Below are 115343 nucleotides of genomic sequence, written 5' to 3'. Positions count from 1 at the left end.
CGAACCAGTTGTTCCAACTGAAGATTTAATGCGAATATCAATTTGATGCTCAACAAAAGGTACTAAACCAGCAGTTAAAATTGCGGTATTAAGTTCGCCAACAGTAATTTCTTTAAAACGATTGGTTGTTGAAGTAACAACAACTGGTTTAGCAAAGCTTGTTCCAGCTTTTGCAATTTCAATGGTATAATTTACAACAGTAGCGGTTCCACTATAAGTTGCATCATTCCACACTACAGAAGTTGCAAGATTATTTTGGTTTGCTTTTTGCAAAACTGTGTTAAAAGTACTGGTTGGCGTCAATAACACGGGTGCTGTTTCCGGAGCAAGTGCTTCTCTGTTTGTGTCTTGTATATCATCAGTGCAAGAAATCGCTAATATGCTTACAAAAGCTATTATTATATTTTTTATATTTTTCATTTCTATTTTAATTTAAATTAAATAATTATTTAGTATCCTGTATTTTGAGTCAAATTTGGATTTGCAGTTATTGAAGCCGTTGGCAATGGGAAAACATTCAAATTCGAACTAAATGAAGTTCCGTTTGGTATATTCCCTTTCCAAGCCCAGTTATAATTACCGCCACCATATTTATTAAAACGAATCAAGTCTTGTCTTCTATGTCCTTCCCAATGTAATTCTCTTGCTCTTTCATCTATAATAAAATCCAGATTAACTAGCATTTGCGTTACGTTAGCAGAAGCTGAACCACTATTCGCTCTTTGTCTTAAAGCATTAATGTAAGTTAATGATTGAGCATTTGCAGTTGTCGCATTGTTTGTATTTGTAGCACCATCTTTTCTCATTTGCGCTTCAGCATACATTAAATAGGCATCTGCTAATCTGAACAATGGAAAATCTGTATCCACAAATGCTGAATTCACACCCGCAACTCCAGCAACAGTTTTGTTAGAAAATTTATGTAAAATATAACCTTGCCCAGCATTTGTTAGCGTTGCAATGTCAATTGGTCTTGAACCTGAATTTGAAGTATATGTTTTTCTTACATCCGTTACAAATTCTGCGCCATCAAACTTTTGAACAAATTGTTTTCTAAGTCGTAATGCACCTCCCCAGCCACCAACACCAAATTCTGCTCCGTTTCCTTCAACAGAACCAACCTGGCCGTTTATCATAACAGTTGTAGCACCATAATTTTGAGTCTTAACTCCATCCGATTGTAAGGTGAAAATCATTTCAGAAGAAGTGTGATTATCGGCTTTGAAATTATCTAAATAATTGGTTTTTAAAATATATCCTCCACCAATAACATCACTACATTTAGCCATACATTCTGCATATTTTGGAGTCCCAATATACACTTGAGCATTTAAATACATTTTTGCCAAAATCATTTGAGCCATGGCTTTGTCTAGTCTACCATATTCATTTGTTCTTGCGGCTTTCAAATTAGGAATTACTGCATTCAATTCTGTTTCAATAAAAGTAAACAGCTGTTGTCTATCATATTGTGGACCTTTAAAATTTAAAGGATCATTTTCAGTAATAAAAGGCGCTTTCCCAAATAAATCCATCATATTATAGTAAGCAAAAGCTCTTAATACTCTTACTTCATTTCTATAAATATTGATTTCAGCAACATCTGTAGTACTCGTGATACCTCTTGAAGTTAATAATTCTGGTGTTGATTGTCTTAAAAAGTCATTAGCAAGAGCCACTTCGGCCATCGTTCTACTAAACATCCCCAACAAAATAGGATTGGCAGATGTCCAAGTATTTCTTTGTAATTCAGCAGTACCTTCGTCATTTTCATAAGTCCAAACTACTTCATCCGTAGTTAAGTCTTGTAAATACCACATACATCTTCCAAACTGGCTAGTTCCTGCATCAATTCCTTGCAAAAAGGAAGAACCCGCATCACCAGTACCTGTTAAGCTAAGATTACCATAAACGCCTCCCAGTGCTTGTTTATATCCTAACTGTGTAGAAAACAATTCCTCCGGAGATAGTATTTTGCTGTCTTCTGCTACTACATCTAAATCACCTGTGCACGATTGTAATGTGGCAAAAGCAAATAGTAAGTAAATAAAATTTATTTTTTTCATAATCTAATTATTAAAATTTAACATTTACTCCACCTAAAATCGAGCGCTGTCTTGGGTAAATGGTATTATCAACACCATTATTAGCAATTTCCGGATCTAAACCAGAATAATCTGAGATAACAAAAACATTTTGCATCCCTGCAAACAAACGCAGTGAAGCTTTACCTTCTAACCATTTCGGGAAAGTATATCCTAGGGTAATGTTATCCATTCTTAAGAATGAAGCGTTTTCTACAAACATATCAGACAAAACTACTGTTGATGTTGTGTTGAAATTGGTGTCTAAAACTGATGTAGGAACATTCCCAATCGTACCACCCGTTGTTAATTGATCGTATTGAGCTCTACTTGCATTCACTGCATTAAAAACTCTGTTACCAACACTTGCTCTCAAATTGAAAGAAAAATCAAGATTTTTATAATTCATGGTTGATGCTAGTCCAAAAGTTGCTTTAGGATCCGGATTTCTATAAATATATTTATCATTTGAGTTGATAATACCATCACTGTTCAAGTCCTCATAAGCACCTTCAATTGGTTTTCCAGCGGTATCAAAAATTTGCTTGTATAATAAGAAAGAACTTGGCGCATAACCAACTTGATGTACTTGCCCTTGAGTTCCTGTTCCTGCTAAGTTATCTCCAGTTCTAATAAAATCAGAGCTTAAGCTTGTTATTTTTCTTTCAAAAGCAGTTAAATTAAAGTTTAGATTCCAATTAAAATCTTGGTTTTTTACAACATCGGTACTTAAAGAAAATTCAATACCTTTAGTTGTAAAACTTCCAATATTCTGCCAAGATCTATTTGAAAAATTACTACCGTCTGCTGTTGCAACATCGGCTAACAAATCTTTTGAATCTTTGTAAAATACTTCAACACTCCCCGAAACTCTGTTGTCATAAAGTCCGAAATCTAAACCTGCATTATAAGTTGTAGTTTCTTCCCATTTTAAATTTGCGCTTTGTCTTGCAGAAACGGCAATTGGCAAAGCCACAGTACCAAAATAATATTGTGAACTACCGCTTCCTAAATTATATTGTTGCAAATAATCATTGTTATTTCCAATTTCTTGTTGTCCGGTAATACCCCAACCTAATCTTAATTTTAAATCGGAAATTGCTGTATTGTCATTAAAAAAATCTTCTTTTATTTTCCAAGCAAATGCAGCAGCAGGGAAATTCGCCCATCTATTATCTTTGTCAAATCGAGAGGATCCATCTCTTCTAAAAGACAACGTCAGTAAATATTTATCGTTAAAATTTAAATTGGTTCTTCCAAAAAAGCCAATATTCACTCTATCATAATCTACATTTGTTTTTGGAAAACCAGTTAAACCAGTTGGTAAATTTGGGTCTAAAATATTTCCTGATTGATAGTTGTCAGAATCCCATTTTTGGTAAGAATAACCCCCAGTTGCATCAAAAATCAATTTATCAAATGTTTTATTGTAAACTAAATAAGCATCTAATAATTTATTTTTCCTCATACTTTTAGAAAATTCATCAGTCCCATAAGGAATGTCGTTATTGGAACCTGAAGTAGCTGTTTTATCTGAAGCTAATTTGCTTCTCTCGCCTTTTGCCTGATCAAAACCTGCATTTACAACTGCGCGTAAAGCTGGGAAGAAATGAAATTTATAATCTGCTTCAAAGTTTCCAAAAAAGCGATTATTTTTTCCAGTATCAAACGTTTGCATTAATTGAGCCACTGGATTTCTTGGCGTCTGTGGAGTCAATTTTCCATTACTATGATTGTAGTATTCAAAAAAACCTCCATATATCGAAGTTGCATCATAAACAGGTTGCGTTGGGTCAAAATGCAGCGCATTTCCTTCCACTCCTTCTGCAAATCTATTGTTCTCATTGGAGTAATTTGCATTCAATTTTAATTTCAAATGATCATTCAAATAAGATGGATTTAAAGCTAATCCAACAGTATTTCTATTAAATGTATTGGTCAATCGCAAACCTTCTTGGTACGTATTCCCTACTGTAAGACGAGATGGGATACTATTAAACAAGTTGCCTCTAATAGATATGTTATTATCAACAAAATCTGTTTTTCTATAGATTTCATTTTGCCAATTGGTATTTGCCGTACCTAATTTTGAAACATCGCCAGGTCTTTTCTCTTCGATTATTTTTCTAAAACCTTGCGCATCAAATACATCAACTGTTTTTCCAATTTTACCACTTCCGTATTGAAAATTATAATCTACCGAAAGTTTTTTTCCCCCTTTTTTAGTAGTAATAATAATTACACCATTTGAGGCACGAGATCCATAAATAGCTGTTGCCGAAGCATCTTTTAAAACAGTCATCGACTCAATAGTACTTGGGTTTAATGAAGCCAAAATTGATGTTGAACCATAATTTTTGTCTGAATTGTTTTCAATAGGCAAACCATCAATTACAATTAATGGGTCATTGCTTGCAAATAAAGAAGAACCACCACGAATTCTAATTTGAGAACCAGAACCTGGAGCACCACTTGTATTTACAGTAACACCTGCAACCCTTCCGTTAAGCAAGTTTTCGGCTGTTACATTTGCACCTTTATTAAAATCTTTTGTGGTCAAAACTGTTACCGCACCTGTTGCGTCTTTTTTCTTAACAGTTCCATAACCTACTTGAACCACAACTTCTTTCAGTTGATTTGCATCTTCTTCCAAAGAAACATTTAATGATTTTTGAGAATCATAATTAACAACAGTATTTTTGTAACCAATAAAAGAAAACACGACTTGATCGCCTTTCTTAACATTTGATAACTGATATTTACCGTCAAAATCTGTTGAAACACCATTTGCGGCGCCTTGTACATTTACATTTACTCCCGGAATTGGCTGTCCTGATGCTTTGTCAAGAACAACACCATTAAGAGTATTCTGAGCAAGAATACTAAAAGGTAGTAACAGTAATAAAAATAACAACTTTTTATAAATTGTTTTCATACTTTTTGTTTAAATTAATTTGAGTTTTGGTTGTTTTTTAAATTTTAATTTTACTTCGAATTTCAAAATTAAGTAAATATTAACATGTCCGACAGAAGCACTTTTCAATTGACTTACGAAAACGTGATAGTGTTGAAAACTTTGTATTTTTTATGGACATTTACTAAGAAAATTACAATAAATAAAAAAAAATCTTACCTTTATTGCGAATTGAATATTATAACACTATTATCATGAAAAGAAAAGTCACCCTTAAACAAATTGCAAAAGAGCTTGACGTATCCATTTCAACAGTTTCAAAATCGCTTAGAAACAGTCCCGAAATAGGGGAAGAAACCAGACTTAAAGTTCAGGCATTTGCCAAATTTTATCACTACAAACCCAACAATATTGCGCTCAGTTTAAAAAACCGAAAAACAAAAACTATTGGGATTATTATTCCGGAAATAGTACATCATTTCTTTTCAACCGTTATTAATGGAATAGAACAAGTTGCAAATGAAAATGGGTACAGCGTCATCATCTGTTTATCCGATGATTCCTTTGATAAAGAAGTACTTAATATGGAAATGCTTGCTAACGGAAGCATCGATGGATTCATTATGTCACTTTCAAAAGAAACGCAGTTCAAAGGTGATTTTCATCATATTACAGAAGTTATCGATCAAGGAATGCCCGTCGTAATGTTTGACAGGGTTACCAATGAAATTCTTTGTGACAAAGTAATCATAGACGACAAACTTGCCGCATACGAAGCGGTCCAAAGTTTAATTGATAAAGGAAGAAAAAAAATTGCCCTTGTTACAACTGTTGATTATGTAAGCGTAGGCAAACTTCGAACTGATGGCTACATAAAAGCCCTATTAGACAATGACATACCATTCGATGAGAAGCTAATCATAAAAATTGAAAATGTAGACACTTGCGAAATCACCATTGGAAGATTGCTTGAAGACAAGGCCATTGATGCCGTATTTGCGGTCAATGAACTTTTTGCAGTAACCATAATAAAAACTGCTAATAAAATAGGACTGAATGTCCCTGAAGATTTGGCTGTAATTGCCTTCACAGACGGAATCATTTCTAAATATTCTACACCGACCATCACAACCGTAAGTCAAAACGGAATAAAAATGGGAAATAAAGCAGCAAAAATGCTTATTGAAAGATTAGAAGCGGAACAGGATGATGATGAAGAAGAAAATTATAAAACAGAAGTAATTGAAACCCATTTAATCGAAAGAGAATCTACCAATTAATAAATAACATTATCTAATTTATTCATTACTACAACCTTGTAGTTGCTAATCTTTTACTTTATTTGTTTCTAAAAAGTAAAAGATTAGAATAAATTTTTATATTTACCCCTCAAAACTTTTACTTTTACTTCGAAAACAAGATAAGTTTTGATAAGCAAAGCGCTTATCGTATAATAACTAAATTACGATAATGGAAAAGCGTAAATTAAGTTTCTGGCAAATTTGGAACATGAGTTTCGGTTTCTTAGGAATACAATTTGGTTTTGCACTGCAAAACGCAAATACTTCAAGAATTTTTGAAACATTAGGTGCAAAAGTTGATGAAATCCCTATTTTATGGATTGCAGCTCCTGTAACAGGTTTGATTATCCAACCTATAATTGGTTATTTTAGTGATAGAACCTGGACAAAACTAGGCCGACGCAGACCCTATTTTCTGGTAGGTGCTATTTTATCTTCTGTGGCTTTATTTATAATGCCCAATTCGCCGTCCCTTTGGATTGCAGCAGGAACATTATGGATGATGGATGCTTCTATCAACATTTCGATGGAACCTTTTCGTGCCTTTGTAGGTGATAATTTACCCGAAAATCAGCGTACTTTAGGTTTTGCAATGCAGAGTTTTTTCATTGGACTGGGTGCCGTTGTCGGCTCATTACTTCCTTATATTTTTACGAATGTTTTTGGCGTAAGCAATACTGCCGCAGAAGGAATCATTCCTGATTCTGTAAAATGGTCTTTCTATATAGGAGGAATTGTTTTTCTATTGGCTGTACTCTGGACTATTTTTAAATCCACTGAATACACTCCTGAAGAATTAGAAGCTTTTGAACAAAAAGACAAAGACACTAAAGAAGTAGCTCCAGTTGAAACCGAGTTAGAGGCTAAAGCGAATATCAAAAGACAATTCAATTTAGGACTTGTAATGACTTTGTTAGGAAGCGTCATTTCTTTCATTATTTACGAAAACGAACTTACTAAAGAACTCTATATTTTATTTGTGGGCTTAATTCTGATTGGAATTTTATTCATGGTTACCGCCAGACTTAGAATAGTTCAAATAAAAAATGGGTTCACCATCATCATGACCGATCTATTGAACATGCCCACCACAATGAAAAAATTGGCTTGGGTTCAATTCTTTTCTTGGTTTGCACTTTTCTCCATGTGGATTTACACGACGCAAGCCGTTACACAACATATTTTTGGAACAACAGATACAACTTCAAAAGTGTATAATGATGCTGCCGACTGGGTATCGGTACTTTTTACTGTTTATAACGGAGTAGCAGCCGCAGTCGCTTTTTTATTGCCTGTAATAGCAAAAAAAGTAGGAGTACGATCCACGCATTTATTGGCATTGTGCTCTGGTGGTATTGGTTTACTTTCTATTTATTTTATTGGAGACAAATATTTATTATTGATTCCAATGTTAGGAGTTGGTATCGCATGGGCCAGTATTTTATCAATGCCTTATGCTATGTTATCAGGCGCATTACCCGCTGCAAAAATGGGGTATTACATGGGAGTTTTCAACTTTTTTGTAGTTATTCCTCAAATTGTTGCCGCAACAATCTTGGGTTTTATTGTCAAACAATTTTTTCAAAACGAACCTATTTACGCATTATTAATTGGCGGTGTATCAATGATATTTGCCGGTTTACTTACACTTAGAGTAAACAACAGAACAAAAATTGAAATTCATGAATAATAAAAAAGCATTCATATTTGACCTCGACGGAGTGATTGTAGACACAGCAAAATATCATTATTTAGCGTGGCAAAAAATCGCAAATGAATTAAATATTGATTTCACACTGGAACACAATGAATTATTAAAAGGAGTAAGCCGCGTGCGTTCTTTGGATATTATATTAGAATTAGGGAAAGTGGAAGCTTCTCAAGAAGACAAAGACAAATGGTTAGTTCAAAAAAACGAGGATTATTTATCCTATTTGGTTGACATGAACGAAAGCGAAATTCTTCCGGGAGTTTTTCCGGTTTTGAAATTTCTTAAAGAAAAAGGCCAACCAATTGCATTGGGTTCTGCCAGTAAAAATGCCAGACCAATTCTAGAAAAAACAGGAATACTATCCTATTTTGATGCTATTGTAGATGGAAATGATGTTACCAATGCAAAACCAGATCCAGAAGTTTTCTTGATCGCAGCTCAATTATTAAATATAAATCCTGAAGACGCTATTGTTTTTGAAGATTCTGTAGCAGGCGTTCAAGCGGCTAATATTGGAAAAATGACCAGCGTAGGAATTGGTTCAGCAACGGTGCTACACGAAGCAAAATACATCTTTAAAGATTTTACGGAAATAGACACCAACTTCATAGAAGATTTAATTAAAAAATAAAAAAGATAGAATAAAAAGAAACGAGAAGTTAGACAAATTGAGGTAAAAACCAAAGACTTTAAAAACTTCTCAACCTTACACTTTTTAAACTTTAAACAAAGGAAAAAATGAACCAAGATTATATAAAACCAGACAATTGGTCTATCATAGAAGAAGGATTTGATGTAGAAAGCGTAAAATCATCTGAAAGTCTGTTCAGTATTGGTAACGGAGCGATGGGACAACGTGCTAATTTTGAAGAAACCTATACTGGAGAAACATTCCAGGGAAGTTATATTGCAGGAATTTACTATCCGGATAAAACCAAAGTAGGCTGGTGGAAAAACGGATATCCGGAATATTTTGCAAAAGTTTTAAATGCTCCAAATTGGATTGGAATCGAAATCGAAATCAACGGAGAAAAATTCGATTTGAATGCCTGTACCGAAGTCAAAAACTTTCGCCGTGAATTGAATATGAAAGAAGGTTGGTACAATCGTTCTTTTGAAGCGACTTTAAAAAACGGAACCGAAATCGCAGTTACTATTCGTCGTTTTCTTTCTATCGTTTTGGATGAAGTTGGGATTATCAATTACGAAATCACACCTTTGAACAAAGATTCAAAAATAGTGTACAAACCGTATATAGATGCTGGTGTTACGAATGAAGATGCCAACTGGGAAGAAAAATTCTGGGAACCGCTTGACGTAAAAAAATCTGGAAATGAAGCTTTTGTAACGGCTCAAACGTTCAAAACACATTTCAAAGTAACTACTTTCATGCAAAATAGCATTTTGTCTAATGGCGAAAAAACAGCTATTTCTCCATCAAATATTGATGCAACTTCAGACAAAATTCAATTTAGTTACGATGTTATTGTGGCTCAAGGCCAAAAATCATCCATCCAAAAAATTGGTGGTTATACCGTTTCTTTAAACCATGAAAATACTGTTACTGCTGCTGAGAAAGTAATCCAATCTGCGTTAGCAAAAGGATACAATCAAATGCTGCAAGACCAAATTGATGCTTGGGCAAAAATTTGGGAAATGTCAGATATTACAATTGATGGCGATGTAAAAGCACAGCAAGGAATCCGTTTCAATATTTTTCAATTGAACCAAACCTATTTAGGAAAAGATTCTCGTTTGAATATTGGACCAAAAGGATTTACCGGAGAAAAATACGGCGGATCGACTTATTGGGATACCGAGGCGTATTGCATTCCGTTTTACATGGCGACCAAAGATCAGGAAGTAGCTCGAAATTTATTGACCTACCGCTACAATCAATTGGACAAAGCCATTGAAAATGCTGCCAAATTAGGATTTACTAACGGCGCTGCTTTGTACCCAATGGTAACAATGAATGGCGAAGAATGTCATAACGAATGGGAAATTACTTTTGAAGAAATTCATAGAAATGGCGCCATCGCATTTGCCATTTATAACTTTTACAGATACACTGGCGACTACAGTTACATTCCTGAAAAAGGACTGGAAGTATTAATAGGAATTGCACGTTTTTGGCACCAAAGAGCGAATTTTTCGACTAATTTAAACCAATATGTAATTCTGGGCGTTACTGGTCCAAATGAATACGAGAACAACGTAAACAATAATTTCTACACCAATTATATTGCAAAATGGTGTTTGGAATATACCTACGAACAAATTCAAAAAGTGTCTCTGGAATATCCTTCGGATCATAAAAGAATCACCGAAAAAGTAAAAATATCGGATTCCGAATTACAATCTTGGAAAAAAGTTTCGGACAATATGTACTTCCCTTTTTCGGAAGAACATAATGTGTACTTGCAACAAGACGGTTTCTTGGACAAAGATTTAGTTCGCGTAGCTGATTTAGACAAAAGCCAAAGACCTATCAACCAAAAATGGTCTTGGGACAGAATTTTACGTTCGCCTTATATCAAACAAGCCGATGTTTTACAGTGTTTCTATTTCTTCGAAGATCATTTTTCGAAAGAAGAACTAAAAAATAATTTTGAATTTTACGAATCCTTTACGGTTCATGAAAGTTCACTTTCGCCTTGCGTGCACTCGATTCAAGCTGCTTTATTAGACAAAATGGATATGGCGTACACCTTCTATTTGAGAACTTCGCGTCTGGATTTAGACGATTACAATAAAGAAGTGGAAGAAGGCTGTCATATTACATCGATGGCAGGAACTTGGATGAGTATCGTGGAAGGTTTTGGCGGAATGAGAATTAAAGACGACAAACTTCATTTTTCACCAAAAATCCCAAAAGAATGGGAAGGGTATTCGTTTAAAATTAATTTCAGAAATCAAATTTTGAAAGTAGCTATCAATCATAAGGAAACAATTTTCTCAATTGATGGCAACAAAGAATTAGCGATAATAGTGAATGGCAAGAACGTAGTTGTTACCGCTGAAAATGTAGTCTCTGTATAAAAGACAATCGTTAGAACTTGTAGTTACTCTATCATTTGACCTAAGCCTCGCCAGGTTTACAAACAATCCCGATAACCATTGGGATTGTTTAATTGATTTAGCACTTTCTAAAGTTTTACTGCTATTGCAAATTTAACAGCTATAAAATATTAAATAACAAATAAAATCGGTTCGTTTCCGTTTGTAATTATGTACTTTCTAAAAAAAATAACCTTATTCCTTTTTTTTATGTCTTTAACTTTAAATGCTCAAATTGATAGAGTTGAACCGCCTTTTTGGTATGCGGGCATGAAAAATCCAGAATTGCAAATACTATTTTACGGTAAAAACATAGCAGAATATCAAGTTACGGTTTCTAATGCTATAAAAATCACTAACGTTAAGAGAACGGAAAATCCTAACTATATTTTTGTTACCATTGATACTAAAAAAGTATCAGCAACTGATTTGATTTTTACTTTCAAAAACAACAATAAAGGGTCGTTTACCCAAAAATATGCTTTAAAGAAAAGAAAAGATAATTCAGCTCAACGCAAAAGTTACGATGCTTCGGATATGATGTATTTGCTGATGCCGGATCGTTTTGCAAATGGAAGCAGGAATAATGACAGCGAAAACGCTACTACAGAAAAATACAATCGCGAATTACCTGGAGGAAGACACGGTGGCGACATTGAAGGAATTATAAAAAACCTGAATTACATTTCCTCATTGGGCGCAACAACGATATGGAGCACGCCACTTTGCGAAGACAATGACGCTGCTTTTTCTTATCATACGTATGGTCAATCTGATGTTTATAAAATAGATCCACGTTACGGGACTAATGAAGATTATGTACGATTGTCTTCTGAAATGCATAAGAAAAACATGAAATTAGTGATGGATTACGTGACTAATCATTGGGGAATTGAACATTGGATGATGAAAGATTTACCAACACGTGAATGGATCAATCAATTTGATACTTACACCCAAACTAATCATAAAAGAACTGTTATTCACGATACGCATGCCTCAAAAATTGATACAGAAACATGCCTGAACGGTTGGTTTGCTCCATCGATGCCTGATTTAAACTTATCGAATCCTTTGGCCTTAAAATACCTGATTCAAAATGCAATTTGGTGGATTGAATATGCCGATTTAGATGGATTTAGAGTAGATACGTTTAATTACTCCGACCCAAAAGGAATTGCCAAATGGACAAAATCGGTTACGGATGAATATCCAAATTTTAATATTGTAGGTGAAGTTTGGATGCAAAGCCAAGCACAGATATCCTACTGGCAAAAAGACAGTCCAATAAGTAAAATACAAGACTACAATTCCAATTTACCAAGTGTAATGGATTTCACATTATTTGAGGCAACCAGTAAAGTATTCAATGAGGATGACGGTTCTTGGGACAAAGGAATGATCAAATTGTATGATAATTTTACGAATGACTTTCTTTATCCAAATACCAACAATATGTTAGTTTTTGTCGAAAATCACGACACCAATCGTTTCAATCAAACTTATGGAAATGACATTAGAAAATACAAAATGGCAATGGCTTTGATAGCAACAGTTCGTGGAATTCCACAATTGTATTATGGAAGTGAAATTGGCATGACTGGTGACAAAGGCAAGGGCGATGCTGACATTCGTCAAGACTTTCCAGGTGGTTGGGAAGGTGATGAAAACAATGCTTTCATCAAGGAAGGAAGAACTCCGGGACAAAATGACTATTTTGATTATACATCTAAATTATTTAATTGGAGAAAAATAAAATCGGTAGTTCATTTTGGGAAGATGACACATTACATTCCTGAAGACAATGTGTATGTTTATTTTAGGTATAATACGAATGAAAGTGTTATGGTTCTAATCAACAACAGTAATGAAACCCACACCATAAATACGCATCGTTTTAAAGAAAACATCAAAGATTTTAAAACCGGAAAGGATGTGATTTCTGAATTAACATTTGATATCACAAACGAAATAATAATTGAACCTAAATCAGTTTTGATTTTAGAATTGAAGTAATTTAAAGCACGTAAGACCTCTAAGAGAACATAAGGATACTCTAGCGAATAATTAACGCCACAAACATAAATGAACTTATATTTTTTATGTTTCCAAAAAAAACAGCCGTAAATAATCATAAATTTCAACTAAATGAAAAAATATTTAATACTGCTTTTAATAACAGTAATGACACTTTTTAGCAGTTGCACCAGTACAAAAACTGTTTCTGAAAGCAATAAAAAAGTAACTAAAATTCCGTTTGTTTGGGAAGGGGCCAATGTGTATTTTCTAATGACCGATCGTTTTAATAATGGTGATACTTCAAATGATATAAACTTAAACAGGACCAAAACACCAGGAAAACTTCGTGGTTTCGAAGGAGGAGATATCAAAGGAATTTCAAAAAAAATTGACGAAGGTTATTTTGATAAACTGGGAATCAATGCCATTTGGTTTACACCAATAGTGGAACAAATTCACGATGGCGTAGATGAAGGAACGGGATTAAGTTATGGCTTTCATGGGTATTGGGCCAGAGATTGGACGAACTTAGACCCTAATTTTGGTACAAAAGAAGATTTAGCTTTATTAGTTCAAAAAGCACATGCGCACGGAATCCGAATCATTCTGGACGGCGTAATCAATCATACCGGACCAGTAACCTCAGTGGATACGATTTGGCCAAATGACTGGGTAAGAACGGGACCAACTTGTGATTATAAATCATTTGCGAATACAACTGCTTGTACTTTAGTAGCTAATCTTCCGGATGTAAAAACAGAGAGCAATCAAAATGTAGACTTACCTCCTTTTCTAATCGAAAAATGGAAAAAAGAAGGTCGTTATGAACAAGAAATGAAAGAATTGGATGCGTTTTTTACTCGTACAGGATATCCAAGAGCGCCAAAATATTACATCATCAAATGGTTGACCGATTATATTGCTGATTATGGAATTGACGGTTATAGAGGCGATACTGTAAAACACACTGACGAAACGGTTTGGGCTGATTTCAAATCCCAATGCAACTATGCATTTGAAAATTGGAAGAAAAACAACCCTGTAAAAGTATTGGACAACAATTCTTTTTACACCATTGCAGAAGTGTATAATTATGGAATCAGCGGTGGCCAAATTTTTGATTTTGGAGATAAAAAAGTAAACTATTACGAAAATGGATTCAATAACATGATCAATTTCGAATTCAAATGGGATGCCCAAAAAGACTATGAATTTATATTTTCCAAGTATTCTGACAAGTTGAATAATGAACTGAAAGGATACAGTGTTTTAAACTATTTGTCTTCTCATGATGATGGCGGACCATTTGATGCAAAACGTACCAAAAGCAAAGAAGCAGGGACAAAATTATTACTGAGTCCAGGACTTTCACAAGTCTATTATGGCGATGAATCTGCGCGTTCATTAGTAGTTGAAGGAACTCAAGGCGACGCAACATTGCGTTCCTTCATGAATTGGGACGCTATCAAATCAAATCCTGAAACTCAAGAAACACTTTTGCATTGGCAAAAATTAGGTCAATTCAGAAAAAATCATCCTTCTGTTGGAGCAGGAATTCACAAACAAATTTCGGCTCAACCCTATACTTTTTCCAGAACTTTCTCTAAAGAAAATTATTCGGATACAGTTGTGGTTGGATTAGATTTAGCGATTGGCAAAAAAGAACTTGCCGTCGGTTCCGTTTTTAAAGACGGAGCTAAAATAAGAGATGCGTATTCTGGAAAATCAGGAATTGTTTCTGACGGAAAAGTTTCATTTGATACTAATTTTTCCTTATTATTAATTGAAAATCAGTAATCTTTAGATTTTTATTTTCATTAAAAAGGGATTGTCTAAAATAGACTGCCCCCAAAAAGTTAGACACTATTTGGGGGCAGTTCAAAATTAAGTCAATCCCTTTTTTATGAAAATAGATCTTATTTTTTGGTGAAATCACCAGCGTAAATTAAGACTAACTTTTTCATATCGAAATATTTTTTCAACGCTGCATTTACTTTATCTACATCCAACGCTTTTACTTTATTTTCATAGTCCGAATAATCCGTAAACGTTTTGTTTTGATCTAAATATTCTCTTAATTGCCTAACTAAAAACTCATCGGTTCCAAGCATTGTTTGTCGTTGTTGCAACCAAGATTTTAATGAAGCATCAAATTCTACTTTTGTAAAACCCTTATCCAATGCTTTCTGAATTTCGTCTTTCAAAGCATTGTCTAATTTATCTTTAAACAACGGATTGAAGAAAGCGTAAACGCCCCAGCTGCCCGTCTTGTCAATACCACTTCCTGAAACAAAAGAACCCGCACCATAACTCATCCCCTCTGCTTCACGCAACCTTTGCGGTATTCTGGAAGAAAGAAAACCACCACCAAGCAATTCATTGGCCATATCAACTGCTGGATAATCCGGTTCGTTGATACCAATATTCAAATTAATTTTCCCAATAACAGCGGCATTGGTTTTGTCATTGACTTGGATTGTTTTATCCACCGATTTCACATCAAAATATTGCGTTGTAATTCTTGAATAAAGCTCCTTTGAATTCCAATTATCCAAAGTTTTAGTCATAAATTCTTTGATACTTTTTTTATCGATTCCACCTACAAATGAAGAGATACTATTATTTCCGTTGTAGAAATCTTCGTAATACTTTTTCACGTCATCCAGTGTAATTTTACTTAATTCAGCTAATTCTTCATCAACTGTTTTTGAATAATAGGGATGCGATTTTGGATACAGTGCAGTTTCTTTCTCAACAGCTTCGCTGGCTAGTGACTGTGGTTCATTTTTGGAGGATTCCAACTCACTTTTAGTCTCTAATTTCATTTTTTCAAATTCAGAAGCATCAAATAACGGATTCCTTAAAATATCATCAACAAGAATTAAAGCCTTGTTTAAATTCTCTTTATCAGTACTCATTCTCAAATACATTCTGTCCACAGTTGCTTGTAAACTCAAATTAATTTTATATTGATCTAATTGGTCATTAATGTCTGTTTTAGTTCTTGTCTTCGTCCCTAATTTAAGCATTTTGGCCGTTAAATTAGCTATTAGATCTTTCCCTTCAAGTGCTTTTATATTTCCTATTCGAAGCATAATTCGACCTTCAATTTTATTTCCCTTTGAAGGTTTTTCAAGCAATGCATATTTTCCTCCTGAGGCTAATTTTCCTATTTCTGTCGTTTTCAAAATATTAGCAACAGAGGTTTCAAAAGTAGCATTATTCATCTCTAAAGCTTTCCCTTTATATCCCTTGGTTAGAGCTACAATATCAGGAGTATCACTTACTTTTACCCGTTCTGTATTATTTTCAGGCAGGAACCTTCCCCAAGTTCGGTTGCTTTGTAAATAATATTTTTTGGCAACATTTTGAATATCGGCAAGTGTCAATTTTTCAACATTATCTCTATCAATAAAGAATAAACGCCAATCTCCTGCACCAATATTTTCTGTCAATGCAATACTTAAATTGATGGTTTTATTGTAAGTGTTTTCAAATTGTTTCAACAATTCATTTTTGGCTCTTTTTAAATCATCTTCCGTGAATATCATTTTTGGAACCTCGTTCATAGTTTGAAGAAAAGCATTTTGAGCCGTTGTTAGATCTTTATCTTTCGGGATTTCACATTGAAAATAGCTAAAACCGGGATCTCTCAACGTCCTGGTATAACCGTAAACACTAGTTGCAAGTTTCGTTTCGATCAAAGCTTTATACAAAACACCCGAAGGATTGTTTGAAAGAATTGAAATCAAAGCATTGTTTGCAGCATATTCTTTGTCCGAAAAACTGGGCGTATGGTATGCCATTGCTACATACTGTATATCGCCGTTTCTTTTTAATTCAACAAAACGCTCTCCATCTTGCGCTGGTTCAACAGTATAAGTTTGTTCAATAATTTGTTTTGATTTCGGGATAATCGCAAAATATTTTGAAATCAAATCCAATGTTTTCTTTTCATCAAATTTTCCCCCAACAATTAGTGTTGCATTATTGGGATGGTAGTATTTTTTGTAGAAATTTTTAAGAGAAGATGCCTTAACTCTTTCGATATCTTCTTTGCTTCCTATCGTCGAATTCCCATAATTATGCCATAAAAAAGCCGATGAAATAATCCTTTCTTCCAGAACACTCGAAGGCGAATTCTCTCCTATTTCAAACTCATTTCTAACTACCGAAAATTCAGTATCTAAATCCGATTGCAAAATAGAAGATGTTACCATTCTATCCGCTTCCATTTCTAAAGCCCAATTTAAGTTATCGTCTGTCGCAGGAAGAATTTCATAATAATTTGTTCGATCACTCCACGTAGTCCCATTGGCTATCGCCCCTTTATCGGCAATCGCTTTTTTAATTTCGGTGAATTTTGACGAGCGTTTAAACAACATGTGTTCCAGTAAATGCGCCATTCCGGTTTCGCCGTACCCTTCGTGTCTCGAACCTACATTATACACAATATTCACCACTACATTAGATTGTGCGGCATCAGGAATCAAAAGAATTCGAAGCCCATTTGGCAAATTATATTCTTTAATTCCTTCAACCGAGGTAACTAATTTTGGTATCTGTGCAAAACTTGTCACCATAAACAATCCTGTAAAAAGAATTGATAAAATACTATTTTTCATAAATGGCTCTATTTAAGTTAGTTTAAAAATATTGCTTTTAAATTTTTTATGTAAATATCCTATTTTTCTCTCATTAAACAATCGCTTTTTTTATAAAAAAAACAAAGGTTTTAAAGCTTTAACTTAAAAAATTGTTCTTTTTTTGTACTGAAAAAATATTCCATGAAAAAGATTGGTCATCGTGGTGTCAAAGGGTATGAACCGGAGAATACATTAGTTTCTTTCCAAAAAGCATTAGACATGCAAGTAGATGGGATTGAACTCGATGTACATCTTAGTGCGGATGATGAATTAATGGTGATCCATGATGAAACAATTGACAGAACGACTAATGGAAAAGGTTTTGTAAATAAGCTATCTTTGCGCGAATTGAAGGCTTTTCGAATTGATGACAAGCATAAAATTCCAACGCTCAAAGAAGTATTTGATTTGGTAAACCAAAACTGTTTTATCAATATTGAACTAAAAAATTATGACACTGCAGAGAAAGTCGTTTCGCTCATCGAAAAATATGTTACTAAAAAAGAATGGAAATACGACCGGTTTTTAGTCTCCAGTTTTGATTGGAATGCTTTGCAGCAAGTAGCGTTTTTGAATGATAAAATTCCAATTGGCGTTTTAACAGAAACCAATCTCGATTTAGCTCAGGCTTTCGCCAAATTTATTCAGGCAAAGTCCATTCATCCTCATTTTCATTTATTGACAAAGGAAAACATGGCGCAAATGCAAGAAAAAGGATTGCAGGTTTTCCCTTGGACCATCAATGAAATAGAAGACATACAAAAAATAAAAGCATTCAACGTAAACGGAATCATCACCGATTTCCCAGATAGAATATGAATCAAAATTTCGATATTATAATAGTAGGCGGTGGCGCAGCAGGTTTTTTTACGGCAATTAATATTGTAGAAAAAAATCCAAAGTTAAAAGTAGCCATTCTGGAACGCGGTACCGAAGTACTGAACAAAGTTCGCATTTCTGGCGGCGGAAGATGCAACGTGACGCATGCTTGTTTTGAGCCTAATGAACTGGTCAAGTTTTATCCGCGTGGCGAAAAAGAATTGCGAGGTCCTTTTCATCAGTTTTGTTCTGGCGATACGATTGAATGGTTCGAGAAACATGGGGTAGAATTAAAAATTGAAGCAGACGGACGCATGTTTCCAGTTTCTAATTCATCACAAACCATAATTGATTGTTTCCTGAAAGCCACACAAAAACTGGGAATTGCAGTGTTAACGGGACAAAGTGTACAATCCATTTTCAAGAAAGAAAACACATGGAAAATAGAAACCCAAACTGAAAATTATCTTGCCGAAAAACTAATTCTAGCCACAGGAAGTAATCCTAAAGTATGGGAAATGCTACAGAATTTCGGACATGCAGTTGTCAGTCCGGTTCCTTCCCTATTCACTTTCAACATTAAAGATTCGAGAATAAAAGAATTACCCGGTGTTGCGGCACAAGTTACCGTAAAAGTAAAAGACACTAAACTCACCTCAACAGGGCCTTTGTTAATTACCCATTGGGGAATGAGCGGTCCGGCGATTTTAAAATTATCCGCTTGGGGTGCCCGAATCTTACATGATAAAAATTATCAGTTTACCATTTTTATCAATTGGTTGAATGATGCAGACAAAGAAGCTATCGAGAAAAAATTAAAAGAATTAAAACAAGAACACGCCAAAAAATCGGTTTCAAAAAAATCACCTTTCGAATTAACCAACCGATTGTGGGAAAGTTTGGTACTCGCTTCAGGAATTGAACAGGAAACAAAATGGGCTGATTTATCTAAAATTCAATTGCAAAATCTAGTGAATCAACTTACAAATGGCACTTTTCAAGTAAACGGAAAAAGCACCTTTAAAGAAGAATTTGTAACTGCAGGCGGAATCGATTTAAAGGAAATCAATTTCAAAACCATGGAAAGTAAATTACATGAAAACCTCTATTTTGCGGGTGAAATTGTGAATATTGATGCCATTACCGGTGGGTTCAATTTCCAAAATGCGTGGACCAGCGGGTTTATTGTGGCGAATGCGGTTTAGACACAAGTTCCTTTTAAAAACATTAATAATTAATACTTTATTCTAATATCACAACGTGATTTAAATCCACTCTTATCATACTACAAAACTTTAATTAAGAGAACTTTAGTGTTTGATTAACATGAATTTATTATTCTGTTTTCATTTCCAAAGAATGATTTGAATACATTTGTAGTCAAAATATTACGATTGATAAAAATATACCTTTCCTTTCCATTACTATTTTTTGGAGTTCAATTTAGTTTTTCACAAACCGAAAAATTAATTAATGGTACCGTTTTGTACGAAAAATTCCCTATCGCAAAAGTCGAAGTTGCTGATTTTAATTCTAAAAAAACTACCCTTACAAATGCATCAGGAGAATTTTCTATATTAGTAGAAGCTGGAGACGAACTCTTTTTTGTTTCAAAAAACCACGATATCAAAAAAATCATGGTGAATCAAAATACGATAAACAACAAAAATCTTATTATTTCATTAATCCTTAAACCCGAAGAGTTAAAGGAAGTCATAATTACAAAAATACCTTCTATTCAATTAAGTACAAATAAAGGGTATGAACAAGGAAAGCTTGATCAATTAGCTTTAGAAAAATCGGCAAGAAGATTAAAAACGGGGGTCTACAATGGATCCATTGACAACGGAATGGATTTAATGCGAGTTGGCGGCATGATTATGGGTCTATTTGTAAAAGAAAAAGAGAACGTAAAAAAAACTGTTGCTGAAATTAATTTTACAGCATTGGCAAAAAGCAGCTGTGATCAGAAATTTTATCTTGAAAACTTGAAGTTAAAACCAGATGAAATAGACTTATTCCTTCAATTTTGTGAGACAGACCCTAAATCAAAATTACTCCTAGAACACCATAATATACTAAGCGTAATAGATTTTTTATCTATCAAGAATATTGAATTTAAGAAGCTGTAAGACTTAAATATAATTTAATTTTCTCATCACAAGATAAACTGATCACTGCGAACTGGAAACTATCAACTATTTATTCAACCACCAAATACTTCCATTTAAAACGGCAGCAAAACTCACCCAGGCCAAATAGGGTAGAAACAAATAACCTGCAATTTTATTGATTTTGGCAAACTGAATATAGGTTTCATAAATCATCAGCCACAAAACAATAATTTCTAAACCTGCTAACATTGGGTTATGTAATCCAAAGAATAAATAGGACCATAAAGCATTTAAAGTCAATTGAATTGTAAAAAAAATCAATGCTTTTTTTACTGTTTCTCTTTCAAAATCAATTCGGTTCCAAACTAAACCTCCAGCAACGCCCATCATAATATACAACATGCTCCAAACAGGTGCAAAAACCCAGTTGGGTGGATTAAAACTTGGTTTGACCAAAGTAGGATACCATGTTGTTATTGCAGAACGAGTAACCATTCCGGAGAAATAACCAATCGCAAGACAAGTAACAACAATAGCTAATATTCGGGTAATCTTATTCATTTTTATGTTTTTCTAATGTGAGCCAAATTTACTTAAATCTTTCTAACGATTAACAGGATAAACAAATTAACAAATAAACCAAAAAAAGTATCTTTGCTTAAATTTTTAAATTCATGATTTCAGCAAACGATTTTATTCCATCAAAATATACACATTCTATTAAAAAAGGTAATTTCCAATGGAGCGCGCCCAGTAATATTGCCCTTGTGAAATATTGGGGCAAAAAAGACAATCAAATTCCTGCTAATCCTTCGGTTAGTTTTACGTTGAATAATTGTAAAACCATCACCAAATTGGCTTTCGCCAAAAAGCAAAATGATGGTAAATTTTCCTTTGATTTACTTTTTGAAGGAAAACCAAAAGAAGATTTCAAACCAAAAATCCAAAAATTTCTAGAAAGAATTGAAGTGTATTTACCGTTTTTGAAAGAGTATCATTTTACAATCGATACGGAGAACACGTTTCCGCACAGTTCAGGAATTGCTTCATCCGCATCTGGAATGGCGGCATTGGCGATGAACTTGATGAGTTTAGAAAAAGCATTAAATCCTAAAATGACTTCAGCGTATTTCTATCAAAAAGCCTCGTTATTAGCGCGTTTAGGTTCCGGTAGCGCTTGTCGAAGCATAAAAGGAAGTGTTGTCGTTTGGGGAAATCACGCGAATATCTCCGGAAGTTCTGATTTATTTGGGGTTGAATTTCCAAATGCCATTCATGCCAATTTTAAGAATTTTCAAGATACGATTTTGTTGGTTGACAAAGGCGAAAAACAAGTTTCAAGTACTGTTGGACATGATTTGATGCACAACCATCCTTTTGCCGAAAGGCGATTTGCACAAGCACACGAAAATTTAGGTCAATTAATCACCATTTTTGAAAGTGGGAATCTGGAAGAATTTATCAAAATTGTAGAAAGTGAAGCCTTGACTTTACACGCCATGATGATGACATCGATGCCTTATTTTATATTAATGAAACCTAATACTTTGGAGATCATAAATGCGATTTGGAAATTTAGAAATGAAACCAAAATTCCGGTTTGTTTTACGCTGGATGCCGGAGCAAACGTGCATGTTTTATACCCAAATAACACTAAAGAGAAAGTGTTACAATTTATTAAGGACGAATTAGTTGGCTATTGCCAAAATGGTCAGTACCTTTGTGACGAAATTGGAAATGGAGCTTTGTTGAATTAGTTTGTTTTTTCCCTACCTTTAAGTTTTAAAGCGCTGAAATTATGGACATTCAATCAGAGAAATTAGAATTGATAAAATTGTTATTAGAAACGAATGACAAGGACATAATCGAATCTATAAAAAACATTTTCAAATCAGAAAAAAAAGATGTTTGGAAAGAGTTATCTCCTGAAGAACAAGAAGAAATTGATCTTGGAATTCAAGAAGCAAATCGTGGAGACCAAGTCGATTTATAAAATTACCTACTAAAATACCTAATTATCAACCCCAAATTGCTAATTTACAATCTAATATGAAAGGACCTTTATTTTACTCAAAAATATTACTCTTTGGAGAATACGGAATTATTCGTGACTCAAAAGGATTGTCAATTCCTTATAATTTTTACAATGGTGCGCTTAAAAGAGATGAGAATCCATCTGATGAAGCGATAAAATCAAATGGAAATTTAAGACGTTTTGTTACTTATTTAGAAACGTTACAAAACGAGCAACCCAACTTAGTAACTTTTGATTTAGCAAATTTAAAAAATGATGTTGAAACTGGAATGTATTTTGATTCCAGCATTCCTCAGGGTTATGGCGTAGGAAGTAGTGGCGCACTTGTAGCTGCTATTTACGATAAATATGCTCAAAATAAAATTACGGTTCTGGAGAATTTGACCCGTGAAAAATTATTGCAGTTAAAAAATATATTTTCTCAAATGGAGAGTTTTTTCCACGGAAAAAGTTCTGGCTTAGACCCTTTAAACAGTTATTTGAGCATTCCAATTCTTATCAATTCTAAAGACAATATTGAAGCAACTGGAATACCAACACAAAGTTTTGACGGGAAAGGTGCCGTATTCTTGCTAGATTCAGGAATTGTAGGCGAAACGGCTCCGATGGTAAATATCTTCATGGAAAACCTAAAAGACAAAGGATTCCGTGCCATGTTGAAAAATCAATTTGTAAAACATACGGATGCTTGTGTGGAAAATTTCCTTGGAGGCGATATGAAATCATTGTTCATGAACACTAAGAAATTATCAAAAGTGGTTTTGAATAACTTCAAACCAATGATTCCGGAACAATTTCACGGAATCTGGCAACAAGGAATTGACAGTAATGATTATTACTTGAAATTATGTGGCTCAGGCGGTGGTGGCTATATCTTAGGTTTTACTGAGAATTTAGAAAAAGCCAAAATTTCGTTGAAAGATTATAAACTAGAAGTTGTTTATCAGTTCTAAAAAGCTTTAACCCTTAAAATATACCCTATAATGCTTAGCAAAAGCTTCTTATAATAAAATTATTAGCTTGTTCCCTGTTGAAGCATATATGCAATTATTATTTCGAAGCAATTTGGTTTCTTATTGAATACCCATTATATATATTTTGGGCACAACTTCATTATAAAAAACAAAAAATTCTTAAACCGTTTCGATAACAATAAAATTCATACTGGAATTATACTTCTTGACGAACTCCTAAAAAGCAATTATTTAAATCATTCATAACAAAAACCACATTAAATAAAATTAAAAAAAATCTTACATTTTAAATAAAAACAACTTATCTTTAAAGATCTGATTTTTTTGCCCTTATCACTTACAAAAAAACTACATGTCTGAAATTAAAATTCTTGAATATTTTAAGCTCCGCAATATTTTCATTCCTCTCATTATAGTGATTTTGTCTTGTTCTTCGTTGATTATCATCAACTATCTAACTATTAAAATATTGTCGGCATCCAGGGCGTATGTAAATGGAGAATCCCATTATTCTAAAGGACAGAAAGATGCCACCAGACATCTTATCACGTACCTTTTTACTAAAGACCCCATTGAATGGAAATTATTTAACGAAGAATTAAGTGTTCCGAAAGGAGATAAAACTGCACGAATCGGCTTGACAAATAATGACTCTATTGAGACCATCAAAAACGGATTTAGAGCCGGTAGAAATAACGAGAAAGACCTTGACGATTTAATTTGGTTATTTAGATATTTTCATTCCGTTCCTTTTTTAGCAAAGGCGATTAATGAATGGGAAAAAGGCGATTATTTAATTGAACAATTAGAATCAATCGGAAATGAGTCTCATAAAAAAATAAGTACTACCAATTTAAAATCAAACGACGAGCAAAAAATTTTACAACAGATAAATATCATTACTGATAAATTAACAAAAAACGAACAAAATTTCTCGGAAGCACTTGGTGAAGGCACACGCTTGATTAAAACCTATCTTCTTTTAACCAATATTTTTTTTACTTTGATGATCATTGGGAGCGTAAGTATTTACTACTCCGTAATGATTAACAGACTAAGACGCTCGAAACATGAAACAGATGATAAAAACAAAAATTTAATCATTGCCAATAAGAAACTTGACAAATTTGTTTACAGTGTTTCACATGATCTAAGATCTCCTATCTCTTCCTTAAAAGGATTAATAGAAATCGTAAAACTAGAGGATGATTTGGATCAAATTAGGGATTATTTAAGTCTAATGCATGAAAGCCTTGAGAAACAAGATGAATTTATCAGAGAAATAATAGATTATTCTAGAAATAAAAGGAAAGAAATAGCCATCGCTCCCGTTGATTTAAATAAAATCACAGATGAAATCATTGCTCAACATCTGTACATTAAAGGTACTAGTGAAATCGTTATCAAAAAAGAATTATCAGTTGAAGAATTGTATTGTGATGGTTTGAGATTAAAAATTATTTTAAATAATTTATTGTCAAATGCCATCAAGTACTCTGATGAAAAAAAAGAAGAAAGGTATATTTCAATTAAAACGTATACCACGGGAGACTTTTACAAAATAGAAATTGAAGATAATGGCATCGGAATTAATAAAGAATACCAAGTCAAAATTTTTGAAATGTTTTTTGTCACTAATAACAACAATAAAGGTTCCGGATTAGGCCTTTATTTAGTAAAAGAAGCAATTGAAAATCTTAATGGATCTATAACAGTCGATTCGGAAATGAATATTGGGAGCACATTTATAGTAACTATACCTAAAGAATATGAAACCTAATTATAAAATTTTGATAATTGACGATAATACAATTGATCAAATTGTCACCAAACAATTACTAAAAAAAGCTCTCGGTATAACTGAAATAAGCACTGTTAATAATGGCAAACAGGGAATTCAATGGCTTAATAATCATAAAAGGAATTTTGAAGAATCTCTAATTATTCTTTTGGATATCAAAATGCCTGAAATGGATGGATTCGAGTTCCTTTCAGAATTTGAAATGCTCCCCGAAGAATTGAAAAAGGAAACTCAAATTTTTATGCTTTCATCTACATTAGACCCTTATGATATTACACGAGCAAAAAGCAATAAATATGTAAAAAGTATTTTAAGCAAACCTTTCCCCGTTAAAGAATTTAGCGAAATAATTTATCCTGACTCTTCTTCAAAGATAGCCTAATCCATATTTTGAATCCAATGAAATCAGAATTCCTATTCATTGCAAGTCAGAAACACTCTTAATATATAGCAAATTTTTTAGCGATTTTATCTTAGAACAATTCACATGTGTTTTTTTTGTGAAAAAATCAAGTTAATTTTAAAAACAAAATCTTAAATTTGAAAACAAATAAGCAAGTTTACTATAATTACACCCTGTAAAACTTGACAAAAAACTACTATTAAAAAATGTTAAGCAGACAGCACAAGCTTCTTATAATGAAAATTGCAAGTTTGTTCTCTGTCGTTAGAGGGTATAACATTCCAATAATTATTTTGGCGCAATATCTTTCGGCGATATTTATCCTTGCCCCCGAAAAAAGAGCACTGGATATCTTACTCGATTTTAATTTATTTATACTTGTTTTTGCTTCTTCGCTTGCGATTGCTTCGGGTTATATCATCAATAGTTTTTATGATAGCCGAAAAGATTTAATCAACCGGCCTAATAAATCCATGCTGGACCGATTAGTAAGTCAAAAAACAAAATTAAGTGTCTATTTTGCACTGAATCTCATAGTTGCTTTAATGGCATTGTTCGTTTCATGGCGCGTATTTTTATTCTTTTCAGCGTATATATTTTCCATCTGGTTTTATTCCCATAAAATAAAAAAATATCCGATAATAGGAAACCTGACAGCCTCTCTATTGGCTGTTCTGCCTTTTTTTGCCATACTATTGTATTTTTATATTCAGATTCCATTTGAAGAAATTGAAAATTATAAAAGACAGCTTGCCGTAATATTTGCGCATGCCGCCTTTTTATTTCTACTAATTCTTATTCGGGAAATGGTTAAGGATTTAGAAAACCTAAAAGGGGACTTGGCCAATGATTACAAAACGATTCCAATTGTTTATGGAGAAGAAATATCAAAAAAAACGATTACTATTTTGACCATTCTGGCTGTAATTCCAGTTTATCTTTTAATCGAAATTTACGATGTCGGTTATATGGATATTTATTTTTATTCTTGCCTTATTGTGTTGATTTTTTTCTTGGCTTACTTATGGAAATCAAACACCAAATCACAATTTTTACTACTTCATAATGTACTGAAATTCCTTATTGTGGCTGGAGTATTTTGCATTGTGCTTATCAATCCGAGTGTTTTGTGGCACGGAAAAAGATTGTTGATGATGATTTAGATTTCTCTTTCATAAGAAATATAAAAAGGATAAAACAATTTCCTCAAAAGTACCCAAATCTCTCCATTAGGTTAGCCCCGATTACAACGGCATCCTTTTTCTTTTTTCTTAAAAAAGAAAAAGATAGAGTGGAAAGCGGGAAATAGCTCCAAAAAATGAAAACTTAAACGTATTAATTAGCTTATTAACTAGATAGTTACCGTTTTTATAATTGGCTCTTATTGATTGTCAACTATATAAATAGTATCTTTGCACAAATTATTGGAATATTATGAATAACAAGGAAGGCAATAATAAGAAAAGTGGTCCAAGAGCGAATAGCTCAAGACCAAGTTCGAATAAGCCAAAACCTGCCATGCAGAAGCGCGCTCAAGGGCCGAAAAAAGTTAAAGTAAATACTAAAGTTGCCGATATCGCTACTGATAAAGTAGAGAAAAAACCAAATCAAGCACCAAAGAGACCGAAAGTAAAAGACGAAATTCGTTTGAATAAATACATCGCTAATTCTGGTGCGTGCTCGCGTCGTGATGCGGATATTTATATTCAATCCGGAACAGTGAAAGTAAACGGAATTCCTGTTACCGAAATGGGATACATGGTAAAACCTGGAGATGTTGTAAATTTTGACGGTGCCACTTTGACACCAGAGAAAAAAGTGTACATCTTACTGAACAAACCAAAAAACTTTACAACTGCCATGGACGAAGGTCAGGAGTATCGTAATGTATTGGAACTGGTAAAAGGCTCTACTACTGCAAAAATTGGCGCAGTTGGAAGAATGGACAAGAATACGACTGGATTATTATTGTTTACGAACGATACGGATATGATTCGTAAGTTTACTTTGCCAAGTCAAAAATCATCTAAAATATACCAAGTTTCACTTGACAAAAACTTGAAATATGAAGATTTAGAAAAAATAAACAAAGGTTTGACTCTTGACGGACACCGCGTTTTTGTGGAAGATGTAAGTTACATTGATGGTGAAGCGAAAAGTGAAATTGGGTTGCAATTAAGATCTTCTAACGTAAAAGTGGTTCGTTCTATTTTCGAACATTTTAGTTATGATGTTTTGCGTATTGACAGAGTTTCTTTTGCTGGTTTGACCAAAAAGAATTTGCCAAGAGGAAACTGGAGATTGCTTACCGAACAAGAAATCATCAATTTGAAGAACGTTTAATATTTCTTTGAAATTATAAAATAAAATCCCTTTTGCATAAAGCGAAATGGGATTTTTTTAATTAAAAATTCAATCCTAAAATAGTATGACACCCGAAAAACTACAATTAATTGCTTTTAAATGGTTTGAAACTTTTAATAATAAAGAGCTAGAAAAACTATTGTCTTTATATGATGAAGACGCGGTACATTTTAGTCCAAAACTAAAAATGTACAAACCTGACACGAATGGTTTTGTTACGGGTAAAGAGGCTTTGCGAGAATGGTGGCAAGATGCTTTTGAGCGTTTACCCAGTTTGAACTATAAAGTTAAATCGCTTACCGCAAACGGTGACCGTGTTTTTATGGAATATATTAGAACCGTGAACGGAGAAGAAGATATGCTTATTGCTGAAGTATTAGACATAAAGGAGAATAAAATAATTGCTTCCCGAGTGTATCACGGATAAAAACCGACTTTGAATAAAAACACAAATCCCATTTAGCTTTCGGCCAAATGGGATTTGTGTTTTTTATAACCTATTGTATTTAAATAAAAAAGCTTGGCGATTTAAACTAAAACTCTATGAGTAATAGAACCGTGAATTAATTATATTTTACAATCTTTTTTTCGCCATTTACCATCGTGATTCGTACTGCATTTTCTTTTTCGGAATACTTAATTTTGTTCACAGGCAACAACTCTTTATCGCTCCATTTTTCTCCTGACTTTTTCCATAGCATTAAAGTGGCATAAATAGCAGCGGTATCTTTTTGAGGCATAAAATTAGTACTAAGATCTATCACTGCACTTTCATCACTGGAAGGATTTAAACCTTTAGCGGCAACCACCTCTATTTTATCCCAACCTAAAAGCGGAATCATTGCCAACTGGTATTTTCCATTATCAATAATAGTCACCTGACGTCCTTTTACTTTAACAATAGTCGTTTTAATTGCCACATCCAACTTTGGTAAAGCATAATGACCTAATCGTATAGCAATTGGATCAGTGCTGCTATTTTTATCCACTCTTAAAATACCATTCGCTAAAGGAATATCGGCTAAATTAAATTTGACATTGCTATTGGTCTCCAAAACCACATCCCGATAATAAACACCCTCCTCAAACTTCTTAAAAGTGTACATTCGGAACGGTTCCCATTCCTGTTTTTTGTTTTTAAAAACATAGTTCATCGCTACTTCACCATTGACACCATCAGCTTGCCAAGGGAAGGCACTGTTGTACGACAATCGGTTGTAGTTTTCACTTCCTCTAAATTTTTCGTTAGCATTAATTACAGGAACATTACACCATGCTCTTAACTCGGCTGCGCCAATATTAGGATAATCGGTAATTAAAATTTCGGAAGATTTCTGGAATTTATGATAGACCGTATCTTTTGCAAATTCTTTATCCCAAGCTCCCTCGTTTTCTTTTGCTGTCCAAAACGGATTATTATCCGGAACCATCAGTCCCAAGAATGCTTTTCCCATCCAATAGACGCTTCCACGACAACTATAACCTTGTACAGCAGGTTCGAAAGCACCATAAAACCCTAGAGTAGGAACATTGTCTTTCATAAAATCAGGATTTTCTAAAAATTGCTTCATCACTCCCGAAGAAATTCTTCTCATCCAACCAAAATTAATATCTTTATCTTGTTCATATCCCATCAGTGGAAAAGGGATAATAGAACCTATTCGATAGCTGATGCTGCGCCCCCACATGATCATCTCTCCGTTTCGACTGAACATATACGGATAATTATCTTTTAGATCTTTAAAATTAGTTTCGAACTTGGCAGCAAACTCCGGATAGTATTTTTTTCCAATATATTCAGACCAAACCATTCCATACATTTGGAAAGCCCACATGCTGTAATAATCAAAAGCGGGATTATCATTATACCAACCTCCGCCTCTATAATGATCCAATGATTTCTGCAGGTAATCCACCAGCAATTTCTCATTAACAGGATAGCCTTTGTCTTTGAAAAAACTCAACACGAAAATATTAAAAAACTTCCAATTAGAAGGCACCGTCGGACCATCAGCATAACTGATCATCGTTTTGGCCAACGCATCTTTTTGAACCTGAGGCAGCGGTTCCCACAATATTTCAGGTGCAATTAGCATGGACACTGACAGGGCTCCGAATTCCACTAAATTTTGGTTTGGACCGCCATTTTTTGAACGAGGCACAATATAAGACGAACTGCTTGGGTCTATTAACTTACCGATTTGATATCTGTAATAATCCGCAACTTTTATAGTATTGATTGCTAAAGATGGATTGTCTTTTAAAAGTGGAGCCGCTACAAATAACGTTCTACATAGTCCTTCTAATTTTTCCGTTGGAACTTTTCCTTCGTCCTTTGGGTAACTAATTCCTGGTTGTTTAGGAAACTTCATTGGATCATCCAGATTATGGATGTAACCAAAGGCACCTTTCAATAAATAAAGCGCGGCATCTTTCCAGTGTTGTTTGGTCATTCCGGTATAAGGACTTAACGTATAATCCGGGTTTACAATTTTAAAAACGTTATCATCTGTTGCATTCAGAACCGATTCTTCTTGCTGTTGCGCTAATACCGGTACGCACATCAGAAGTAACAAAATCAATGAATATTTTTTTTTCATAAAACTAATTACCATATGAAGGATTTATAAAACAGCATTCCTATACGTTTTTTACTCTATTTTATTTGTTTTTTATACCTCAGCATTGCTTCCACTAAATAATAATCCCCATACGTTAAAGGAACATCTATTTCTGATTTTTCGGGAATATGTCCTACCCCATGTTTCAACAAAAAGCCTCCATTAGTTCCTTCTTCGGCTATATATTCTTTAGAAGTCAATGTTGTAATAATCGTTTTGGCTGCTGCAAAATATTTTTTGGAAGCCGCTGAATCAACATAATTCTTTAATTCTAATAAAGCCGAAGCCATAACAGATCCAGCCGAAGAATCTCGTAAAGCATCTGGAATATTGGGCGCATTAAAATCCCAATACGGCACTTTATCTTTAGGCAGATTCGGATGGTTTAAAATAAATTCTGCGATAGCGACCGCTTGATCTAAATATTTTTTATCTTTTGTTGCTCTATACATCACGGTATAACCATACAATCCCCACGCTTGGCCTCTAGCCCAAGCCGATTCATCAGCATATCCCTGAGCGGTTCTTTTTCGTTTAACTTCACCCGTCTTACTATTATAATTTACAACATGATACGAGCTATGATCTGCACGGAAGTGATTTTTCAAAGTGGTATTGGCGTGTTTAACGGCAATGTCATAATATTTTTTATCACCACTGTATTCACTGGCCCAAAAAAGGAGTTCTAAATTCATCATGTTATCTATAATGACCAGATAACCGTCATCCGAAGAATCCCAAGATTTAATGCAACCCACTTTTTCATCAAAACGGGAAGCCAACGATTTTGCACTATTCATTAGTATTTCCGCATATTCTGGTTTTGGATGCAAGCGATTGGCATTTCCAAAACTACAAAACATCATAAACCCAAGATCGTGTGTTGTCTTATTATATTGTTCCCTCTTCAAATCTTGCAAAATCCTGTCTATTTCACCTTCTAATACCGGCGACTTGACTGCTTCATCCAAATACAGCATTGTTCCGGGATAAAAACCACTGCACCACCATCCTGAACCGCTGGTTTCCAATCTATCTTTGGCAACATAATACGTTTTTGGATATTTGTCTTTAGGCAGTCTGTTCCTCATATACGTATACTGACCGACCCCTCGATTAAGGGCAGTATCAATCTGCTTTTCTAATTTATTAACAGCGCAAGAGCTTAACAGCAAAGTTGCACCCACAGAAACAAGCAGGCACTTTCTTGTTTTTTTTATTTTTTGTAAAAACATTTGATTAAAATATGTATTGATTATTTTATTTTTTTCTATTTCGGTAAACTATTTATTTCTAAAACGCTTATCATAGTTGGTGGTATTTTAGCCAATCCTTCGCCGTCAATTTGGGTGACATTTTGAGAAAAAATATGCAATTTATTTTTCTTTTGCCAGAGCGAAATATCATAATTTGGTTCCCATTGTCCTACTGAAGTACTGGTTAAATCTACTATTTTCCAATTACTGTTCCCTTTCAAATTATTGTAAGCCAGTGCCATTTTATTGCCTCTTTCTTCATCCCTAAAAATAACATACAACACCGGACTGCTTTCTTTATCATCGATAAGCAAATCGGGTCTTGAAATAGGTATCTGTTTAGTGCCGCCTCCGCCAAGAAAAAAAGGCGTTTTTCGGAATCCAGTATTTATTCTTTTCCAGTTTCCATGATCCAAATAGACAATTTGATATTGCGGAATTTTATTTTCACTCCAATACGTTACAATATAGGGATTGCCTTTTTTATCGACAGCCATTGCTGTTTGATTGATTAAATTACTTTTTTGAGGAATTTTCCAAGCATATTCAGCAGTTGAAACGGTTATGGGCAATGTATATTTTTCTCCTGTGGATTTCTCCCAAGTCACACCACCATCTTTGGACCGTGCATAACACAAATCATGATTGGTAGACACATCCCAACTTTCTCTCCAAACCCATGAAAGATGAATCACTCCTTGCTTATCTACACTGGTCTGCCAATAAGCGCTTCTTTTTCCCTCTCCGTTTAGTAAATTTTGCTGTACTTGCGACCAACTTTTACTTTTTAAATCATAGGAATTGATCACCATATTTCCTCTTCCTGATGCCCCAGATCGGTAAAAAAAGAGCAATCCTCCGTTAGGTAAATTATAAAATTCAGGATACGTAACTTTTAGTTCCTGATTGCCCGTCATAGCCAGTTCTTCCCCAAGTTCTAAACCCATCGATTTTTTACTTTTTACATAGCGAAGTTTAGTATCATGATGATCCCAACTTACATGCAAGTACCCATCACCATCAATAGCTATGCTGATCGCATTATGCGCATCTTTTGTATTTCCTTTATACACCGTCTTGACAATTTCCCAATTAGACGTATTTAACTTTCTTTTTCCAAGAACGAGACAACTATTTTCATCATAATATGCTGTAAATTGATACTCTCTATAAGTTGTTAAAGCATTTTTTCGGAATTTAACTACGTTTACTGAATTGTTATTCCAACCATATCCAATTTCTGTTTGCCCATTTTTTTGCGAATTACACGCTGATAAACAGACCATAAAACTGCAAAAAAACCATTTTAATATCTTACTGCTTGTCATTGATTTCAAGATTATATTTATACGTTAAATTTTGTTTTTTATTACGATTAAGAATTCAAAAGAATGAGAAACAAGCTCATGATTCTCATCTGATTTTCTCTTTCAGAAAATCTTTATTCCTATTTATTCTATTAAACAATCCCATCGATTGTATTAATTAATAAAGCAGCTAATTATTTAATTATACTAAACTGTTCTAAAAACAACCCTCCATTTGTTTTACACTGATAACAATGAGAAACAAAGGTGTATAAATTATATAATGCTATTCCGAAAATTAAAAGTAAAACAACAAATTCTATTTACATACCAGACCCTACCACTTTTTATACATTGCAATAAAAAACCATATATAAATGCACTCTTAATGAGATACATAAAACAACCTGCTTTATAGCGAATCAATCTTTAAAACCTGTGGTGAAATATCAAAAAAGGGATATTTGAATTTATAAACAACCACCGATGGCAGATTCTTGTAGTGAACTTATAAAGAATACTTTTTCTCAAAAAGAAAAGTGATAAAACAAAAAACCCTTTAAACGTTGTTTTCAACGAATAAAGGGTTTTTAAAGTGCGGATAATAGGACTCGAACCTACACGCCTTGCGGCACCAGATCCTAAGTCTGGCATGTCTACCAATTTCACCATATCCGCGCAATTGTGGGTGCAAAGATAAACATAACTTCCAATTTTCAAAGTAAATTTCACAAAAAATATTCATACTCTTTTTTGTACTTTTGAAATATAAACAAAATCAATAATGGAAAATATAAAATCATACGTTCAACAACACAAAGATCGTTTCATAAACGAATTAATTGAATTATTGAAAATCCCATCCGTAAGTGCTGACACTGCTTATTCTCAAGATGTTATCGACACCGCTGAGGCAGTAAAAGTAAGTTTAGAAAAAGCAGGTTGTGATTTTGTTGAGATTTGCGACACGCCAGGTTATCCAATTGTTTACGGTGAAAAAATCATTGATAAATCGTTGCCTACGGTTCTAGTTTATGGCCATTATGATGTGCAACCGCCAGATCCATTGGAATTATGGACTTCTCCCCCCTTTGAACCCGTTATCAAAAAAACCGAAATCCATCCTGAAGGCGCCATTTTTGCCCGAGGATCTTGTGACGATAAAGGCCAAATGTACATGCACGTAAAAGCATTGGAATACATGGTGCAATCAAATACTTTGCCTTGCAATGTGAAATTCATGATTGAAGGTGAAGAAGAAGTGGGTTCCAAAAGTTTGAGTTGGTTTGTGGAACGCAATCAAGAAAAACTAAAAAACGATGTGATTTTAATTTCTGATACGGGAATGATTTCAAATCAGCAACCTTCCATCACAACTGGCTTGCGTGGATTAAGCTATGTAGAAGTTGAAGTTACGGGACCTAATCGTGATTTGCATTCTGGATTATACGGTGGTGCGGTGGCCAATCCCATTAACATTTTGGCAAAAATGATTGCTTCACTGCATGACGATGACAATCACATTACCATACCGGGCTTTTATGATAAAGTTCAGGAATTATCTCTCGAAGAACGAGCTGAAATGGCCAAAGCGCCTTTCAATTTAGACGATTATAAAAAAGCACTGGACTTAAAGGATGTTTATGGCGAAAAAGGATATGTAACCAATGAAAGAAATTCGATTCGTCCTACACTGGACGTCAACGGAATTTGGGGTGGATACACCGGAGAAGGTGCCAAAACCGTAATTGCGAGTAAGGCTTTCGCCAAAATCTCGATGCGATTAGTCCCTAACCAAGACTGGGAAGAAATTACCGAACTGTTCACCAAACATTTCATCAGCATTGCTCCAGCCGGTGTTACCGTAAAAGTAAAACCACATCATGGCGGACAAGGGTATGTAACACCAATAGACAGCATAGGATACAAAGCCGCAAATATGGCGTATACCGAGACTTTTGGAATTCCTGCAATTCCAGTGCGTTCCGGAGGAAGTATTCCCATTGTAGCCTTATTTGAGAAAGAATTGAAAAGCAAAACCATCCTGATGGGATTTGGTCTGGATAGCGATGCAATTCACTCGCCAAACGAACATTTTGGAATATTCAATTATTTGAAAGGAATTGAAACTATTCCGTTGTTTTATAAATATTTTGTGGAGTTGAGCAAGTAGTATTTTACCACAAAGAAAATTCATTAAAATCCGTTCCGAAATGAGCGGATTTTTTTTAGAAATTATAGGTCAGTTCTAACGTATTATTTGGCGGAACAGTAATTTCAAAATCTTGACTCGATCCAATTCCGTTTTTTCTTCTAATTACTCGTATTATATTTTTTTCTCCTTCGGCTACAAATACATTTAATCTATTATTTAAATTTGTTGCAATCCAATTACCATAGCCACTAAAACCGGTAGAATATTCAGAATTTAGAAATGTATTTAGTCCAACTTTAGGACCAAAAGGATACAATGTTCGCACTTCAAATAAATCTCCTGCTCGCTGCGAAACAAAATTATTTAGATTAACTTTTATAAATGCTTTTTTGGGAATGTAAAAAGTTTCATCAATAATAGTGTCTCTGCGTGTTATTGAATAAATTGCAAAACCAATGTCTGTTGAACTTCCTCCAATTAAGTTATTCGTTCTAATATATTTATTTACATCAATTTTAGAGTCATCGATTTCAACGTCAAAATATCCACCCGCTGAATTTCCCAATTCACGATCTTTTATAAAAAAGTCTTTATTAAAATTTCCGTTTTGGTCGGATTCTATATTTACAATTTTTCGTGTTGATCCTCCGCCTAATTCGCCGCCACCAATTTTATATTTCAAGGACACTCTGATATTTGGAACCGGGAGATTGTTTAGAGTAACAAATCTACCCCTTAACACCGTACAATTCGATGTACAATCATTATTGGTATCATCTTCTGTTTTTTCGCAACTTGTAAAAACTAAAAATAGAACAACAATTCTAATTAGATTTTTCATATATTTTCGTTTAAATTTCAATTTTATTTTTTACAAAAAAATAGTCCAACGTTTTGATGCTGAATGAGGTTGTGATTTTTATAGCAAAATATTTTCTGCTGCAAAATTGAAAGTTATGAAAACAATTGGTTCTATTCTCGAAAATTCAGCAACCTTCGTGGTGCTGTTATGCAAGGTTTTAATTTAAAGCTTAGATTTCAAATCCATCCTTTCGTGATAAAATAATAATCGAACTCAGGTTATCATTGGAACGGCATATAATGTTAGTTATGAATTCGGGAGACTTCACAACTGGGAACCTGTTCATTTTGTTTCTTAAATTTTTTACTTATTCAACAACAAAATCCGAAGGCAATGCCAATAATTGATATTGAATGGTTTTTGCCAGGCGGTAATCCCCTAGTGCATTGGGATGCAGTCTATCCTTCTCTTTGTCATGAAAGTATTGCGATTGCGCATCGGCCATTGGAAAAAGACCACTTATCGAATAGAGGTCAATCAACGGAACCGCCCAATAAGAAGCCGCTTGCTTCAAAATAGCAACATAGGAATCGATATACAGTCCTTGTCCGTTACCATAGTTTTCGTCAGGTTGCACATTTTTCTCGTTAAACTTGGCAAACCCCCTATGAATAGGTGTCATAATAATAATTTGTTGTTGTGGGTAATTGTTTTTCAGGTATGACATCGCTTTATTAATCCGTCCGCAAAAGGTTGAATCATTCAGGTTTGGAGTCCGGTATTTACGTGTCACTTCCTTTCCGTTAAAGTTGGTTTGCCTTGTTGTTTCACTGAAAAACTCACCCAACGGAGTATCGTGGTTATAGTCATTCGTACCCGCAAAAATCAATATTGCATCAACGTTTGTTCCTTTTTCTTCGTGCAACTTCGCAGACTGCTTGTAAATGTCATTCCACTGATTTCCGCTGACGCCATATACAAAAGGTTCTATCCCCAGTAATTCACCCAGATACTCCCAGTAAACACAAGTAGTTCCTATACGACGTTTGTCTGTCATCGAATCCCCCAGAAAAGCCACCCGCTTGCCCTGCCATTGTGAGTTTGGTGTTTTTTCTTTGTCTGTTAGTTTTACTTTTGGAACAACTTGTTGTGCAAATCCGTTAAAACCAACTGTCAATAAAAGGATGCAGACACTTGCAATTATATGTTTCATATTTTAATGTATTTATGGTTATGCAAAATAGTTATAGAAGTCAAGTCAGTTTCAAGAGATGGTTTCGATTTTGATGAATCCAACTTTAAACGTGTTTTTTTTATCATAATTTTCGGATCGCTCGTATTTAGTTGTGGTCACGAGCGGGACGCTCGCGCTAGTAGGGGAGTATTTTTGGCTGAACGTAAACGTGGTTGATTACAGTAATTCCACTAAAACCCCAATCTATCCAAACTGCTGTTATGCACAGTTTTTCTATGGCTCGCTAGTGTATTGTCGCCCTTGTATTTCTGTGCATAGTCCTTTATTTACTAAGTTCAGTGTTTCGCCTAGTTTTCCTTTGTCTTCAAAGACTGTATCTTTTTTTACTCCATTCTCAATACGTGAAAGAAAAACAATACGTCCCATTTTTCCATTTTCTAAAAGTCTATTTTCATACCAAATTACCCCTTTTGTGTTATCTAAAACTTGTCCGTAGAATGCTCTTGAAACATACAATATGCTGTCTGTTTCACGGTCTGTTTCTGTCCCTGGTTATTGATAACTATTTTCTCCATGTTCAGCAAATAATTTTCCGTTCGAAGGTGAGTTAATATAAATTGAAATGTTTGCGTCACACTCGTTACAGTCTCGTCCGGAGAAAATTAAAAAAGGAACTTTGTTACTGAAAGAAACTTGTCCAATAAATTGAAGTTCAAATAAATTGGTTTCAAAAGTCTGTCCGTTTTTAAAAACTAGTTTATTACCGTCAACTTTGTCAAAGAGCCAAGCTGTTGAAACTTTATTTTTGGTTGTTGAACTGTCTGTTGTTTCATCAATAACGCTTTTTGAATTTTCCTTACTTCCGCAACCGAGAAAAGACCAAAGCGTTAATATTATTACGAGATGTTTCATTTTCTGTGTCTTTCTAAAATTGGGCATAACGTTCCCTTACTACAATTGATTTGAAATTAAATTAAGCCCATTTCGGATTTACCTAAACAAACCAAATACAAAACCAACTTTCCTTTAAGCCAATTACCCAAATCCGTTGTAGTAGCTTTTGTGCGTTCAGTTTTTTTATTTTGTTACAATTTTCAGTTTCGCTTCCGCAACGTTTAAGCCGGAAGCATTTTTAAACTATTTTATCATGAATTCATATACAACAATAGCAGAGGCAATAACACCTGCGATCCAACTTACTATTTCTAAGAGTGATTTTGTATTAGATTTTATAGATATTGTTGGATTTATTATTTGTGTTATTGGACTTTTAAAATCACTTTTTGATGATTGAATTCCGTGATTATTTACTGCAATATAATTTTCAGCAATAATAGTAGGTTTAACTTTTTCTAATTCTTTATCATTTATGAATTTTTCGTATTTTAAATGTCCGCCTTTCTCTTTAGCTAAAATTCCTTTTTCAGTAAGTTCAAACCAATCAGGTTCTTTTGATATATATTTAAAATAACTAAGCTTATTTCCTAATGCAACTATTTTATCACAAAATTCAAGGAAATCATACTTTTCCGTTTCGGTTGGAGATATGTGTTTTTCGTATAAAATATTGTTAGAACTATTAGGTTCAGCAATTTCTGCTTCGAGTATTAAAATATCTAAATATTTGTACAATAAATCTCTTTCTGTTTTCATATGTTATTTTTTCTAAACTGAGGCATAACTTGTATATAAGCGATACAAACCTTCTTAAATACTCTCAAATATGGGTAGATTGGCGAAGGTTTTTTTGCTTTATGTTTCTTCAAATATAATTAAATTTTCTTACAATTAACCAAAACGACTTCGAATCAGTTGGATGCTTTGCGTGAGGGATGGCAGCGAAAATCCTTTATGTTTTTTCTTTAAAAACATAAAGATTGCAGCGTACAGCCCGACCCGAAGTTTTTACGCAGGGTCACGCCCAAAGAATACGTATTCAATAAATGAATTTCATAAAAAAATCCGCAAATCAAGACGTTTATCAAGAGCTGCGGATTCAACAAATTAAAAAATATAAAAAAGAAACTACTAATTAAAATCTTTATCAGGATTGTATCCCAAGTAAGGCATTGTCTGTTCTTTGAAAACAACACCGTATTCTTCCAGCTCTTTCAAAATAGGCAAATAGACTTCTTTACGTATAGGGAGCTGTACGCCCGGAGTGGTGATTTTACCATTCAGTATTAATAATGTAGCCATAGCTACTGGTAAACCAACGGTTTTTGCCATTGCGGTATAGGTTTGGTCTTCGCCAATGCAAACCATTTTTGAATCTATTTGCTCTTTTTTGCCATTTAACTCGTACCCAAATTTATGGTACATGACAATCATATCTTTATCATTCGGCTGAAGCATCCAGCTATCACTTAGGATTTTCTCCAGAATTTGCGCCGGAGTGGCCTTTTTCAAACCTACTTTTTTATTGCGATTGAATAAATCCAGTTCCAAAAGTTTGTCCCACATGATATCATCTTGGTCGATTTTAAGAATCAACCGCATTTTACTTTCTACAGAATCCGTTGGATGATAGGGCAAAAAGGAATTCACAAATTCTCGGTAACTCATGTTTTCCGAATCTTCCATACTATAACTGTCATCCGTCATGCCTAATTGCACAAACATGTTCCATGCTTTGGAAAATCCTACTTTACGAATGGTCCCTCTATATAAGGTAAGGACATCATCCAGTCCATAAACACTACGATACTTCAGCGAATCTCTGTTGGAATAGGCTTCAAATCGACCGTATCCTTCTACTTCCAGAAATTCAGTTCTGCGAAATAAATTACAATACGGAATGTATTTATACGTTCCTTCCTGAATAAACTTGGCTGCCCCGCCCTGTCCTGCCAAAACCACATTTCGTGGTGCCCAGGTAAATTTATAATTCCAAAGATTAGTGTCGGACTCAGGTGCTACAAGTCCGCCGCAGAAAGATTCAAACAAAAGCATATTGCCTCCTTTATCCTTAATTTCATCAATAACTTTCATGGCGCTCATGTGATCTATTCCAGGATCCAGACCAATTTCATTCATGAAAATCAAGTTATTTTCTTTTGCCAAAGCGTCCAATTCCTGCATGGCATCACTAACATAAGAGGCCGTAACTAAGTGTTTTTTATAAACAATACAATCTCTTGCCACTTCAATATGTAAATGTGCGGGCAACATGGAAATAACAATATTGGCTTTTTGAATGGCTTCTTTTCTTTGATTTTCATCAAAAATATCTAAGGCTATTGGTGTTGCATTTGGGTGATTATTGGTTTTCTTTTCAGCCAAATCCAATGATAAATCTCCAATAATCAGATGCAGTTGCTCCTTTTCTGATTTATTTAAAAGATATTGTATCAACGACGATGCTGATCTTCCTGCCCCAATGATTAAAATTATCCTCATAATTACATAAATATAACACAAATATACAATATTGTTGTATTTATAACAAATAGTATTTTATTAAAACATTTAAATATTTTCACAAAGTGCCCTAAAAATCGCTAAAACATACGATTTATAAAAAATCAAACTTCAAAAAAGAAACTTGAGAATTTCTTTTTACAATGCGTAGATAAGAGATACTTTTGTGTGGCAAATAAATTAAAAAAAATGGACAAGAAATTAATTTCAACAGGAGCGATATTTGGGATGATAGCCATAATTTTAGGAGCATTTGGCGCACATGCCCTAAAAAAAGTACTGTCTCTGGAACAACTTTCCACTTTTGAGACCGGAGTACGGTATCAAATGTACCATGCTGTTTTTTTATTATTTATTGGGTTACTAAATAACCTATCCCAAAAAGCAAAAAAAACAATCTATTTTTTAGTTCTTTTTGGAGTAATTTTATTTTCAGGATCGATTTATTTATTGGCAACAAATGACCTCACTTCTTTTGATTTTAAGGTCATCGGATTTGTGACACCCATCGGCGGACTCCTATTAATACTAGCCTGGGGAGTTTTATTACTGAATATTATTAATAAAAAATCATAAAATCAAGATAATCAAATCCTATCTGAAATATAATTTCTACTTTTGCAGTCTATAAAACAAACACACACAACATCAAATTTATGGACAATAACATCCTTATCTCGCAATCGATTTCGTTAAAAGACTTAGGAATTGAAAATGCAAAAGTTAATTACCAATTATCGCCAGACGAATTGCATGAAATTACAATAAAATCTGGTCAAGGAGTGGAAAGCTCAACAGGAGCATTGGCAATTAATACAGGTGAATATACCGGACGGTCTCCATTAGATCGCTTTATTGTAAAAGACAGCATAACTGAAAACCAAGTTTGGTGGGGGAAAGTAAATATTCCTTTCGAATCAGATGCATTTGACGCTTTATACAAAAAAGTTACTGACTATTTATCCAATAAAGAAGTTTTTGTTAGAGACTCCTATGTTTGTGCTGATCCTAATTACAGATTAAATGTTAGAGTTATCACGGAAACGGCTTGGGCAAATTTGTTTTGCTACAATATGTTTCTGAGACCGGAACTTGAAGAATTAGCAAATTTTTCTCCGGAATGGACCTTACTGTGTGTCCCAAGTTTCCTTGCAGATCCAGCAGTTGATGGTACACGCCAAAGCAATTTTGCCATATTAGACTTTACAAGAAAAGTAGTTCTTATAGGTGGGACAGGATACACTGGTGAAATGAAAAAAGGAATTTTCTCTGCTTTGAATTTCATTATGCCTGTTTTCAAAAATACGTTACCCATGCATTGCAGCGCCAATGTGGGTGATGAAGGAGATACTGCTATTTTCTTTGGTTTATCAGGAACTGGTAAAACAACTTTATCAGCTGATCCAAAAAGAAAACTTATTGGAGATGATGAACATGGCTGGACGAATGAAAACACTGTTTTCAATTTTGAAGGAGGCTGCTATGCCAAAGTAGTAAACCTTTCTGAAGAAAATGAACCAGATATTTTTAGAGCCATTAAAAAAGGGGCCATTTTAGAAAATGTAGTTTTCAAAGAGGGAACTAATGAAGTAGATTTTCAAGATGTTTCCATAACACCAAATACAAGAGTCAGTTACCCTATTTACCATATTGATAACATTCAGCCCAGTTCTATTGGAAAAAATCCAAAAAATATCTTCTTCTTGACGGCAGATTCTTTTGGTATTTTACCTCCAATTTCTAAATTGACACCTGGTCAGGCGGCGTATCATTTTATTTCCGGTTATACTGCAAAAGTAGCCGGAACTGAAGCTGGTGTAACGGAGCCTCAACCTAATTTTTCTGCTTGTTTTGGCGCGCCTTTTATGCCATTGCACCCAACAAAATATGCAGAAATGTTAAGCAAAAAAATGAAAGATTCGAATGTAAAAGTTTGGTTGATCAATACGGGTTGGACAGGTGGACCTTACGGAATAGGAAGCCGAATGAAACTGAAATACACAAGAGCCATGATTACTGCTGCTTTAAATGGAGAATTAGATACTGTGGCGTATGAGAATCACACAGTATTCGGAATTGCAAAACCACAATCTTGCCCTAATGTTCCTAGCGAAATATTGAATCCAAGAAATACTTGGGAAGATCCGGAACTATACGATAAAAAAGCGGTTGAATTAGCGCAGAAATTCAAAGCTAACTTCGCCAAATTTGAAGAATTTGCCAATGACGAAATTATGGCAGGAGCTCCTTTAGCATAAGTTATTATTAATTCAAAAACCAAAAAAGCTGTTCGTTATGAACGGCTTTTTTTATGCATAAAAATTGCTAACCAAAAACAAACCAACTATTTATACCATTATTTAAAATTTGGCGTTAAATTTGTAATCATCAATCAATCAAAAAAACAATCATGTTAAAACAATTTTTCATCCTATGTTCAGGGGCTGACAAAAACCTACTTGAAGGTTGCTCTGAAGGGGAACAAACCAAATATGTTGGTATTGGCGCCACCGTTTTCTTTACTGCCGTCATGGCTTTTATCGCCAGCGCGTATGCCCTTTTTACTGTTTTCGATAATGTATATCCCGCTTTACTCTTTGGTTTAGTTTGGAGTTTACTTATTTTCAATTTGGATCGTTTTATTGTTTCTACCATTCGAAAAAGAGACCAATTTGGAAGTGAATTTCTACAAGCAACACCCCGAATTATTTTGGCGGTAATCATTGCTATCGTAATTTCAAAACCATTGGAAATTAAAATTTTCGAAAAAGAAATCAACACCGTTTTATTGAAAGAGAAAAACGCCATGGCCTTGAATAACAAAAAGGAAGTGGCTAATTATTTCAAATCGGATTTAGACAAAAATAAAGCTGACATAGCCAGTTTAAAATCAGAAATCACCAAGAAAGAAAAAGAGGTAAATACGCTTTACGAAACCTATATTACTGAGGCCGAAGGAACCGCCGGAACAAAAAAATTAGGCAAAGGCCCCGTTTTTAAAGAAAAAATAGCCAAACATGATTTGGTTAAGAAAGAACTGGATACTTTACAAAAAACCAACTTAGCCAAAATTGCTGAAATGGAGCTAAAATCTAAAACACTTCAAGCAGATTTAGACAAAAAAGTAACCGAAACCCAACCCATAATCGATGGATTTGATGGTTTAATGGCGCGAATCAATGCGTTGAATAAATTACCTTGGCTGCCGTCCTTTTTTATCATGCTGTTATTCCTGGCAATCGAAACGTCCCCAATTATTGCAAAATTATTATCCCCAAAAGGAGAATATGATTTTAAACTGGACGATTTAGAAACGGCTCTAAAAGCTACTTTGGACCAAGACAAATACCAACGAAATTTATTGGTAAAAACCAGTGCTACCATGCACGATAAAGTCTATGAAGATATTGCACAAGATAAAAACCTATACGACTTACAACGAAAGAAAGCGACTGAGTTACTGGAATTACAAGCCCATAATTTTGTAGAAAAACAGAAAAGCACTTTATAATAAAAAGCAAACCCGACAAGCATTAAGCATGTCGGGTTTGCTATTTTTTTAAACTTCTAAATTCTGATTCCTAAACTACATATAACTCAAAATTTCTTTTTTGAAAGCATCATATTCGCCTTGCAAAATCAATCCGTTATCCAGTAATTTTTTATAATTCTGCAATTTTTCAAAAAGTTCATCTTGCGAAAATCCACTTAATCCATTTTCTTTTGGAGTTTCAGGCGAAGTGTTGAGCTGCTCGTTTTCCATAATATAAACTGGCGGCGTAACTGGTATTATTTCAGCGAAGCTGGTCACTTCTTCCGTTTCCATTTCTTCGATAACTTCCACTTCTTCAATTGGAGGAACCGGAATTTCATTAAATATTACTGCATTTGAAACTGCGCTACCTTTCAAAATATCCAATTGCTCTTTGGCGTACGTAAATATTTTTCGAGCTTGAATTTTAGGGATATAATCAATCGAAACCTCCATGTTGGTTCTCGTCGTAAAAGAAAACTCTGAACCCAGAATATTTTCTTTCACAAAAGTTCCTTCTATCTCGTCCCAAGTGTAATCAATAAAATTCATGGAAAGTCCCAGATTTTTTGGCTGACAAATGATGATTCTTTTATTGGTCATCACAATACTATCAGGTAAAACGGTAATAGCTGGTTTTTTTTGAACAGCGATATATCCGATTTCTTCATTCTTCATCAATAAATCACTCAATTTTGAAGCGATTTTTTCGATGGCTTTTGGATCTTGTTCTTCGTTTAAAAACTTCTTAAATTGTTCTTTCATTTTTATGCTGAATTTATTCAGTACGCATTTATAATTTTATTCTAAAATTCTTGGCAAAAGTAATGCCTAATTTTCTAATTCTTGAATTTCAAGCTGTATTTTCTTTGTTAAACTTTTGAAAACCAATTCGTAGGAATGATCTATTAGTTCTTTGAAAAAGGCGTCTTGAACATCTCTATTTACAGCAATCGTGTTCCAATGCATTTTATTCATGTGAAATCCCGGTTGAATAGCATCATATTCAGCGCGTAATACCTGGGCGCGCTCTGGATCACATTTCAAATTCACTGCTGGCTGTCCTTTTTCCCATTGGTTTAATGACGACAAAGCAAATATTTTACCTCCTACTTTAAAGACTAAAGTATCTTCATCAAAAGGAAAATGTTCGGTGACTCCTTTTTTAGAAAGACAATATTCATAATACGTTTCTAAATTCATCTTTTAAAATTATTTCTAAGTCAAATTATTTTCTTTTCCATCATTTTTTCTGGATTTTCCAATGCTGTAAAACCAAATTTCTCATATAAAAAGTGTGCATCTGATGTCGCTAATCGCCAAATTTTAACCTCTTTTAGTTTAGGTTCATTCATCATACTGTTTATTAGAATAGCCGAATAACCTTTACCTCGATGTTCTTCCGTAATAAAAACATCCATTAGATAAGCAAAAACGACATAGTCCGTAATCACTCGTGCGAAACCAATTTGTTTATCATTTAAATAAATTCCAAAACAAAACGAATGATCGATTGTGGTTTGAACTTCGGCCATTGTTCGTCCTGCAGCCCAATAAATATCTTTCAGAAAGTGCTGAATAAACGGAACGTCTAGCTTATTTTTATCGGTTGAAACGGACACGAGCCCATAAGGCGAACTGGCGGAGCATATCATATTTTATATAGTATCGGTTTACTCGGACTCGCATCATTTTCGAATGGCGCGATTTGCAAATTCAACAAATAACTTCCGTCTTTTACTTCATTTGGAACAAAAATCATCTCGGTAATTGTACAATCCAATCTTGCATCTGCATTCAAATTATTGATATTTGTTACATTCCAAAACGCTTTGTGCGCCAGTAATTTCCCTTCGTCATGTTCTTTATCAACACTTGGCAAATCAATCAATAAATGCTTAATCCCGCTTTCGCGAATGAAACGCGCAGCAGCTGCAGCCAGATAAGGCGGATTCGTATTCGAATATTTCAACTGTTTTTTTGATTCTAAATTGGGAATTGTTCGAATGACAATCGCTTCTCTTGGAATACCTAACTTCAATGTCACATCGAGCGCAGTCGTGATGCTATCCAAAGTAATCACCAAATCCTCTCCTTGTCTTTCTGGCACAACCGAAATCAATTCTGCCAAAAAGAAAAACTGCTTCAACGACTGATTAATACTGTAAAATTCCCGTGTAATATGTCCCAGACATTCAGTGTGGGTTCCGTGTCCGTGTGGATTGAAAAAAATATTGTTGAAATTGGTAGACGATTTTCCTTCCGATACTTTCCCTATCCATTCCCCAAAAACGACCGGTTCAATGACTGGTTTCTCGATATACCAAGCAATAGGATTTTCATCGGTATTCGTTAACGGAATCGAAATATCAATGGGTTTTGATAGATCGACCTCGAAGGTCTGGTTGTTATGTTGGATTGTTGCTAACACAAATTATTTTTTTATACCGCTAAGGCGCTAAGGCGCAAAGTTCCGAACCAAACTTTACTTATTTCTTTGTGCCTTTGTGTCTTTGTGGCGAATTTTTACTCTTCCAAATTTAAGTAAAATAAGTCTGACGCAATTCCATCTGTCAAAAACTTTCCTTTTGGTGTCGGTTTTAGAATCTTATTTTCGATAAAAACTAAATCGTCCTCAAGAAATTTCTGAGTCTGTTTATTAAGATAGTTCAAATATGCATTCCCAAATTCAGTTTCGATTCTATCCAAAGAAACACCCCAAATAGTTCGCAAACCTGTCATAACATATTCGTTATATCGATCAGCTGTCGAAAGGATTTCTATTTCGTTAGGCAGTTTATTTTCTTGAATGGATTTCAAATAAATAGAATTATTCGAAACATTCCAACTTCTCGAAACGCCATCATAACTGTGTGCCGAAGGACCAATTCCAATATATTTCTTTCCCAGCCAATACGCCGAATTATTTTTTGAAAAATAATTGACCTTTCCAAAATTCGATAATTCATAATGAATAAAATCATTGGCTTCGAGCGTTTCTACCAAAATAGCGAAATGTTCTTGGGCGACTTCATCTTTAGGAGCTGCAATTTTTCCCGTTTGAATCAATTTATTCAATGCCGTTTTTGGTTCCACCGTCAACGCGTAACTCGAAATATGCGGAATACCAAATGACAAAGCCGTTTCAATGTTTTGTTTCCATTTCTCGTTGCTCATTCCCGGAATTCCGTATATCAAATCAAGAGAAATATTGTCGAAATACTTGGTAGCTTCTTCCAAACATTTTTTGGCTTCCGCCGAATTATGGGCACGGTTCATCAGTTGTAAATCTTCTTCAAAGAAAGACTGAATCCCAATGCTTAATCGGTTAATTTTACTTTTAGACAATTCAATTATTCGTTCGCTTGACAAATCATCAGGATTGGCTTCAAGTGTAATTTCTGGATTTTCTGAAACAGAATAGTTTTTATACACTTCCGCTATCAGGAAATTAATTTCTTCGGATGTTAAAACACTTGGTGTTCCTCCTCCAAAATAAATGGTTTCCACTCCCGAGAATTCGGGATCGTTTTCACTCTCACTTTTACGCATTTGAATTTCTTTGGCAATTGCCAAAACCATCTCTTCTTTCTTCTTCATCGAAGTCGAAAAATGAAAGTCGCAATAGTGACACGCCTGCTTGCAAAAAGGGATATGAATGTAGATTCCGCTCATTAATTTAGTGTTCCGTCGCAGTCGCAATTTCCAGTTCCTGAGACTGAAAACTGCGAGTGAAAACTATTTTTTAACCCGTTCTTCGTTTTGTTTTACAAATGCATCCCAACCGGTATAACTTTTCTCTCCAACCACTTTTCCGGAATTGAAAAAATGACAGACCGCGGCTGCTAATCCGTCGGTACTATCGAGATTTTTAGGCAATTCTTTTAATCCTAAAAGTTGCTGGAGCATTTTGGCTACTTGTTCTTTGCTGGCGTTCCCGTTTCCGGTAATTGCCATTTTTATTTTCTTGGGTTCGTATTCGGTAATAGGAATGTCTCTTGAAAGTCCTGCTGCCATTGCCACTCCTTGTGCGCGTCCCAACTTCAACATCGATTGTACGTTTTTACCAAAGAAAGGTGCTTCAATCGCAATTTCATCTGGATTGTGGGTATCGATTAACTCAATGGTCCGTTCGAAAATGATTTTCAGTTTCTGGTAATGGTTATCGTATTTGGACAATTGCAGTTCGTTCAATTGCAAGAATACCATTTTTTTATTGACAATTTTTATCAATCCAAAACCCATAATCGTAGTCCCTGGGTCAATTCCCAATATGATGCGCTCGTTTGCCAATTTTAATTTGTTATTTTGCAGTAATGATTACAATTCCTCACAAAGCTAAGCAATTCCTCGTTCTTATAATCAAAGTTTTGATTGTGGGTGGCGCATTCTATTTTATTTACAATCAATTGGCAAATAACGACAAACTGGATTGGCAAAAATTCATCGTTTTATTCCAAAAAAATCAGTCAGTTGGTGGAATTGTCTTCATTTTATTTCTCAGTGTTTTGAATCGGTTTTTTGAAATTTTGAAATGGCAGAATCTGGTCGGATTTATCCATAAAATATCGCTGGGCGAAGCTACTAAACAAGTTCTTGGTGCGCTGACTGCCGGACTTTTTACACCAAATGGCGTGGGGGAATATGCCGGAAAAGCATTGTTTTTCGAGAAAAAAGACACTAAAAATGTCCTTTTTTTAAACCTCATTTGCAACGGAATCCAAATGATTTTGACCGTTATTTTTGGAATTTTCGGCTTATTGTATTTCAATGCTCAGTATAATGTGATTACTACAAAAACCGTTGCGCTTCTTTTTGGATTGCTAATACTGGTGTTTTTTGTTTCTTTTCTCTTGAAAAAATTCACGATTAAAGGCTATTCCATCGAAAGACTCATTCATAAGATTAACGAAATCCCAAAACCCATTCATCAAAAAAACATCTTTTTAGCGATTTGTCGTTTCTTGGTTTTTTCACACCAATATTATTTTTTATTTCTGGCTTTTGATGTTGCTTTGCCTTATTTAATAGTCATTGCCACAATCACAAGTGTTTACTTTTTAGCTTCCTCCTTGCCTACTTTCCAATTTTTAGACTTTGCCGTAAAAGGAAGTGTAGCGGTATATTTCTTTGGCATTCTTGGCGTAAACGAATGGATAGTGATTTTTGTGACCACGCTTATGTGGTTTCTGAATGTAGTTTTGCCAGTTGTAATTGGCAGTTATTATGTGTTGAATTTTAAAACTAAAAATTCGATATGATTTTTGTGTTGTCCTTCATTATAATCCTCTATTGCTCGGCGATTATCTTCCTAATTTATGGTTTCAACAAAGTAAATACTATCGATTACATTAGTTTAAAACCAAAGAAAAAATTCTCGATTATCGTTCCTTTTCGGAATGAAACGGAGAATCTGCCTATTTTATTAGACGGTCTATCCAAGTTGAATTATCCGATGGAATTGTTTGAAGTGATTTTGGTGGATGACGAATCCGAAGAAAGATTTCAGGTTTCAGACTTCAGGTTTCAGGTCTCCATTATAAAGAATATTCGGGTTTCGAATTCACCCAAGAAAGATGCGATTGTAACCGCAATGCAAATCGTAAAGACGAATTGGATCATCACCACTGATGCTGATTGCACAGTCAATAAAAACTGGTTATTGACATTGGACAATTACATTCAACTCCATGATGTTTCGATGATTGCCGGGGCAGTGACGTATGATTGTGATGATTCGTTTCTACATCATTTCCAGCAATTGGATTTGGCTAGTTTACAAGGAGCCACAATAGGAAGTTTTGGAATAAAAAAAGGATTTATGTGTAATGGAGCTAATTTTGCTTACACGAAATCCTTCTTTCAGGAGCTAAATGGCTTTAATGGAAATGATGAAATTGCAAGTGGCGATGATGTTTTCCTGTTGCAAAAAGCGATTGCTCAATTTCCAGAAAAAGTCCATTATTTGAAATCTGAAAATAACATTGTCATCACAAAACCATTGAATGATTGGAAATCGTTATTCTATCAAAGAGTGCGCTGGGCTTCGAAAACAAGTTCGTACCAAAGTACTTTCGGAAAAGGATTGGGAATATTGGTTTTTGCCGGAAATTTGTGTTTGATTTTGGGAATTAGCTTTTGCATATTCGGTTTGGTTTCGTTTTCAAATATCTTTTTGTTATTGATACTCAAATTTTCAGTTGATGCTATTTTGATTTACAAAGCCAATCATTTTTTGAATAAAAGTAAAATGCGCTATTTGGTTTTAAGCAATTTGTTGTATCCGTTTTTTAGCACAGGTGTGGCTTTGCATTCTTTGTTTGGCAAATATGAATGGAAGGGGAGAAAATTTTAGATTGCAGATTTTTGATTTCTGAAACGATATTTCTTGTTTTACACTAAAGCCCTAGCCCAGATAGAAGTGAAAATCCTTAATGTTTTTTCTTTAAAAACAGTAAGATTGCAACGAATAGCTGGAAATAGCTCCTAGAAAACTACTCTACTTTTAGAATTACCGGAAGAATAAATTGTGTTTTTACAGGAATTCCGCGTTTGATGGCTGGATTCACTTTTGGAAAATCGACCAAACGCGCTTTTAGGATGCTGTCAATTTTTATTCTGTCGTAAGCAACGGAATCTTTGGGAAATTGTGGTTCGAATTGCATCGTGGCGTTAGGAAAAACAGTGACTTTTACTTCAATCGTGTCCAATTCCGGATAAAGAACCGAAAGGGTGTCAACGCTCAATTTTTCCTGAATCAACTGCGTTAAAACTTCAAAAAAACATTGCTGGCGTTGCGTTTTATTCTCTATTTTTTCGCAATCTACAACCGACGGGTATTCATCGACTTCTTTCCAGTTGATCGATTTCAGTTCCTTTTGCAACAATTCCTTTTCCGAAGGCACTTGCTTTTCGAAATATTGGCAGGAATTAAAAAGTATAATTACTAAAAAAAGGTAATAGTGCTTCAAGGTTTTGTTTTTCAATTGAACTAATATTTTATAAAAATACAATTATTTTTTTTGAGTTGCTTTAGAAAGCAAATAATCTTCGTAGGTTTCAGCAAACCATTTCTTTTTGTTTTCGGCAGCAATTTCTTTTTGGTCTGGATATAATGCCGCCAATCGATCTGAAAAAATAGCAATCTGAATGGTATATTTATAGAATTCTTCTTTTGTCAATACTAAATTGGGATTGGCTTTTTTATCGAAAAATTCAAAAAAAAGTGTATCAAACTGTTTCAAAGAAAAATTTGATACTTTTACTCTATTGGCATTGTATACCGTTTCTTTCAAAAGGGCATCAGCAGTATTCACCGTTTTCTCTTGGGCTTGTAAGGACTCCTGAGAAATCAGGAAAAATAGCGCAATGGAAAATACTAAAATTATTTTTCTCATATTCGTTTAGAAATAGAAATGCTTCTTTATTTTTCAAAATTACTAAAATAATGCTATGGATATATTACTTTTAATTCTTGGTTTTTCATGCATGATTACAGGCATTTTTGGAAGCTTTTTACCCGTTTTACCTGGGCCAAGTATCAGCTGGGTTGGTTTACTGTTGCTTTATTTCACGAATGCTATTCCGGCTAATTATTGGATTCTTGGAATTGCTTTATTGATTACTGTCGTTATTTCTGTTTTGGATTATGTCATTCCTTCCAGAGGAACCAAAAAATTTGGTGGCAGTTCCTATGGTATTTGGGGAACAAATATTGGTTTGATTATCGGAATTATTGCTCCTATTCCTTTTGGTTTTCTTTTAGGCCCTTTTGTTGGCGCTTTAATCGGAGAACTTATTTTCGATTCAAAAGACCATAAACGGGCTTTGAAAGCAGCCACAGGATCATTTATCGGCTTACTGGCTTCCAGCTTTATGAAATTTGTGGTTTGCGTAATGTATCTAGGATTGTTTCTTACGATTGTCTGGCAGTATAAATCAGAGCTGTTTTAATTTACAAACTTCCTGAAATCAAAAAAGCCTTTCAATTACGAAAGGCCTTCTTTAATCTAGCGGTCTGGACGGGACTCGAACCCGCGACCCCATGCGTGACAGGCATGTATTCTAACCAACTGAACTACCAAACCTGCTTTCTTTTTAATCAAAAAAGCTATCCACAAAAGTGGAAAGCTTTTCATTGGTCTAACTACTAAACCCGCTACAAGTTACAAATTCGTAGCAAACAACACAACTAGCTTTAGATACCTTATTGGGGCAAAAAAGCCTTTCAGTTATGAAAGGCTTTCCCCAATATTAGCGGTCTGGACGGGACTCGAACCCGCGACCCCATGCGTGACAGGCATGTATTCTAACCAACTGAACTACCAAACCTGCTGCTTTATTGCGGTGGCAAAGATACAATAGATTTCCGTTTACGCAAGCGTTTTTTGAAAAAATATTTGATAAAAATTCGCCGTATCACCCAAAGTTTTGTTTTTCAACCAAGTATGTCATTAAAATTTTTTCGAAACTTTCATCCGCACCTACCGGAATGTACTTTATTCGGTTTTGCGCACAGGTTAATGCCAGCTTCTTGAAATAACTTTCTACCTGTTTTTCGTATTCTTCTTTTACATTATCCGCAAAAACCGCCACTTCTTCACCCGATTCCACATCAATAAACTTCCTTGGCGCATTGTCAAAGTCAAAATTCAACTCCGTTTTGTTGTCCACAACATGAAATAAAACCACTTTGTGCTTGTTGTGTTTCAAATGTTGCAGGGCATTAAACAGTGCTTCTTCTCCCGACGCGTCAGAACCGGACTGAAACATATCCGTAAATAGGATAATCATCGAACGACGGTGGATTTTCTCCGCTATTTGATGTAAGAAGGTAACCGTATCCGTGCTTTTTTTGATCGCAGGTTTTTCCAGCAACCCTTCGAGTGCATTCAAAATCATTCTGTGATGGCGATCACTGCCTTTTTCAGGCGCGTAGTATTCATATTTGTCCGAAAACACACTTAGTCCCACAGCATCGCGTTGCTTCTTTAAAAGATTCATTAAAACCGCCGAAGCCAAAACCGAGAAGCCGATTTTATTTTCATAGAATTGCTGACTTTCTTTTAATTTAGGATAATGCATCGAAGAGGAATTATCGATAATGATATGGCAACGCAAATTCGTCTCTTCCTCAAATCGTTTCGTGTACAAACGATCTGTTTTGGCAAATAACTTCCAATCGATGTGTTTGGTGCTTTCGCCCACATTATAAACTTTATGCTCCGCAAATTCAGCCGAAAATCCATGAAACGGACTTTTATGCATGCCCGAAATAAAACCCTCCACAACCTGATTGGCCAGCAATTCAAGATGCTGAAAACTGGAAATTTTCTCTATTTGCGATTCGATCTTCATATCTCAAATGTAGTAAAAGATGGAATGATTTAAAAATTTAAAGATTTTAAAAATAAAACTAAATCGGGAAGCTGAAATAAATTCAGCTTAAACAAAAAAAAGGCCTGACTTTCGCCAAACCTTTTATCTGAATCCGTACAGATTCTATGTAAATCATAATCTACCGATTACAACAAAGCGTCTAAACTATCTGCGTAGGTTTGTTTCGGAGCAACTCCTACTTGTTTTCCTACTACTTCTCCGTTATGAAAAACCAATACTGTTGGGATATTTCTCACTCCGTATTTGGCAGCAAATTCTTGGTTTGCATCAACATCAACTTTTCCTACGACTACTTTTCCCTCGTATTCCGCACTCAATTCGTCAATGATTGGTCCAACCATTCTACAAGGTCCACACCATGCTGCCCAAAAATCCACCATTACCGGTTTGTCTGATTTCAAAACTACTTCATCAAAAGTAGCGTCTGTTATTGCTAATGCCATATTTTTTTTATTTAAATGTTTAAGGTTTCAATCCTGAGTACAAATTTAGAAATTAAAAACTAATCAAATGCCATTCATAAATTAGTTTTGATTATAAGTGTATTGTCAATTGTTATTTTTAGTAAATGTTAGGAGCTTTTTCCTGCTATTCGTTTCAATCTTTTACAGCCCAGTCAGGGTTCAAAACCCTGACAGCGTTGTAAAAGGATTTCCACTTCTATCAGGGCTAGGGCATTGTGCTCTAATTCAACTTAAAGTTTATTTGCATTTTCTCCAGCTCCACCAGCAGTTCATTTGAGATTTTGATTTTCAATTTTCTGCTCGGCATTGTTATTTTAGTTACAACCTTAATCTCTTCCACTTCTTCTAATTTTGCTACAGTATTTGTCTCTGGAATTTCGAGAGCTTCCATTTCAGAATCATCATTTTCATCGACAAAAACTTCTTCCTCATTGTCTATTTCAACAGGAGCTACGGTAACGAGTCGTTTTATTTTCTCCAGCTCCATAATTTCAAAAGACACCGTATTATCGCCTTTATTTTCTTGAAAGAGGTGACTTAATTTATGAATAAAATCATTTTCTAAATCTGATATATTCAGAAGCAAGATTAATTTCTTAGCGAAAATGTCCAACACATCCTGTAATTGTTTTGCATCAGTAAACTGCATTCTTGGCTCAGATTTTTTTCCAGTTTCTCTATTAACCCATCCGTCTTTAATCAGGATTTTAAAATAAACAAAATTATTAGGAAGCAAGTATCGATGAAAATTCAAATACTCTTCATTAAATATTTTAAATTCAAAACTTTCGTCAAAACCTTCTAAGTTAAAAATCGCCCATTCTTTACCGTTTTTAGCTATCCGTCTTTGCACATTAGAAACAATACCTCCAAAAGCAAGGGTTTTACCCACATAAAGCTCCATGTTTTTAAGCATTTCCAATTTCGAATTACAGAAATACTTCATTTCAAATTTAAAATCGTCCAACGGATGTCCCGAAATATAAATCCCAACAACCTCTTTTTCTTTGGCAAGCTTTTCCATCGTACTCCAATCCTCACAAGGCGGCACAATAGGCTCTGCAATTTGCACTTCACTGGTATCGCCAAACAAACTCACTTGAGATGAATTTTCATTTTCCTGAAACTTCGATCCATACCGGATCGCTTTTTCATAAAAAGTAATTCCATCGCCATCATCATGAAAATATTGCGCTCTCGTTGTTCCTAAAAACGAATCAAAACCTCCAGCCAAAACCAGATTCTCCAATGCTTTTTTATTCGCTGCACGCAAATCAATACGTTTGGTCAAATCAAAAATCGATTTATATCTTCCATCCTTTCTATTCTCAACAATCGTAGCCACAGCCCCAGATCCCACACCTTTTACGGCTCCCATTCCAAAACGCACTGCATAATCATCATTTACGGTAAATTTATAAAATGACTCATTCACATCGGGTCCTAAAACCTGCAATCCCATACGCTTGCATTCCTCCATAAAGAAAGAAACCTGCTTGATATCACTCATATTATTAGACAAAACCGCGGCCATATATTCGGCTGGATAATTGGCTTTCAAAAATGCGGTTTGGTACGCAATCCAAGCGTAACAAGTCGAGTGCGATTTATTAAACGCGTATTCCGCAAAAGCTTCCCAGTCTTTCCAGATTTTCTCCAATTTATCTTCGGCATGGCCTTTGGCGGCAGCCTGACTGATAAATTTGGGTTTCATTTTGTCCAAAACATCCTTTTGTTTTTTTCCCATCGCTTTACGCAAAACGTCGGCATCACCTTTGGAGAAATCCGCCAGTTTTTGGGACAAAAGCATTACTTGTTCTTGATAAACGGTAATTCCGTAGGTATCTTTTAGCAATTCTTCACAGGCATCAAGGTCATAAACAATTTCCTCCTCGCCGTTTTTCCGCTTGACGAAACTCGGAATATAAGCAATCGGTCCCGGACGATACAACGCATTCATCGCAATCAAATCGGGAAAAACCGTTGGCTTCAATTCCTTCATGTATTTCTGCATTCCCGGACTCTCATATTGAAAAATCCCCACCGTTTCACCACGTTGAAAAAGCTCATATGTTTTTACATCGTCAATTGGGAATTCATCTGGATTCAGGTCAATTCCGGTTCTGTATTTTACTAATTTGACGGTATCTTTTATCAGGGTCAGGGTTTTCAAACCCAAGAAGTCCATCTTCAACAAACCGGCACTTTCTACAACCGAGTTATCAAATTGGGTCACATACAAATCGGAATCTTTGGCGGTAGCCACAGGAACAAAATTCGTAATATCACTTGGCGTAATAATAACTCCACAAGCGTGAATCCCGGTATTTCTTAGATTTCCTTCTAAAACTTTGGCTTGCTGAATGGTTTCCCCACCTAAATCGCTTTCATTAGCAAGACCTATTAATTCTTTTATTTTATCGTATTCTTCTGGACGAACGGCTTTCTTAATGACATCTTCTTTCTCGTTCAAAAATCGCGCTAAATTCCATTTTGACGGCATCATACCAGGAATCAGCTTTGCGATTTTATCGGCTTCAAATAAAGGTAAATCCAAAACACGAGCGGTATCTCGAATGGCCGATTTTGTTGCCATTTTACCGTACGTGATAATTTGAGCCACTTGTTTCGAACCGTATTTTCGAATCACATAATCCATTACGCTGCTTCGTCCCTCGTCATCAAAATCGATATCAATATCGGGAAGTGACACACGATCGGGATTCAGGAAACGCTCAAAAAGTAGGTTGTACATTAACGGGTCGATATTGGTGATTTTCAAACAATACGCTACCACCGATCCTGCCGCGGATCCCCGACCAGGACCTACAGAAACACCCATACTTCTCGCCTCGGCAATTAAATCCTGCACAATCAGGAAATATCCAGGATAACCGGAATTCGATATCGTCAATAATTCAAAATCCAGTCGTTCTTGAATTTCTTCGGTGATTTCAGGATATCTTCGATTCGCTCCTTCAAAAGTCAAATGCCTTAAATACGCATTTTCACCTCGTACCCCGCCATCAACTGCATCTTCGGGATTATTAAATTCAACAGGAATTTCAAATTTTGGCAACAAAACTTCCCGTGCCAAATCGAAAATTTCAATTTTATCCACAATCTCCGAAATATTCGAAATCGCTTCCGGAAGATTATTAAAGAGCTGTTTCATTTCGTCTCCCGACTTGAAATAGTATTCCTGATTGGGCAGTCCATAGCGATACCCGCGACCGCGACCTATTGGCGTCGTCTGTTTTTCACCGTCACGCACACAAAGCAAAATATCATGTGCATTCGAATTTTCTTTATTTATATAAAAAGTATTGTTAGTCGCAACAATCTTAACATCATGCTTTCTCGCCAATGAAATCAGGGACGCATTCACCCGATTCTCATCTTCCTGGTTGTGACGCATCACCTCAATATAGAAATCTTCTTTGAATTCATTTTTCCACCAAAGCAACGCTTCTTCGGCTTGGTTTTCACCAATATTTAAAATCTTATTTGGGATTTCGCCATAGAGATTTCCAGACAAAACAATAATATCTTCTTTGAATTCCTGAATGACTTTCCTGTCAATTCTTGGCACATAATAAAATCCTTCGGTATACGCGATGGAAGACATTTTAGCCAAATTATGATAGCCTTTTTTGGTCTTCGCCAAAAGCACTATTTGGTACCCATTGTCTTTTACCGATTTATTTTTATGGTCTTCACATACAAAAAACTCGCAGCCTACAATAGGTTTCATTGGGACTTCGGTAGGTTCTTCACCATTTGCGACAGCGGCTTTATTCTTCGCTTCAGCGGCTTTATTATGGTATAAAATATCACGGACAAAATGAAAAGCACCCATCAAATTCGCATGATCGGTCATGGCAACCGCAGGCATTTTTTGTTGTGCCGCCGCTTTTACTAATGCCGCAATACTAATAGTAGACTGTAACACCGAAAATTGCGTATGATTGTGCAAATGCACGAAAGGCGTATCAACAAGTACCTTTTTATTCTCAGAAAGCGCTGCTCTTGAAACTACTGGAGCTTGTTTTTCTCCGAACTGCTGCCGAATTTTATCAGACGCTTCCTTAAGATTAATATGTTTTAATCCTATAAGCTGAATCTCATATGGATTCTTATTTTGGAAATCTTTAAAATAGCCAATTTCAACATCGAGTTCTTCTTTAGTAAAAACATCGCGACGAATTAGCTCTAAGAAACAACGCGTAGTTGCCTCCACATCGGCAGTCGCGTTGTGCGCTTCACCAAAGGGTTTATTAAAAAGGTAACTGTGTAATTCGGTTAAGGTTGGTAATTTGAATTTACCTCCTCGCCCCCCCGGCAATCGCAATAAGGAAGCGGTAACTTCGGTACAGGTATCCAAAATTGGCATCGAACTCATTTGACTTTCAACGCCCATTCTATAAAATTCGCAACCCATAATATTGATGTCAAAACCTAAATTCTGACCCACAATAAATTTGGCTTTGCCTAAAGCTATATTGAATTTTTCCAAAACTTCCGCCAACGAAATTCCGTCGGCTTCCGCCAATTCCGTAGAAATACCGTGAATTCGTTCTGCATCATACGGGATATTAAAACCTTCGGGCTTCACCAAATAATCCTGATGCTCGATGAGTTTTCCCATATCGTCGTGCAACTGCCAAGCGATTTGAATACAACGCGGCCAGTTATCCGTATCTGAAATGGGAGCCCCCCAACGCTTTGGCAATCCTGTAGTTTCGGTATCGAAAATTAAGTACATAGTTGAAATTGAAGTGTTTGTAATTCTTTAAAATCACAAAAAATGAATTTCAAATTTAGGATATTTTTAGCTAGAATAAAACCTAAATGCGAACAAAAAAATTCAAAAAAATCGCTAAGAATCACCCTACTAATTATTCATCTTTTAGCATAAAATCACCCAATATTGCCCCATTAAAAAGAAAAATAAACACCCGGTGTGTTTTTTGGATGTCGTAGTATTTCACCAAAACAAATTGAAATGAAAGCCCAAAAAAAATACTGCTTTAGTTATGTAAAAAGACTAAAAAAGACATTGTATAGAAAATAAAACACGGGGTTACTTTTGTTAATTATTACTATTTTAATTCGTTTTGTTATATTTTTACAATCAAAAAACCCTCATTTACACCAAAATAGCGATAAATTTGCAAATTATCAAATTGGACCTCTTTAAAATAAAAATAGCTTTAAAAAGAAATTTAATATCAAAATAAAAAGATGGTATTCAAACTACAAACCTATAACAGAAGAGGTAAGGTGTTGTAAAAACAGTTTGGGTATCGTATATAATGAAATATTAAAATTGACAACCTTATTTCTTTTTTTAAATTTGTTCCCATTGTTACAACTTTATGCAAACAATTGGGTTGTAAAAGAAGAAATACACTTAAAAAATATTTAAAATGAGTACTACATTATTTGACAAAGTATGGGATTCGCATGTTGTGCGTAAAATTGAAGATGGACCAGATGTGTTTTTTATTGACCGTCATTTCATCCATGAAGTTACTAGTCCTGTAGCTTTTTTAGGTTTAAAAGAAAGAGGTATTACAGTTTTATACCCAGAACGCACTTTTGCAACTGCCGATCACAATACACCAACAATAAATCAACACTTACCTGTTGCTGATGCCTTATCTGCTAATCAATTAAAAGCATTGGAAGACAACGCAGCAGAATATGGTATTTCTCACTGGGGGTTAGGTCACCAAAAAAATGGAATCGTTCACGTAGTAGGTCCTGAAAACGGAATTACTTTACCGGGTGCCACTATTGTTTGTGGAGATTCTCATACTTCTACGCATGGTGCTTTTGGAGCTATTGCTTTTGGTATCGGAACTTCTGAGGTTGAAATGGTTATGGCTACACAATGTATCATGCAACCGAAACCAAAGAAAATGCGTATCAACGTAAATGGTGAATTGAGTAAAGGTGTGGGTCCAAAAGACGTTGCACTTTATATTATTGCACAATTAACTACTTCTGGAGGTACAGGATATTTCGCAGAATATGCAGGAGATGTTTTTGAAAACATGTCTATGGAAGGTCGTATGACTGTTTGTAACTTAAGTATCGAAATGGGTGCTCGTGGTGGTATGATTGCTCCGGATCAAAAAACATTTGATTTCTTAGAAGGAAGATTATACGCTCCAAAAGGCGAAGTTTGGACAAAAGCTGTTGAATATTGGAAAACGTTAAAAACTGATGCTGATGCGATTTTTGATGCAGAATTAAACATCAATGCGGCAGATATTGAACCAATGATTACTTATGGTACGAATCCTGGAATGGGAATTGGTATCTCAAAAAATATTCCAAATGCCAACCAAGTTGAAGGTGGTGAGGAAACGTATAAAAAATCTTTAGCCTACATGGGCTTTGAAGAAAATGACGTAATGATTGGTAAACCAATTGATTTTGTTTTTCTTGGAAGTTGCACCAATGGTAGAATTGAAGATTTTAGAGCTTTTACAGAAATAGTAAAAGGAAGAAAAAAAGCAGACAATGTTACGGCTTGGTTAGTTCCAGGTTCTCACGTAGTGGAAGCCCAGATTAAAGAAGAAGGTCTTTTGGACATTCTAACTGAAGCTGGTTTTGTATTGCGTCAGCCAGGTTGTTCCGCTTGTTTAGCGATGAATGATGATAAAGTACCTGCAGGAAAATATGCAGTAAGTACTTCAAACAGAAACTTCGAAGGTCGTCAAGGTCCCGGTTCAAGAACATTATTGGCAAGTCCAATTATGGCTGCTGCAGCAGCAGTTACTGGAAAACTAACAGACCCTAGAGATTTGATGTAAAAGATTTCTGAATGTAGATTAACGATTTTTGATTTCAGATTTAGTTAATCCACATTTTTTTTTACAACACTCAGTTTACACTATACAATTTAGATTACACAAAATAATATTAACGTATACGATTACATTTTCCTTGCGGTAAATCTAAAATCAGAAATCGTTAATCAAAAATCATAAATCACAATGGCATACGATAAATTTAACATCCTTACGAGTAGTGCAGTGCCACTACCAATAGAAAATGTGGATACCGATCAAATTATCCCAGCACGTTTCTTGAAAGCTACTAAACGTGAAGCTTTTGGAGACAACCTTTTCAGAGACTGGAGATACAACGGAGACGATACTCCAAAAGCAGATTTCGTATTGAATGACGCTACTTACAGTGGAAAAATATTAGTAGGCGGAAAAAACTTTGGTTCGGGTTCTTCAAGAGAACACGCAGCTTGGGCAGTTTACGATTATGGATTCCGTGCAGTTGTTTCTAGTTTCTTTGCAGATATTTTCAAAGGAAATTGCTTGAACATTGGTGTTTTACCGGTACAAGTTAGTCCGGAATTTGCTGACACAATCTTCAAGGCTATTGAAGCAGATCCAAAAACAGAATTGGAAATCAATCTTCCTGAACAAACCATTACGCTAAAAGCAACTGGCCAAAAAGAATCTTTTGATATCTCTGGATACAAAAAAGACAATATGGTTAACGGTTTTGATGATATTGATTATTTACAAAACATCAAAGAAGAAATTGTTGGGTTTGCCAATAAACTTCCTTACTAAAAAACAAACAATAAAAATGCAGTTATCTTAAGCTCAACATTATTGTTAAGCCAGATAACTGCTTTTACCTTTTTGCAAAATACAACAACCAGATTTCAAACTACTGAAATCGAAACCGCTTTTAGCATCAGATTTATAATGGAAAAAAGAAAAATTGAAATAATGGATACGACGCTCCGTGATGGCGAACAAACATCGGGAGTATCATTTTCTGCTGCAGAAAAACTAACCATTGCACAATTGTTGCTGGAAGAATTAAATATTGATAGAATTGAAATTGCTTCGGCACGTGTCAGCGAGGGAGAATTTCAAGGTGTAAAAGGGATAATGACCTGGGCTAATGAGAAAGAATATGCTAACCGAATCGAAGTTTTAACATTTGTTGACGGTGGACTTTCAATAGATTGGATGAAAAAGGCTGGAGCTAAAGTCCAGAACTTGCTAACCAAAGGATCCCTCAACCATTTAACGCATCAATTAAAGAAAACGCCTGAACAACATTTTACCGAGATTGCTCAAGCCATTGCATTGGCTCAAGAAAATAATATTGAAACCAATGTCTATCTTGAAGATTGGAGTAACGGAATGCGTAATTCACCTGAATATGTGTTTCAATATTTAGATTTTTTGACTAAACAACCGATTAAAAGAGTCTTACTACCGGACACTTTGGGCGTTTTAATCCCTTCTGAAACATTTGAATTTATTTCGAAAATTATAGCAAGATACCCAAATACCCATTTTGATTTCCATGCACACAACGATTACGATTTAAGTATCGCCAATGTAATGGAAGCTGTCAAAGCCGGTATTCAAGGGCTTCACGTAACCGTAAACGGAATGGGAGAACGTGCCGGAAATGCACCACTTGAAAGCACCGTTGCTGTAATCAATGACTTTTTACCTGAAATTAAAATCAGTGTAAAAGAATCTTCATTGTACTCTGTGAGTAAATTGGTAGAAACTTTCACAGGATATAGAATTCCAGCCAACAAACCTATTGTTGGAGACAATGTGTTCACCCAAACAGCAGGTATTCATGCCGATGGAGATAACAAAAATAATTTATATTTTAATGATTTGCTTCCGGAACGCTTTGGAAGAAAACGAAAATATGCATTAGGCAAAACATCTGGTAAAGCCAATATTGAAAAAAATCTTCAGGAATTAGGCCTGAAATTAAATCCCGAAGACTTAAAATTAGTTACCCAACGCATCATTGAATTAGGCGACAAAAAAGAAACCGTTACTAAAGAAGATTTACCTTATATTATTTCTGATGTTTTAGACAGCCAGACTTATGAAGAGAGAATTGTAGTGGAATCCTATGTATTGGTTCATGCCAAAGGAATGCGACCTTCTACTACCCTCTGTTTAAAAATAGATGGCGAAATCATTGAAGAGAATGCTCAAGGTGATGGACAATTTGATGCTTTTATGAATGCACTAGCAAAAATTTATAAAAGTAAAAAAATGGAATTGCCCAAATTGACTGACTATGCAGTGCGAATTCCGCCAGGAAGTAGTTCTGATGCATTGTGTGAAACTATAATTACGTGGACTAATCATGGAAAAGAATTTAAAACGAGAGGATTAGATTCAGATCAAACAGTTGCCGCAATCATTGCTACACAAAAGATGTTGAATGTGGTTACTGCCCAAAAACAATAAATAAAAATGATATTAATTTAAAACATACCTAATGAAATTTAACATAGCCCTTTTAGCCGGAGATGGAATTGGACCAGAAGTAATCAATGAAGCCGTAAAAGTTTCTGATGCTATTGCAAAAAAATTTAACCACGAAATCAATTGGACTCCAGCTCTTACAGGAGCTTGTGCCATTGATGCCGTTGGAGTTCCTTATCCTGATGAAACGCATGAAATTTGCATGGCTGCTGATGCAGTTCTATTTGGAGCTATCGGACACCCAAAATATGATAATGACCCAAGTGCTCCTGTGAGACCAGAACAAGGTTTATTGTTGATGCGCAAAAAATTAGGTTTGTTTGCTAATGTACGTCCTACATTTACTTTCCCATCTTTGATTGACAACTCTCCTTTGAAAAGAGAACGTATCGAAGGAACCGATTTGATCTTTTTAAGAGAACTTACCGGAGGAATTTATTTTGGTGAAAAAGGAAGAAAAGACGACGGCGAAACTGCTTTTGACACGTGTACTTACACAAGAGTCGAAGTACAACGTTTAGCTAAAAAAGGTTTTGAACTTGCCATGACACGTTCAAAAAAATTATGTTGTGTTGATAAAGCAAATGTATTGGAAACTTCCCGTTTATGGAGAGAGACTGTACAAGCGATGGAAAAAGAATATCCTGAAGTAACGGTGAGTTATGAGTTCGTTGATGCTGTAGCGATGCGTTTAGTTCAATGGCCAAATTCTTATGACGTCTTGATTACCGAAAACTTATTTGGTGATATATTAACAGATGAAGCTTCTGTGATATCAGGCTCTATGGGATTAATGCCATCAGCATCAGTAGGAGAACACACTTCATTGTACGAACCTATACATGGTTCTTATCCACAAGCTACAGGTTTAAATATTGCCAATCCATTAGCGACAGTATTATCTGCAGCAATGATGTTTGAAGATGCTTTTGGATTAAAAGAAGAAGCAGAAGCGATTAGAGCAGTAGTTAACAAATCATTGGAACAAGGAATTGTAACAGAGGATTTAGCTGGAAAAGATGCTAAAGCGTATAAAACTAGCGAAGTTGGTGACTGGTTAGTTGCAAATTTGTAAAACAATTATATAATTCTGTAGAAATGCAATACGTTGCATTTCTACAGAATATCTACCAAACAAAAAAGGTGTCAATAAATTGACACCTTTTTTTATATTGAAGAAAAAAATATTAATATCCTCCTCTGTTTCCACCACCACGGTTATCTCCACCACGGCTGTTTCCACCACCATAACCACCGCGTGAATCTCCACCACGACTGTTATTGTTAAAACTTCTTCTTTCACCTTCTGGTTTTGGCTCAGATTTGTTTACTACAATTGCACGTCCTTGAACAGTAGCTCCGTTCAATTCATCAATTGCTTTTTGAGCTTCGTCATCATTTGTCATTTCAACAAAACCGAAACCTTTACTTCTTCCAGTAAATTTATCAGTAATGATTTTAACTGAATCAACTGCTCCGTAAGCCTCGAAAGACTCTCTTAAATCTGCTTCCTCAATACTGAATGGAAGACTTCCAACAAAAATATTCATATGTACTTATTTAAATAATAGAACAAATGTACTCTTATTTTATTCTAATCTACTATAGATTAGCTTATTTATGTTTTTTATTTGAAAAAGAATATCCCAAAGCACCTAATTGAAGCCTTTTAAGAACACACTTGCCATAGTTTATTGAACAAGTGAACTCACAGGAACTTTATAAAAAACGCCTTGCTGAAAATTCACAACAGGGCCAGCTAATGGATTATTGTAAGTATTTTCTGCATTAAATTTAAACGTACCTGTAATCGTTTTGTTTATAGCATCATAATCCGATATCACAATTTGACCGTCTCCAATACCAAAACCTGTGGAAAAAGTAATTAAAGCACCTGTAGCATCGGTTAAGACATAAGTTACTTTTTTGGACTCACTGGTTCCTAAAAAATAGGTCTGAGCATTTGTAGAAGTTACCTTCAAAGATAAAACTTCATTCCTCGTATAGGCTTCAATCAATAAAGATCCATCTGAAGCTAATGTTGCCTTAGATTGAACAGCTCTCCAAAACACATTGTCTTTTACACCCTGCAAAGAAGGATTATTAAAGCTAACATCTTCCTGACAAGAAACTAAAGAAAAAATCATGGCAACAAACAGAAAATATTTTTTCATAAAGGCATCTTTTAAACAAACAAAAGTATGATATTATAGCTAAAAAAAATAAAATAGAAGTGAAAAATACACAACAAACCAACCTAACTTATTACTATTCATTAAAATAGTCTCCGCATTAGCAAATCTAAATAAAAAATGTATCTTTGCACCCTTAATTAATCGAGGTCGAGTACCTCAAAATTTAATCACAAGATTATGTCAGTAAAAATTAGATTACAAAGACACGGTAAAAAAGGAAAACCTTTTTACTGGGTTGTAGCAGCAGATGCTCGCTCAAAAAGAGACGGTAAATACTTAGAGAAAATCGGTACTTACAATCCAAACACAAACCCAGCAACTATCGACTTGAACCTTGATAGCGCAGTAAAATGGTTGCACAATGGTGCTCAACCAACTGATACTGCAAAAGCAATTCTTTCTTACAAAGGAGCTTTATTGAAACATCACCTTGATGGTGGTATCCGTAAAGGAGCTTTAACTCAAGAGCAAGCTGATGCAAAATTAGCGACTTGGTTAGAAGCAAAATCTGGAAAAGTTGATGCTAAAAAAGAAGGTTTAACAAAAGTGCAAGCTGATGCTAAAGCTAAAGCTTTCAAAGCAGAACAAGATGTTAATGCTAAACGTTTAGCTGCAGCTGCTCAAGCAGAAGCTGACGCTATCGCTGCTGCAACTCCAGCTGTTGAAGAAGAAGTTGCTGAAGAAGTTGCTGAAGTTGAAGCTGAAGAAGCTCCAGCTGCAGAAGAAAATAACGAAACAACTGAAGCATAATTTTAGAAGGCGAACATGCGTAAAGAAGATTGTTTCTATTTAGGTAAAATCGCTAAAAAATTTAGTTTCAAAGGGGAAGTTCTTGCCTATTTAGACACGGACGAACCTGAGTTATACGAAAACTTGGAATCAGTGTTTGTTGAATGCAACAAACACTTGGTTCCTTTTTTTATTGAAAATAGTTCACTGCATAAAAACGACTTTCTTCGAATTCGTTTTGAAGATATGAATACCGAAGAAGATGCCGATGCCATTATAGGCAACGCCATTTATCTACCCTTAAATATGTTGCCAAAACTTACCGGCAATAAATTCTACTTCCATGAAGTAATTGGTTTCGAAGTGGAAGACAAACGCTTAGGCGTTGTTGGAAAAATTCAATCCATTAATGACACCACTGCCCAACCCCTTTTTGAAGTTTTAAACGGTGATGTAGAAATCCTCATTCCTATGATTGACCATTTTCTTGTAAAAATTGACAGAGAAAACAAAAAAGTCATCATGGATTTACCAGAAGGACTTATTGAAATGTACTTGTAGAAATGTTTAATTGGTTAATCGTTAATTTGTTTAACTGAATCTGCAATCAAAAATCGTTAATCTACACCCGAGCCTAAAAGGCGAACTGGCGTAGCAATCTTAAATAATTATGTTTTCATTCAAGCAATTCTCAATCCAACAAGATCGTTGTGCCATGAAAATTGGGACCGACGGTGTTTTACTTGGCGCTTGGACACCAATTGAAAACAATCCATTTAGCATTTTAGACATTGGAGCTGGAACAGGTGTTATCGCTTTAATGCTTGCGCAAAGAAGCAACGCGGAACAAATTGACGCTTTAGAAATCGACGAAGAAGCCTACGAACAATCCGTAGACAATTTTGAAAACTCTCCTTGGAGTGATCGTTTATTTTGTTTTCATGCCGGTTTGGATGAATTTGTAGAAGAGCCAGAAGATGAATATGATTTAATTGTTTCCAATCCTCCATTTTACACTGAAGATTACAAATCCGAAAACGAACAACGTGATTTAGCCCGTTTTACTGATGCGATGCCTTTTGAAGATTTAATCGAAGCGGCTGCTTTGCTACTTTCTGAAAACGGTATTTTCTCTGCCATAATTCCTTTTAAAGAAGAAGAACTTTTTTTGGCTCTTGCCAAAGAATACGAATTATATCCTTTAAAAATTACTCGGGTAAAAGGAACTCCAAATACCGAAATCAAACGCAGTTTATTGGCTTTAAGCCGAAATGAAAATGCCATCATTACTATTGATGAATTAATTATCGAAACTTCAAGACATCAATATACCCCAGAATATATCGAATTGACAAAAGATTTTTACTTGAAAATGTAATTTGGAATTTTATCCAAATACACCAACTCCCTTATTTAAAATAAATTTCAAACGGCAATTAGCTATTTTATTGTAAATTAGTAGTCCATGATTTTTTCATTAAAATCACGCTTTAATAAAACACCTTATTTGATTATAACGTTTTGTTACTTTGAATAAAAATAAAAAAATATAACATTTATTAATGCTTTTGTTATATTTTCTTTATGTAAATTTGTCGCACATAAAAATTACCTAACCATGAAACCAGACTTATTTCAAGCTCCAGATTATTATAACCTAGACGATTTACTAACAGAAGAACACAAATTAGTGCGTGATTCTGCACGTGCTTGGGTAAAACGTGAAGTCTCTCCTATCATAGAAGAATATGCTCAAAAAGCTGAATTTCCAAAACAAATCATAAAAGGTTTGGGTGAAATTGGTGGTTTTGGACCTTACATACCTGAAGAATATGGTGGTGCAGGTCTAGACCAAATTTCGTATGGTTTAATCATGCAAGAAATTGAACGTGGCGATTCTGGTGTTCGTTCTACTTCATCCGTACAATCTTCCTTAGTAATGTATCCAATTTGGAAATATGGAAACGAAGAACAGCGTATGAAATACTTACCAAAACTGGCTACCGGTGAATTTATGGGCTGTTTTGGACTGACAGAACCTAATTATGGTTCTGATCCCGGAAGTATGATTACGAACTTTAAAGATATGGGCGATCATTACGTATTGAACGGCGCCAAAATGTGGATTTCGAATGCTCCTTTTGCTGACATTGCCATTGTTTGGGCAAAAAATGAAGAAGGAAGAATTCATGGTTTAATTGTGGAAAGAGGAATGGAAGGATTTACCACTCCAGAAACGCATAATAAATGGTCCCTTCGTGCCTCTTCTACAGGAGAGCTGATTTTTGACAATGTGAAAGTACCAAAAGAAAATTTATTACCCAATAAATCTGGATTAGGAGCTCCGCTAGGCTGCCTTGATTCAGCGCGTTACGGAATTGCCTGGGGCGCTATTGGTGCCGCAATGGACTGTTACGATACGGCGCTGCGTTATGCCAAAGAAAGAATCCAGTTTGACAAACCCATTGCAGGAACACAATTGCAACAAAAGAAATTAGCAGAAATGATTACTGAAATCACCAAAGCACAACTATTGACTTGGAGATTGGGAGTTTTGAGGAATGAAGGCAGAGCTACAACAGCTCAAATCTCTATGGCCAAAAGAAATAATGTAGATATGGCAATACATATTGCTCGCGAAGCCAGACAAATGCTAGGCGGAATGGGAATTACCGGTGAATATTCTATTATGCGTCACATGATGAATCTGGAATCCGTAATTACCTATGAAGGAACGCACGATATTCATTTACTAATTACAGGAATGGATATTACTGGAATTTCAGCTTTCAAATAGTATCGAACGACTATTAAAGTATTTATAAAATTGATAGCAAAAGCTTCTTGGAAACAAGAAGCTTTTTTATATTTACATAAAAATACCACCGATGAATATTGAAACAATCAACAATAGGATACAGCCCCAAAAAGAACTATTGTTACAACATCCCTTATACAAAAAAGTAAAAACTATTGAAGACTTGCAGTGTTTTCTTGAGAGTCACGTGTATGCGGTTTGGGATTTTATGTCCTTATTAAAAGCATTACAATCCAAATTAACATGTACAACAACTCCTTGGTTCGCCACAGAAAATCCAGAAACCAGATATCTGATAAACGAAATAGTCCTTGCTGAAGAATCAGATTTGACTATTGACGGTCGTCGCCAAAGTCATTATGAAATGTATATTGAAGCGATGATAGCTTGTGGTGCAAACACAACAGGTATTGAACAATTTTTATCAGAAGTCAATTCGCTTAAAAACATATTTGTAGCTATTAAAAAAAGCAATTTACACCCGAATATCAAAGCATTTTTAGATTTTACTTTCAGAGTTATTGAAGAAGGAAAATCGCATGAAATAGCTGCTGCTTTTACCTTTGGAAGAGAGGACTTGATTCCGAGTATGTTTACCGAAATTTTAAAAAATTTTCAAGAAAATTTTCCTAAAAAAGATTTGAGTAAGCTAATTTATTATTTCGAAAGACATATAGAACTAGATGCTGATGAACATGGTCCTATGGCGATGAAAATGATAACAGAACTTTGTGGAACTGATGCACAAAAATGGTCAGATGTAGAAGAAATTTCGATTTTAGCTTTAGAAAAACGCATCGGACTTTGGGATGCAATCGAAGAAACCATAATGATGAATGTGGAATTAGCTTAAAAACAAAACCAATACCATCAAATAAACGTAACTATTATTTAGAAATGACCTATCCCAAATTTCAAAATAATGGAAAAACAACTCAAAATAATAGTTGCGTATTTTTTACTACTTTTTATCGTGAGTTGTAGCAGTGAAAGTCCAATCCCTAGAACGACTTCCACACCAATAGTTACAAATCCTACAACTACTACTAATCCTGTAGTCGTAACAGTACCACAAACACAAAATCAAACCTTTAGTTATTTAGCTCTTGGCGACAGCTACACTATTGGACAAAGCGTTTGTGAAAACTGTAGGTTTCCGGAACAACTCAAGAAAAGTTTGAGTAATTTAAATCCAAACAACAACTATCCTTTAAAGGTTATTGCGCAAACTGGCTGGACCACCACTACCTTAATCTCGGCAATTGATTTGCAAAATCCAGCATCAAATTATGACTTGGTCACGTTATTAATTGGCGTAAATAACCAATATCAAAACAGATCTTTTTCTTTATATGAAAAAGAGTTTCCTGAATTAGTAACCAAAGCTATTGCTCTTGCAAAAGAGGACAAGGCTAATATCATTGTAATTTCTATTCCAGATTATGCCTATACTCCTTATGGTCAAGGATCAGGAATTCAATCGAAAATTTCGATGGAAATTGATGAGTATAACGCTTTCGCAAAAAAGTATTGCACCGATAACACTATTGAATTTGTAAACATTACCGACATCACCAGACAAGGTTTGACAAATACCAATCATGTCGCTCAAGACGGATTGCATCCTTCGGAATTAGCGTATTCATTATTTATAGAACGGATTTTGCCAAAAGCTGCTATAGCCATACAAAAATAAAAACAATTCCATAAAGGAAGTATCAATGGAAAAAATAGCTTTCTTCCCTATTTTTTTTATCTTTATTTTTAAAATAAATAAATGTCTTCCCAAGAACGATTAACAAGAGCTTACCAAGAAGCTAAAAGAATTCCTTTTGACAATCAGTCAAAATTTATCCTTTTTAGTGACTGCCACAGAAGCGACAACAGTTTTGCTGATGATTTTGCAAGCAATCGAAACGTCTATTTTCATGCAATGACCCAGTATTACAACGATGGTTTTGCGTATTGTGAGTTGGGTGACGGGGATGAATTATGGGAGAATATTTTCTTTAAAACTATTTTCGAAGCACACAAAAACGTGTATCTTTTACTAAAGAAATTTCATGATTCCAATAAATACCATAAAATTTGGGGTAATCATGAAATGACTTTTCGAGATAAAGACCATGTAGAAAAAACGCTTACTACGTATACAAACACACAAAACGACAGAATTGAACCCTTGTTTACTGGCATACAATGCCATGAAGCCATCGTTTTAGTTCATCAGGAAACCAAACAAGAACTATTTTTAACCCATGGTCATCAAGCCGATTTCATGAATTATGTAGGTTGGAAAATCAACAGATTTATGGTACGCATCTTATGGAAACCGCTACAAATTTGGGGGATATCAGATCCTACAAGCCCCGCTAAAAATTATGTGGAACGGATAAAAATCGAACGGCGAATCAAAAAATGGATTGAGAACAACAATCGTAAAATTACCATTGTAGGCCACACACATCGTCCTAGTTTTTCTTACCCAAGTCAAAACGCGACACCTTACTTCAATGATGGAAGCTGCGTGCATCCTAGAAGTATCACTGGAATTGAAATTGCAAATGGAACGATAACACTTATAAAATGGTTTATCGACACAAAGGAGAATGGTATTCTTCAAGTTGTAAGAGAAGTACTTGAAGGCCCGACAAATCTAAAAGATTATTAATAAAAAAGCGTTTGCCGAGGCAAACGCTTTTTTATTAATTTTCCGGAGCCAACTCCAGTTCTAATCCTTCTAGGCTTTCGGTGATTGGGATTTGACAGCCCAAACGACTGTTTGATTTCACATAGAACGCTTCAGAGAGCATTGCTTCTTCATCGTCGCCCATTTCAGGCAATGCAACATCATTCAGGACATAACATTGACAAGAAGCACACATGGCCATTCCGCCACAAGTTCCTTCTACAGGAAGTTCATACGCTTTACATAATTCCATGATGTTCATGGCCATATCTGTAGGAGCCTGTAATTCATGCACTACTCCTTCTCTGTCTTTAATTTTTATTAATACATCCATTTTTTACTATTTGGAATTGGTTAGTTAATCAATTGTATCTTTTTGGAATGTCTTAAAGGCATCCCGATTGTTTGCGTGAGGGATAGCAGCTAGCTACCGAAGTAGCGCGGATAGCCCGACCATTTTGAGAAAAAAGGCAAATACTCGTTATCTAGAGTAGCTTTTTTCTCAAAATGGTCACGCCCTAATCATTTATAGGATATTTACAACAGTTTCTATTTGGGGAGCAAACTTTTTGATGGTGGTTTCCACACCAGCTCTCAATGTCATTTGGTTTACACTGCAACTGGTACATGCTCCTTCAAGACGCACTTTTACGTGTTTGTCGTCCTCGATCGAAATAAGTGTAATATCTCCGCCATCAGAGTTCAAGAAAGGTCTGATTTCTTCTAATGCTCTTTGAACTTCTAGTGTTAATTCTTCTGTTGTCATTTTCTTTATTTAAAGATTGAAAGATTAGAAAATTGAAAGATTAAAAATCATTTTCAAAGATGCTAATTTCTATTTTTTTACTGCTGAACAGCCTGCCATAGTTGTAATTTTAACAGCTTCAGTAGCAGGTAAATTTTCGTTTCTGCTTACTACTTCCTGCACCACTTTTCTCGTGATTTCTTCGAAAACAGTTTCGATAATTGAACCGGTTTGCATCGCTGCAGGACGACCGTAATCTCCCGCTTCACGGATTGATTGTACAATTGGCACTTCTCCCAGGAATGGAACTTCTAAATCTTCTGCAAGATTTCTAGCTCCTTCTTTTCCAAAGATATAATATTTATTTTCAGGTAATTCTTCGGGTGTGAAGTAGGCCATGTTTTCAATAATTCCCAATACAGGAACATTTATTGCTTCAGACATGAACATAGAAACTCCTTTTTTAGCATCGGCCAAAGCTACGGCTTGTGGAGTACTTACTATTACAACACCCGTAATTGGCAATGATTGCACGATTGAAAGGTGAATATCACCCGTTCCTGGTGGCAAATCGACTAACATGAAATCCAATTCTCCCCAGTCCGCATCAAAAATCATTTGGTTTAATGCTTTGGAAGCCATGGGTCCTCTCCAAATTACCGCTTGACTTGGCGCTGTAAAAAATCCTATCGAAAGAATTTTTACTTCATAGCTTTCAACTGGTTTCATTTTTGATTTCCCATCCACCATTACAGAGACTGGCTTTTCATTTTCTACGTCAAACATGATTGGCATAGACGGTCCGTAAATATCAGCGTCAAGAATTCCTACTGAGAAACCCATTTTAGCCAATGATACCGCTAGATTTGCAGTAACGGTAGATTTCCCTACACCTCCTTTACCAGAAGCAACACCGATAATATTTTTTATTCCCGGAATTTGTTTTCCTTTAATTTCTGGTTTGTCCGGAACTTCAACTTTACTATTGATTTTGATTTTAGCATCCGGAGATACTAATTCAAGAATTGTTTTTTTGATATCGTCTTCAGCACGCTTTTTAATGTGCATTGCCGGTGTGTGCAATACTAAATCTACTACAACCTCATCGCCAAAAGTAATTACATTTGCTATTGCGCCACTTTCAACCATGTTTTTTCCTTCTCCAGCTATAGTAATCGTTTCTAAAGCTTTAAGAATGTCTTTCCTATCTAATTTCATTTTTAGTTTATTGTTTTCTATTGGCATTTTAGCTCCAGAATATTATCTTTATTTAAACTGATTTCAGATTACAAAGATACTATGAAAAGTTCTTATTATAAAGGATTTGTATTGCATTTATTGATGTGGAAATTGACGGTAGTTATTAGAGAATTTCAGCATAATATTTTTTCAATACCAATCCATCAAGACGGACCAATTTATCTTTCTAGTTTAATTAAAAAACAACCTCATTAAACCCAATAAACCAAAATTTATAATCTAAATTTATAAGAAAAAAATATGGGATTAAGTTTTCATTATAAGGGAGCACTGAAAAACCCTATCCTTTTAAAAAAAATGATTGAAGAGGTGAGTGACATCTCACAGGCAAACCAATGGAAATTTCATGTTTTTGAAGAAGCCTTTCCAAGCCATGCTTTTACTCTTGATAGCTATAATGATTCCATTTACGGTATTTGTTTTAGTCCTCCCAATTGCGAAGTTGTTTGCTTGACTTTTCTATCCAACGGAAAAATGTGTGCTTTCTATAATTTCGAATCTTCGATGGTTTCCGTAAATGAGTTAGACGACAATTATTTATCGGTAAAAACTCAATTTGCCGGACCTGAAATTCACAAACAACTAATAAAGATTTTCGATTATATAAACAAAAAATATTTTGAAAATTTTGATCTTACAGATGAGGGAAATTATTGGGAAACAAAAAACGATCAATTACTCGAAGATACATTTGAGAAATACACCAATTTAATTAATGGATTTGATAGTTTATTGGACAGCATGCCAATTGGAGAGCGTGAAACCATCGAAGCGTATCTAATCCGAATTGCCGAAATAAACAATAAAAAGAACGATAACAACAACGAAAGTGACCTTTCAAAATTGTAAAAATCACTCTTGCCTAACCTCTGGTTGCCAAAAATGTTTTTCGAAATCCACAATTTGGTTATTCAAAACTTCTATTCCTTCGTTTTCCAATAATTGTTGCATCAGATTCGTTCCGTCAAAATGAAGTTTTCCCGTAAGCAATCCTTTTCTATTCACCACCCGATGTGCCGGAACATCTTCCATATTATGTGAAGCATTCATCGCCCAGCCCACCATTCTAGCAGAGCGCGCAGTTCCTAAAGCTTTTGCAATAGCACCATAAGAAGTGACTTTCCCATAAGGAATTTGTCTGGCGATGGCGTAGACTCGTTCGAAAAAATTATCGTTTGACATGATTATAAATCTAATAAAATGGAATTCCTATTCAGACTTTAAAACTACCTCAAATAATATCGTATGATATTGATTAAAGTGATTAATGCTATCAATCCGGTTATAGATCCTATAATCGTATTCATATTTTTAATGATATAATCCGTCTTGTTTTGTATTTTTTGAAAGAATGTGATATAACAATAAAAAACCAACGAAGAGCCCAGTACAACACCCGTAACAAAAACAAAAATATAGGTCATGGTATAAGAAAACAGGTTGTAAGACGACAAAGTGACACTTACAAAAACATAATAAGGAATAGGGAAAAAATTAAGCGCAGAAAGCAACATTCCAAGAAAAAACCTTTTTGTGCTACTGTATTTTTTTATTTTCCCCTTTTTAATCTTTGGTTTTTTGGCAATCCAAAGGAAATAAATGGTTAACAATGTAAAAACACCAAATCCTGCTTCACGCAACAAAATTAAAACATCAGGACGGTCAGCAATATAGTGAGAAAACAATATAGCAAGATAGGCTTGAAAAAATATTATAAATACAGCACCTGAAACGAACCATATTGCGCTTCTTTTTCCTTCTTTTAGATTTACTTTAGCAGCTGTCATATTGAGTAAACCTGGTGGTGTGATCCCAATAAAAGCAGTAACAAAACCCAAAAACAAAGATGTGATTAAATTCATAAGGAAATTTTTTGCATTCAAAAAACAGAAACTATTCGAGTTGTAAACGTAATACTATTCTTTAATTTTGAATCTAATATACGTAATTGCCTTGTTAATTTCCAAATATTGTTTTTCATAGAAAGTCTGAAAGGCAGTAACTTCCTCCGGACTTCCTTCGTTTACGTACACATTATGATTCGCATACAAAACTTCATGTCCTTCACCGTGCAGCAATCCTAATGTATAACCGTGCATGAACTCACTGTCGGTTTTTAAGTTTACTACACCGTCTTTTTTGAGGATTTTTTTATACAACTGTAAAAACTCCGAATTGGTCATTCTGTGTTTCGTGCGTTTGTATTTTATTTGTGGATCTGGGAAAGTAATCCAAATTTCGTCCACTTCGTTTTCCGCAAAAATATGATTGATTAATTCGATTTGAGTTCTGATAAAAGCCACATTATGAAGTCCCGTATCAACCGCAGTTTTGGCACCACGCCAGAAACGCGCTCCTTTGATATCAATTCCAATAAAATTTTTATTTGGGTATCTTTCGGCTAAACCTACTGAATATTCTCCTTTTCCACAGCCTAATTCCAGCACCAATGGATTTTCATTTTTGAAGAACTCCGAATTCCATTTTCCTTTAAGCGGAAATAAATCCCCTACCACTTCTTCTCTTGTTGGTTGAAAAACGTTGTCGAATGTTTCGTTTTCTTTAAACCTTTTTAATTTATTTTTGCTTCCCACTTTTTCAGAATATTTCGGCAAAATTAAGGAAATATATAAGACCGAATGATTTGCTGGCGAAAAAATGAAAAAAATCATCTCGAGAACATTTACTGCATATAAAAAAAGCAAGAAACACTGTGATTTATAGTCTGCGAAACTTCTTACTCCAACCTTAATTCTCTTTAGATTTTCACTAAAAAAGCTGCTTTTTTTCTACCTTTGTACAAAATAATGATGCCATGAGAAACTTTGTTTTATCAATCGCAATTATTTTATTTGGCTTTCTACTTGCCTCCGTTTACCGTAACAGAAATGAAAATAGTACGGTTGCACCCACTTCTTTTGCCCAACTTCTTCCAGAATCATCAGCCAGAAAATCCACAATTCCTATCGACAGCGTAACGGTTTCCAGTTTCTTTAAGAAATATTCTAATTTAAAAAAATACAATTCAGATGTTACTGCTTTGTACAAAAAACGAAATTACAATTCCATTTGGTTTGACGACAAAGGCCTTATTGAGTTTGCCCATTTGTTATATTCTAAAGTAAATCAACTGGAAGAAGAAGGTTTGAAGTCCAAATTAGCCTATAAAGATAAAATCGACGGCATTTTCAATGAGAGTGCCACCGATGATTTATCCGAAACTGACACAGAAATAATACTCTCTTCCATGTATGTGTTTTATGCTAAAAAAGTATTTCAGGGAATTGACAGTGAAAAACTAAAGGAAATGGGATGGTTTTTACCCAGAAAAAATCTCTCTTATGAGAATCTTTTGGACTCCTTATTACTGGATCCTAAATTATTAATCAAAAATGAAAATCAGCTGTTTGGACAATATTACAAACTGCGTGAGGTTTTAAAAAAATACCGCCAAATAGAAAAAAATGGAGAGTGGAATACCATAACAATGGATTCTTTGGAAGCAGAATACAAACCAAACGACAGCTCAAAAACAATTGGCCAAATCAGGCAACGTCTAGTGGTCACTGGAGACTTAGAGCAAGATTCCAAAAGCAATCGGTACGATGCCGAATTAATGGCCGGTGTATTGAATTACAAAAAAAGACATGGTTATAAAATAGATTACCTGCTTACATCGAAGCATATTAAGCGCATGAACATTCCCATAGAAAACTACATCAAAAGCATTATAGTCAATATGGAACGCTGTCGATGGATTGCTCCAGAATTGACAAAAGCCGATGAGTACATCATCATAAATATCCCATCCTACAAACTCATTTTTAAGAAAAATGGTAAAAATGAATTGGAGTCGAAAGTCCTCGTAGGTAAAAACATGACTGAAACCGTGGTTTTCAGCAGTAACATCACTAAAATAATATTCAGCCCTTATTGGAACATCCCCAAAAGCATTATTAAAAATGAATTAATGGATGCTATCGCTCGAGACGAAAATTATCTGGAAAAACATAATATTGAATGGAATAAAGGGAATGCCAGACAACGACCCGGACCAAAAAACTCCTTGGGACTGGTTAAGTTTGTGTTTCCTAATACTAATGACATCTATTTACATGATACACCCTCCAAAGATTTGTTTCAATATGAGTATCGAGCCTACAGTCACGGTTGCATCAATATCAACAAAGCCAAAGAATTGGCCTTGTTAATTTTAAAAGATGATCCTGACTGGCCAATAGAACGCATCGATGAGGCCATGAAAGGCGAAGTGGAGACCCCTTGCATCCTGAAAAAGAAAATCCCGGTACACATTGGTTATTTCACGACTTGGGTAAACGATGCCGGGGAAATTAGTTTTTATAATGACATTTACATCAGGGACGACCGCTTGGCTGAACTATTAATTGCTGATGATTCCAAATAAATGTATCATCGCATTTACTATTAGCGATTTAATTTTTCATGGTTTTTATTCCATTTGATTTTTATTTTCCCTTCTTCGTCAACAGCCAATAAATAGAGTACGATTCCTTTATTTCGGCGGTCGGCTATTTCGTTTTTATCCGTGATGTTTTCATCTCTTTTTGGGTTTCTCAGCGGAATCGTCAATGCTAAATTTGTTCCTCTGTTAAAGGAATACAGTCCATTTATGTCCAAGTTCAAAACGCTGGAACTGACTTTTAAAGTATTGACATTCACCAAATCTCCATCTATGTTAAAATCACCCGATAAATCACTAAAAACGATATTGTTGACATCTCTAAAAGGGAAAGCAAGCTTGCCTACTTTTTTTATTGGTTCAAAGTCGACCAAAGCCCCTTTATTTACATCAAATTTGGCCACGCCCGCAAGAGAATTTGTCTTTAATTGACCTCCCGAAAGCAGCGTTCCTTTAACAGAAGCCGAAGCCGAAAGATATCCTTTAATGTTTTTTGGTTTAAAAGACTGAATCCCAAAATTATTTAACGAAGTCAAGAATTGTGTAATAGCTACCCGGTTAATTTTTACATTGGATTCTAAAAAGAAAAGATTGTTTTTTGGCACCAATTGTCCATCAAAAGCAATGGTTCCTCCCGAGCTTTGTACCCAACCATTTTTTACGATTAATGTATTATTGACCAATAAAACTGTGGCCTTAGCCTTAGTTGCTTCCAATTTACTATAGACCATTTTATCGGCTTTTAAATTCAAGACCACTTGGCATTTATCAATAACCGAAGACAGTTTATTAGAAAAATCATCTGTTTTATTTTTCTTTTTAACCTTTTTTTGAGAGGAACGCGTAATAATTCCCAAAAACTGTTTAACATCCAGAAAAGGACAATAAATGTCCCAATTAACTACCATTTTTTCTGGATTGTCATAATATAAAGTAAGGAAGTTGTCTACTTTTCCTTCCATAAAAACCGTATTCTTGCGATCTTTGAACTTAATTTTTTTGATCAACAACGCTTTCTCGGTAAAATCAAGTTGAATGTCTGTTTTTTGAAAAGTTACATTCCGCGGCCCATAGTTTACGGTAGCATTTTTAACGGAAACATTCCCTGTAAACATTGGTTTTTGTATTTCTAAATTGACAATATCAAATTTATATTCCAAATTCACTTTGGCTTGACCGCCAGAAAAACGCATGAAATCTTTATTAACTATTGCATTCAATCGGGAAATATCAAAATCAGATTTAAAACTTCCGGCTGCAGTCGTTTTTTCAAAATTTGATATGATTCCAATTGGAATTGAAAAAGGAATCGTTTTATAAGCGCCTGAAAAATTCCTTAGTGTAATCGTGGAATTGACATCATTGCAGCCGTTTCCTTTTTTATAATTGTTTGTAAAGCTGGCATCAAAACTACAATTAGAGATGAGCCCGTCCGGTATCTGGAGTTCATTATCGCTAGTTTTAGTTTTCACGACAATCTGAGGATCTCCGGTAGCATTCATATCTCCTATAATCGTGCAACCGATTTGTATTGGCTTTTTCAAATCAAATCGGCTGATTCTGGAACTGATATTCTCACTCATCAAATTTGAGGCGTCTTGCCATAAAATGTCCGTTTTGATAGTAATGTCAAAAGGTGATTTATTTTTATCCAAACTAAAATGAGCGTGGATAACAAAAGGGTCTTTTCCAATTTCGATATCCTGAGCGGCAACACTAATTTGGTTTTTTTCGTTGAGAAAGTCAACTGCCAAGACACCTTCCACTATTTTATCTTGAATAAAACTTCCTCTTTTTGTATTGAAAGCCATGCTCTTGGCAAGCGTTTTTAGATAAACATCAGTATGCCAATTGTCGTTGTCGTGTTCAATTTTACTTTTTAAAAAAATAACATCAAAATCAAAGCGCTTATTACCCACTTGATTTTCTGACACGAAACGGACTTGATTAAACACGATTTCATCAATAGAAGATGTGGTGGAACTTTTTGATTTAGCGTCTTTTGGTTTGGATCTAAAAACATCCGTATTTACAATTCCATTTTTACCCTTAAACAAGTACAGCGTCGCTTCCTTAATTTCGATTTTATCTATATTGATCTCGTTTGCCAGCAAGCTCCAAAGACCCAAACGAATTTCAATTTGCGCTGCTTTGAGCAACGTACGTTTATGGATGGCCCACAAACTATCTTTTAATTCCACTTGGCTCAAGGCCAAAGTCACATTGGGGAAACCTGTTAATAACTTGTATTTAATATCGCCAATATGGATTGTTCCCTTTATATTTTCGTTGATTTTGACATTAATTTGAGCAACGATTTCCGTTTTATTAGCATCAAAATAAATCGCTAAAATTCCGGAACACAACAAAACGAAGGCAATACTACCGATAAAGAAAAAACCAACTCTTTTGATTATTTTTCTAAAATTGGTGGTTTTTAAATATGCTTTAGTGCTTTCCCAAAATTGATTCATCGTATTTTCGTTATCGATTAAAATAAAGATAACCTAAAAATACTCTTTTATGGAACTATTTAACGCAAAAACCAGAATCAATACTCCTTTGAAAAGTTAAAAACAGTATGGGTAAACTGAAAAAACAAAACTCCGTTTCCTAAATCACCCGTTCTTCTAAATGTTTCTGGGAAGCAAAAATAGTATCATATTCTTCTTCAGCAACATCGGCACACTCAATAGGAAAGAGTGTTTCGTCATGCTGCGACAGGTCTAATCCCATGATTTCAGCTTCTTCAGAAACACGCATCGGAATAATCCTATTGGTGATTTTGAACAAAAGAAAAGCGCCAAAAAAAGTATAAATAGAAACGAGAACCAATGCCATCATGTGATGTCCAAAAACATTCCATCCACCATGAAGCAAGCTGGCATCTTCGCCATGCGCAAAAATTGCCGTCAGAATCATTCCCATAATTCCACCCACTCCGTGACAGGCAAAAACATCTAAAGTATCATCGATTCCTTTTAAAAATTTAGCATTAACAACCCAATTTGAAACCAGGGCGGCGATAAAACCAAAGAACATACTTTCTGGAACGGATACGAAACCAGCTGCTGGTGTGATAGAAACCAGTCCCACTACAGCTCCAATACAAGCTCCCAGTGCCGATACTTTTCTGCCGTTTATTCGATCAAAGAAAATCCAAGTTAACATGGCTGCTGCCGATGCGGTTGTTGTCGTAGCAAAAGCCATTGCCGCAACCCCATTGGCTTCCAAAGAAGAACCGGCATTAAAACCAATCCAACCAAACCAAAGCATCCCGGTTCCCAATAAAACAAAAGGAATATTGGTGGGAACGTGTCGGCTATTTTTTCTTTTTCCTAAAACAATAACACCTGCCAAAGCGGCAAACCCGGCACTCATGTGTACTACAGTTCCTCCGGCAAAATCTTTAACCCCAAAATAAGAGCCCAAGATTCCCGTAGGATACCAAACGGCATGGCACAAAGGCGCATATATGAACAACGTAAATAAACAGATAAAAAGCAAATAAGATATAAAACGAACGCGTTCCGCAAAAGATCCGGTGATAATCGCTGGCGCAATAACAGCAAATTTCATTTGAAACAAAGCAAACAACATAAATGGAACAGTGCTCGCTATTTTTTTATGTGGCAACACTCCTACATAGTCCATAAAGGTGAACGAAGTGGGATCACCCACAAAACTATAAAAACCAGAACCAATATGAATTCCTAATGGTTCTCCAAAAGCTAAACTAAAACCAACTACAACCCATAATAAAGTGACTACACCCAAACAAACAAAACTTTGCAACATGGTTGAAATCACATTTTTCTTCCCTACCATACCGCCATAAAAGAAAGACAATCCTGGCGTCATTATTAACACTAGACAACAGGAAGTTAGCATCCACGCAACATCGGCAGGAATAATTTGATCGATAGTTCCAAATTGTGAAAGAACAGCATCAGTTGTTGTTACTGCTGGCCACAATACACCGGTGATGCAAACTAAACTTATAATTACAAAGGATATGATCCAGCGTTTCTCTATTTTCATTTTATTTACTTAACCCCATTTTATTAGGGGGCAAAGTTAAAAAAAATTTAATTTCGGACCATAAAACAATTTAAAATAGGCACCTGCCAAACAATTATCGCCGAATTAATAATTTTAAAGGCAATTTGTTAGATTTATGTAATTTAACGACCGCAATATTGGCTGTTTATTGAAGAATAAATTATAATGAATTATTCAGAGAAATTAAAAATGGAATATAATTACTACTTATTTTGCAGGTTCTTTATGATTGCCTCTTCTAAGGGCGCTTTTATTTTGACAACCTCAGGAACATTATCGTTTGGAACGGTCATTGACAAAACAGAATATTTTATTTTCCACTCCTTACCTATTTTTACAAGCACTCCCGAGCCTCGGCAAATTTTCATTTGGGCATTCAACAACTCATCAAACCAAGCCGTTTTCCCTGTTTTATCAAAATAAATGTGCCGTTCCAATGCAGTAAAATTCCAAGCTTTACCTTTATCAAAAAAAGGTTTTGCCCAAACTTTGAAGGAAGTTTTATTCCAATTCTCGGTGGCATCCGTGCCTATGAAAATAGCATCTTCCGTCATTAAATTAAAATACGCATTCTAGTTGGCTTCGGCGGCAGCTTTGTGCCAGGCATCAAGCACAGTATTGATGCTTTCTTTCTCTTTATCAGTGTCTTGATCTGTTGAAGCAAAGGCCAAAAGCAGTAAAATACTTAAAGAAAACAACACTATTTTTTTCATAATTTTTGGATTTTCAGAGGATTATTTGACCGGGGATTTCGAATTAAAAAATAAATTAAATATTCAAAAGATTGATAGCCAATTATTTAAATGTCAATTTGCTTTGGTTTATGCACCAAAAAGTAAAGATAGGATTTAAACCTTAAAAAATGCAGCTTTTTAAAATAGGTAGTAAGAAGTTCAATTTGGCGTATTTTTGTATTGCCTTAAATGAATTATTACGCATTAAAGTTCAACCTATGAGAAAGTTACTATTCCCAATTATAGCTATTGTTTTTACAATAGTTTTCACCACCGTTTCCTGTAAAAAGAAAAACGAAAATAATCCTGCAGGAAATCAGGAAAACACAAGCAATCCAGAAGACATGGCTTTTGACAGCACTCAAGTCGAAACGTTTTTCGCGAAGTATCCAAAACTGGAAAAATACAAGCCCGAAGTGGAATCGTTATATCGCAAACACCAATTTCATTATGTATGGTTTGATAAAAACGGAATCAATGAATTTGGGAATTTGCTACACAACAAAATCAGTAATTTGGCACAAGAAGGTGTTCAAACCGTTATTCCTTACAAAGAAAAATTAGACGAAATTTACGATGATGCTGATGACAATCAAAAACCAAATATTGATATCGAACTGTTAAATTCTGCACTGTACTTTTTTTATGCCGACAAAGTATATCATGGTTTAGACGCACAAAAAACAAAGGATATTGGATGGTATTTGCCTCGAAAAAAACAATCCTATGTCAGTTATTTAGATTCACTGTTAATCAATCCTTCTTTAATCAACAAGGACGAAAAAGGGGTGTTAGGCCAATATTACTTACTGAAAGACGTCTTGCAAAAATACCGTCAAATAGAAAAAAAAGGCGGATGGAAAGCCATAATTGCTGACCCAGAAGTGAAGTCCTACAAACTTGGAGACAGCGCTGCAGCAATTGCTCAAATAAGGCAACGATTATTTGTCACTGGAGATATTACTTCCGATTCAAAGAGTGCTATATATGATAGCGCATTGGCCACAGGAATTTTGAAATACAAAAAAAGAAGTGGTAATACACTCAATAAAACTATTTTGCCGGAACACATCAAAGACATGAATGTGACTGTAGCCGAACGTATTAAAACCATCACGGTCAATATGGAACGCTGTCGTTGGATTTCAAATGACATTACCAAAGCCAAAGAATTAATCGTAATCAACATTCCCGCTTACGAATTAACGTTTCTTAGAGATGGAAAATCAGTATTAAAGTCTAAAGTGGTCGTGGGAAAAGCCCTGAATAAAACGGTTATTTTCAGCGCTCCAATGAAATACATTGTATTCAGACCGTACTGGAATGTCCCAACGAGTATTTTAAAGAAAGAAATCCTTCCGGCAATCGAGAAGAATCCAAATTACTTGGAAGAACACGATATGGAGTGGAAAGACGATTACGTAAGACAAAAACCGGGACCTGAAAATTCACTGGGATTAGTGAAATTTTTATTCCCCAATTCGAATGCTATTTATTTGCATGATACGCCATCAAAAAGTTTGTTCAGTCAAGAAGACCGTGCTTTTAGTCACGGATGCATTCGTGTGGCCAAGCCGAAAGAACTTGCCGCCATGATTATGAAAGACGACAAAAAATGGAATCTTGAAAAAATAGAAACGGCGATGAACAGCGGAGAAGAATATTGGTACACACTCAAAAATAAAATTCCGGTTTACATTGGCTATTTTACCGCTTGGGTGGATACTGACGGAGTGGTTCATTTCTATGAAGATGTATATGACAGGGACGAAACATTAGCGCGATTGCTATACAACAGATAAATTTTGTTGGTTTCAAATAATCATAAAAGTCAGAATCAAATTTGAGACCGAATCTAGGACTGATTATTGATTCCGTTTCACCTTATATCCTATTCTTTTAATTTATCATTTTTCTCTTTTAAAACTTTTGCGTTTTGTGAGCTAACGATTTTTTTACCCGTTTGTTCTTCAATTTGTTTTCTCGTATCGCCCGCAATTTCACCACCTTTTAGGGCTATTCTTTTATTGTCTGCAAAAGTTTTAGGATTGTTTTCTTTGCTTATTTCTGTCGTAGTTGCTTCCGCCAACATATTTAAGACCAACTCTAAATTGGTCATGTTATCTCTTAGGTTTTCTTTTTTCAACCCTTTTAGATTCTTGTATTGTTTTACCGTATTCCCACTCCAAGCCTGGGTAATTATATCGGTGAGTGAGGCAAATTCTTCCCTTTTTTTAACGCCCTTATTTTCCCATTCATCGGTGAGTTCTTTTCTAACTTCTATACTTTTTAACCGCTGATTAATCCAAGCCGTACTGTACCCTAAATTCAAATAATTTTCCATAGCACGATCAATCGCCTTTTCAGGATCTTGACTTTCCTCTATTCTTTCATAGCCTATTTTGGCTAACCATTGTTTAAAAGGCTCTGCTTTTGGCGATGGAATGGATTGAATCAAACGGAATAGCTGCTCGGTATCAGCCACATCTGTTAAACGCATCTTACCATCAGGAGCTACCATTTTCAAACCGTTACAATTTGTAACGGTTTCATTTCCTTCGGCCAAAAGCCGCTTTTTTAAAACGCGCCAATAAACTTGTGGATTATTACTATCTGTTAAAGCGGCAATAATATCTACAATCGAAAAAAACCATTTCTCTTGTTCGTTATCCCAAGAGGAACGTATTTTTTGACTTTCAAATAATTTTATGTTTTCCATTGTTTTGCTTTATATAAATTCAACACTACTGAGTTGCAAGTTTTAAGTTCCGTTTGACCCTTCAATTAAATGTACTAATTTACTGCTAAAATAACAAAAAACCATTATCGCAATTCTAAAGAATCTTAACCAAAAAAAATGACACTTTCTTATTTAAAAGATAGTGTCATTTTTAGTTATATAGATGTTTACCCAAAGGCAACTATTTAATAGGTCTTCTGTTTTTCGAAAGTAGTTTCCAATACTTTTTTGATTTTATCCAGCGCACCTTGAAATGCTTTTTCGATAGTATCGGCATAGTTCGTCACCGCTACTGGCTGCATATTTACAGGACGTGCTTCAATCAAGCAACGCTTGTCATTACCACCTGACTTCTCACTATTTTCGTCTCCAAGATGCACTTCTAAACGGGTTACTTTTTCTTCAAAACGTGCCAAAGCTGTTCCCAATTCATCTGAAATATACGATTTCAAACGTGCGTGTCCTTCTACATTATTGTCTGTGTTGATTTGTATTGTCATAGTATTATTTATTTATGATTGTTTCTCAAACTTACCGATTGTTATATGAAAAACCGAGTGAATTAGTAAAAGATTGTGAAAAATAAATAATACTCATCCAGAATTAAAACAAGTAGCCGAATCGTAATTTAGTTATGGATTGATTGGGTAATTGGCATTGCTTCCCAGTATGAGTTTTTTCATTGCTCCGCCAATTCGGACATAGCCCTGGTGCCCAACGAAGGAGGAATCTCATTGTCCTTTGCAGTTGGCTTTTTTGATTTTGCTTCGAAATAATTTCAACCTGGATTTCAACCACACGGCTCTCCATATTTTTTCTAATCTCCGCCTTTTGCCAATGCATTCTCTTTTAAAAAAATAGCACTTCAATTATTCAAATTTTATAAAATCTGCTGAATCTGCTAAATCTGCGTGCCTATTTTTCACGCAGATTCAAGCAGATTCTAAATTAAAAATTTTATTTTTATTATATATTAAACACTGTTAGTTTTAAAAGCGAGTACCCTCCCTTTTGCAGTTTATCTTTCCATTTAAAATCTTTTTCTTATATTCATCCGACCATTCAATTCCTTTTATGAACAGAGACACGAGTATTGATTATCTCAACCTAAACAACATAACCTGGGATGTAATTATCATTGGCGGTGGTGCTACGGGATTAGGCATCGCATTAGACGCCGCGTTGAGAGGGTATAAAACGCTATTGCTGGAACAGTCCGATTTCACCAAAGGGACTTCAAGCCGAAGCACGAAACTAGTCCATGGAGGCGTGCGGTATTTAGCCCAAGGCAATATCCGATTAGTGTTTGAGGCGTTGCACGAACGGGGATTGCTCTTTAAAAACGCCCCGCATCTTACCCAAAATCAATCTTTTATAATACCCTCTTTCAGTATTTTTGGCGGTTATTTTTATACTTTAGGCTTAAAAATCTATGATTTGATGGCAGGCCGATTAAGTCTGGGAAATTCGGCTTTTATCAATGCACGGCAGGTTCAGGAATACTTACCCGGAATTAAGTCAAAGCACCTGAAAAACGGGACACTATACCACGACGGACAGTTTGACGATGCCCGTTTGGGAATAAACCTGGCACAAACCAGTGTCGAAAACGGAGCGCATTTGCTCAATTATATGCAGGTAACCGGTTTAGGAAAAAATAAAAATGGAAAAATAAACCAAGTGCAGGCCACCGATTTAGAAACAGGAAAATTGTATTCCCTAAAAACCAAAACGGTAATCAATGCCACTGGCGTTTTTGCCGATGCCATTCTTGGCATGGATGACGTGGAAAAAAAACCCATTATAATGGCCAGTCAAGGGACACACCTCGTTTTAGACCAATCTTTTCTCCCTACTGATTATGCCCTGATGATTCCTAAAACCAGTGATGGAAGGGTATTATTTGCCATTCCGTGGTACAATAAAGTAGTGGTAGGAACAACAGACATCGTCATAGACCTGGAAAGCCTGGAACCTAGGGCACTAAAAAAAGAAGTCGATTTTATATTAAGCACCCTCAACCAATATCTTATTAAGACCGTAACCAGAGCCGATGTATTATCCGTATTCAGCGGCTTACGCCCTTTGGCCAGACCACAAAAGAAGCATCAAAAAACCAAAGAAATTTCAAGAGGCCATAAAATAATTGTATCCAAAAGCGGCTTAGTCTCCATCATAGGCGGCAAATGGACCACCTACAGACGCATGGCCGAAGACACACTGGACCGCGTTATAAAAAAAGGAAACTTAAAACCCCGCAAATGCATCACCAAAGATTTTAAAATACATGGTTACACCCTAATCCAAGACCTTAAAGATCCGCTGCATCAGTATGGATCGGATGCGGAGGGAATTAGGGGATTAGCGCTTGAAAATCCAAAATGGGCAGAAAAACTACATCCCGATTATCCTTTCATAAAAGCCGAAGTCATCTGGGCCGTACGCCATGAAATGGCACGCAAAGTCGAGGATGTACTCGCACGAAGACTCCGAATTCTATTTCTGGATGCCAGAGCAGCCCTGAAAATGGCTCCCGAAACCGCACAACTCATCGCCACCGAAAGAGAAAAACCGGATTCTTGGGTACAGGAACAAATCAAAGATTTTGAGGTTTTGGCTAAAGGGTATTGGTTGGAGTAAAACAGAATTTTCCTGTTTTTGGGTAATTAGAATTAGCTTTTTTGATTTTGTCTCGAAATGATTTCTGACTGGATTTTAGCGATACAATCCTCCAGATTTTTTTCTATCTCCGCACTCCAGAAACGGAGCACTTTCCAGTTTTGTGATTCGAGATAGATATTGACTTCAATGTCCCGTTGCATATTTCGTTCTATTTTCTTTTGCCAAAACTCCGTATTGGTTTTTACACGGTCTTTTTGGGTTTCCCAGTCTTTGCCGTGGAAGAATTCACTGTCAACGAATATGGCAATTTTAAGTTTCTTGAAGGTTAAATCCGGTGTGCCGAAAATAGTTTTATTGTTTTTACGGTAGCGGTAGCCGAGATTCCATAGCGTTTTTGCCAAAAGTACTTCAGCTTTGGTATTGGTGCTGCGAATGGCAGCCATGTTTTTGGAACGTTGAGATGGATTGTGGACGTCCATTTATCCTAATAATTTAGTTTCAAAATCTTTAATTAAATTATCCAATAACTCTTTTTGTCTATCTTCTTTGTGTATGGCAATTAGTAAAGTGTTTTCCTTAATTTTTATTGCTTTGCCGTTTAATAATCTAAAATTTTTATTTACAAATATATCTATAGCATCATTTTCAAAATCTTTTTCGTAAAACTCAAAGCCACAATTATCCACAGAATTAAAATATTTTAAAAATTTATTTCTAAAATGATTCTTTGTGTCATTTCTAAAGGAGTTTATTTTATTAAAGTTAATACTTGTATATGATTTTAAAACAAAAAGAAAGTTAATTCTATACTGTAAAACAAACAAAGTATCTCTGTCAAAAATTCTGTCTTTAAAATGAAATGATTTCTTTACAGTTTTATATTTTTTCAATAAAGGCTCATCAAAATTCTTCTCATCATTCAGATGCCCATAAATAAAAAAATTGGGAGAAATATTATATCCTTCAGTTATATCATCACGATAACGGATATTATCATATGCTTTACTTTTGTTTAATAAATCAATATTAAACTGAATTACATTTTTTGCATACGTAAATTGTTTATATGTAGATAATTTTCCAGCTACACCATCTGATTTGTAATATTTTGAATCGCCAATATAAAATATATTATCTGTATCTATAATAGATTTATGCTCGAAAATATGATCAATTATTTTACCATCTTTATTGTTTTTCAATTTATCAATTGAAATTCCGTTAATAGATTTACTATCATAGATTTTATCAGTAAAAAGTTTGTCAATCATATCTTCAAAAACAATATTGTAGTTTCTTACAGAAATAAACTCTTCATTTTTTCTTTTGGGGCTACTTAAATCAGTTTTACTGAAATATAATTCACATAACTGATACATTCTTTTTAAAGTATCTGCAAAATATCGATGTTTAATTTTTCGAAGTTTTGTTAACCCTGTTCTCTGTAATTTTTCAAACTGACTTCCTCTTATTAGTTTGTAACTCTTATCAATTGTAACCGGTAAATCATGCTCAATTTTAAAATGATTCAGAATTGAGAAAAAATAACTTAATAATTCTTCTTCATCATTTACTTTTTTTTGCTTGTTTCTAATGTCAATATAAAGCGGCGAATTGTTCGAAATAAGAATTGGTAAAGATGTCCGGATTGTTTTCTCCCATTTAGCCTTTTTAGCCTGATTTGAGATAAATTCTATATGGTGATAAAGAATAGTGTTCTTGTTTTTTTTGTAAAAGTTTACGAAACTTAAAACTAAATCTAAATAAGAATATTCCGTTAGGCCTAAATTAGAATTCAATTCAAAGCTTTGACTACTTTCAATTATTACCGTATTCCTGTATCTATTTCTGAATTCTGCCAAACTATTATAAAAATAGATTAAAAGTTGTCTTACCCAAGCATAATTGACATCATGCTTAAAAGATATTTTTAAATCTAAATCAAATAATTGCTGAGGTGAAAGTTCAAAAGCTTTTTCCTCTATGATAAATACTTTAGGAAGAATATAAATTAATTCATTTTTACTGAAGGAATGATAATATCCAACACAATTTATTGTTCCAAACATTCCTTCCTGAATAAAGAATTTAGGATCATCAAATACTTCAAGCAAAGTATTTAAACTGTATTTTTCGCCTTCAATTAATATTTTCATTTTTCAATTTCTTCTTTAGTACCTTCTAACTCAATTTTTACTATAGCTACATTAAGTATTTCTGAAGAAAGTAATTTAATCAGATTCTCTTTTCCTTTAGTATTAATTGGAAAGAAGTCCTCGTATGAAATATCGCTTCCAATTAATGAAAATATTGATTCTTCTTCATCTTTGAAAACATCAATCCATAAATAAAACATTGCTTTATTTATAAATTCCTCTAATAATATTTCTTTATCATCAGGTTTAATAAAATAATTTCCAATACATTTATCCGACCCTAAATTACGGTTTGATTTTATTTGAGCATTTACACTTTCAATAAATTCAACCCATTTGAAAGATTGAATGTCATCAATTTTTACTGTAAATTCAAATGAATCATTTTTTGTAGCTGGTTTTATTTCAGTTGCATCATTATTAAATTCCTCATAGTTAATAGGAACATACTCCCAAGCCCATCTTCTTTTAAAAGCACTATCCATAGGAAAAAGTGATTGGTCTGAAGTATTCATGGAAGCTAAAATATTCAAATTTGAAGGTAATTTCATTTTTCCTCCATCAATGCCTTTTTTGCTTTTTTCATCTATCAAAACTGTTTCAAGGTGCTCTTTTAATTCTTTTGAAGGTGAAATAGAATAATTACTATTCCGGTCGAGTATTTGAAATAAATCGCCAAATATTTCTGCGCAATTTCCTCTGTTAATTTCTTCAATAGCTAAAAAATAATCTTTTGAAGGGTTTTTCCATGCTTCAACGTATATATTCGTAAAAACTTGTGGTACAAATTTGTATTTGATTTCTTCTGTTTTTTCATCTTCACTTTTTTCGGAAGAAGGTTTATATCCGCCAACAAAACAAGAATAATCATATTCAGGATGAAAAGTTATTCTTTCTTTTTGGCCTTCAGAGATATCTTGAAGTAGGCTCTCTATTTTATGTGATTTACCTGTACCAGGAGCACCATAATAGATTTTCTGTAAAGTAGATTTGTTAGATTTACTTTTTTGAAGTAATGAGTAAATGTCTCCTACTTTATTTGCTTCAAAATCTCCGTTAGATAAATCAGTTACAAACTTTTGAAGATTATTAAATGATAAAGTTCCTCCTCCATCGACATCTCCCCACTGTGTTGTAAAATATGAATATGGATATTCTTTTAAATGTAAATTTTCTTCAAAAAATCTTGGTGTATTAGAAGAACTCAATGCATCCTTATTTTGTTCTTTATCAAAAGCGCCAATTAAATTCCCCGAACCAAAATAAGGTTTTATTTTTATGCCTGTATATTCTGTTTCATTTATTTTTGAGTCTTTTTCAGTAATGTTTTTTACAACTTTTTCGTATCCATATTTGTCTAAAAATAACTTGAATGTTTTGAAAGCGAAATGCTTTAAATCTTTTTCTGAAACAACCGTCTTAATTTCAACAATATCAGATTTAATAAAGGAATTTTGTTTTGGTGCATATAAATCTGCTAATGATTCAAGTTCATGTATCGTTTTTTCCAAAGAACTTTTTTCTAAATCTATTTTTGCATCTGTATATTCAGAAGGAGATTTTTCATTTGCCCAATTAATAAGCTTACCAAAACTTGTGAAAAAGGCCTTTGTCTGTGTTCCAACTGCTGCTTCTGCAGCTGAATCACTAATAAATTTCGAAGCTAATTCGCGCCATTTTTTTTCATGATAAGTAGAATGTGGTTCAAAACTGTTTAAATTTAATAATACATCTTTAATGAAAGAAATTATAGAATCAAACCCAAGACTATAAGACTTACCCCCTGTGTTACCAGCAGTAATATAACCGCCTCTTACCGCTAGAATCGTGTTAAATTTTGAGTTTTTATTTACTTCCTCTAGATATGTAGATAAATTAATTAACTTCATAATAATTGTCTTTTTATTTCATTAAAAATTGTACGTATTACAGGGACCGAAACACTGTTGCCAAATTGTTTATAAGCTTGTACGTTCGAACTATGGATTATAAACTTTTTATCATATCCCTGAAGATTTGCGGCTTCACGAGGAGTTAGTTTTCTTGGATTTTTTCCTTCTTGCGATATGAGAATTTCACTTCCGTCTTTATAATATCTTGCAGAAATAGTATTTGTATGTGTGGAATCTCTGTGAAACAATGAAAATCCAAAACCATTCCCCTTTTCAAGATGTTCTTTTTTTCTCCTTATATGACCTGCATATAATTTATCAGAAATTGTATATTTTTCTTCTGGATAACTTTCAAGAATATCATTTATTTGTGTTTTTTTAGCCTTATTTAAATTTTCCTTATCAAAAATCACATCATTATTTTCATCAATTCCATAAGGAAATCGAAACGTTTTTTTATTTTCTATAAGTGAGGCCACTATAAAAATCCGTTCTCTATTTTGTGGCAATCCAAAATTTTTAGAATTTAAGATTTCATACGATGTTTCGTAGCCTAATTCTTTAAGAACATTTATGATTGTTTTAAGCGTATTCCCTTTATCATGATTTTTTAAACCTTTCACATTTTCTAAAAAAACTACTTTAATAGGAGTTCCATTTTTAATATTTCTATCTAAAATATCTGCTACATCAAAAAAAAGTGTTCCTCTGGTATCTTCAAATCCTTTTCTATGTCCTGCATTAGAAAAAGGCTGACAAGGAAATCCTCCACATAGAACATCAAATCCATGTGGTATAAATTTTTTTGTTTCTTCTTTAGTTATGTCTCCAAAAGGTATTTTCCCAAAATTATTGAAATATGTATTTTTTGCTGGTTCATCCCATTCAGATGAAAAAACACATTCGCCATTGACATCTTGCCCAGATATTCTGAACCCTCCTATTCCTGCAAATAAATCAATAAATTCAAAGTCAGGATTCTCGGGTTTTGGAAATGGAACTTCTTTAGAATTATCAAAAAGAGAATATTGTAGGGCATCTTCAGCCACTACATTAGTTATTTCAGTCTGAATATAATTTTGATTTTGAAGAGTTTTTTTTACAAATTTGACAGCTTCTTTTTTAAAAACTTTTCTGTTATTTTCAGAGCTTTGAGCATAATGGGTGTAACAGGCTCTACCATTACTCTCAGGCTCAACTAACTTAGTTTTAAATAAGCTTACATTAATCAAGTCAGAATTTATTACATCGCTCATTTCTTAAAATTATTATCATTGAAGAATGTCATAAAATCAGTTCCTAGTGCAATGATTATTTTATCTAAAATCTTCACAGTTACATTTCTTTTTCCAGTTTCTACTTTAGTCATGTAGGTTCTATCAACCTCAGCAATATTTGCTAATGCTTCTTGTGACAAGTCTTTAGCTTTTCGTAATTCTTTAATTCTGTCGCCAATTTTAATATTGATATCCATTAATTTTCTATTATTGAAGTGAAACAAATCTATCCGAATGTTGCCTTTGATGCAACGGCATAAGAGTCACTTATTACTATTGTTCATAAATTATTAAGCACAAAAAAACGCTACTCTTTCGAATAGCGTTTTTTGAACTTCTTGTTGGTTTATATGCATGATGTGATTGCTTCGTTCCTCGCAATGACAATCGTCTGAGGGAATCTAATGCCCTAGCCCTGATGGAAGCGGCATCCTTTTTCTTGCTTCTTTAGCAAGGAAAAGATATAGCGTACAGCAGGAAATAGCTTCTGAAATATCCCGAAGCCTCGGGACAGGACAAGCCCTAATTATCTACTTTTTCAATTCCGTTATGCCCATATTGTACAACGTAAATGCCTGAATATCGACATTTTCCTGAATGGTTGCCGCCACGGATTTTCCTGCGCCGTGTCCCGCATTGATGTCAATTCGGATAAGGGCTGGGTTTGTTCCAGTTTGTTTTTGCTGTAATTCGGCAGCAAATTTAAAACTGTGCGCCGGCACTACTCTATCATCGTGATCGCCCGTGGTGACCATCGTGGCCGGATATTGAATCCCTTTTTTTATGTTGTGTACGGGAGAATAGCCCTTGATGTAGTCAAACATTTCCTTGCTGTCCTGCGCGGTTCCGTAATCATACGCCCAGCCCGCGCCTGAGGTAAAGGTGTGGTAGCGCAACATGTCCATCACGCCTACGGCCGGCAAAGCGACTTTCATCAAGTCCGGACGTTGGTTCATCGTGGCGCCCACGAGCAATCCGCCGTTTGACCCGCCACGAATGGCAAGAAATGGTGGAGACGTGTATTTCTGGGCAATCAGATATTCCGCCGCTGCTATGAAATCATCAAAGACATTTTGCTTTTGCATTTTGGTTCCCGCATCATGCCATTTTTTCCCGTATTCGCCACCGCCACGTAAATTGGGTACGGCCAAAATACCTCCGTTTTCCATCCAAACGGCATTGGCAATACTGAAACTTGGTGTCAAACTCACGTTGAATCCACCGTAACCATAAAGCATCGTTGGGTTTTTACCGTCCAGTTTCAATTCTTTTTTGTGGGTGATTAGCATCGGGATTTTGGTTCCGTCTTTGGAAGTATAAAACACTTGTTTGGACTCGTATTCCTCGCTGTTGAAATCTACTTTTGGTTTTTGATACACCGCAGAAGTTCCTGATTTTGGTTCAAACGAATAGATAGAACCCGGAGTGATGTAATTTGTGAACGAATAATAAAGTATTTTTTCTTTTTTCTTTCCGCCAAAACCACCGGCAGTTCCTACGCCCGGTAATTGAATTTCCCGAACCAGTTTTCCGGAATAATCGTATTGTTTCACCACCGAAACGGCATCTTTCATATAATTGGCAAAGAAATAACCGCCGCCAGTTGTTGGTGTCAAAACATTCTCGGTTTCAGGAATGAAATCTTTCCAGTTTTCCGGTTTCGGGTTTTTGAAATCCACGGTGACGATGCGTTTATTGGGCGCATTCCAATCGGTTTCTATGAATAACTTCGCGCCTTCGTTATCGATAATATTGTTGTCGCTCTTGAAATTATCCACAAGGATCACAATAGGACTGTTAGGCTTAGTCAAGTCTTGAATGTACAATTCGTTTCCATAGGTGGAAGTCGATGCCGTGATGACTAAATAATGATCGTCCTCCGTCACACTTCCGCCAACATAACGTCGTTTTTGGTCTGCGCCAAAAATCACTTTATCTTCTTTTTGTGGCGTTCCTAACTTGTGGAAATACAGTTTGTGTTGGTCCGTCTTCGCCGATAATTCGCTTCCTTTTGGTTTGTCATAACTGGAATAATAGAATCCTTCGTTTCCTCTCCAAGACACGCCGCTGAATTTTACATCGACAATCGTATCTTCCAATACTTTTTTAGAAATGGCATCTAATATAATGACTTTTCTCCAGTCGCTGCCGCCTTCTGAAATGGCATACGCCACTTTGGAACCGTCTTTGGAGAAATCCATTCCGCCAAGCGATGTGGTTCCCTCTTTAGAAAAAGTATTGGGATCCAGGAAAACAGTTTCCGTTCCTTTGGCGTCTTTTCTGTACAACACCGATTGGTTTTGCAAGCCGTTGTTTTTGTAGTAATACGTATAATTCCCCTCGACAAAAGGAGCGCCTATTTTCTCATAATTCCACAGTTTTTCGAGTCTTGCTTTTAATGCATCGCGAAAAGGAATTTTGGATAAATAATCGTACGTCACTTCGTTTTGGGCTTTTACCCAAGCGCCGGTTTCAGCAGATTTGTCGTCTTCGAGCCAGCGGTACGGATCAGCAACTTTGGTATCGAAATACACATCGACTGTTTCTCCTTTATGGGTAATGGGATATTTTATAGGATTTTGATTTTGTCCAAAGGATGTTATTGTCGTTGAAACTGCCATTATTAAAAAAGTTTTTTTCATTAAATTCTGATATAAATCATTACAAAAATAGACAAATAGTTCTTGTTCCTTATGTAACGAATTCTTAAAAAGTTAGTTATATCAATTGCGAACACACTGAGTTCGCAATTCAAGAATTAATCATTTCTTATCTATTGAAAATATAAACTATGTAAGAAATTTAAATTCATTTAAGTTAGAACCGTAAGCATCTGAAAATAGGTTCGCTAAAGCGAAATACTGATAAAAAACAGATTTCCCACAACGCTAATCTGCTGAATCTGCGTGAAAAATTTTTGGCACGCAGATTTAGCAGATTCAGCAGATTTTATAAACCGTAATACTATTTCGAATTTTTAACCAAACATTTGAAAAGAATTAGATAGAATTATACTAATTCAAAACGAATTTCGAGATTACAAAATATCAAGATCAAACCCCAAATATTTAAAACTAAACTTTAACGAATTTCAAAACCAATCCTATTGCATCTACTTTACGTAAACAAATGAATAATTAAAATCATTTCTTAAATGAACTTATATTCCTTATATGTTGAAAAATTTAACCAAAAAACGCTACTCTTTCAAATAGCGTTTTATTTTTTTGCTGAAGCAAATGAATTACAAATTAAAATTCACGCCCAAAACAACGTTCCTTCCTATGTTAGGAATTCCATCCGTTTTCAAGCGGGAAAGGTGTGCGATGTAACTTTTGTCCAATACATTGTTCCCGTTCAGGTTGACATCAAAAATCGTTTTACCCAATTTTACTTTTCCTCCAAAACCCAGATTTACCAAGGAATAGCCATTGGACTTCGTCTCAAAACCACTCACATTATTTTGATTGAAAGTCGTGGACAGATTCAAAGTGGCAAAACCATCTTCGAGCCAGTTATTGATATTGAATTCGGTTCTAATCGTATTATTCCAATTATTTGCAGGAATCAAAGGCAGGAAATCGCTCCCGACGCTTCGGGATTGTTTCTTGCCCGTTACGGTTTCAAAACTGGTTTCGTAATGCAACCAATCTAAAGGATGCGGGTGAAAATGTAGTCCTATTTCGCCTCCATACAACTTGGCATTGTTCTGAATATAGTCGAAAACAGCATTGTCGTCAATCACATCTCCTGTTGGCGAAGTATAGATATAATTGTTGATGTGGTTGTAAAATCCATTGGCAAAAAACTCAAAATGGGTGTTTTTGTATTCCAAATTCACATCGGTTTGTACGTTTTGTTCCGTTTTCAAATCGCTGTTTCCTACTTCATACCGGTTCGTTCCTTCGTGAACTCCATTGGACGTTAATTCGGCCAGGTTTGGCGCTCTAAATCCGGAAGCAAGATTCAAACGCAACGTCAAATCATTGGCAAGATTGGTTTTGTACCCCAAGGAAGCATTGAAACTGTCGAATGATTTATCGATGGCTTTAAAATAGCCTTCGGAACCTGCAATTCCATGTTCAACGGTAGTAATTTGTCTGTTATCGAAACGCAATCCGGCTTGCAACACATTGGTTTTCCACTCATAGTTAGCGGTTCCAAAAACACCAAAATCATTGGTAGTCGCATCTGGAATTAAATATTCTTCTCCCGAATTAGTGTTGGTTTGGTGCATGCCCTGAATTCCAAAAATAGATTCCACTTTGCCTATTGTTGGCAAATGGTATTTCGCATCGTAATTAAATGTTTTCAGTTTCATGTGCAAGCCAGCGACATTGCTGTCTACGAACTCACTTCGGTCATTGGCAACATAACCCAAATCGACATCCAGTTTTGATTTTTGGAAAAAGAAAACATTGTTCAAACTCAGCAAATGATTGAAAACGCCTTGTCTTGGAAATCCGGTTTCCTTACTGGTGGTTTGTTCTGCAATGCCATCTTCCGGAATTCCTAAATCCAACTTGTTGTAATTGTAACGCAACACACTTGAGAACTTGGCATTGCTATACCCAATTCCTGTTTTGAAATCGGTTTCATTGTAACGGGTATTCGTTACTCGGTCGCCAGTAGCAATTTTATAATCAGAATGCGTATTATAACTTCCGCGAGCGAGAAATTTCCAGTTATCGGTAGACGTTTTCAGTCCCAAAGAAGAATTACTTCCCAGCGTATTCGAGAATAATTTTTGACTAAAATTAGCTTTGAAGGTATTCGCATCAGCAAACTTTTCGGGATTAAAATACAGAACGCCACCCAAAGCATCTGAACCGTACAGCAACGAAGCCGGCCCTTTGATAACCTCAACACTTTCTATTCCGGAGTCGTTTAGTCCCAAACCGTGTTCATCGCCAAATTGTTGATTTTCCATGCGAACACCTTGTGAATATACCAAAACCCGATTGCCGCTCAGTCCGCGAATCACAGGTTTCCCAATGGATGTTCCCGTAGAAACCTGTGAAACTCCCGGAATCGTGGCCAGTCCTTCGATTAACGTGGCAGTTCCTTTTCGTTGTAATTCTTTCATGCTTTGATGTTCCACTTTCATCACATTTTGCGATTGTATTTTATTGAAAGCGGTCGAAACAATCACTTCATCCATTTGGAATATCGTTTCTTCAAGGATTACATACAGTGTATTTTCCTTTTGCAAACCAATTATCGTTTTATTTTGTGTCCCAAATCCTACGAATGTAAAAGTCAATTTTAGGTTTCCATTAGGCAGATTGGTAAAGGTGTATTTTCCGTTTTCATCTGTTGCGGTTCCCTTGTGTAATTCTGATGCATAGACGGAAACGCCTTTTAAGGGTTGGTTATTCCTATCCGTTACGATTCCTGAAAGGGTATTTTGCGCTTGAAGCATCGCCGAAAACCCCAAGAATAGGGTTATAATAAATTTTTTCATTGAAAATGATCGTATTGTTCCTCACCCCAACCCTCTCCACACGAGCAGCAGCGAACTGGCGAAGCAAATGAGAGGGAGCCGAGTCTGGAATTAATTAGTAAATAAATTGTAGTTGCAAAATCACTTTGAACAAGTGAAATTGCATTTGAAATGAAACAAATTCAGTTAATACCCTATTTTTTATAAACTAGTCCTAACTGTCACTTCCAGCGCAGTCGAGAACAATTAGCGCATCTCGACTCGCTCGATGTGACAAAAAATCCTATTAGACTAATCAATATTAACTAAATAGTATAAAGACAAATAGGAGGTCCGCGATGGGAATATAAACTTCCGGAAAACGAAAGAACCGTTTCCTTAGCAGCAAAGAAATAAGGAATTTCTTTGTAACTTGAGTATAATTGATAGGAGAAATCTTTTGGTGAAATATAACTGCCAAAAGTAAAATCACAGACATAACAATGATCAAAATTGTGGTGTTGATGCGTTATCTCTTTATTGGTAACATTGTATTTATGATGACAATTCTTTTCGGAAAGCTGCTTCTCTAAATGTTCATAGGTATGAAAGGATTGAAACAGTATTGAGAACAATACCGCAATCGCCAAAGAAAGACTTAATAGGAGTTTATTCTTTTTCATCCTTGACAAAGATAACAAAACATAAAAAAGAAAACCATTTGTTCTGACAAATTATATTTTGTCTGAACAAATGGTTTTAATTTGAACTAAAAATTTAGTATTACACCAATTTAGCAGCAATCAAATATTCCGCAATTTGTATGGTGTTTGTAGCAGCTCCTTTTCTAAGGTTATCAGCAACAATCCACATATTCAAGGTGTTTTCCTGGCTTTCGTCACGACGAATTCTACCTACAAAAACATCATCTTTACCTTGTGCGTACATTGGCATTGGGTAGGTATAGGTATCATTGTTATCTTGAACCACAACACCATCTGTATGATGTAAAATATTTTGTACTTCGCTAATATCAAAATCATTAGTAAATTCAACATTTACCGCTTCACTGTGTCCACCAACGATTGGCACACGAACAGCAGTAGCCGTAACTGCAATTGAATTATCACTTAAGATTTTTTTAGTTTCACGAACTAATTTCATTTCTTCTTTAGTGTAACCGTTGTCTTCAAATGAATCACATTGTGGAATTGCATTTCTGTGAATTGGATATTTGTAAGCCATTTCACCTTGAACTCCTGCGTATTCATTTTCTAACTGTTGCACTGCTTTTACACCCGTTCCAGTGATGGATTGATACGTAGAAACAATAACACGTTTGATGTTGTATTTTCTGTGTAATGGAGCCAAAACCAATACCATTTGTATCGTAGAACAGTTTGGATTTGCAATGATTTTATCGGCTGCAGTCAATTCAGATGCATTGATTTCAGGAACGATTAATTTTTTGGTTGGATCCATTCTCCAAGCCGATGAATTATCGATAACGGTTGTTCCAGCTGCTGCAAATTTTGGAGCCCATTCCAGTGAAGTATCACCTCCTGCAGAAAACAAAGCAATATCCGCTTTCATGTCTACAGCAGTTTGCATACCAACCACTTTATATTTTTTACCTTTATATTCTATTTCTTTTCCCACTGATCTTTCAGAAGCAACCGGAATTAATTCTGTTACAGGGAAATTTCTTTCTGCCAATACTTTTAACATTACTTCGCCAACCATTCCAGTAGCGCCTACAACTGCTATTCTCATAGTATATTTTTATTATTGAATATTAAATTTGAAAGGCAAAAGTAAGTAATATTCAAATTAAAACAAGCGTGTTCACAAAAAATAACAAATTGTTATAAATATAACAATTGAATTATTTATACCTGGAACAATACATGATTTGTCTGTTAAACAAAAAGAAAAACCGCCTCCATTACGAAGCGGTTTAGTCCTGAAATTGATTCAGGATAAATTAGAATATTATAGTATAGCGGCATTATTTTTTCAATAAATCTCTAATTTGGGTAAGCAATTCCACTTCTGTAGGTCCAGCAGGAGCAGCAGGAGCCACTTCTTCTTTTTTTCTGGCTCTTTCAGCGGCTCTTAAAATGACAAAAATAAAGAAGGCAATAATAACGAAGTTGATAATCGCCTGAACTAAATTTCCATAAGTAATTACTGCGGCTCCGGCAGCTTTTGCTGCAGGTAAATTTTCATAACTGTTTCCGTCCAGCGTGATGAATTTTTGTGTAAAATCAATTCCGCCAGTTATCAAACCTACAATTGGCATAATAACGTCATCTACAGCAGATCCTACAATTTTGCCAAAAGCAGCACCAATAACAACTGCAGTTGCCAAACTCAATACATCGCCTTTCATTAAAGAGGCTTTAAAATCACCGAAAAATCCCATAATTAATTTTTTTAGGTTAAAAATATATTTTTGCTAAACGAATTTAATCAAAATTTTAATACAATTAACACCCCTTTACCCAAATTAATTACTCCCTGTAAAACACTCGTTTTACCCGTTGCGAAATGCTCGTGAGAACTTCATACGGTATCGTATTCAATTTTTGGGCTATGTAATTCACAGTTGGGCTTTCGCCAAAAATAATTACAGCATCCCCTTCTTTACAATCAATTTCGCTGACATCTACCATTAACATATCCATGCAAATACTGCCAAGAATAGTCGCTTTTTCATTTTTAATAGTCACAAAACCAATTCCATTTCCCCAACCTCTTGAAATTCCGTCTGCGTAACCGATAGGAATTGTGGCAATCTTTGTTGGTTTCTCCGCCATAAATCGTCTGCCATAACCCACACTTTCACCTGCAGGAATGGTTCTGATTTGAGAAATTACTGATTTGAGTGTTCCTACATTTTCTAAATACTTCTGTTCCTCACTGTCATTTGAAACGCCGTAAAGGCCAATCCCCAGGCGAACCATGTCGTATTGCGAATCGGGAAAATTACTGATTCCCGAAGTATTTAAAATATGCCGCACGGGTTTTATTTCTAATTCGGTCATCAATTTTGAGGATAATTTCTCAAACAAATCAATTTGTGAATATGCAAAATCTTTGTGTTCTAAATCGTCACTTGTCGCCATGTGGGACAAAACGCTTTTCACTTTAACAGTTTGATTTCCTTTTAAAGTCGCAATCAAATCATCAATGGTATTGTTCTCAAAACCCAAACGGTGCATTCCGGTATCGAGCTTTATATGAATAGGGAAATGTTTTAGTTTTTTTTGTTCGGCAATTTTCAGGAACGCACGCAATCCTTTCAAACTATAAATTTCAGGTTCTAATTGATGTTGGATAATCGCTGCAAAACTGGTCGTTTCCGGATTCAATACCATAATTGGCAAATTAATTCCGCCATTTTTTAACGAAATTCCTTCATCGGCGAAAGCCACACCCAAGTAATCCACTTTGTGATGTTCCAGCAATTTGGCAATTTCAAGACCTCCGCTTCCATACCCAAAAGCTTTTACCATCACCATTATTTTGGTTTTGGGTTTTAACTTTGATTTGAAGAAATTCAAGTTGTGACTGATGGCATTCAAGTTAATTTCCAGAACGGTTTCGTGTGTTTTCTCCTCTAACAAAGCCACAATTTCTTCAAAATGAAACGTTCGCGCTCCTTTAATCAAAATCGTTTCATTGTTGAAATTCAAATCGTCGAAACTAGAAATAAATGCTTCCGTATTTTTGAAAGTAACACAGTTGGTGAATTTATTTTCGAATGACGAAATGGTTTCTCCAATTCCGATAACTCTGGTAATTTTGTTAGAAACTATCAATTGGGCAACTTTCGAATACAACTCCTCATTGGACAAACCACTTTGAAAAATATCCGATAATATTAAGGTCTTTTTTTGACGTTTATTTTGACTTTCGAGAAAATCCAACGCTATTTTCAGCGATTGAAAATCGGAACTGTAACTGTCATCGATTATACTGCAATTATTGATTCCATTTTTAACTTTCAGACGCATTTCGACCGGATACAATAATTCCATTCGGCTTTGAATCGTCTTTTCGTCATATTTAAAATGCAACAGAACCATCAAACACGAAATCGCATTTTCAATGGACGCTTTGTCCTGAAACGGAATGGTCAATTCGAATGAATCGGTATTGTATCGGTACTGAATAGTTGTGCTGTCGTTTTTAATTGCTGTATTAGAAACAAAAACATCCACTTCTTTTGAATCAAAACTCCACGTAAATGGTTTTGTTTTTTTAGAAATAAAGGAATCAACTAGTTCGTCCTTTTGATAAATGACCACTTCTGAATCTTCAAAAAGGCGCATTTTCTCTTTTATTTTTTGTTCCAAATTTGTAAAACCTTCGTCGTGTGCGGAACCAATATTTGTTAAAATCCCAATCGTGGGTTTGATAATGGGCTTCAGTTTTTCCATTTCTGAACCGGTAGAAATCCCGGCTTCAAAAATCCCAAGATTGTGCTGCTCATTGATTGCCAAAACGGACAAAGGAACTCCAACCTGTGAGTTGTAGCTTTTTGGGCTTCGAATAATATTATAATCCGGACTTAACAGAAAATTAAGCCATTCCTTCACTATCGTTTTACCGTTGCTTCCCGTCAATCCGATAATAGGAAAATGAAAAAGACCCCGATAATACGCCGCAAATTGTTGTAAGGCTTCCAATGTATTTTTGACAACCAGGAAATTAGCTTTGGTTTCACAATCTTCAGGAATATAGGTAACTACAAAGTTCTGAACTCCTTTTTCAATTAAATCTTTAATGTAATTGTGCGCATCATTATTGGTTCCAACTAAAGCAAAAAACAAGGTTTGCGAACCATTTTGCAACGAGCGGCTGTCGATAGAAATAGTATCAATTGAAACGGCACTGTTGTCGCCTACAAATTCGGCCTGAATTTGAGGTATTATACTTTGGATTTTTAGACTCATTGATTTGAAACGCGAATGACGCCGATTTTACTGATTGACAAGAATTATTATATCGAAAGGAAAGCAGCGTAACTTTTGCGAAAGCGCACTAATTAATTGGTTTCTTTCTAAAACTTCCTCAAAAATAACACTTCTTTTCAAAATGAAGACTTCGAAACGCTACAATTTACAGCTATTGGTGCTTCTTAAAGACATAGGAAACAACTTATCAAAATATTGTAAAAGTTAAAAACACCATAAACCTATACCAACTATTTTATCAGATTTGCTATATTTGTTTGTATAAATAAGCCCCGAACTCTTGAAAAAAATCCTGCCGATATTCTCTTATATTTTCCATCCGATATTTATACCATCAATGGCAACGTTGGTTTACCTTTTTTTCAATGCGTCTTATTTTACAAATCAGGAAAAAATTTTCGTTTTTTTCCAAATCTTAATCATCACCATAATCGTCCCTCTCCTGCTGTTTTTTATATTACGTGCTGCCGGAAAAATTGATTCCATAATGGTTGCCGAAGTTTCACAACGTAAAATTCCTTTGCTCCTTCACTCGTTTCTACTTATTTTATTGGTTCGAAAAAGCATTACTTTAGATCGATATCCCGAATTACATTTCTTCTTTTTGGGAGCGTTGATGAGTACTTTACAAGCCTTGATTTTGTCCTTTTTCAAGACAAAAGCCAGCTTACACATGATGGGCATCAGCTCCTTAACGGTATTTGTTATTGGAATAAGTATGCATTTTCAGGTTCAAAGCACTTTTCTGATTGCCTTTTTAATTCTAATGAATGGCCTTGTGGCTTCCTCCCGTTTAGAAATGAAGGCGCATACAACTACTGAGCTGATTATTGGGTTTCTCCTTGGAAGTGTATCGCAACTGCTTTTGTTGTATTTATGGCTATAAAATATAGAAAATAATTCCAATATTCAAAGAAGTCATATCAATAGGTTCACCATCAATTTTTGCAGATTTGAACAGGGAATTCAAACCATAATACGCATATACATTTATCGTATTATAACCCGATGAAATATAGGCACCGTATAAAAATTTATTAAAATCTTTATTCCTTGAAACAACAATTTTACCTTGATCATCAGTATAAATAGAGCGGTCGTAAATTAAATAGCTGAATTTAAATCCACCGTAAATCCTCCAAAACTTATAACTTTCATAGGTTGACGTCCTCCATCTGAACTCAATAGGGACATCTACTAATAGTTGTGAAAATTTATTTTTACTGAAGGTTGTTTCGGCATCAATAATCGAATAAACAGCCGTTTGGTCCGTTTTGTAAATGGCAAGATTCTGATTGTAATTATTATAAGTCAAACCGATACCTGAAGCTATTGCAATGGTTCTTTTTTTATTTACAGGCATATCTCTAAGGAAACCAGCCGAAAAACCAGTTGACAATTTACTTTGGGATAAACCTTCCGGTTTTTTCGTTAAAGTATTGTATGTAAATCCAAAATAAAACTGGTCTTCTCTGTACAGCGAATCAATTTTAACTTTTGGATTATTTTCAGCAATCACATTTTCTTGAGAAAAAACATGAAAAACAGATAAGAAAAGAAAACAACTCAGAAATAATCGCATAGGTCTTTGGGTTTAAAATTGCTGACGGATAATTTCAAACAAAGATTAGTTTTCACTTCTCATTTCAGCATTACAAATATACCCTTTTGATAGTTTTATTATATCTAATGCTGATAAAATAAACTTTTAACACACCAAATCAATGGAAGAATTTAAAAAGGAGATTAAAAGAAAACCCAGAATATTTGATTCCCTTTAAATCTCCTTCTGTCCATATAATTGTATCTTCTTAAAATAACAAGAAACATTTCTACTGAATATTGTTCTTCGGCCTCAGGAAATCCCGTTATTAAACCCCACTATATACACTAAATCCGCCATCAATAGGCATGACAATTCCAGTTATAAAACTTGCGGCATCTGAACACAAAAACTGTACTGCACCATTTAATTCATTGATATCACCAAAGCGTCCCATAGGAGTCTGGGCAATCACTTTCTTGCTGCGGTCCGTTAATGATCCGTCAGGATTAATCAAAATATTGCGGTTTTGCTCTCCGATGAAAAAACCCGGTGCAATAGCGTTGACACGTATACCATCCCCATATTTCATAGCTAAATCACATGCTAACCATCTGGTAAAATTATCTACCGCACTTTTAGCCGCAGAATAGCCCGGAACACGGGTAATAGCAGCTATCGCAGCCATTGACGAAACATTTACAATAGAACCTTTTCCTTGTTTTGCCATTATTTTACCAAAAGCCTGACTGGGATAAACCGTACCGTTCAAGTTTAAGTCCACTACTTTATCCCATTCTTTCAATTCCAAATCAAAAAAACACTGATCCGGCTTAAGTGTTGCACCAGGCGTATTTCCTCCGGCAATGTTCAGTAAAATATCTATTCTGCCCCATTTTTCCACTATCTTTTGAGCAACTGTTTCTAATTCCTCTTTGTCTAACACATTGCAAACAAATCCTATCACTTCTGCTCCTGTAGCCTGAAGTTCAATAACCGTGGCATCCACTTTTTCCTGTTTTGTACCCAGTGCCACTACTTTTGCGCCAGCGCTTACAAAATTACGTGCAATACTTCCTCCCAATACACCACTCGCACCAGTAATGACTGTAACTTTATCTTTTATACTAAACTGATTATCCATACTATTTATTGATTTATTTCATTTTTTACAGTTGCAATAATTCCTGAAACTTGTGCTAATGCAAACATGCGTCCCAAAAATGAATATCCGGGATTATATGTTTTATCGACATCATCCAACATCAATTTCCCATGATCGATACGCATGGGCAAATTTGGATTTTCCTTTTCAAAAATCCGGACAACCTCAATCAAATGACCGCGTCCTTCAAGATGTGATGCTTCCACGAAATTCCCGTTTTCATCTACATCAGTGCTTCTTAAATGTACAAAATGCGTGCGTTTTGCAAATTTTTTGGCCAATTCAGGCACATTATTACGCAAACTTGCGCTCAAAGATCCGGCACAAAAAGTCAAGCCATTATTAGGACTGTCCACAGCATTCAAGAGCCATTCGATATCATCTGATCCGCCTACAATTCTGGGCAATCCAAAGACAGCAAATGGAGGATCATCAGGATGCACACAAAGATTTACACCATATTCTTCCGCTGTGGGAATAACACTTTCGAGAAAATATTTCATATTTTCCCTTAATTGATTCCTGTCAATTCCGTCATATAATTTTAACAAACGCTTGAATAACTCAACAGGTTGCTGATCTCCTTCTTTGATGTTCCCATTGATAAACCCCTGTGTTTTGACAATAATCGTTTGGATCAACTCCTCTTTTTCTGCTTCAGTGATGCGTTTATCTAATTCCTGAACTGCCTCTAATTCCTTAGCCGTATATTCTTCCTCAGCTCCTTCTCGCTTCAAAATTTTTAAATCGAAATAAGCAAAACGCACTTTATCAAAATAAAGAGTCATGGTTCCGTCTTCGTGTTTTTTATATAAATCAGTACGAACCCAATCAATCACGGGCATAAAGTTATAACAAACTGTTTTCAGCCCTGCTTTCCCCAGGTTTTCAAGACTGGCTCTATAATTCTTCAGTAATTGCTCTCTTTCTTTTCCGCCATATTTAATACTTTCTGAAATCGGTAAACTTTCCACCACCGACCAGCGTAATCCGAAGCTCTCTATATACTGCTTCAAATCATTAATTGCGTCCAATGTCCAGACTTCTCCATTAGGTACATCATGTAATGCGGTCACAATTCCTTCTACGCCTATTTGACGAAGCATATCAAGGGTAATATTGTCTTTTTTCCCAAACCATCTCCATGTTTTTTCCATACAACTTACTTTTAATTATCGCAAAATTCACTCTCCGGTCGCAACTATTTTCTTCCAGTTGTCCAATAGTTTCTAATCTGCTTTTTTCTTTAATAAAACCTTTATCTCCTTTAAAATTAATCGAGCACAATAATAAGAATCTAATTTTGTAGAACTATCCTGATTGCCATAATTATAGCAGAGTCATTAAATTAAAACGACTCAAATTAATTATTGGTTTAAAGAAGTTTAAACATTTTTTAAAAAAATTGCTTGTTAAAAAATTAAAACCAATATTTTTACTTTAAAAATTTTTAACGATTAATCAAAAACGTCTTCAAATCAGACTTAAAACAATACAACGATGCAAATTGGAATTATAGGATTAGGAAAAATGGGCTTCAACCTTGCCCTTAACTTACAACGAAATGGTTACGACGTAGTAGCCCAAGATGTCAATACTGACTTTGTAACAAAAATTGGTCAGGAAGGAATCACAACCGCACATTCCGTGAAAGAATTGTGTCAAAAACTGAACGACCGAAAAGTGATTTGGCTAATGGTTCCCGCTGGCGAAATTGTAGACGGAGTAATCACTTCCCTAATTCCTTTTTTAGAAAAAAATGATATTATCATTGACGGAGGAAACTCTAACTATAAAGATTCAAAACGTCGCTATTCTCAACTGAAAGAACTTGGCATTGACTTTTTGGATTGTGGAACTTCAGGAGGAACTTCAGGTGCCTTGAATGGTGCTTGTACGATGATTGGTGGAGACGCTCCAGTATTTGAATATGTCGCACACGTTTTCAAGGCTATTTCTGTTGAAAATGGTCATTTATATACTGGTGCAGCCGGAAGCGGTCATTTTACTAAAATGGTTCACAACGGCATCGAATACGGAATGATGCAATCTATTGCTGAAGGTTTTGAGGTTTTTGAACACTCTGAATTTGATATCGATTTCGAAAAAACGGCTAAACTATTCAATCACGGTTCCGTAGTACGCAGTTGGTTAATGGAACTAACCGAAAATGCTTTTTCTAAAGACCCTAAATTAGATGGCATTAAAGGAATTATGCATTCCTCTGGTGAAGGAAAATGGACACTCGAAACAGCCTTAGATTTAGGCGTTCCTACTCCAGTTATTGCGCTTTCAATCATGATGCGCTACCGTTCCCAAATGCAGGATACTTTCTCCGGGAAAGTGGTAGCAGCACTTCGCAATGAATTTGGCGGTCATGCAGTCGAAAAAAATGAGTAATAGATTTTTATTTCATTTAAAAATAATCTCGACTGCGCTTGATTGACACCCATTATCTGATTTCTAATTTATCACATTCCAATCTATGTCCATATTGATCTTAATTGCAAGTATTCTTTTGCTGCTTGTCTTGATATCCGCAGTAAAACTCAATGCTTTCATTTCATTGATTATCGCTTCTTTTTTTGTGGGAATTACCAAAGGCATGCTATTTCCTGATATCATAAATTCCCTTCAACAAGGAATAGGAAGTACTCTGGGTTCTTTGATTTTGATCATTGCCCTTGGAGTTATATTGGGAAATATCCTTTCGGATAGTGGCGCAGCACAACGAATAAGTTCGGTGATGATTCGGTCTTTTGGTATCAAACATATCAAATGGGCGATGTTGCTTACAGGTTTTGCAGTAGGAATTTCGATGTTTTACAATGCCGGATTTGTGATTTTGATTCCAATGGTTTTCGCTGTCGCAAAAACTACTAAGCAACCCATTATTTATCTTGGAATTGCCATGGCTTCGGCGCTTTCTGTAACACACGGTTTTTTGCCACCTCATCCTGGACCAACAGCCATTGCAGTGATTTTTAAAGCTGATATTGGAAAAACACTACTCTACGGATTAATAATTGCCCTTCCTACTTTAGTGATTGCAGGGATTATTTTCCCAGAATTCATTAAGAAAATTATCGCCAATCCACCCAAAGGATTATTCGAAAGCAAAACATTCGACGAAAAAGAAATGCCATCTTTCGGTATCAGTTTTCTGACGGCGCTAATTCCTGTCATTTTAATGGCATTGGCAACAACAAGTGAATTAACCTTACCTGAAGAATCCTCTTTACGTCATATTCTTGGCTTTATTGGAAATCCAACCACTTCTATGCTAATTGCGGTGTTGTTTGCGATTGTTTTTTTAGGCATCAATCGCGGAAGAAAGATGCAGGATATTATGGATAAATCCAGTTCGGCATTGAGTTCAGCAACCATGATTATTATGATTATTGCGGCTGGGGGCGCTTTCAAACAAGTATTAATCGACAGCGGCATCGGCACTGATTTAGCTGCTTCTTTCGAGCAATCAACTCTTTCTCCTTTACTTTTAGGTTGGTTAATCGCAACGATTATTCGCATTGCATTGGGTTCAGCAACCGTAGCAGGATTAACCGCGGCAGGGATTGTACAGCCTTTGGTTGCTAGTTCAGGAATAAGTCCAGAATTAATGGTATTATCCATTGGAGCAGGAAGTTTAATGTGTTCTCATGTGAATGACACCGGTTTCTGGATGTTTAAAGAGTATTTCGGAATCAGTATTTCGGATACATTTAAAACATGGACCGTCATGGAAACTATCATTGGAGTAATGGGATTGATTGGTGTCCTATTGCTGAATTTACTGGTGGGATAACAAATAATTAAACTAAAAAATGGAGCAATTTTACATAGGAATAGACATTGGTACCACAGCAACAAAAGCCGTGTGTTTTGACATAACTGGAAAAGTGATTCGGGAATGCAGCCAATCTTATCCCATGTATCATCCAAAGCCAGATTGGAGTATTCAAAAACCCGATGAAATTGTTGCGGCAGTTTTAGAATGCATCGCGGAAATCACAAAAGGAATTGAGCCTGAATTCATCAGTTTTAGTTCGGCTATGCAAAGTATAATAGCAATAGATGATAATGGGAAACCGCTCACCGATGCCATCATTTGGGCCGATAATAGAGCGCATTCACTTGCCGAAACATTAAAAGAATCAGAGCAAGGATACCGTTTTTATCAAAAAACAGGCATTCCTATTCATACCTTTTCACCCATGGCTAAAATTGCTTGGTTGAAAGAACATGATGTTACAACTTTTTTTAAAACACATAAATTTATTAGTATCAAAGAATACATTTGGCATCATCTTACTGGTGAATATGCAATCGATTCCTCAATGGCATCAGGAACGGGCCTAATGAATATTCACACACTGCAATGGGAATCGGATATTTTGGATTATTTAAAAATAGCAGCATCCCAACTTTCCATTATTGTTGGTCCAACGCATCAAAGCAAAGGGCTTTCGGATGGTTTTGATTATATTCTTGGTGGCGGTGACGGAGTATTGGCAAATTTAGGAACCGGAGCAATGGAAACTGGCCGTATGGCGTTATCCATTGGAACCAGCGGTGCGGTGCGTTTGCCAGTTGACAAACCTTATATTGATTCCCAAATGCGAACCCAATGCTACCATTTGATGGACAATCAATACTTAAAATTAGGAGCGGTTAACAATGGTGCAATTGTTTTGCAATGGCTGAAAGAATCCATGTTAAAAACAGACGAATCTTTTGAAGAATTGTTCGAACAAGCTAAAATAATTCCTGCGGGATCCGAAGGATTGCTTTTTGTTCCTTATTTATTGGGCGAAAGAGCTCCTATTTGGGATGCTTCTGCTCAGGGAACACTTTTAGGTATCCGAATTATTCATACCAAAGCGCACTTAATTCGAGCGACATTGGAAGGCATTTTATTTGGTCTATTAAGCATTACTGAAATCTTACTTCCTGATCCGGAAGAAAGACATGCAACTACTATCATGGCCAGCGGAGGTTTTGGAAAAAGTGAACTTTGGCTGCAAATGGTCGCTGATATTTTTCAAATGAAAGTAATCGTTGCCGAAACAATCGAAGCCTCGGCCTGGGGAGCTGTTTTAATTGGGTTCAAAGCTACTGGCATTACTATTTCAAATCATTCCAGAATTGGCAAAATCTTTTTACCCAATAAGGATAACAAAGAAATCTACGAACAGGGTTTTGAGAAATTCAAACGAGTTTATCCTTTGTTGAAAGACACCAAATTATAGAAAGATATAGAAGAAAATCCTACTGTAGCTATGCTGCTTATTATTTACTAGAGCACTAGGAGACGATATATTAAAACTAACCGCCTATCTTACATACAAAAATACTGTTTTTTCATCAAATCGCACTAACTCCTAAAAAAGCAGTAAAAATGCCGTAAAACTATTAAAAAACGCTCTTATTTTTTTACAGTATAATAAGTGTTCTTAACCACAGGAATTCCAGCTGCGGTAATACCTTCTAAAGCTACTTTCACTTTAGTTTCAACCTTGGTGTTGTAATAACTCACACTGGCATTTCCTGTTTTGTCTGGATGCACATACGGATTCCAATAAAGCGTGTTTCTTACATCTGCTTTATTATCTAACTCTGTTTGGGGTTGTTCTGGATTTGGTGAATAAAAAACACGTGCCGTGTAAAAGCCGTCAATTTCTTTTTTAATAGAATGAAAACCTCCTTTTTCATATGGTTTTGTTCCTGGTTTGGTATAAACCGCAATAATACCATTAGCCGCTTCTGCCCCATAAAACATTGTTGCTTGCGCCCCTTTTAATGCATCTATTTTTTCAACATCGCTTGGTTGAATAAAGTCAATTTCGGTCTTAAAGGCTGTATTACCATTTAATAAAAAAAGCGGTTCTCCATCAAAACGCATAAAACGAACTGAGTCATCATAAGAAATGACACCTGGGATTTTTTGTGCAATAAGATCGAAAATATCGGTAAATGTAGCTACACTTTCATCTGGAACATAACTATTGTCTGGAATTCCATAAAACACAGGTGTTTGATTTTTCTTTTTAGCAACAATTTTAACTTCGTCCAAAACATTTTCAGGCTTTATTCCAAAAGCTACAAATTTCTTAAACACATTTTCAACTATTGTCCCTGTAGTTTCTGTCCAATTAATGGGTTCATTTTGAAAAGAAACAGGAATTGGAGTTTGTTCAATAGGATTTATTACTATTTCGCCTCTAAACTTTCCTTTTTCATTTCTAGAATTTAAAAACATGTCGGTTTTTCCCGAAAACATTATGTTTTCAAATTTAAACCTTCCAATAGAATCTGTAGTAGCGTTAAAAATATTCATCTGCTTTTTATTTATTAAAGCCAATGTCATATTATTATTTACTAATGGCTTTTCTCCTAGAAGTTGCTTAACCCTACCGGATACCGTAATGCCTTTTTCTGCTTTATAGCTAATGGTATCGTTAAATTTTGGCGTTGTTTTCCATAAAAAATCTCGCCAACCTTGGGTTAAAAGCAAATTGTCTAAATGATCTAAACGTTTTACATTAGTTGTATCAAAATAATAACCTGGATTATGCACTTTACCTCTAATGTCTGATTCCATCAGGAAATAAGAACTAATAGTTGTGCCATAATCCTTGTCTTCTAAAACTCCATTCATATCAGTTACACTCAATGAAAAACTTGCCGATTTGGCTACGCCAGTCTTCGATTTTGAACTGACATTTATCGTAGCTTTTTCATTTGGAGTATAACTTGCTTTATCGGTTGATAGTTGTACCTCTAAATCCTGTTCTTTTTCAATATACACTAAGCGCTCGCTTTGGGGTTTAGAATTACTGTCGTAAAGTGTGATTTGGCTGATGCCTTCGGGAGTTTTCTTTTTTGATAATTCGAAAGAAGATACTGTTTCAGTAAGTGTTTGTGTAGTTTCTAAATAGGAAATTCCTTTTGCTTTGCAAACAACCGTTAGTGCCGCATTAGGATTTTGTATCAAAGTTGTTTCGTTAGTATTGATAGTTATAATGTTTTTGCCTTTAAATGGTCTAAAACTTAATAAATACCCTTGCTTAGCTACTTTTGGAAGTTCTACACGTAGTTCTACACCTGATAAGGTTTTAATTTTTGCGTAATAATTTTTCCCTTCAATTGGTAGAATTTGAAATTTTCCCATACCATCATGAGGACTTAAAAAATTGGTAACCAACTCGTTATCGGAATCGCAAATTTCACCTTTAATATTTATCGGGTTTCCATTACTGTCAACGGCTTTAAAACCCACAATACTGGCTACATTTTCTAAAAGTGAACCACCTTCAGGAAAGAAATCAACAGTAAACTCATTTTGTTTACTAGATTCATTTTCAGCAGTTTTGACTTCTACAGCACTATTTTGTGTTTTATTGGGTTTAGAATGCGCTTCAAAAACATCTATAATTTCAATATTCTTTTTGAATACAAAATCATTACCAAAATTTCTATTCCAATTGGTGTAAGCCCGTATTTGGTAAACTCCAGGTTTTACACCAAGGGAATCTGCTAATTGAAAATCCCCATAGCCTAAACCCATTTCTATATTAGTCTTGTTTCGGGTAATTATTTTAGAATCGGGCGAAATTAATTCTACATATAATATATTGCTATTGTCAAAAAGCAAGTTGTTGTATGCGCGTACATTATAGGCTTTGTACCATAAATCTTCCCCAATAAAATAGATTGATTTGTCTGTGTGAAGATATACTTTCTCTATATCAGGAAGCGTTTTTTTTTCTTGTGCATGCAAAAAACCAAATGTTAAAACAATCCATAAAAAACAAAGTATACGGCAATTTTTATTTCTATTAAAAGATTCAAACATTCAAAATATAGATTTATATTAAACAACATCAAAGAAAAGTGAAGATATATAAAAATCTTGTTAATTTAAAGCGTTGTGCAATAGAAAAAAGTTGCTCGTTACACCAAAACCATTATGTCAAATTACACTGACTACTAGTCAAATACATTCTGCGCAACTTTGAAGCAAATTATAAATTAATTTAAAAGGTACTGATACACATAAAAAAAAACACTCTACCTTTTTTGTATAGTCATTGAGTGTAGCCCTTTTTAAAGCATGAAAATCAAGCTTAATCAGCAGAGAGGAAGGGATTAACTTTGTTGATTCCAAAAAGGAGCGTCTCAC

Annotated in this window: 95 protein-coding genes, 3 tRNA genes and 1 pseudogene (1 of these 99 running past the window's edge); 43 read left to right on the top strand and 56 right to left on the bottom strand. The window is 35.1% G+C overall.

Annotation, left to right across the window (positions count from 1 at the left end):
• The 3 genes in view from ACM55K_RS03555 to ACM55K_RS03545 are tightly spaced (at most 29 nt apart) and all read right to left on the bottom strand, a layout consistent with a single transcriptional unit that may run on beyond the window.
• Window positions 1–420 carry the 5' portion of a SusE domain-containing protein gene (locus ACM55K_RS03555; protein ID WP_416848859.1) on the bottom strand. The gene continues 336 nt to the left of window position 1, outside the view, so 420 of the gene's 756 nt are visible here — the first part of the coding sequence; it begins with the start codon at window positions 418–420; its stop codon lies beyond the left edge, outside the window.
• A gap of 29 nt (window positions 421–449) precedes the next feature.
• Window positions 450–2066, bottom strand: coding sequence for a RagB/SusD family nutrient uptake outer membrane protein (locus ACM55K_RS03550; RefSeq protein ID WP_416848858.1), 1617 nt, complete (start codon window positions 2064–2066; stop codon window positions 450–452).
• Window positions 2067–2076: 10 nt separating this feature from the next.
• Window positions 2077–5019 (bottom strand): SusC/RagA family TonB-linked outer membrane protein, encoded by a 2943-nt coding sequence (locus tag ACM55K_RS03545; RefSeq protein ID WP_416848857.1) that lies wholly within the window; start codon window positions 5017–5019, stop codon window positions 2077–2079.
• Between the two features lie 233 nt (window positions 5020–5252).
• Between ACM55K_RS03545 and ACM55K_RS03540 the strand changes: the two genes are divergently transcribed.
• The 6 genes from ACM55K_RS03540 (at window position 5253) to ACM55K_RS03515 (ending at window position 14886) form a co-directional block, all read left to right on the top strand.
• On the top strand, window positions 5253–6278 hold the full coding sequence (locus ACM55K_RS03540) for a LacI family DNA-binding transcriptional regulator (protein WP_416848856.1): 1026 nt from the start codon (window positions 5253–5255) through the stop codon (window positions 6276–6278).
• Between the two features lie 190 nt (window positions 6279–6468).
• Window positions 6469–7989: an MFS transporter gene (locus ACM55K_RS03535; RefSeq protein WP_416848855.1), complete on the top strand. Its 1521-nt coding sequence runs from the start codon at window positions 6469–6471 to the stop codon at window positions 7987–7989.
• Window positions 7982–8641 carry a beta-phosphoglucomutase gene (pgmB, locus tag ACM55K_RS03530; protein ID WP_416848854.1) on the top strand — a complete coding sequence of 220 codons (660 nt, stop codon included), beginning with the start codon at window positions 7982–7984 and terminating at the stop codon, window positions 8639–8641. Before ACM55K_RS03535 ends, pgmB begins: the two co-directional genes overlap by 8 nt.
• A gap of 107 nt (window positions 8642–8748) precedes the next feature.
• A complete protein-coding gene (locus ACM55K_RS03525) occupies window positions 8749–11052 on the top strand; it encodes a glycoside hydrolase family 65 protein (RefSeq protein WP_416848853.1) in 2304 nt (767 codons plus the stop codon).
• Window positions 11053–11280: 228 nt separating this feature from the next.
• Window positions 11281–13086 carry a glycoside hydrolase family 13 protein gene (locus ACM55K_RS03520; protein WP_416848852.1) on the top strand — a complete coding sequence of 602 codons (1806 nt, stop codon included), beginning with the start codon at window positions 11281–11283 and terminating at the stop codon, window positions 13084–13086.
• Between the two features lie 132 nt (window positions 13087–13218).
• Complete coding sequence (locus tag ACM55K_RS03515) at window positions 13219–14886, top strand: alpha-amylase family glycosyl hydrolase (protein ID WP_416848851.1); 1668 nt, start codon at window positions 13219–13221, stop codon at window positions 14884–14886.
• A gap of 119 nt (window positions 14887–15005) precedes the next feature.
• Here the strand turns inward: ACM55K_RS03515 and ACM55K_RS03510 are convergent, their stop codons facing one another.
• Window positions 15006–17714 (bottom strand): M16 family metallopeptidase, encoded by a 2709-nt coding sequence (locus ACM55K_RS03510; protein WP_416848850.1) that lies wholly within the window; start codon window positions 17712–17714, stop codon window positions 15006–15008.
• Window positions 17715–17876: 162 nt separating this feature from the next.
• Here ACM55K_RS03510 and ACM55K_RS03505 point away from each other — a divergent pair, with 162 nt between their 5' ends.
• The 3 genes from ACM55K_RS03505 to ACM55K_RS03495 all read left to right on the top strand — a co-directional run bounded on the left by ACM55K_RS03505 (window position 17877) and on the right by ACM55K_RS03495 (window position 20686).
• Window positions 17877–18554 (top strand): glycerophosphodiester phosphodiesterase, encoded by a 678-nt coding sequence (locus ACM55K_RS03505; protein WP_416848849.1) that lies wholly within the window; start codon window positions 17877–17879, stop codon window positions 18552–18554.
• Window positions 18551–19759: a BaiN/RdsA family NAD(P)/FAD-dependent oxidoreductase gene (locus tag ACM55K_RS03500; RefSeq protein WP_416848848.1), complete on the top strand. Its 1209-nt coding sequence runs from the start codon at window positions 18551–18553 to the stop codon at window positions 19757–19759. The genes ACM55K_RS03505 and ACM55K_RS03500 overlap by 4 nt, the downstream gene beginning before the upstream one ends.
• 189 nt (window positions 19760–19948) lie before the next feature.
• On the top strand, window positions 19949–20686 hold the full coding sequence (locus ACM55K_RS03495; protein WP_416848847.1) for a hypothetical protein: 738 nt from the start codon (window positions 19949–19951) through the stop codon (window positions 20684–20686).
• A gap of 66 nt (window positions 20687–20752) precedes the next feature.
• On the opposite strand, the gene ACM55K_RS03490 is transcribed toward ACM55K_RS03495, so the two are convergent.
• A complete protein-coding gene (locus ACM55K_RS03490; RefSeq protein WP_416848846.1) occupies window positions 20753–21229 on the bottom strand; it encodes a TspO/MBR family protein in 477 nt (158 codons plus the stop codon).
• Window positions 21230–21342: 113 nt separating this feature from the next.
• Between ACM55K_RS03490 and ACM55K_RS03485 the strand changes: the two genes are divergently transcribed.
• The 8 genes from ACM55K_RS03485 (at window position 21343) to ACM55K_RS03450 (ending at window position 28672) form a co-directional block, all read left to right on the top strand.
• The gene (locus tag ACM55K_RS03485; protein WP_416848845.1) at window positions 21343–22425 is read left to right on the top strand and encodes a diphosphomevalonate decarboxylase; all 1083 of its coding nucleotides are present in this window, start codon (window positions 21343–21345) and stop codon (window positions 22423–22425) included.
• Between the two features lie 41 nt (window positions 22426–22466).
• Window positions 22467–22661: a hypothetical protein gene (locus ACM55K_RS03480; protein WP_416848844.1), complete on the top strand. Its 195-nt coding sequence runs from the start codon at window positions 22467–22469 to the stop codon at window positions 22659–22661.
• A gap of 56 nt (window positions 22662–22717) precedes the next feature.
• Window positions 22718–23656: a mevalonate kinase family protein gene (locus ACM55K_RS03475; protein WP_416848843.1), complete on the top strand. Its 939-nt coding sequence runs from the start codon at window positions 22718–22720 to the stop codon at window positions 23654–23656.
• A 373-nt stretch (window positions 23657–24029) separates the two neighbouring features.
• Window positions 24030–25457 (top strand): sensor histidine kinase, encoded by a 1428-nt coding sequence (locus tag ACM55K_RS03470; protein ID WP_416848842.1) that lies wholly within the window; start codon window positions 24030–24032, stop codon window positions 25455–25457.
• A complete protein-coding gene (locus ACM55K_RS03465; RefSeq protein WP_416848841.1) occupies window positions 25447–25860 on the top strand; it encodes a response regulator in 414 nt (137 codons plus the stop codon). Before ACM55K_RS03470 ends, ACM55K_RS03465 begins: the two co-directional genes overlap by 11 nt.
• 227 nt (window positions 25861–26087) lie before the next feature.
• Window positions 26088–27044, top strand: coding sequence for a geranylgeranylglycerol-phosphate geranylgeranyltransferase (locus ACM55K_RS03460; RefSeq protein ID WP_416848840.1), 957 nt, complete (start codon window positions 26088–26090; stop codon window positions 27042–27044).
• 271 nt (window positions 27045–27315) lie between these two features.
• Complete coding sequence (locus ACM55K_RS03455) at window positions 27316–28224, top strand: pseudouridine synthase (protein WP_416848839.1); 909 nt, start codon at window positions 27316–27318, stop codon at window positions 28222–28224.
• 85 nt (window positions 28225–28309) lie between these two features.
• Window positions 28310–28672, top strand: coding sequence for a nuclear transport factor 2 family protein (locus tag ACM55K_RS03450; protein ID WP_416848838.1), 363 nt, complete (start codon window positions 28310–28312; stop codon window positions 28670–28672).
• Between the two features lie 136 nt (window positions 28673–28808).
• Here the strand turns inward: ACM55K_RS03450 and ACM55K_RS03445 are convergent, their stop codons facing one another.
• The 4 genes from ACM55K_RS03445 to ACM55K_RS03430 all read right to left on the bottom strand — a co-directional run bounded on the left by ACM55K_RS03445 (window position 28809) and on the right by ACM55K_RS03430 (window position 34107).
• A complete protein-coding gene (locus tag ACM55K_RS03445; protein WP_416848837.1) occupies window positions 28809–30845 on the bottom strand; it encodes a DUF2264 domain-containing protein in 2037 nt (678 codons plus the stop codon).
• 56 nt (window positions 30846–30901) lie between these two features.
• Entirely contained in the window at window positions 30902–31957 is a 1056-nt protein-coding gene (locus tag ACM55K_RS03440) for a YyaL domain-containing protein (protein ID WP_416848836.1), read from the bottom strand.
• Between the two features lie 179 nt (window positions 31958–32136).
• Entirely contained in the window at window positions 32137–33450 is a 1314-nt protein-coding gene (locus ACM55K_RS03435; protein WP_416848835.1) for a BNR repeat-containing protein, read from the bottom strand.
• A 575-nt stretch (window positions 33451–34025) separates the two neighbouring features.
• Window positions 34026–34107 (bottom strand) — tRNA-Leu (locus ACM55K_RS03430).
• 106 nt (window positions 34108–34213) lie between these two features.
• Between ACM55K_RS03430 and ACM55K_RS03425 the strand changes: the two genes are divergently transcribed.
• On the top strand, window positions 34214–35602 hold the full coding sequence (locus ACM55K_RS03425; protein ID WP_416848834.1) for a dipeptidase: 1389 nt from the start codon (window positions 34214–34216) through the stop codon (window positions 35600–35602).
• Window positions 35603–35657: 55 nt separating this feature from the next.
• Here the strand turns inward: ACM55K_RS03425 and ACM55K_RS03420 are convergent, their stop codons facing one another.
• From ACM55K_RS03420 to ACM55K_RS03395, 6 genes are all read right to left on the bottom strand, one after another.
• The gene (locus ACM55K_RS03420) at window positions 35658–36425 is read right to left on the bottom strand and encodes a hypothetical protein (protein WP_416848833.1); all 768 of its coding nucleotides are present in this window, start codon (window positions 36423–36425) and stop codon (window positions 35658–35660) included.
• Window positions 36426–36753: 328 nt separating this feature from the next.
• Window positions 36754–37599, bottom strand: coding sequence for an SGNH/GDSL hydrolase family protein (locus ACM55K_RS03415; RefSeq protein WP_416848832.1), 846 nt, complete (start codon window positions 37597–37599; stop codon window positions 36754–36756).
• Between the two features lie 255 nt (window positions 37600–37854).
• On the bottom strand, window positions 37855–38097 hold the full coding sequence (locus ACM55K_RS03410) for a hypothetical protein (protein ID WP_416848831.1): 243 nt from the start codon (window positions 38095–38097) through the stop codon (window positions 37855–37857).
• 36 nt (window positions 38098–38133) lie between these two features.
• Window positions 38134–38493: a hypothetical protein gene (locus ACM55K_RS03405; RefSeq protein ID WP_416848830.1), complete on the bottom strand. Its 360-nt coding sequence runs from the start codon at window positions 38491–38493 to the stop codon at window positions 38134–38136.
• Window positions 38494–38718: 225 nt separating this feature from the next.
• The gene (locus ACM55K_RS03400; protein WP_416848829.1) at window positions 38719–39234 is read right to left on the bottom strand and encodes a hypothetical protein; all 516 of its coding nucleotides are present in this window, start codon (window positions 39232–39234) and stop codon (window positions 38719–38721) included.
• Window positions 39235–39609: 375 nt separating this feature from the next.
• Entirely contained in the window at window positions 39610–40980 is a 1371-nt protein-coding gene (locus ACM55K_RS03395; RefSeq protein WP_416848828.1) for a saccharopine dehydrogenase family protein, read from the bottom strand.
• 210 nt (window positions 40981–41190) lie between these two features.
• Here ACM55K_RS03395 and ACM55K_RS03390 point away from each other — a divergent pair, with 210 nt between their 5' ends.
• The 3 genes from ACM55K_RS03390 to ACM55K_RS03380 all read left to right on the top strand — a co-directional run bounded on the left by ACM55K_RS03390 (window position 41191) and on the right by ACM55K_RS03380 (window position 44512).
• Window positions 41191–41577 (top strand): DUF423 domain-containing protein, encoded by a 387-nt coding sequence (locus ACM55K_RS03390; protein ID WP_416848827.1) that lies wholly within the window; start codon window positions 41191–41193, stop codon window positions 41575–41577.
• Between the two features lie 80 nt (window positions 41578–41657).
• Window positions 41658–43259: a phosphoenolpyruvate carboxykinase (ATP) gene (pckA, locus tag ACM55K_RS03385; RefSeq protein WP_416848826.1), complete on the top strand. Its 1602-nt coding sequence runs from the start codon at window positions 41658–41660 to the stop codon at window positions 43257–43259.
• Between the two features lie 152 nt (window positions 43260–43411).
• Window positions 43412–44512, top strand: coding sequence for a DUF4407 domain-containing protein (locus tag ACM55K_RS03380; RefSeq protein ID WP_416848825.1), 1101 nt, complete (start codon window positions 43412–43414; stop codon window positions 44510–44512).
• 75 nt (window positions 44513–44587) lie between these two features.
• Here ACM55K_RS03380 and ACM55K_RS03375 read toward each other — a convergent pair whose 3' ends face one another.
• The 6 genes from ACM55K_RS03375 to ruvC all read right to left on the bottom strand — a co-directional run bounded on the left by ACM55K_RS03375 (window position 44588) and on the right by ruvC (window position 48826).
• The gene (locus tag ACM55K_RS03375) at window positions 44588–45298 is read right to left on the bottom strand and encodes a PH domain-containing protein (protein WP_416848824.1); all 711 of its coding nucleotides are present in this window, start codon (window positions 45296–45298) and stop codon (window positions 44588–44590) included.
• A 66-nt stretch (window positions 45299–45364) separates the two neighbouring features.
• Complete coding sequence (locus ACM55K_RS03370; protein WP_416848823.1) at window positions 45365–45736, bottom strand: MmcQ/YjbR family DNA-binding protein; 372 nt, start codon at window positions 45734–45736, stop codon at window positions 45365–45367.
• A gap of 20 nt (window positions 45737–45756) precedes the next feature.
• A complete protein-coding gene (locus ACM55K_RS03365) occupies window positions 45757–46188 on the bottom strand; it encodes a GNAT family N-acetyltransferase (RefSeq protein ID WP_416848822.1) in 432 nt (143 codons plus the stop codon).
• The gene (locus ACM55K_RS03360) at window positions 46185–46964 is read right to left on the bottom strand and encodes a cyclase family protein (protein WP_416848821.1); all 780 of its coding nucleotides are present in this window, start codon (window positions 46962–46964) and stop codon (window positions 46185–46187) included. The genes ACM55K_RS03365 and ACM55K_RS03360 overlap by 4 nt, the downstream gene beginning before the upstream one ends.
• A 95-nt stretch (window positions 46965–47059) precedes the next feature.
• Complete coding sequence (gene hemW, locus ACM55K_RS03355) at window positions 47060–48208, bottom strand: radical SAM family heme chaperone HemW (RefSeq protein ID WP_416848820.1); 1149 nt, start codon at window positions 48206–48208, stop codon at window positions 47060–47062.
• 63 nt (window positions 48209–48271) lie between these two features.
• The gene (gene ruvC / locus ACM55K_RS03350) at window positions 48272–48826 is read right to left on the bottom strand and encodes a crossover junction endodeoxyribonuclease RuvC (RefSeq protein WP_416837275.1); all 555 of its coding nucleotides are present in this window, start codon (window positions 48824–48826) and stop codon (window positions 48272–48274) included.
• 23 nt (window positions 48827–48849) lie between these two features.
• On the opposite strand from ruvC, the gene ACM55K_RS03345 reads away from it, so the two are divergent.
• The gene (locus ACM55K_RS03345; protein ID WP_416848819.1) at window positions 48850–49794 is read left to right on the top strand and encodes a hypothetical protein; all 945 of its coding nucleotides are present in this window, start codon (window positions 48850–48852) and stop codon (window positions 49792–49794) included.
• The gene (locus ACM55K_RS03340; RefSeq protein ID WP_416848818.1) at window positions 49791–50888 is read left to right on the top strand and encodes a glycosyltransferase family 2 protein; all 1098 of its coding nucleotides are present in this window, start codon (window positions 49791–49793) and stop codon (window positions 50886–50888) included. Before ACM55K_RS03345 ends, ACM55K_RS03340 begins: the two co-directional genes overlap by 4 nt.
• Before the next feature lie 139 nt (window positions 50889–51027).
• Here the strand turns inward: ACM55K_RS03340 and ACM55K_RS03335 are convergent, their stop codons facing one another.
• Both ACM55K_RS03335 and ACM55K_RS03330 read right to left on the bottom strand, forming a co-directional pair.
• Window positions 51028–51504, bottom strand: coding sequence for a hypothetical protein (locus ACM55K_RS03335; protein WP_416848980.1), 477 nt, complete (start codon window positions 51502–51504; stop codon window positions 51028–51030).
• Between the two features lie 42 nt (window positions 51505–51546).
• On the bottom strand, window positions 51547–51930 hold the full coding sequence (locus ACM55K_RS03330) for a hypothetical protein (RefSeq protein ID WP_416848817.1): 384 nt from the start codon (window positions 51928–51930) through the stop codon (window positions 51547–51549).
• A 55-nt stretch (window positions 51931–51985) separates the two neighbouring features.
• On the opposite strand from ACM55K_RS03330, the gene ACM55K_RS03325 reads away from it, so the two are divergent.
• Entirely contained in the window at window positions 51986–52486 is a 501-nt protein-coding gene (locus ACM55K_RS03325) for a DUF456 domain-containing protein (protein WP_416848816.1), read from the top strand.
• A gap of 60 nt (window positions 52487–52546) precedes the next feature.
• Here the strand turns inward: ACM55K_RS03325 and ACM55K_RS03320 are convergent.
• The 5 genes from ACM55K_RS03320 to dnaE all read right to left on the bottom strand — a co-directional run bounded on the left by ACM55K_RS03320 (window position 52547) and on the right by dnaE (window position 59161).
• Window positions 52547–52620 (bottom strand) — tRNA-Asp (locus tag ACM55K_RS03320).
• A 170-nt stretch (window positions 52621–52790) separates the two neighbouring features.
• Window positions 52791–52864: transfer RNA gene (locus ACM55K_RS03315), tRNA-Asp, on the bottom strand.
• Between the two features lie 87 nt (window positions 52865–52951).
• A complete protein-coding gene (locus ACM55K_RS03310) occupies window positions 52952–53890 on the bottom strand; it encodes a DUF58 domain-containing protein (protein ID WP_416848815.1) in 939 nt (312 codons plus the stop codon).
• A 167-nt stretch (window positions 53891–54057) separates the two neighbouring features.
• Window positions 54058–54375, bottom strand: a complete 318-nt coding sequence (gene trxA, locus ACM55K_RS03305; protein WP_416847785.1) for a thioredoxin — start codon at window positions 54373–54375, stop codon at window positions 54058–54060.
• A gap of 241 nt (window positions 54376–54616) precedes the next feature.
• Window positions 54617–59161: a DNA polymerase III subunit alpha gene (gene dnaE / locus ACM55K_RS03300; RefSeq protein WP_416848814.1), complete on the bottom strand. Its 4545-nt coding sequence runs from the start codon at window positions 59159–59161 to the stop codon at window positions 54617–54619.
• A 664-nt stretch (window positions 59162–59825) separates the two neighbouring features.
• Between dnaE and leuC the strand changes: the two genes are divergently transcribed.
• The 4 genes from leuC to leuB all read left to right on the top strand — a co-directional run bounded on the left by leuC (window position 59826) and on the right by leuB (window position 64764).
• Window positions 59826–61220: a 3-isopropylmalate dehydratase large subunit gene (gene leuC, locus ACM55K_RS03295; RefSeq protein ID WP_416848813.1), complete on the top strand. Its 1395-nt coding sequence runs from the start codon at window positions 59826–59828 to the stop codon at window positions 61218–61220.
• Between the two features lie 183 nt (window positions 61221–61403).
• Window positions 61404–62000 (top strand): 3-isopropylmalate dehydratase small subunit, encoded by a 597-nt coding sequence (leuD, locus tag ACM55K_RS03290; protein ID WP_416848812.1) that lies wholly within the window; start codon window positions 61404–61406, stop codon window positions 61998–62000.
• 138 nt (window positions 62001–62138) lie between these two features.
• A complete protein-coding gene (locus ACM55K_RS03285; RefSeq protein WP_416848811.1) occupies window positions 62139–63671 on the top strand; it encodes an alpha-isopropylmalate synthase regulatory domain-containing protein in 1533 nt (510 codons plus the stop codon).
• A gap of 31 nt (window positions 63672–63702) precedes the next feature.
• Window positions 63703–64764 carry a 3-isopropylmalate dehydrogenase gene (leuB, locus tag ACM55K_RS03280; RefSeq protein WP_416848810.1) on the top strand — a complete coding sequence of 354 codons (1062 nt, stop codon included), beginning with the start codon at window positions 63703–63705 and terminating at the stop codon, window positions 64762–64764.
• 112 nt (window positions 64765–64876) lie between these two features.
• Here the strand turns inward: leuB and ACM55K_RS03275 are convergent, their stop codons facing one another.
• Together ACM55K_RS03275 and ACM55K_RS03270 are read right to left on the bottom strand one after the other, a co-directional pair.
• Window positions 64877–65239 (bottom strand): RNA recognition motif domain-containing protein, encoded by a 363-nt coding sequence (locus ACM55K_RS03275; RefSeq protein ID WP_035668600.1) that lies wholly within the window; start codon window positions 65237–65239, stop codon window positions 64877–64879.
• A gap of 141 nt (window positions 65240–65380) precedes the next feature.
• Window positions 65381–65863, bottom strand: a complete 483-nt coding sequence (locus tag ACM55K_RS03270; protein WP_416848809.1) for a DUF6252 domain-containing protein — start codon at window positions 65861–65863, stop codon at window positions 65381–65383.
• Window positions 65864–66061: 198 nt separating this feature from the next.
• Here ACM55K_RS03270 and ACM55K_RS03265 point away from each other — a divergent pair, with 198 nt between their 5' ends.
• From ACM55K_RS03265 to ACM55K_RS03235, 7 genes are all read left to right on the top strand, one after another.
• Window positions 66062–66634: a 30S ribosomal protein S16 gene (locus tag ACM55K_RS03265; protein ID WP_416848808.1), complete on the top strand. Its 573-nt coding sequence runs from the start codon at window positions 66062–66064 to the stop codon at window positions 66632–66634.
• 15 nt (window positions 66635–66649) lie between these two features.
• A complete protein-coding gene (gene rimM / locus ACM55K_RS03260) occupies window positions 66650–67174 on the top strand; it encodes a ribosome maturation factor RimM (RefSeq protein WP_416848807.1) in 525 nt (174 codons plus the stop codon).
• A 109-nt stretch (window positions 67175–67283) separates the two neighbouring features.
• A complete protein-coding gene (locus ACM55K_RS03255; RefSeq protein ID WP_416848806.1) occupies window positions 67284–67991 on the top strand; it encodes a tRNA1(Val) (adenine(37)-N6)-methyltransferase in 708 nt (235 codons plus the stop codon).
• Window positions 67992–68231: 240 nt separating this feature from the next.
• On the top strand, window positions 68232–69410 hold the full coding sequence (locus ACM55K_RS03250; RefSeq protein WP_416848805.1) for an acyl-CoA dehydrogenase family protein: 1179 nt from the start codon (window positions 68232–68234) through the stop codon (window positions 69408–69410).
• 91 nt (window positions 69411–69501) lie between these two features.
• On the top strand, window positions 69502–70284 hold the full coding sequence (locus tag ACM55K_RS03245; RefSeq protein WP_416848804.1) for a DUF3050 domain-containing protein: 783 nt from the start codon (window positions 69502–69504) through the stop codon (window positions 70282–70284).
• A gap of 69 nt (window positions 70285–70353) precedes the next feature.
• On the top strand, window positions 70354–71127 hold the full coding sequence (locus ACM55K_RS03240; protein WP_416848803.1) for an SGNH/GDSL hydrolase family protein: 774 nt from the start codon (window positions 70354–70356) through the stop codon (window positions 71125–71127).
• A gap of 81 nt (window positions 71128–71208) precedes the next feature.
• Window positions 71209–72102 carry a serine/threonine protein phosphatase gene (locus ACM55K_RS03235; RefSeq protein ID WP_416848802.1) on the top strand — a complete coding sequence of 298 codons (894 nt, stop codon included), beginning with the start codon at window positions 71209–71211 and terminating at the stop codon, window positions 72100–72102.
• A 34-nt stretch (window positions 72103–72136) separates the two neighbouring features.
• Here the strand turns inward: ACM55K_RS03235 and ACM55K_RS03230 are convergent, their stop codons facing one another.
• From ACM55K_RS03230 to ACM55K_RS03220, 3 genes are all read right to left on the bottom strand, one after another.
• Complete coding sequence (locus tag ACM55K_RS03230; RefSeq protein ID WP_035668621.1) at window positions 72137–72454, bottom strand: 2Fe-2S iron-sulfur cluster-binding family protein; 318 nt, start codon at window positions 72452–72454, stop codon at window positions 72137–72139.
• A 192-nt stretch (window positions 72455–72646) separates the two neighbouring features.
• The gene (locus ACM55K_RS03225) at window positions 72647–72886 is read right to left on the bottom strand and encodes a NifU family protein (protein ID WP_416848801.1); all 240 of its coding nucleotides are present in this window, start codon (window positions 72884–72886) and stop codon (window positions 72647–72649) included.
• A 69-nt stretch (window positions 72887–72955) separates the two neighbouring features.
• Window positions 72956–74083, bottom strand: a complete 1128-nt coding sequence (locus ACM55K_RS03220) for an Mrp/NBP35 family ATP-binding protein (RefSeq protein WP_416848800.1) — start codon at window positions 74081–74083, stop codon at window positions 72956–72958.
• Between the two features lie 339 nt (window positions 74084–74422).
• Between ACM55K_RS03220 and ACM55K_RS03215 the strand changes: the two genes are divergently transcribed.
• Complete coding sequence (locus ACM55K_RS03215) at window positions 74423–74974, top strand: hypothetical protein (RefSeq protein ID WP_416848799.1); 552 nt, start codon at window positions 74423–74425, stop codon at window positions 74972–74974.
• A gap of 3 nt (window positions 74975–74977) precedes the next feature.
• Here the strand turns inward: ACM55K_RS03215 and ACM55K_RS03210 are convergent, their stop codons facing one another.
• From ACM55K_RS03210 to trmB, 3 genes are read right to left on the bottom strand one after another with little or no spacing between them, the layout of a single operon-like run.
• Window positions 74978–75307 carry an MGMT family protein gene (locus ACM55K_RS03210; protein WP_416848798.1) on the bottom strand — a complete coding sequence of 110 codons (330 nt, stop codon included), beginning with the start codon at window positions 75305–75307 and terminating at the stop codon, window positions 74978–74980.
• Window positions 75308–75351: 44 nt separating this feature from the next.
• The gene (locus ACM55K_RS03205) at window positions 75352–75987 is read right to left on the bottom strand and encodes a LysE family transporter (RefSeq protein WP_416848797.1); all 636 of its coding nucleotides are present in this window, start codon (window positions 75985–75987) and stop codon (window positions 75352–75354) included.
• Between the two features lie 54 nt (window positions 75988–76041).
• Window positions 76042–76719, bottom strand: a complete 678-nt coding sequence (trmB, locus tag ACM55K_RS03200; RefSeq protein ID WP_416848979.1) for a tRNA (guanosine(46)-N7)-methyltransferase TrmB — start codon at window positions 76717–76719, stop codon at window positions 76042–76044.
• A 221-nt stretch (window positions 76720–76940) separates the two neighbouring features.
• Here trmB and ACM55K_RS03195 point away from each other — a divergent pair, with 221 nt between their 5' ends.
• Window positions 76941–78551, top strand: coding sequence for a L,D-transpeptidase family protein (locus ACM55K_RS03195; protein WP_416848796.1), 1611 nt, complete (start codon window positions 76941–76943; stop codon window positions 78549–78551).
• Between the two features lie 20 nt (window positions 78552–78571).
• On the opposite strand, the gene ACM55K_RS03190 is transcribed toward ACM55K_RS03195, so the two are convergent.
• From ACM55K_RS03190 to ACM55K_RS03180, 3 genes and pseudogenes are all read right to left on the bottom strand, one after another.
• Window positions 78572–81040, bottom strand: coding sequence for an AsmA-like C-terminal region-containing protein (locus ACM55K_RS03190; RefSeq protein WP_416848795.1), 2469 nt, complete (start codon window positions 81038–81040; stop codon window positions 78572–78574).
• Window positions 81041–81179: 139 nt separating this feature from the next.
• A complete protein-coding gene (locus ACM55K_RS03185; RefSeq protein ID WP_416848794.1) occupies window positions 81180–82607 on the bottom strand; it encodes an ammonium transporter in 1428 nt (475 codons plus the stop codon).
• A gap of 224 nt (window positions 82608–82831) precedes the next feature.
• A pseudogene (locus ACM55K_RS03180) lies at window positions 82832–83341 on the bottom strand (nuclear transport factor 2 family protein).
• 149 nt (window positions 83342–83490) lie between these two features.
• Between ACM55K_RS03180 and ACM55K_RS03175 the strand changes: the two are divergent.
• Window positions 83491–85164: a L,D-transpeptidase family protein gene (locus tag ACM55K_RS03175; protein ID WP_416848793.1), complete on the top strand. Its 1674-nt coding sequence runs from the start codon at window positions 83491–83493 to the stop codon at window positions 85162–85164.
• A gap of 89 nt (window positions 85165–85253) precedes the next feature.
• Here ACM55K_RS03175 and ACM55K_RS03170 read toward each other — a convergent pair whose 3' ends face one another.
• Both ACM55K_RS03170 and ACM55K_RS03165 read right to left on the bottom strand, forming a co-directional pair.
• Window positions 85254–86081 (bottom strand): BRO-N domain-containing protein, encoded by an 828-nt coding sequence (locus tag ACM55K_RS03170; protein WP_416848792.1) that lies wholly within the window; start codon window positions 86079–86081, stop codon window positions 85254–85256.
• A gap of 206 nt (window positions 86082–86287) precedes the next feature.
• Window positions 86288–86602, bottom strand: coding sequence for an HPF/RaiA family ribosome-associated protein (locus ACM55K_RS03165; protein ID WP_416848791.1), 315 nt, complete (start codon window positions 86600–86602; stop codon window positions 86288–86290).
• Window positions 86603–87176: 574 nt separating this feature from the next.
• Here ACM55K_RS03165 and ACM55K_RS03160 point away from each other — a divergent pair.
• Window positions 87177–88742, top strand: coding sequence for a glycerol-3-phosphate dehydrogenase/oxidase (locus tag ACM55K_RS03160; RefSeq protein WP_416848790.1), 1566 nt, complete (start codon window positions 87177–87179; stop codon window positions 88740–88742).
• Window positions 88743–88774: 32 nt separating this feature from the next.
• Here ACM55K_RS03160 and ACM55K_RS03155 read toward each other — a convergent pair whose 3' ends face one another.
• The 11 genes from ACM55K_RS03155 to ACM55K_RS03105 all read right to left on the bottom strand — a co-directional run bounded on the left by ACM55K_RS03155 (window position 88775) and on the right by ACM55K_RS03105 (window position 104432).
• Window positions 88775–89203 carry a very short patch repair endonuclease gene (locus ACM55K_RS03155; RefSeq protein ID WP_416848789.1) on the bottom strand — a complete coding sequence of 143 codons (429 nt, stop codon included), beginning with the start codon at window positions 89201–89203 and terminating at the stop codon, window positions 88775–88777.
• On the bottom strand, window positions 89204–90880 hold the full coding sequence (locus ACM55K_RS03150) for a hypothetical protein (RefSeq protein ID WP_416848788.1): 1677 nt from the start codon (window positions 90878–90880) through the stop codon (window positions 89204–89206).
• Window positions 90877–92769, bottom strand: a complete 1893-nt coding sequence (locus ACM55K_RS03145; protein WP_416848787.1) for an McrB family protein — start codon at window positions 92767–92769, stop codon at window positions 90877–90879. The genes ACM55K_RS03150 and ACM55K_RS03145 overlap by 4 nt, the downstream gene beginning before the upstream one ends.
• Window positions 92766–94028, bottom strand: a complete 1263-nt coding sequence (locus ACM55K_RS03140; RefSeq protein ID WP_416848786.1) for a DNA cytosine methyltransferase — start codon at window positions 94026–94028, stop codon at window positions 92766–92768. Before ACM55K_RS03140 ends, ACM55K_RS03145 begins: the two co-directional genes overlap by 4 nt.
• Complete coding sequence (locus tag ACM55K_RS03135) at window positions 94025–94246, bottom strand: helix-turn-helix domain-containing protein (RefSeq protein WP_416848785.1); 222 nt, start codon at window positions 94244–94246, stop codon at window positions 94025–94027. Before ACM55K_RS03135 ends, ACM55K_RS03140 begins: the two co-directional genes overlap by 4 nt.
• Window positions 94247–94579: 333 nt before the next feature.
• Window positions 94580–96691, bottom strand: coding sequence for a prolyl oligopeptidase family serine peptidase (locus ACM55K_RS03130; RefSeq protein ID WP_416848784.1), 2112 nt, complete (start codon window positions 96689–96691; stop codon window positions 94580–94582).
• Between the two features lie 602 nt (window positions 96692–97293).
• Complete coding sequence (locus tag ACM55K_RS03125; RefSeq protein WP_416848783.1) at window positions 97294–99513, bottom strand: TonB-dependent receptor; 2220 nt, start codon at window positions 99511–99513, stop codon at window positions 97294–97296.
• A gap of 284 nt (window positions 99514–99797) precedes the next feature.
• Window positions 99798–100154 (bottom strand): hypothetical protein, encoded by a 357-nt coding sequence (locus ACM55K_RS03120; protein WP_416848782.1) that lies wholly within the window; start codon window positions 100152–100154, stop codon window positions 99798–99800.
• A gap of 100 nt (window positions 100155–100254) precedes the next feature.
• Entirely contained in the window at window positions 100255–101244 is a 990-nt protein-coding gene (locus ACM55K_RS03115; protein WP_039110375.1) for an aspartate-semialdehyde dehydrogenase, read from the bottom strand.
• Window positions 101245–101479: 235 nt separating this feature from the next.
• A complete protein-coding gene (mscL, locus tag ACM55K_RS03110; protein ID WP_416848781.1) occupies window positions 101480–101896 on the bottom strand; it encodes a large conductance mechanosensitive channel protein MscL in 417 nt (138 codons plus the stop codon).
• An 88-nt stretch (window positions 101897–101984) separates the two neighbouring features.
• Window positions 101985–104432: a bifunctional UDP-N-acetylmuramoyl-tripeptide:D-alanyl-D-alanine ligase/alanine racemase gene (locus ACM55K_RS03105; protein WP_416848780.1), complete on the bottom strand. Its 2448-nt coding sequence runs from the start codon at window positions 104430–104432 to the stop codon at window positions 101985–101987.
• 358 nt (window positions 104433–104790) lie between these two features.
• Here ACM55K_RS03105 and ACM55K_RS03100 point away from each other — a divergent pair, with 358 nt between their 5' ends.
• Window positions 104791–105339: a hypothetical protein gene (locus ACM55K_RS03100; RefSeq protein WP_416848779.1), complete on the top strand. Its 549-nt coding sequence runs from the start codon at window positions 104791–104793 to the stop codon at window positions 105337–105339.
• Here ACM55K_RS03100 and ACM55K_RS03095 read toward each other — a convergent pair.
• The 3 genes from ACM55K_RS03095 to uxuA all read right to left on the bottom strand — a co-directional run bounded on the left by ACM55K_RS03095 (window position 105334) and on the right by uxuA (window position 108318).
• Window positions 105334–106035, bottom strand: coding sequence for a porin family protein (locus ACM55K_RS03095; protein ID WP_416848778.1), 702 nt, complete (start codon window positions 106033–106035; stop codon window positions 105334–105336). The two genes, ACM55K_RS03100 and ACM55K_RS03095, sit on opposite strands and share 6 nt — an antisense overlap.
• A 289-nt stretch (window positions 106036–106324) precedes the next feature.
• Window positions 106325–107140, bottom strand: a complete 816-nt coding sequence (locus ACM55K_RS03090) for an SDR family oxidoreductase (RefSeq protein WP_416848777.1) — start codon at window positions 107138–107140, stop codon at window positions 106325–106327.
• A 5-nt stretch (window positions 107141–107145) separates the two neighbouring features.
• Complete coding sequence (gene uxuA, locus ACM55K_RS03085; protein WP_416848776.1) at window positions 107146–108318, bottom strand: mannonate dehydratase; 1173 nt, start codon at window positions 108316–108318, stop codon at window positions 107146–107148.
• Between the two features lie 343 nt (window positions 108319–108661).
• Between uxuA and gnd the strand changes: the two genes are divergently transcribed.
• The 3 genes from gnd (at window position 108662) to ACM55K_RS03070 (ending at window position 112410) form a co-directional block, all read left to right on the top strand.
• A complete protein-coding gene (gene gnd / locus ACM55K_RS03080) occupies window positions 108662–109561 on the top strand; it encodes a phosphogluconate dehydrogenase (NAD(+)-dependent, decarboxylating) (RefSeq protein ID WP_416848775.1) in 900 nt (299 codons plus the stop codon).
• Between the two features lie 85 nt (window positions 109562–109646).
• On the top strand, window positions 109647–110966 hold the full coding sequence (locus tag ACM55K_RS03075; RefSeq protein ID WP_416848774.1) for a gluconate:H+ symporter: 1320 nt from the start codon (window positions 109647–109649) through the stop codon (window positions 110964–110966).
• 19 nt (window positions 110967–110985) lie between these two features.
• Complete coding sequence (locus ACM55K_RS03070; RefSeq protein ID WP_416848773.1) at window positions 110986–112410, top strand: gluconokinase; 1425 nt, start codon at window positions 110986–110988, stop codon at window positions 112408–112410.
• Between the two features lie 176 nt (window positions 112411–112586).
• Here ACM55K_RS03070 and ACM55K_RS03065 read toward each other — a convergent pair whose 3' ends face one another.
• Window positions 112587–114941, bottom strand: a complete 2355-nt coding sequence (locus ACM55K_RS03065; RefSeq protein WP_416848772.1) for a hypothetical protein — start codon at window positions 114939–114941, stop codon at window positions 112587–112589.
• Window positions 114942–115343 lie beyond the last annotated feature (402 nt).

This window comes from Flavobacterium arabinosi, from assembly GCF_048158725.1.
Classification (GTDB): domain Bacteria; phylum Bacteroidota; class Bacteroidia; order Flavobacteriales; family Flavobacteriaceae; genus Flavobacterium; species Flavobacterium arabinosi.
The sequence above is the reverse complement of the archived record's forward strand: the minus strand, read 5'-3'. Positions and strand labels throughout refer to the sequence as shown.

Coding starts and splice junctions, on each gene's coding strand:
- ACM55K_RS03090 (WP_416848777.1), bottom strand. CDS start 107,140: ATGGATAATCAGTTTAGTATAAAAGATAAAGTTACAGTCATTACTGGT.
- ACM55K_RS03370 (WP_416848823.1), bottom strand. CDS start 45,736: ATGAATTTAGAAACGTATTATGAATATTGTCTTTCTAAAAAAGGAGTC.
- ACM55K_RS03535 (WP_416848855.1), top strand. CDS start 6,469: ATGGAAAAGCGTAAATTAAGTTTCTGGCAAATTTGGAACATGAGTTTC.
- ACM55K_RS03525 (WP_416848853.1), top strand. CDS start 8,749: ATGAACCAAGATTATATAAAACCAGACAATTGGTCTATCATAGAAGAA.
- ACM55K_RS03310 (WP_416848815.1), bottom strand. CDS start 53,890: ATGAAGATCGAATCGCAAATAGAGAAAATTTCCAGTTTTCAGCATCTT.
- ACM55K_RS03465 (WP_416848841.1), top strand. CDS start 25,447: ATGAAACCTAATTATAAAATTTTGATAATTGACGATAATACAATTGAT.
- trxA (WP_416847785.1), bottom strand. CDS start 54,375: ATGGCATTAGCAATAACAGACGCTACTTTTGATGAAGTAGTTTTGAAA.
- ACM55K_RS03460 (WP_416848840.1), top strand. CDS start 26,088: ATGTTAAGCAGACAGCACAAGCTTCTTATAATGAAAATTGCAAGTTTG.
- ACM55K_RS03130 (WP_416848784.1), bottom strand. CDS start 96,691: ATGAAAAAAACTTTTTTAATAATGGCAGTTTCAACGACAATAACATCC.
- leuB (WP_416848810.1), top strand. CDS start 63,703: ATGAAATTTAACATAGCCCTTTTAGCCGGAGATGGAATTGGACCAGAA.
- ACM55K_RS03365 (WP_416848822.1), bottom strand. CDS start 46,188: ATGATATGCTCCGCCAGTTCGCCTTATGGGCTCGTGTCCGTTTCAACC.
- ACM55K_RS03475 (WP_416848843.1), top strand. CDS start 22,718: ATGAAAGGACCTTTATTTTACTCAAAAATATTACTCTTTGGAGAATAC.
- ACM55K_RS03075 (WP_416848774.1), top strand. CDS start 109,647: ATGTCCATATTGATCTTAATTGCAAGTATTCTTTTGCTGCTTGTCTTG.
- leuC (WP_416848813.1), top strand. CDS start 59,826: ATGAGTACTACATTATTTGACAAAGTATGGGATTCGCATGTTGTGCGT.
- ACM55K_RS03480 (WP_416848844.1), top strand. CDS start 22,467: ATGGACATTCAATCAGAGAAATTAGAATTGATAAAATTGTTATTAGAA.
- ACM55K_RS03375 (WP_416848824.1), bottom strand. CDS start 45,298: ATGAAAGAACAATTTAAGAAGTTTTTAAACGAAGAACAAGATCCAAAA.
- ACM55K_RS03165 (WP_416848791.1), bottom strand. CDS start 86,602: ATGACAATACAAATCAACACAGACAATAATGTAGAAGGACACGCACGT.
- ACM55K_RS03470 (WP_416848842.1), top strand. CDS start 24,030: ATGTCTGAAATTAAAATTCTTGAATATTTTAAGCTCCGCAATATTTTC.
- ACM55K_RS03150 (WP_416848788.1), bottom strand. CDS start 90,880: ATGAAAATATTAATTGAAGGCGAAAAATACAGTTTAAATACTTTGCTT.
- ACM55K_RS03545 (WP_416848857.1), bottom strand. CDS start 5,019: ATGAAAACAATTTATAAAAAGTTGTTATTTTTATTACTGTTACTACCT.
- ACM55K_RS03500 (WP_416848848.1), top strand. CDS start 18,551: ATGAATCAAAATTTCGATATTATAATAGTAGGCGGTGGCGCAGCAGGT.
- ACM55K_RS03515 (WP_416848851.1), top strand. CDS start 13,219: ATGAAAAAATATTTAATACTGCTTTTAATAACAGTAATGACACTTTTT.
- ACM55K_RS03435 (WP_416848835.1), bottom strand. CDS start 33,450: ATGACAAGCAGTAAGATATTAAAATGGTTTTTTTGCAGTTTTATGGTC.
- ACM55K_RS03135 (WP_416848785.1), bottom strand. CDS start 94,246: ATGGATATCAATATTAAAATTGGCGACAGAATTAAAGAATTACGAAAA.
- ACM55K_RS03420 (WP_416848833.1), bottom strand. CDS start 36,425: ATGAAAAATCTAATTAGAATTGTTGTTCTATTTTTAGTTTTTACAAGT.
- ACM55K_RS03210 (WP_416848798.1), bottom strand. CDS start 75,307: ATGTCAAACGATAATTTTTTCGAACGAGTCTACGCCATCGCCAGACAA.
- ACM55K_RS03175 (WP_416848793.1), top strand. CDS start 83,491: ATGCAGCTTTTTAAAATAGGTAGTAAGAAGTTCAATTTGGCGTATTTT.
- ACM55K_RS03520 (WP_416848852.1), top strand. CDS start 11,281: ATGTCTTTAACTTTAAATGCTCAAATTGATAGAGTTGAACCGCCTTTT.
- ACM55K_RS03505 (WP_416848849.1), top strand. CDS start 17,877: ATGAAAAAGATTGGTCATCGTGGTGTCAAAGGGTATGAACCGGAGAAT.
- ACM55K_RS03340 (WP_416848818.1), top strand. CDS start 49,791: ATGATTTTTGTGTTGTCCTTCATTATAATCCTCTATTGCTCGGCGATT.
- ACM55K_RS03105 (WP_416848780.1), bottom strand. CDS start 104,432: ATGAGTCTAAAAATCCAAAGTATAATACCTCAAATTCAGGCCGAATTT.
- ACM55K_RS03255 (WP_416848806.1), top strand. CDS start 67,284: ATGTTTTCATTCAAGCAATTCTCAATCCAACAAGATCGTTGTGCCATG.
- ACM55K_RS03345 (WP_416848819.1), top strand. CDS start 48,850: ATGATTACAATTCCTCACAAAGCTAAGCAATTCCTCGTTCTTATAATC.
- ACM55K_RS03510 (WP_416848850.1), bottom strand. CDS start 17,714: ATGAAAAATAGTATTTTATCAATTCTTTTTACAGGATTGTTTATGGTG.
- ACM55K_RS03270 (WP_416848809.1), bottom strand. CDS start 65,863: ATGAAAAAATATTTTCTGTTTGTTGCCATGATTTTTTCTTTAGTTTCT.
- ACM55K_RS03400 (WP_416848829.1), bottom strand. CDS start 39,234: ATGAAAACAGAAAGAGATTTATTGTACAAATATTTAGATATTTTAATA.
- ACM55K_RS03395 (WP_416848828.1), bottom strand. CDS start 40,980: ATGAGGATAATTTTAATCATTGGGGCAGGAAGATCAGCATCGTCGTTG.
- pckA (WP_416848826.1), top strand. CDS start 41,658: ATGGACAATAACATCCTTATCTCGCAATCGATTTCGTTAAAAGACTTA.
- ACM55K_RS03285 (WP_416848811.1), top strand. CDS start 62,139: ATGGAAAAAAGAAAAATTGAAATAATGGATACGACGCTCCGTGATGGC.
- ACM55K_RS03540 (WP_416848856.1), top strand. CDS start 5,253: ATGAAAAGAAAAGTCACCCTTAAACAAATTGCAAAAGAGCTTGACGTA.
- ACM55K_RS03415 (WP_416848832.1), bottom strand. CDS start 37,599: ATGAAACATATAATTGCAAGTGTCTGCATCCTTTTATTGACAGTTGGT.
- ACM55K_RS03225 (WP_416848801.1), bottom strand. CDS start 72,886: ATGACAACAGAAGAATTAACACTAGAAGTTCAAAGAGCATTAGAAGAA.
- ACM55K_RS03450 (WP_416848838.1), top strand. CDS start 28,310: ATGACACCCGAAAAACTACAATTAATTGCTTTTAAATGGTTTGAAACT.
- ACM55K_RS03120 (WP_416848782.1), bottom strand. CDS start 100,154: ATGAAAAAGAATAAACTCCTATTAAGTCTTTCTTTGGCGATTGCGGTA.
- pgmB (WP_416848854.1), top strand. CDS start 7,982: ATGAATAATAAAAAAGCATTCATATTTGACCTCGACGGAGTGATTGTA.
- ACM55K_RS03155 (WP_416848789.1), bottom strand. CDS start 89,203: ATGGACGTCCACAATCCATCTCAACGTTCCAAAAACATGGCTGCCATT.
- hemW (WP_416848820.1), bottom strand. CDS start 48,208: ATGAGCGGAATCTACATTCATATCCCTTTTTGCAAGCAGGCGTGTCAC.
- uxuA (WP_416848776.1), bottom strand. CDS start 108,318: ATGGAAAAAACATGGAGATGGTTTGGGAAAAAAGACAATATTACCCTT.
- mscL (WP_416848781.1), bottom strand. CDS start 101,896: ATGGGATTTTTCGGTGATTTTAAAGCCTCTTTAATGAAAGGCGATGTA.
- ACM55K_RS03275 (WP_035668600.1), bottom strand. CDS start 65,239: ATGAATATTTTTGTTGGAAGTCTTCCATTCAGTATTGAGGAAGCAGAT.
- ACM55K_RS03185 (WP_416848794.1), bottom strand. CDS start 82,607: ATGAAAATAGAGAAACGCTGGATCATATCCTTTGTAATTATAAGTTTA.
- ACM55K_RS03405 (WP_416848830.1), bottom strand. CDS start 38,493: ATGAAACATCTCGTAATAATATTAACGCTTTGGTCTTTTCTCGGTTGC.
- ACM55K_RS03145 (WP_416848787.1), bottom strand. CDS start 92,769: ATGAAGTTAATTAATTTATCTACATATCTAGAGGAAGTAAATAAAAAC.
- ACM55K_RS03115 (WP_039110375.1), bottom strand. CDS start 101,244: ATGAGAATAGCAGTTGTAGGCGCTACTGGAATGGTTGGCGAAGTAATG.
- ACM55K_RS03205 (WP_416848797.1), bottom strand. CDS start 75,987: ATGAATTTAATCACATCTTTGTTTTTGGGTTTTGTTACTGCTTTTATT.
- ACM55K_RS03095 (WP_416848778.1), bottom strand. CDS start 106,035: ATGCGATTATTTCTGAGTTGTTTTCTTTTCTTATCTGTTTTTCATGTT.
- ACM55K_RS03140 (WP_416848786.1), bottom strand. CDS start 94,028: ATGAGCGATGTAATAAATTCTGACTTGATTAATGTAAGCTTATTTAAA.
- ACM55K_RS03380 (WP_416848825.1), top strand. CDS start 43,412: ATGTTAAAACAATTTTTCATCCTATGTTCAGGGGCTGACAAAAACCTA.
- ACM55K_RS03455 (WP_416848839.1), top strand. CDS start 27,316: ATGAATAACAAGGAAGGCAATAATAAGAAAAGTGGTCCAAGAGCGAAT.
- ACM55K_RS03250 (WP_416848805.1), top strand. CDS start 68,232: ATGAAACCAGACTTATTTCAAGCTCCAGATTATTATAACCTAGACGAT.
- ACM55K_RS03330 (WP_416848817.1), bottom strand. CDS start 51,930: ATGAGAAAAATAATTTTAGTATTTTCCATTGCGCTATTTTTCCTGATT.
- dnaE (WP_416848814.1), bottom strand. CDS start 59,161: ATGTACTTAATTTTCGATACCGAAACTACAGGATTGCCAAAGCGTTGG.
- ACM55K_RS03215 (WP_416848799.1), top strand. CDS start 74,423: ATGATTGAAGAGGTGAGTGACATCTCACAGGCAAACCAATGGAAATTT.
- ACM55K_RS03195 (WP_416848796.1), top strand. CDS start 76,941: ATGAGAAACTTTGTTTTATCAATCGCAATTATTTTATTTGGCTTTCTA.
- ACM55K_RS03265 (WP_416848808.1), top strand. CDS start 66,062: ATGTCAGTAAAAATTAGATTACAAAGACACGGTAAAAAAGGAAAACCT.
- ACM55K_RS03325 (WP_416848816.1), top strand. CDS start 51,986: ATGGATATATTACTTTTAATTCTTGGTTTTTCATGCATGATTACAGGC.
- ACM55K_RS03170 (WP_416848792.1), bottom strand. CDS start 86,081: ATGGAAAACATAAAATTATTTGAAAGTCAAAAAATACGTTCCTCTTGG.
- ACM55K_RS03440 (WP_416848836.1), bottom strand. CDS start 31,957: ATGAGGAACAGACTGCCTAAAGACAAATATCCAAAAACGTATTATGTT.
- ACM55K_RS03160 (WP_416848790.1), top strand. CDS start 87,177: ATGAACAGAGACACGAGTATTGATTATCTCAACCTAAACAACATAACC.
- ACM55K_RS03220 (WP_416848800.1), bottom strand. CDS start 74,083: ATGAAATTAGATAGGAAAGACATTCTTAAAGCTTTAGAAACGATTACT.
- ACM55K_RS03490 (WP_416848846.1), bottom strand. CDS start 21,229: ATGAATAAGATTACCCGAATATTAGCTATTGTTGTTACTTGTCTTGCG.
- ACM55K_RS03100 (WP_416848779.1), top strand. CDS start 104,791: ATGGCAACGTTGGTTTACCTTTTTTTCAATGCGTCTTATTTTACAAAT.
- rimM (WP_416848807.1), top strand. CDS start 66,650: ATGCGTAAAGAAGATTGTTTCTATTTAGGTAAAATCGCTAAAAAATTT.
- ACM55K_RS03485 (WP_416848845.1), top strand. CDS start 21,343: ATGATTTCAGCAAACGATTTTATTCCATCAAAATATACACATTCTATT.
- ACM55K_RS03190 (WP_416848795.1), bottom strand. CDS start 81,040: ATGAATCAATTTTGGGAAAGCACTAAAGCATATTTAAAAACCACCAAT.
- leuD (WP_416848812.1), top strand. CDS start 61,404: ATGGCATACGATAAATTTAACATCCTTACGAGTAGTGCAGTGCCACTA.
- ACM55K_RS03240 (WP_416848803.1), top strand. CDS start 70,354: ATGGAAAAACAACTCAAAATAATAGTTGCGTATTTTTTACTACTTTTT.
- ACM55K_RS03390 (WP_416848827.1), top strand. CDS start 41,191: ATGGACAAGAAATTAATTTCAACAGGAGCGATATTTGGGATGATAGCC.
- ACM55K_RS03235 (WP_416848802.1), top strand. CDS start 71,209: ATGTCTTCCCAAGAACGATTAACAAGAGCTTACCAAGAAGCTAAAAGA.
- ACM55K_RS03445 (WP_416848837.1), bottom strand. CDS start 30,845: ATGAAAAAAAAATATTCATTGATTTTGTTACTTCTGATGTGCGTACCG.
- gnd (WP_416848775.1), top strand. CDS start 108,662: ATGCAAATTGGAATTATAGGATTAGGAAAAATGGGCTTCAACCTTGCC.
- ACM55K_RS03230 (WP_035668621.1), bottom strand. CDS start 72,454: ATGGATGTATTAATAAAAATTAAAGACAGAGAAGGAGTAGTGCATGAA.
- ACM55K_RS03125 (WP_416848783.1), bottom strand. CDS start 99,513: ATGAAAAAATTTATTATAACCCTATTCTTGGGGTTTTCGGCGATGCTT.
- ACM55K_RS03550 (WP_416848858.1), bottom strand. CDS start 2,066: ATGAAAAAAATAAATTTTATTTACTTACTATTTGCTTTTGCCACATTA.
- ACM55K_RS03425 (WP_416848834.1), top strand. CDS start 34,214: ATGGAAAATATAAAATCATACGTTCAACAACACAAAGATCGTTTCATA.
- ACM55K_RS03245 (WP_416848804.1), top strand. CDS start 69,502: ATGAATATTGAAACAATCAACAATAGGATACAGCCCCAAAAAGAACTA.
- ACM55K_RS03070 (WP_416848773.1), top strand. CDS start 110,986: ATGGAGCAATTTTACATAGGAATAGACATTGGTACCACAGCAACAAAA.